Below are 114,081 nucleotides of genomic sequence, written 5' to 3'. Positions count from 1 at the left end.
GGCGCGGCCAGAATCGGTACGCCACCAGCATCGGCACGATCAGCCAGGGCAGGTTGAGTGGCAGGTACGTCGCGAGGTGTGGGGGACTGTCAGGTCCGAGAAATGTCTGCATGAAGTAGAAGTACATGTTCATCACGGCGCTGACGGCGTAGGCCATCGCCAGTGCGCCCAGCCATGGCCAGGATTTGAGCTTCCAGACACCGATGGTCAGCACAACGAGCAGCGGAAGTTGAACGAATCCGTCGTACAACAGTGAGGCCTTTAAGGCGGGCGGCATGACGAGGTGCTGCGGTTCTTGCTCGACAGCCCAGGTATGTAAGGCACGCAAAGGTGGCCACGGGCTGTCAGAGGCGACGGGAACTCCGAGGGCTTCCGGCAAACTCAGCAAGGCGGCGTTGATGATGCCGAGCACGAAGGCTGGAAGCAGGAGGTAGTCCAGCCGACGCCGGACAAGGTCGCGCTGCATCTGCTCATCTTGCATCACGGCCGCGAGGTTTCGAGTCTCAATCAGGAGTCAAGCAGTCTTTCAAGAGGTTTGGGGTGCGTGGTATCGGCGCGCTGCACAGGGCGATCCTGCCCGGGTGAACACCTGCCTCGGGACGCTTATCCGCGTGCCGGGCGTTAAGGTCGGCTGCCGGAATTCATGAGCTGTAAATGGTTGCTGGCCACAGTGATTGGGATAATCCTTCAACGACAACGGTGCCATGGCCAGGTGTGCTCCCCTGCTTAGGGGCATGATCTGGGGCTGTCGGCCGGCGGCGGGCTAGATTACCCGTATGCGAATCGTTCGCCTGGTCGGAGTAGTTCTGACGACCCTGCTGGTAGCCCTGCTGCTGACAACGCCCGCCGGCGCGCAACCGCCGACCAAGCTCACCGATCACATCAGCGACAACACCCAGGTGTTGACGGATTCCGATCGGGCGACGATCGGCTCGGCGATCGACCGGCTCTATCAAGATCAGCACGTCCAACTGTGGGTGGTCTTCGTCGACAACTTCTCGAGGTATAAACCCGAGAACTGGGCCGACAAAACCCGCACCGCCAGCGGGATGGACGATCACGACGCGTTGCTGGCAGTGGCCACCAATACCAAGGCGTATGCGTTCTCGGTGCCGGGGAAGGTGCGGGGTCTCACTGCTGCGGACTTGAATAGTCTGCGCAGCAACAAGATTGAACCGGCAGTGAGCGCTAAAGACTGGAGCGGTGCCGCGATCGCTGCCGCCGCTGGGTTGGACCTGTCGGCACCGGCGACCCAACCGCCGGCACCGAATAAAGCGCCCGGCCCATCGAACCGGATCTGGCTGTGGATCGCGATCGTCGTCGTCGTGGTCGTCGTCGTGGTGGTTCTTCTGTTCTATCGCGCCCGGCGTCGGCGCGTCGCACGGCCGGTCGACCATCGCGACGGGCAACGCGTCGAGTCGTTGGTGCAGGCATTGCCCATCGCGGAGGCCCGATTGCGCCAAATCGCCGACTACGTCGCCAAGCATCGCGACAACGTCGGTGCCGAGGCCCAGAGCCGATTGGAAGAGGCGAAGCGGCATTTGGCGGCCGCACGCGGCAAGGAAGCGAGCAACGAGGCCGAGGCAATAGCGCATGCCAACGGGGCATCGACGCTGGCCGCGCAGGCGCAAACGTTGGCAAATGCCGACGTGCTCGCGGCGCACCGCGCACCACGACGCCGGGGCAGCACATCGGCACGATGAGCGTGGGGATAGCTGAGCGTCGGCCGGTTCTGACCCGAATGAGGGCCGCCGGACCGTAGGGTTGATGGGTGCTGGCAAACGGGTCCCTGGTCTGCGGTTACCGCATCCAGGCGGTGCTGGGCAGCGGGGGCATGGGAACTGTGTACTTGGCCGCCGACCCGGCATTGCCTCGCCAAGTCGCGCTCAAAGTGTTGTCCGCCGAGCTGTCGCGCGATCGGGATTTCCGGGCTCGTTTCATCCGCGAGGCCGACACCGCGGCCGCCCTGGCACATCCCCAGATCGTGTCGGTCTACACCCGTGGACAAACAGACGAAGGCCAGCTGTGGATCGCGATGCAGTTCGTGGACGGCACGGACGCCGAGGCCGCGCTGTGCGACGGAACCATGACCCCGCACCGCGCGGTACACATCGTCACGCAGGTCGCCCAGGCGCTCGATTTCGCCCACGCCAACCACGTCATTCACCGTGATGTCAAACCGGGCAACTTCATGCTGTCCGGCCCCGTCGGCCCGAACGAGCGAGTTCTGCTGGGCGACTTCGGGATTGCTCGCGCACTCGACGACGTGGGGCTGACCGCCACCGGGGCGGTGGTGGCCACCGTCGGCTATGCCGCACCAGAGGTGCTGTCCAATGGGCGCATCGACGGACGGGTCGACATCTATTCACTGGGCTGCACGCTGTATCGGTTGCTTACCGGCAACACGCCTTTCGCGGCAACCAACGGGGCCGCGTCGGTGATGATGGCCCACTTGTTCCAACCGCCGCCGCGAGCCACCGATGCGGTGCCGTCGCTTCCTCGCGCCCTCGACCACGTGATCGCGGTAGCGATGGCAAAAGATCCCGCCGCACGGTTCCCGACGGCGAGCGCCCTCGCCGACGCCGCCGTGTCGGCGCTGCACGATCGCAACCGCTATGCGCCGCTGCCGCCGATACCCAGTGGCGCCGTCCACTCCTACCCGCACACGTCGCAGCCGCCGACCGTGTCCGCGTGGCCGGGCTCCCCGCCACCCCGACCGTTCCCGCCACCCGGCCCGGCTCCTAAGCGTCGGCGCGGTCTGATCGCCGCGGCGCTGGCCGGGGCGGTGCTGGTGTTGGCCGCCACGGTCACCGTGCTGGTTTGGCCCGACGCCGCGGGACCACGCGCCGATGCCCGCCAGGGCTCCGGGTCCCTCGGTGCACCAACGCCGCCTCCCGGGCCGCCGGCCACCAACGTTGCACCCGCCCAATTGCGCGCCATTTTGCTGTCCGCCGCACAGCTCCCGGTCACGGCCAATGGCGATCCATTGGTTCTGGAGCAAGACAGCGCCGGCCTGCTCGACGACTCCGCGGCGGTCGATAACCAGCAATGCCTGGGCGGGTGGGCGCCCGCGCAGCAGAGCGTCTACGGGCAGCAGGGTTACACGGGCGTGGCCGTGCAAACGTTGCGCGGCATGAACGAACAGGCCTGGCAAGACAGCGTCACCCAAGCGGTGATCGCCTTCCCCGGCGACAAGGCCGTCTCCGCCCTCACTGCTCAGGAGGGGCAGTGGTCCTTGTGCGGCGGAAAATCCATCACCGTGACCGAAGCGGGCACGCCCGCCAAAACCTGGGACTTCGGCCAGCCGCGGACCACCGCCGGTGTGCTGACTCTGGCGGCGACGCTTCCCGGCGGCGGATCGTGCGACCACGGAATGATGGTGCGCGGCAACGTCTTAATCGACATTCGCCAATGCCGTGCCGCGGGCGGGGCCGACATCGCCGCGTTGGTCAGCGCCACCGCCAACAAAGTGCCACGGCAATGAGGCAACGAGGGGGAGATCGATGAGTAGTTTCGCGCCGGTCATTGCGCGCCTGTGGGCCGCCGGTGTCGCCGCTGCGCTGGCGACTTCGTGTACCACGGTGACCGGCGGCTCGGCGCTGCCCCAGAAGACGGGTATCCCGGCATCGCCGACCGTCGCCGCCCCGTCCGGTCGCCCGGCGCCACCAGCCCCCTCGGCCAGCCCTTCGGCCGAGGATCAGATCCGCGAGACCCTGATGGCGTTTCAGGACGCGTACAACACCCAAAACTGGGACGCCTACCTGCAATTGATGTGCACCGCGATGAGGAACCAATTTAGCGGCACTGCAATGAATTACGTCAAGAAGGGCCGCGCCCAAAACGGCGTCACCACGATCAAGAACATCACCAACATCGCGATCACGGGCAACACCGCCGATGCCACGTTCGAGGGTCAGAACGAAACCTTGGGCACTCGCACCGTCAGCTTGCCGTTGAAACTCGAAGACGGATGGAAGATCTGCAAGACGTCGTGACCAGTCACTCAAGGCCTAAACGAAGACTGCCGCAACCAAACCCGAGCGTTGTGAGCGTGCTGCTCGCGCTGGTGCTGGCGGGCTGCAGCCACACCACCGGCGGAGCGGCCGCCCCCGCGCCGGTGTCGAGTTCATCCTCCACGGCGCCGGTGAACGCGTCGATGCTTGACCCTGGGGGCTATCCGGTCACGCCGCAGCCGCCGCTGGGCAATGCCGGCTCCGACCACGCGGGGCGACTGGTCGAGGGCCGTCGGATGGCGGCTTACGTCGTCGGTCCCTGGGAAGTCGATCCCACGCTGGTCGGCCTGAGCTCTTCCGGTCCGGCTGTGATCGCCGAATCCAAGGGGCTGACACGCGCGGTGTGGGCGCCCATCGGCGGCGGCGCGTACAACTTATCGCTGGTGGTCGGCTTCGTTACCGAGCGGCAAAGCCCGGGCCCCAATCCGCAGATGGCGCTGCGCAATTCCGTGCTGCGATTCGCCAGCCCCGCGGAGGCCGCGCAGGCGGCGCAGAACATGACCACGGCGGCCAGGCATATGCCCCGAGATCCCACCGCCACCCCGATCGTGACCGAGCCAGAAAGCCCGCTGCCCATTCCAGGGCATCCCGACGCCAACGGCACGGTGCTGACGTTCCAGGAGGGCGCCCAAACTGTTCGCGAACTGACGGCGCTTACCGCGCGTGGTCCCTATGTACTCGCTCAGGTGGTGCGGTGTGCGGCCGGCCCGGACTGCGAAGCCCAGCTCGCCGGGCGCACACTGGATCGTCAGGTTCCGCTCATCGACTCCTTTGTGCCAACCGAAGCCGTCGAATTTCCCACGCTGGCACTGGATCCTACGGGCCTCGTCGCGCGCACCTTACCGCCGCCGGACGACCAGACCACCTCGATGTCCGGGGCCGCCTACCCGCCGGCGGGCGCGCTGCACCTCGAAGACGACCCGGTGCAGACCGGGCCGCTGCTTTCCGCGGCCGGTGTCGACTTCGTTTCGGTGAACCTGACCACCGTCTACCAAACGAAAGACCCCTCGGCCGCGCAGACACTCGCCCAGGCTTACAGCGATCTCGCTGTTAAAACCCCTGCTGCGCAAGCGGCTTCATCAGTTCCGGGTCTTCCGAACAGTCACTGCACGCGAGTCGCCGGATCCAACGGTCTGGTGCCCCGCTACTGGTGTCTGGCCGCGGCGGGCCGCTACACGATCAAAACTGTTGCCCGCCAACTCGACAACGTGCAGCAGGAGATGGCCGCCCAGTATCGCATCCTGACGGCGAGTTGATGCAACGAGCAGTGAAACTATGTCGCGTCGGATTATCGCCGCGGGTGCGGTGCTCGCGTGTAGCGTCGCCGGGGTTCGTGATGCCGGCGCCGACCCCGGCGTCGCGGTTCCTGCGGCGAAATCCACGGGCGGGTCGACGTGTGGAAATTCAGTGGCCGGGTATTCCGTCGTGCGTATGAGCACAGCACGGACGCAACCGGATCAGGGCGAACTCGACAGCGTGCGGGGGGTCATAGGCGCCATCTCCGAGGCGGTCACCGCCAAGATCGTCGGGCAGCAAGAACTCAGGGAGTCACTGCTGATCGGCCTGCTTGCGGGCGGCCACATCCTGCTCGAAAGCGTGCCGGGCCTGGCTAAAACCACGGCGGCGAAGGTCCTCGCCGAGTCGGTTCACGGCCGCTTCCACCGCATCCAGTGCACGCCCGACCTGCTACCCAGCGACATCATCGGCACGCAGATCTACGATTCGGCGACCAACTCGTTCGTCACCCGGCTGGGTCCGGTGCACGCCAACATCCTGCTGCTCGACGAGATCAACCGGTCAAGTGCGAAGACCCAGAGCGCGATGCTGGAGGCGATGGAGGAGCGACAGACCACGATCGCCGGGCAGGAGCACCCGATTGCGGATCCGTTCCTCGTCATCGCCACCCAGAACCCCGTCGACCAGGAAGGCACGTATCCGCTCTCGGAGGCACAGACCGACCGCTTTCTGCTCAAGGAGATAGTGCGCTACCCCTCCCCGGAGGAGGAGGTGGAAGTGATGTCGCGAATCGACGCCGGCATCTACGACAAGGAGCATCCCACCCGGCCGGTGGTCAGCCTCGAAGACGTGCTGCGCCTGCAGGACGTGGTGCGTCACGTCCACATGGATCGTGCACTGATGCTCTATGCCAGTCGACTGGTCGACGCGACCCGTCACCCAACGCGGGCGTTGCCCAAGCAGATCGCGAGGCTGGTCGACTACGGTGCCAGCCCACGCGCCACGATCGCGTTCTGCAAGGCGGCCCGGGCGCAGGCGGTGCTATCCGGGCGTGCGCACGTGCTGCCCGAGGACATCGCGAAGCTCGCCCACCGGGTGCTGCGGCACCGACTCATCCTCGGCTTTGAAGCGGCCAGCGCCGATATCACCCCCGAGGTCGTCGTGGACGCCGCGCTGCGGGCCGTCCGGGTCCCCTGAGGTGGCAGACGGTCGTCGTGGGTAAGCATCTCAACCGGGCGAAGGCCCACTTCGGCACCGACACCCGCGGCTTGCTCGAAGGTGGCCGCTACACGCTGTTGCACACCCGCAGTATGGAATTCGACGACCTTCGCCCCTACGTTCCCGGTGACGACGTCCGCGATATCGATTGGAAGGCGTCGGCGCGGTCGGGCAGCGTGCTCATCAAACGGTTCGTGTCCGAAAAGCACCACAAGATCCTGCTCGTCGCCGACGCCGGTCGCAATATGTCGGCGCTCGCCCCGAGTGGGGAATGCAAGCGCGACGTAGCCGCGCACATCATGGGCTCGGTGGGGTTGATCGGCCTACGGCGCTCCGATCAGATCGGCCTGGTCTACGGCGACCGTCGCGGCTGCGTCCACATCGCTCAGCGGCGCGGCGAGCCGCACGTCGAGGGACTACTGCATCGCTGGTACCAGCACACCACGACCAAACCCGGACCCAGCTATATCTGCGGCCAACTCGAGTACGCCGCAACGCATTACCGGCACAGCATGCTGATCATCGTGGTGTCCGACGAACCCGACATCGATGACCGGCTCAGCACGGTGCTCACTCGACTACGCGCACGCCACGACATCATGTGGGCAATGGTCTCGGACATGCCCGCGGTCGGGCCCGACGACACGGACGGGTATGACGTCGCCACCGGTCGCTTCGTTCTGAACGGAGCCGACCTGGGCCCGCGGGTCGTCGCTGCTTACCGCCGAGCCGAGCGGGTTCGCCGCGCCCGTCTCGGTGCGTTTCTGACCGGACATGCGATTCCGCACGCAACCGTCGGCGCTAGCACTGACATCCGGCGCGAACTCGTCGGCCTGACCGAGGTAGCCGCTCGTGCCGGATGATCTGCTGCGTCACGTGTTCGGACCGCAGCCGTACTCGGCGTGGTGGCTGGTATGGTCCGTCCTGTTGGTTCTCGCCGTAACCGCTTGGTATGCAGGTCTTTTCGTGTGGACTTTGCCGTCGCATCGGTTGCGACGCATCCCCTTCGTGCGGCGGGTGCACTCCCGGATCATCCGCAACCGGTTCGCGCGGGGGGTACAGCGTGTCGCCGCCGAGTACGACGCGGGCCGAACGTCGGCTGCGCAGGCGGGTGCGGCCATCGGCCGGACGGTACGCAGTTTCTTGCATCAGGCGACTGGTGAGCGCGCTCAGTACCTCCATATCGACGCGGTAGCCGACGGGCGTCTGGCCGCGGCCACGCCCTTGCTGGCCCGGCTCGGAGACGCGCAATTCAACGCCGAGACGCGAGTTCACATCGGCGAGGTGAGTGCCTCGGCGCAGGAGTTGATCCGCTCGTGGACCTGAAGTGGTGGCCGGTAGCGGCCATTGGATCGTCTTGCCTCCTGGCAGCCGTGGCGCTGGCGGCGTTGCTGCCCATGACCGCTGCCCGCAGACAGCTACGACCGTTGGCCAATATCGCCCGGCTGACCCGGCTGCCGGAGTACGCGAGAGTGGCCCGGCTCCGTTCACTGTCGACGATCGTGAAACTGGTGGTGCTCGCGGTCATGTTCAGCGCCGCGATGTGGGCCGCCGCCCGACCAAGCAAGGCCGGCAATGATTTTGACGCAATGCACCCCGAGTACATCATGTTGTGCGTCGCGCAGCCGGTCACCGATCCTGCGACGACTGAACTACTCGACTACTTCGCGCGGCAGACCACCGCTTCACCACCGGCCCAGCGCATCGGCCTGACATCGGTGAACCGGCGTCTGGTGCCGTTGACGCGCGATCACCAATACGCGGCCGGTCAGTTCAGCGGATACGTCGGTGCCCATCAGGGGCAGTTGACGTCGTTCTCCGCTCCGGTACCCTACACGGACTATGCCCCTAGCGTGAATGATGTTATCGCGCTGTGTCTCTCCGGCTTCCCCGCTAACGAGCAGCAAGACTCCCATCGGCGCTCGGTGATTTATCTTGGGCCCTCGCAGCTTCGCGCGGCGGGGGAGTCGCGTGCCTCGCTGTTCACCGACAACTCCGTGCGAGAACTGGCCAAACGTACGAACGCTCAGGTCAATGTGGTCGACATGGCCCGGTCGCCTGCCAGCGGCGCGCTGGCTGCGCTCGCGCAGCAGACCGAGGGCTCGTACATCAGGGCCGGAGCGAAACCAGTCACCCCGGCACTCAACGAGATTCGCACGCACACTCCAGCGGCACGTCGCGCGGACGGCACCATCGTGACAGCGGATTTCCATGATGCGCCGGTGGTACCGCTGGCGATCGCCTTGTTGTCGGCAGCGGTGCTCTCGGTGGCCCTGCTGGTATTGCGCCGATGACGTATCAACCCGTGCTGCCCTGGCCGATCCTCGCGGTCGTAGCAGCCGCGCTTGCCCTGGCCCGGCTGGTGGCGCTTTGGCGGGTGCTGCAGTCGGCGGGGAGCCGGCGTCTGCGTGTGGTGCTGCGTTGGAGCGGCGTGACCCTGGCGGTGCTGCTGCTTATTGCGGCAACCACCCGTCCAACGATCCGTGACGACCACAATCGCACTGGGACAACCGCCGCAGCCGGAGCGAATCTCAACGTATTCCTCGTCGTCGATCGGTCGGCCGCCTCGGGCATCGAGGACTACGGCATCGACACTGCGCGCATCGCCGGGATACGCGACGACATCACGGAACTGATCAAGCAGTACCCGGCGGCACGGTACGCACTCGTCAGCTTCACTTCGAAGGCATCGCTGAATTGGCCTCTGTCCGAAGATGTCTGGAGCCTATGTCCGACCATCTCGGCCCTCGGCGCCGCCCAGGACGGTGCCGACGTCGACGCCGCCGCACCGGGCAACGTCCTGCGATACCAGCTGACGCAGGCGCTGCAACAGTATCCGGGTTCGCGCAACGTAGTGCTGTACTTCGGTTCCGGTGCGCCGGGATCGCGTGCGAGGCAGGGCGACCTCAACCTCACGCCGGGGTCGGTAAATGGCGGAGCGGTGCTGAGCTACGGGCGCACCGATGCGATCGACGAAACCGAGTTGCGGCAAATCGCAGGACAACTCGAGGTGCGATACCTACATCGGGACCCGGATCAGCCCTTCCGGCTCGATCTCCCCGATGCAGCGCGCGGTTTTGACCTCGGTGTCGAACGGGTTGAGCTGTACTGGCTGCCTGCGTTGCTTGCGGTGGGACTGCTGCTGGCCGAAATCTACCTTTCGGTACGCGAGTTCCGGCGCGGCCGTATTGCCCGACGAGACTTGGCATCATGATGCACAGGCCGACAAGGCTGCGACTACGACGACGGCTGCTGATCTACTCGTCCCCGCTGACCGTCGCAGCGCTATTGGTGATTGTCAAGCTGATTTCGGTTGTGGTAGCCGGTAATTCGGCCGCGACATCGTTTGACCACGGTGACGCAAGAGCGGTCCAAGCTGACGCAGAGGTCCTCGGCACCGCCAATGTGGTCGAACCGGCGAAGGCTTGGTTCGCCGCCGGGGCGGCCGCCGTTCTCGACGGCCGGCTCGACGACGCTGACTTTCACTTCTCGGCTGCCCTTGCCCGCACCGATGCATCCGGTTCTTGTCCCGTGCGAGTCAACCTCGAGCTGGTTCGCGAAACCCGGGGCGATCAGGCCGCGGCGGCGGGGGATCGAGCCCATGCTGACGAACGCTATCGAAGCGCACTGGCCGTCGTCGAGGCCGCGCCGCATGACTGTTTCTCGGGCAACAACGACTCGGACCCGCAACGGCGGGCCATTCGGCAGGACACCGCGAATCGGCTGACGCGCAAGCTCAACGCCTCGCCGCCCACCGTGCGACCGCCCCCGCCGCCACCACCCCCGGTGGCGTCTCCCGCGCCACCGCCGCCGGCGCTGGCCACCGTCACACCCGATGACCGCGAGATACCGCCGCGTCGGCTCCACCCCACCGACGGCGATCCGTTCGACAAGTTGCAGCAGGTACTGCAGGACGCGGCGGCCACCGCAGGACCGTAGCGTCTGTCAGGCTGTGGACGTGAACGAAATCCTCGGGCCGCCGTGTCCGTGCGGCAGTGGCGATGGCTATCACGCGTGCTGCGGGCCGCTGCACGACGGCGAGTCGCAGGCACAATCGGCCGAGGAACTGATGCGGTCGCGGTATTCGGCATTCGCCTGTGGGGACGCCGCTTATCTGTTTCGCACGTGGCATCCGCGAACCCGGCCGGCCGACGTGACCGTCGACCCGGGCATCACCTGGACGGGTCTCGAGGTGATCGATACCGTCGCGGGTGGTCCCGACGACGATCGCGGTGAGGTCGAGTTCGACGCCCGGTTCGAATCCCGGGGCCGCGTCGACCGCCTGCATGAGCGCAGTCGCTTCGAGCGCCGCGCCGGCCGATGGTTTTACCTCGACGCCGTTTCAGACCGCGCGGCGGAAGATGTGTAGCCGCCTTTCGCGTTGACACGCTGTAAGGCTGACCAACAACAGAAAAAACGAGGCACCGCCCATGACCGCAGATCTACCTGGCGAAGCACTGGAGCTGCGTTCGCTGGTGACCTCCGATGGCACACTCGAACTTTCGTTGCACGAGATTCCCGTCCCGACGCCCGGCGCCAACGAGGTGCTGGTGCGGGTGGAGGCCTCGCCGATCAACCCGTCGGATCTGGGTCTTCTGGTTGCCAGCGCCGACATGACCAAGGCCACGGTGACGGGCACGCCCGAACGCCCCGTGGTCACCGCCTCCCTCGGCGTGGGCGCCCTGGGCGCGCTGTCGGCGCGACTCGACAAGTCGCTTCCGGTGGGCAATGAAGGTGCCGGCACCGTTGTGGCCGCGGGGTCCTCGGACGCGGCCCAGGCGCTCGTCGGAAAAACCGTGGCGATCGCGGGCGGCGCGATGTACTCGCAATACCGAGCGGTCGACGCGTCGGCTTGTTTGGTCCTGCCCGAGGGGGCCACGGCCCGCGACGGCGCGTCGTCGTTCGTCAACCCGATGACGGCACTGGGAATGACGGAAACCATGCGCCGTGAAGGACATTCGGGCCTGGTACACACGGCCGCGGCGTCGAACCTGGGACAAATGCTGGTCAAACTCTGCCTGAAAGACGGGATACCGCTGGTCAATATCGTCCGCAAACCCGAGCAAGAGGAGCTGCTGCGCTCACTCGGCGCAACCCATGTCCTCAACTCCTCCTCGCCCTCATTCGGCACCGACCTCGTCGAGGCCCTCAAAGAGACGTCCGCGACGCTTGCGTTCGATGCCACCGGTGGTGGCACGTTGGCCAGCCAGATCCTCAACGGCATGGAGAAGGCAGCCAATGCGACCGCGGCGGAGTATTCGCGTTACGGGTCGAACGTCCACAAGCAGGTGTATATCTACGGCGCGCTCGATACGAGTCCCACTATTCTCACGAGGAGCTTCGGCATGGCGTGGGGCGTCGGAGGGTGGCTGCTGACGCTGTTCATCGAGAGCGCAGGCGTGGAGACATTTAGCCGGTTGCGCGCACGGGTGGCCGCGGAGCTCACGACGACGTTCGCCAGCAACTACACCCGGGAGGTGTCGCTCGCCGGGATGCTGCAGCCTGAGGCGTTCAACGAATACCTCAAGCGAGCGACCGGTGAGAAGTTCCTGGTGACGCCGCACGCGCGACCGTGAATCCGTGGAGCGAGTGACGGGATTCGAACCCGTGTGTACGGCTTTGCAGGCCGCTGCCTAGCCGCTCAGCCACACCCGCATGAGTGGTCACGATGCCAGCGCAGGCGGCCAGGGCCCAGTGTTTCGCTCGCCCCGATCATTTCGGTCTAGCGGCGGTGCGGCGGACGACAGTAAGGTCGCAAAATGGCCAACGGTCGCCTTGCTGATCCGGATTGTTGTCTGCGAACCGAGCCTCGGGCGGACCCGCGAATGGTCGACGCTCTGGCGCCGGTGGGTCTCGACGGCAATGCGCCGACGGTGGCAATGACTCGCGATGCGCCACTCGAGCAACTGCTGGCGTATGCCGCGATGGCCGAGGAGGGGATGGGCGCCGTTCTCGGTCTGTTCGCGGCAGGTGTTCCGGACGCGCACGGCGTGAGCACGACGGCCACGACGATCACCGGCGAAGACGGCAACGACGTGACGCTCTACATCAGTCGCCCCGATGCGGATGGCCCGTTACCTGCCGTGGTGCACCTGCACGGTGGCGGCATGGCCATCGCCAGCGCCGCCGACGCAACGTACACGCGGCTGCGCGAGTACATCGCGGGCACCGGCCTTGTCGTCGTCGGCGTAGAGTTCCGCAACTCCGGCGGAAAACTCGGCCCACACCCCTTTCCCGCCGGATTGAACGACTGCGCAGCCGGCGTTCGTTGGGTTGCATCGCATCGCGCCGAACTTGGCGTCAGCCACCTGGTCGTCGCGGGCGAGTCCGGCGGCGGCAATCTCACTCTGACCGTGGCGCACAAAGCGAAAAGCGAGGGATGGCTCCACGAAATCGCGGGCTTCTATGCGCAGTGCCCGTTCATCTCCAACCGGTGGCACGAACCCCCCGCGGAGTTGCCATCGCTGCGAGAATGCGACGGCTACTTCATCAGTCTTCAACAGTTGGAGCTACTGGGTTCGCTGTACGACCCCGACAGTAAGAACTCGAACGACCCCACCTGTTTTGCCGGCGTCGCGACTGACGAGGATCTGGATGGCCTTCCGCCACATGTGATCTCGGTGAACGAACTCGACCCGTTGCGCGACGAGGGACTGCAGTACTACCGCCGTCTGGTGCGCGCGGGTGTACCCACCGTAGGTCGGTTGGTGGCGGGCACCTGTCACGGGGGCGATCTGATATTCGCCGGCGCGATGCCCGAGGTTTTCGTGTCCAGCATCCGCGATCTCAGCGGCTTCGCCAAGAGCCTCGGGTAGCCAGCTCTACGCTCGCGGCTCAAAAGGCCGATCAGAGGCCGATGTAGACCGCCTTGGTGTTGAAGTAGGCCTCGATGCCCTTGCGGCCCCGCTCGCCGCCCCAGCCCGATTGCTTGTGGCCGCTGATCGGCATCGACGGGTCGGCCGCGAGCGAAGAGTTCACCCAAATCTGGCCTGCGCGAAGCTCATTCACGACACGGTGGGCGCGGGACAGGTTCTCGGTCCAGATGGAGCCGGCGAGGCCGTAGTGCGTGTCGTTCGCGGCGGCGAGCACCTCGTCCTCGTCGTCGAACGGGATCACACAGCCGACCGGCCCGAAGATCTCCTCCTTGATGAGCCGCATGTCGGGTGTGGTGTTGGTGACGATCGTCGCCTCATAGAAGTAACCCTTGCGGTCCATCGGCTTGCCGCCGGTGATCACCTGCGCGCCCGCGGCGACGCCGTCGTTGACGATGCCTTCCACGCGCTTGCGCTGCTTGTCACTGATCAGCGGCCCGAGCACGGAGTCGGGATCGTCGCTGCCGCCCATCGGCAGCATTCGGGCGAAGCCGGCAAGCCCCTCGACCACCTGGTCGTAGATACCGCGCTGCACGTAGATGCGTGAGGTGCATGAGCAGTTCTGCCCCGAACCAGCCAGCAGTCCCATGCCGGCGCCCATGATCGCCTTGTCGAGGTTGGCGTCGTCGAACATGATCAGCGGCGACTTGCCGCCGAGCTCCAACGTCAGCCGCTTGAGGTTGCCCGCGGCCGCCTTGACGATCAGCCGTCCGACCTCAGTCGATCCGGTGAACGAGATCTTGTCGATGTCCGGGTGTGCGGTCATCGCGGCGCCCGTCGTCTCGCCGTAGCCGGTGATGACGTTGAGGACGCCGTCGGGCAGACCCGCCTCGCGGAAGATCTCCTCGAGCTTCAGCGCGGTAAGCGGCGTCTCCTCGGCGGGCTTGAGGACCGCGCTGCAACCGGCCGCCAGGGCGGGCGCGACCTTGAGCATCGCGACGAAGAAGGGCCCATTCCACGGAATGATCAGGCCGACGACGCCGACCGGCTCGAGCTGGGTGAACGTGTGGTAGGTCTCCCAGGTGCCGAGCAGGCCGTCGGACACGAGGTTTGCCGACTCGCCGTGGATTTTGCCGACCCAGCCGGCGTAGTACTTCAGCATGTCCACCGACACCGGGATGATGTGACGCGCGGCGGTCAGGTTCATGCCGTTGTCTTGGCCCTCGAGCGCGGCGAGTTCGTCGGTGCGCTCCTCGATGATGCGCGCGGCGCGGAAGAGCACGTTCGCGCGGTGCGACGCGGGCGCCTTGCGCCACACCCCCGACTCGAAGGTCTCGCGCGCGCGGGCCACCGCTGCGTCGACCGCCGCTTGGTCGGAATCGGGGACCTCGGTGATCAGCTCCTCGTTGGAGGGGTTGTAGACAGCTATGGCGTCAGTCAATGTTCCTGGCCCTTTGCTCGCGTAGCGTCGTTGCTCGACAGAGGTTACGCGCGTAACTAGTAAGTGTCCAGCATGACTCAGACTGATTCGCGCACGACCAGCGTCGCGATGTCCCGGGCAGCTGGACGGGGTTCGTCGGGCACGCCGAGCTCGGTCAACACCGCTGACAGCGCCACCTCGGCGATCGCCGCGCGGTCGAACATCACCGTCGTCAGAGCGGGGACGCTGAAGGGCGACAGGGCCGTGGCGTCGACACCGATGACCGCGAGATCGTCCGGGCAACGCAATCCGGCGCGCCGAATGCCGTCGAGCACCACGAAGGCCACTTCGTCACTCTGTGCGCAGACCGCGGTGACGCCCGCGTCGCGCAATTCGCGGACCGGTGTGGCACTGTCGTCCGGCGTGAACGCGGTCACGACGACATCGGGTAGACCGTGCTGGTGCGCCGCGCGCCGGACGCCGTCGATCCAGTAGTCGCCGAGAGCGCGCCATCGCCGATCGCCGGAGTAGGCAAACCCGAGGTTGCGATGCCCCCGAGAGACGAGATGGTCGACGCGCATCTGTCCGACCGAGTACTGCGGGTCGCCGAGCCCCGGCAGGGTGTGCACGCAGATGTGGGGGATGGCTGCATCCTTCACTGCGCCAGATGCCTTGCGGCCCAAGGGAAAAAGACTCGTCACAGCGATCGGCTGGAGGTGATTGATGGCATCGGCGACCGCGTCGTCGTGCTCGGTCTCGAACAGCTGGACCTGCATGATGCCGCGGCGAGTCAACTCGGTGGTCATGTGCGTACCCACCTGCATGGGCATCTCACCGCCGGCGAGCTGCGGCACGATGTACAAGATCACGCCGCTTTTCCCGCGGGCGAGATTGCGGGCGGCAAGGTTGGGCCGGTACCCCAGTTCGGCGGCGGCACTGCGGACCGCGGCGCGCGTCTGCGCCGAGATGGTCCGCCCGACCGAGTTATTCAGCACATAGCTGACCGTCGCGGTCGACACGTTCGCCATGCGCGCGACGTCGGCCTTGGTGGGTCTGCCCTTCACGCTCAGATCGACCTCCCAGCCAGCCGTCTCGTGTGACGACTTAGATTACGTCGACCGAGGCGCGCTTCCTGCGCATTCAATCTGCGCGTGGGTTCGGACACCCATTGAAGTCATGCGGTCGGATGCGAAAGACTCGGTGCGGGCCAACCAGTCGCAGGGCTTCATGTAATCGTTGGTGGTGGACGCAATGAACCGTAGACATGGGTGCGCCGCGCCGCTGGCCCTCGCGGTGATCGTGGTCGCAATCGTCGTATGTGGGCGATCGGCGGCGGCACCGTCGATGTTCGCCGAGGCGCCGGGCGTGCCACTCGGCGTGCAGCCACAGCTGGCATCCGACCCCGCGCAGCTGGCCAAAGATCTCGTCGCTGACGAACTCGCGCTACGCGACCAGTCAACGCCGGAGTCAGCGCTCGCCGCGGCGGCCCATCGCGAGCAAGCGGCCTACCGGGCCATCGGACGGCATCCGGATTGGGATGCGATCGTCCGGCCATTAGTCCCGGCGACGTTGATCGATGTCTACGACCGCAATGTCGACGCCCGTCGACAGCTCCAGGCGATGGCGCAAGTGCGTGACACCGTGCCGGCTTGGCGGATCGAGGCGCCGGCTCCGCCCGACGAGCTGATGGGTTATTACCACGCGGCGGAGGCGGAATCGGGCGTCAGCTGGAATTACCTGGCCGCGATCAACCTGGTCGAGACGCGCTTCGGCAGCATCAACGGCGTAAGCACCGCCGGCGCCCAAGGCCCCATGCAGTTCTTGCCGTCGACGTTCGCGTCGTATGGCCAGGGCGGCGACGTCAATTCGCCGCGCGACAGCATCATGGCGGCGGGCCGCATGCTCAACGCCAACGGATTTGCCAACGACCGCGATCGCGCCGTCTACAGCTACAACCACGCACACCAATATGTGCAGGCGGTCGACGACTACGCCGCGTTGATCGGGGCCGATCCCGCGGCGTTTGCCACCTTCTACCGCTGGGACGTCTACTACGTCACGACCGCCGGCGACGTGTTGCTGCCCATCGGCTACGCCGCGTCGGCGCCGATCCCCGTCGCGGACTATCTGGCCGCCCACGCCCAGTAGCGTCGGGAGTGCAAACCGGATAGTCGACTTAACCGAACTCGCCCGCCCGCGCAAACGTCATAATTGCGGCTTATCCAGCGAAAAAGTGGCGACGAGACCTCGGGGAATGGTTGTCTTGAGGGAGCCGCTACGGGCAGCGGTGGATGACCGTCTCTGGGTCTGGACACCTTCGGAAGGGATGTCAGTGGTTTTCCGGGCAGACCAGGAGATCGGCCTCGACTTGGCCGCCGTCGACTGGGCGGCGACTCCACTCGGGCCAGTCGAGGATTGGCCGCAAAGCCTCCGTACGGCCGTCAACATCCTGCTGTCATCCCGATTCTCGATGTGGATGGCGTGGGGCCCGGAGTTGACGTTCTTCTGTAACGCCGCCTATCGCCGCGACACCCTGGGCCGCAAGTACCCCTGGGCGCTGGGCCGCCCCGCCAGCGAGGTGTGGGCCGAGATCTGGGACGACATCGGTCCGCGGATCGCGAGCGTGTTGGTGACCGGGGAGCCCACCTGGGACGAGGGCTTGCTGCTGATCATCGAGCGGTCGGGATACCCCGAGGAGTCGTATCACACGTTCTCCTACAGCGCGCTGCGCGATGAGGACGCCAGCATCGCCGGGATGCTCTGCGTGGTGCGCGAAGACACCGATCGGGTGATCGCTCAGCGCCGGATGGCCACGCTGCGCGACCTGGGCTCGGATCCGAGCGTCGTGCGCACCGAACGTCAGATGCTGGACCACGCCGCCCGACAACTCGCGAACAACCCGTACGACCTTCCCTTCACGACGACCTATCTGTTCGGCGAGCACGGCGAGGCGCTGCTGGCCGGGGTGAGCGGAATCGAACCCGGGCATCCCGCGGCGCCGCAAGTACTTCCCGCCGGGGGCCTTTCCGACTGGCCCACCGCCATGTTGGCGCAGGGTGTAACCCAACTGATCGACCTCGACAACGAAGCGCAGGATCTGCCCACCGGCGCCTGGCCGGAACCGCCCAGTCAGGCGCTCGTGGTGCCGCTCCTGCAGCAGGGCGGGGAGCCAGTCGGCTTCCTCGTGGCCGGGCTGAATCGGTACCGCCAGTTCGATGACGGCTACCGCGGCTTCGTCGAGCTCGTGGCCGGCTACATCGCCGGAGGGATTGGCAGCGCGCGCGCTTATCAGGCTCAGCAACAGCGGGCCGAGGAGCTGGCCGAACTCGACCGCGCCAAGACCGCGTTCTTCTCCAACGTCAGCCACGAATTCCGCACCCCGCTCACGTTGATCCTCGGACCGGTCGATGAGTTGCGCAGCCGGGCAGCGGGGTTGGACGAGCGGGCCCGCCAGGAACTGGAACTGGTGCACCGAAACGGTTTACGGCTGGCCAAGCTGGTCAACACGCTGCTGGACTTTTCCCGCATCGAGGCGGGGCGGATGCGCGCTCGATTCGAGCCGGTCGACTTATCAACCGTCACAGCCGATTTGGCCAGCGTGTTCCGCTCGGCGATCGACCGGGCCGGCGTGGCGTTCACGGTGGACTGTCCGCCGCTCGACGAACCGGTCTATCTGGATCACGAGATGTGGGAGAAGGTGATCCTCAACCTGCTCTCCAATGCTTTGAAGTTCACTTTCGACGGGACCATTCGGGTCGCGGTGAGCCGCGATGACACCGATGCCATCGTCACGGTGTCCGACACCGGGGTCGGGGTGCCCGCCGCCGAAATGACCCGGCTCTTCGAGCGTTTCTACCGCATTGAAAACGCACGCGCCCGCTCCACCGAGGGCAGCGGAATCGGGCTGGCCCTGGTCAAAGAACTCGTCGGGCTGCACGGCGGCACCATCGCGGTCGACAGTCAGGAGGGCGTCGGCACCACCTTCACCATCCGCCTGGCTTTCGGCTCGGACCATCTGCCGACCGACGAAGTCTCGGCACCACCGACAGCACGTCCCACATCCGGCGTGATCGCCGAACCGTTCGTGCAGGAAGCCTTGCGCTGGCTGCCCGGCGACACCAACACCGCAGCGTCCGATACCAGCAGCACAGCGATGATGACCGCAGTCGCGCCCGCCGGGAAAGACGGCGAACGGACACGCGTGTTGGTCGCCGACGACAACGCCGATATGCGTGAATACCTGACCAGCCTGATGCAGACGTCCGGCTACGAGGTCACTGCCGTCACCGATGGGCAGCAGGCGCTCGACGCCGTTCGTGCGCAGGTCCCCGACCTCGTCATCAGCGACGTGATGATGCCCGGGGTGGATGGTCTGCAACTGCTCTCGGCGCTGCGCGGTGACCCCCGCACCGCGGCTCTACCTGTGCTATTGCTATCCGCGCGCGCCGGGCAAGAAGCCTCAATCGAAGGCTTGCTGGCCGGCGCCGACGACTATCTCGTCAAGCCGTTCGCCGCCGCCGAGCTGCTGGCCAGAGTGCGCGCCAACGTCGAGCTGTCGCGGTTGCGCAGCCACCACAACCGGTGGCGCACCGCCATGGTGGATTCATTGCAGGAAGGGTTCTTCGTCTGCGATGAACAGGGTGCCGTCATCGAGATCAATGCCGCCTTCAGCGAGATCCTGGGCTACGGCCCCGAACAGCTGCCCTATGACCCACCCCACCCGTGGTGGCCGGACGCCAAGACCAGCCCTGAAGCCCACCGCCAAGTTGCGGGTGTCTTCGAGCAACTGCTGAACGAAACCCAAGGCGCGTTCGCCGCTCCCGTGGTCCACCGAGACGGTCACCGGTTGTGGGTCGCGGCGAATTTCAACCACGTCGACGACCCGGACACGGGCCGCCAAATCATGGTTGGCACCCTACGTGACATCACGACCGAGCACTACATCGTGCAGAGTCAGCTCGCCCTGGCTGCGCTGAATCAGCAACTGGCACAAGCGGATACGCTCGACGACACGCTGCAGGGCGCGGTCGGAGAACTCCGCCAGACCTGGAATGCGCGCCGCGTTCTGGCTGCGACGTTTGCTCGCGACGCTCCCCAGGACGACACGCCTGCGCTCGTGTGCGCCGGTGAACCGTGTAACTGGGACGAACTGCCGCCGGGTCACCGGCTGTTGATCGAGTCGCTGCGCGATTCCGATCTGCTGACCACGGTCGCCGAAGAGCCTGGCACAGCGGGCATCTCGCTGCAGCATCCCCGCGGAGTGCTCGTCGTGTGGATCGACTTATCGGAGCAACGCCCGTTCACCTCCGAGGATCACAACCTGCTGAAGGTCTTGGGCGGGCGGCTCAGCCAAGGTCTGCACCGCGTCTATCAGTTGGACGAGCAACGCGAGACCGCGCTGGCGCTGCAACACGCGATGCTCGGTCCGACGAATTTGCCGGGAGGTTTTGCGGTGCGGTATCACCCGGCCAGCCATCCGCTGCAGGTTGGCGGTGACTGGTACGACGTGGTCGATCTCGACGACGGGCGGGTTGCGTTGATCGTCGGCGACTGCGTCGGCCACGGGCTGGCCGCAGCGACGGTGATGGGTCAGCTTCGCAGCGCGTGTCGTGCGCTGCTGCTTGACCGGCCCGGTCCCAGTGCGGTCCTCGCCGGTTTGGACCGCTTCGCCGCGCGTCTGCCCGGTGCCCGTTGCACCACCGCATTCTGCGCCGTGCTCACCCTCGACACGGGAGAGTTGGTGTACTCCAATGCGGGTCACCCGCCGCCGATCATGGTGCATGCCAATGGAACCAGCGAGCAGCTCGATGGTGAGCATGGGCTTCCCCTGGGCCTGCGTCCGGAGTGGTCGCGGCCCGAAATTCGCGTGACGATGCCGCCGCGGTCGACGTTGTTGCTCTACACCGATGGTCTGGTCGAACGCCGCGGCCATTCGATCGACGAAGGCATCGCCAGTGCGACGGATCTGATTCAGGTCGGCCGGTCTCAGTCGCTCGATGAGGTGGCAGACGATCTCATGATCGGGCTCGAACCTGGTGGCGGCTACTCGGACGACGTGGCCATGTTGCTCTATCGGCAGCCTGCGCCCTTGTCGATGAAATTCGCCGCCGACGTCGATCACCTCGCGCCGAGCCGTGAAGCGTTGCGCGGCTGGCTGACCCAGGCAGGTGTCGAGCCCGACCAGATCACCTATCTGCTCACCGCCGTTGGGGAAGCCGTCGCCAACGCCATCGAACACGGTTACCGCGACCAACGCGAGGGCACCGTCTCGTTGTGCGCGACGGCGGTCGTCGACGCACTGCACGTGACCGTCTCCGACGGCGGCACCTGGAAGACACCCCGCACCATCCCTGGAGCCAACCGGGGCCGCGGCATCGCCTTGATGCGAGGTCTGGTGGAGGACATCACGATTCGCTCCACCGAGGCCGGCACCACAGTTCACTTGTACGCGAGGATCGACTAATGCCCGCAGAGCTCACGTTGAACACCGACCACGGCCCCGACGGGACGCCTCGGGTGACCGCGACGGGGGAGATTGATCTCAGCAACGTCGCCCGGCTCGTCGAGGCACTCAACACCGCGAGCGCGGGATCCCGAAGTCCGATCATCATTGATCTCAGCACCGTCAAGTACCTCGATAGCGCCGGAATCAACGCGCTTTTCGACCATGCCGACAAGGTGGACGGGCTGCATGTCGTCGTCCACCGCTTGCTGATTCGGGTTCTTACCATCACCGGCCTGGACAAGGTAGCGACCCTGGAAGCCGCACCGGCAGGCGACGACGGTTAGCAACGGACTCCTCGCAACTGCTCAGTCGCAGGTACAGCCGTTTCGAAAATGCAGCCTCACTCGGCCGCATCGGCAGCTAGTAGTGAGTGCGCGACGCGTGTGCCCTCGAAACGGAATTGGTGCGCGGGACGCCGCAGCGACTCGATGGTGTTGTCGGTGTGCACGATCACTCCGCCCCCGGAAGGGATTCCCAGCCCCGCGGCCGCACCGTCGAGTGAGGCAATCGCGCGGGACAGCCGCGCCCAATCGGCCCGCTCGTCGTGGGTGTCGATCACCGCGGGGACGAGGTTGAATACCTCGAGCAATCCGGGTCTCGGAGTTTCGACGATTGCGTACTGTCCAAGCTGGACCGCGCCGGCTGATATCCCCACCAGGATCGCACCGCGGTTATACCGGTCCAGCAGCACATCTTTCATTCCGGTTTCCTCGAACGTCCTCCAGCCGAGACGCACGTCGCCGCCCGCGAGGACGATTAACTGCGCGCCTGCCAAGAAGGTGCGGTCGTCTGAGCCGAACGACGAACAGATCATGCGGCGGTCCGTGATTCCCATCGCATCCATCGCCGCCTCGAAGATGTCGTAGAACTCCGGACGGTCACCGTTGGAGGCTCCGATGTACGCCGCGCAAACTCGTGTGTCGCGGCCCAACCTTTGAAGTGCCGCCTCGAGCAGCGGGCGACCACGCTGCCGCCAGAACAGCAGCTGACTGTCCGCGAGCAGATACAGCGGTTGGCGCGGTTTCCCATCGGCCTCGGACATGAAGTCACCCTATCGGCGAATACCTCCGCGCTCGGCTCGGTTTCCAGGCAGCGCTTCTGTGTGTGTGCAGGCCGCGCGGCCACAACAGAATCGTTGTCGCACAGGGAATACGGCGCAGGGCAATCCGAGTTGGTGGTTACCGGCGGATCGACGTTTGCCCGTGCATGGTGTTAGGGGTGCATCCATGATGGGAGCGTTAGGTGTAGGTGTCTTAAACTTCTAATCCTTGATGGAACGCGCCAGTCAGCTCGTCGCTGGCACTGGCCGAACAGAGGGGCTGTCGACCATCGACTGTGTGGTGATTCAGGACCAGGAGCGTAAACCGTCGACGTGGGCGCCCTTGCGCAACCGCGTGTACCGAGGCCTGTTCATCGCCCAGTTCGTCTCCAATATCGGAACCTGGATGCAGGCGGTGGCGGCGCAATGGTTCCTGGTGGAAAACCACAGTCCGGACGTCATCGTGGCGCTGGTGCAGACGGCGAGCCTGGGGCCGACGCTGCTCTTAGGATTGTTCGCCGGCGTGCTCGCCGATCTGTTCGACCGGCGTCGCCTCCTGATATTTCTGCAGACATATGCCGTACTGGTGGCACTCGCGCTGGCGCTGCTGACGAACCTCGGCCGTCTCACCCCGACCGCACTGTTGATGTTTACCTTGGCCATCGGGTTCGCTTCCGCTTTGACCGGACCGGCGTGGCAGGCGATTCAGCCCGAGGTTGTCCCGCGCGAGCAGATACCGGCGGTTTCGGTCTTGGGTAGCGTCTCGGCGAACTCCACCCGAGCGATTGGGCCGGCGATCGGCGGTATCGTCGTGGCCTGGCTCGGCCCCGCGGCGGTCTTCGCGATCAACGCGGTGTCGTTCTCGGCGATCATCTTCGCTTTGCGGGCGTGGAATCGGCCGAAGCAAATCGTGCCGATCGAGCGAGAACGCATCGGCCAGGCCATCATCACCGGGCTGCAATACGTCGAGAACAGTCCGATCTTTCGCAGGATCCTTTTGCGCACAGCCCTTTTCCTGTTTCCCGCATCAGCCATTCTCGCACTTTTGCCGGTTGCCGCCGCCCACACGTGGCACCTCGGAGCCGGTGGCTACGGTGTGGCGCTGGGGGCTATTGGTCTGGGCGCCATACTCGCCGTGATAGCTGCCGAACCGTTGCATGCACGAATTTCGGACAACCGGCTGCTGGCGATCTCTGCCGCGGCGTACGGCCTCGCGCCGGTAGCGGTGGTCTGGCTGCCGTTCGGAGCCGCGATTCCGTTTCTGGTGCTGTCGGGGACGGCATGGCTGATCACTTTGACGACGTTGAACGCCGCAGCGCAACTGTCGCTGCCGCGATGGGTTCGGGCCCGCGGGCTGTCGGTGTATCTGTTGGTCTCGACCGGATCTCAGGCGCTCGGCGCGTATATCTGGGGTCTGCTTGCCACCCGGTGGGGACTTGACGTCGCGATGCTGTGGTCGGCCGCGGTGCTGGGCGTTGCTGCCCTCAGCGTTGCCGTGCTGCCGCTGCGGCCGTGCACCGGGACGGAGAGTGTCGAGGTTTCCAGCGCGTGGCCGACGCCGACGCTTGTGTTCGAACCGTGCCCACAAGATGGACCGGTGCTCGTGGCCGTCCGCTACCAGGTGCCGCCCGAGAACCTCGATGAGTTCATCGAAGCGATGCGCGATGTCAGGCAGTCACGGCTGCGGACGGGCGGCCACAGTTGGCGGCTCTATCACAGCGTCGAGGAACCCAACTCGTTCCTCGAGAGGTTCACCGTGACCTCCTGGAGCGAATTTGAGCGCCAACGCACGGAGCGATGGGTGGATGTAGATCATGACGGCGTCACGAGGGCGGTCAGTTACACCGTCGACAACACCCGGCGCCACGAGTATTACGTCGCGTTGCGCACGCGCAAGTGAGAGCGACTATACGGCTGCGGCGCAACATAATCGGCAATTAGCCGAGTGTCGGGGGCGGTCCGAGCGGCTCGCCGGGGCCTAAATCGAGTTGCATCCAGGCGACATCGTGCCAGCGGTCGTTCTTGAAATAGACACGCGGCCAGGCGCCGATGTCTTCGAATCCGAAGGATCGGTGAAATGCGTTGCTGGCCTCGTTGGGTTGGGTGATACCAGCGAAGATTCGCCGGTATCCGCGCTCGGCGAGCCGGTGCAGCACTTCGGCATAAAGTCTGCGTCCCCAACCCGCGCGGTGACGGTCGCCGCTGATGTAGATGCCGGTCTCGGCCGACCATTTGAAGGAAGGCAGGCTGATCAGCGCGTGGCCGTAGGCGAAGCCGATGACCTGATCGTCATGTTCGAGGACGAGCCATTCGTGCGCGCGTTGGGCGTTGGCGATACGCGACGCCATCTCGTCGGGGCTCGGTGCCTCGAGTTCCCAACTGATCAGCGTGTTCTCGACGTACGGGCGGTAGATCGCAACGCAGGCGGCTGCATCTTGCGGCGTAGCCGAACGCACAGTGCCGCTGATCGCTTGCATGCCAGCAGTCTTGCAGCCGCCCCGTTTGCCTGCGAATCGCGGGTCCGGATTTCGTTGCGTCGTCATCGGCGCACAAGACTTACGATCACGCAAACGGCCGTCGGGTCATCGACCCGACGGCCGTATTACGGTTTATCGCCGTGTGCTTGCGACGGTGGTCTGCGCCTCGGCTCTATCGCCTGGGCGGGACGAACGCAGTGCAACTCCTAGCGCCCACGATCAGTCAGTGAGAATTGAAGGGGCGCAGAGGAAAAGTATTAGGGTTTAGCGGCCGCCTCCGGCACCGCCGCCGCGGCCACCACCAGCGCCGCCACCACGGCCGCCTCCGGCACCGCCGCCGCGGCCACCACCAGCGCCGCCACCACGGCCGCCGCCGGCGCCACCGCCGTGGCCGATGAACATTGTCTCGATGCTGTTGTTGATCATGGCCCTTACCCTATCGCCGAATCAGGCATGGCGGCAATACGATTCACGGCGCGCATCGGCCCTGGCCGGCAGGTGAACAGAGACCGCAATTCCGTTGAACAAAAAGGGGTGCGGGTCGTTGGCAGCGCCCGCTGTTCGCATTGCTCGGGCCCTTTAAACCAGGGTTGGGCGAGCCCACGGTTCACGAGGCTGCGAGGACCAAATGAGAAACTCGAGATGCAATACAGGCGACCGACGTGGTTTGCTGTCATGCTCTTGCATGGCGGCCACCCCTCCAACCGTCTATGCGCGAGATGGCGACATCCACGTCGCGGACAGCTGAGGCGAGGTCCCGGGCAGCGCGGTTGGGGGTCTGGACGAATCAACAGCCAAAGCTGATTGGCAAAGGTAATCGTCAATCGGGCTCGGCCTGGTTGCTTACCGGGCGAGTTCGTCGAATCGCGCGAGGGCGGCATCGAGATCGGACTCGTCGAACATCTCGCAGCGGTTGATCAGATCGCCAGCGACCGTATAAAGGCTTGTCATGCGCCACTCGGCGTAGAAGCCCTCTCGTGACGTCCCCTTAGCCACATGGGTGACGACCGCGCCGAACTCGGTCAGCCGATGAACGGCCAAAATGTCGAGGCGGTTGCCCACCGAGTCCGCCAGCGCGGCGCGCAGGTACGGCATCAGGTCGCCGGGGCCAATAGTCGTGAGATGCCGATGGTCAATGTCGACGAAGTCAGTTGTGGTTGAGGGCATTTCGCCGCGATTGAGTGCGGCATACCCCTCCGCAACAATCGACCACGTATGGGCGTGCGCCGCGGCTTCCCCGGCGAGGTAACGAGAGTCGAGTTCGTCGAAGGCGTCGGCCCTGTCGTCGGAATCGAAGACCACGACTGCTTTAGTCCGGCCGTCGGAATCGATCTCGACGACGTGATAGATGTCGAGCTGGAATGCGTCGGGGTCCTGGGGTTCTGGCCCCGATGCGTGGACGAGCATCAGTGCGAGGTCGTTGCCCCGGGTCGCAACAACTTTCGACGTTATGTGCGTGAACCCGACCTCGACTGCCGCCCGCATATCGTCAATCGAGTTGTTCCGGCCGCGTCGAATTCCGGCATTCGCGCCAGGACGGCGATCCTCGATGGAAACGTCGGCGGCCAGGATGTCCGCCATGCCCTCCCAGTCACGTGTCGTCATGTACACCGGAAAGCGCTTGGCTACCCGGGCCGCCTCGTTTTCGAGTTGCTGTGTCGGTGCCTGCAGTTCCTCGAACCTCGCGAGTGCCGCGTCGAGGTCTGTCTCTTCGAAGAATTCGTAACGGTTGACCAGATCGCCTTCGACCATAAAGATATCGGCCATGCGCCACTCGGCGTAGAAGCCATCTGGTGTCGTCGACTGAGCAACGTGGGTGACGACAGCGCCGTGACCGGTCAGCCGGTGAACCGCCTCAACGTAGACGATGCTGCGCCTTGTCTCACCCATCGCGGCACGGAGGAACTCCATCAGATCGCCGGGCGCTAGCATTACCCCGCGTCGGTGGTCGACATCTTCGAAGGTCTGTGTCGTCGTTGGCAATTCGCCTCGGTTGAGCACCTCGAACACCCGTGTGATGGCGGACCACGTACGCGACTGGGGGGCCGCCTCTCCGGTGAGGTAGCGCGCGTCGAGTTCAGCGAAGGCTGAATCGATTTCGTCGAGGTCGAACGAGGCGATTGCGACGAGTCGGTTGTCGGCGTTGATTTCGGCGATGCCGAGCACTTCGCTGCGGAATGCGGCGGATTCCTCATCATGGTATGCGAAGCCGACACGCATGAGGGCAAGGTTTTCCCCGCGCGTGGCAATGTGAGTCCGCGTCGCCGCGACGAGCCCGTTGTCGGCAATCACCTGCATGTCCGCGATCTGTGCGGCGCGACCGCGTCTGATCCCGGAGCCGACAACCCCACGACGATCGTCAGCATAAAAGTCATCCACCATCATTTCCGTCATGGCATCCCAGTTGCGTGCCGTGAGATGTGCCAAGAAGCGCTGGGCCACTTGGCTTGCCGCGTTTTCCATCCTTCGTGCTGGTGGACGCAGCTCCTCAAACCGCGCGAGCGCGGCGTCGACGTCGTCTTCTTCGTACACTTCCATCTGTGGTCCGTCGGCAACGAATAAAAGTGTTCGCGCCCACTGCAATTCGTTCCCATGTTTGTCCCTGCCTTCGATGACGAGACCGGACACGATCCCATGGGTATCGAGCGCATGGGCCACCGTCGTACGGTAGCGAGCGTCGGGTACGAGAGACCATAGTTCTTCGACAGCATGCGCGAAATCCCCAGGTGCGAAAGGGACTCGTCGATGATCCGTGTACGCGATTTGTCTCATCATCGGCCCTGGCTGGTGACGATTGGCCTCGCCCAGAGTGTCGATTCCCATCTGCCATACGCGCGCATATGGTGCCGCCTCGCCGGTCAGGTACCGATGTTCGAGCTCTTCGTAGGCGGCGTCGATGTCTTCGAGATCGAAGGAGACTAGTGCGACAATCCGGTCCTCGGCGTTGATCTCGACGATGGAGAACGACTCTGTGAAGTACGCGTCGGCTCCTTGGCCGCGGAACGTGAGCTGGCCGCGCGTCAGGACGAGGCGCTGGCCCCGCAGCGCAATAGGGTTCGACGTTATGTGCGTGGTGCCGACGTCGGCAATCGACCGGATGTCGGCCATCTGGGCGTCTCGACCGTGCCGGACTCCCGCGCCTACCACTCGACGGCGGTCGTCACTGCAGAAGTTGTCGGCTAGCGCCTCGCCGAGACCGGACCAGTCGCGAGCAGCGAAATGCGCCAGGAACTGGTCGGCAACTCTGCTCGCAGCGTTTTCCAGCCGGCGCGCCGGTGGGTGCAGTTCGTCGAAGCGGACAATCGCGGCGTCAATGTCTGCCGCATCGAAGACTTCGTAGCGGCAGATCAGGCCACCCTGGACCGTGCAGACAACCACTATCCGCCACTCGGCGTCAAAACCGTCTGGCGAGGTTGCCGCGATCACTTGCGTGATGACGGCTCCGAGTTCGCTCAGCTGATGCACCGCCTCGACGTGGACGTTGGCCTCCGGTGTGACATCCCACGCGGCGCGCTGAGCAGCGGCCAAGTCGACCCCCTCGATCGCTACGACTGGTCGACGGTCGATGTAAACCACGTCGGGCGTCGTCGCGGCAAGTTCTTGCCGGTTGAACCAGGCTTGCCCCCTTGCAATCACCGACCACGTGGGTGCATGAGCGCTCGCCTCGCCTGCGAGGTAACGGGATTCGAGTTCCGTAATCGCAGCCTCAATATCGTCGGGGTCGAACGTGATGAGGGCCGTGATCCGCCCCTCGGCGTTGATCTCGACGATATTGAGGACATCGGTGCGGAATGAATCGGGTCTCCGGTCGTGGCCCGAAGCATGCGAACGGTTGAGGAGGAGGCGGCCGCCGCGGATCGCAATGATATTTGAGTCAAGGCGCTTTACCCCGATTTCGGCAAGTGTTGACATCTCGGCGATGACGGCATCGCGGCCCTCTCGGACTCCGACGCCTACCACCTGCCGACGATCGTCATGGAAAGCGTTGTCAGCCAGGATTGCAGCAGTGGCGTCCCAGTCGCGGGCGGCGAAGTACGACCGGAAGCGCTCGAATGCGAGTGTCGCCGCGTTTTCCAGTCGCGCTGCGGGCTCGCTGAGCTGTTCGAACCGCGCGAGTGCGGCGCCCAAGTCCGTTTCGTCGAATATCTCAGAGCGGCTGACCTTGTCACCGTCCACCGTCACGAGGCTGATCCCTCGCCACTCAGCGTCGAAACCCTCGTTCGAAACCCCATGTGCGGCGTGGGTGTAGACCGCCCCGAGATCGCTGAGCCGGTGGACGACCTCGACGGAACTTCGAACGTCCTGGTCGAGCTCCCAGCCAGCGCGGACACATTCGACCAGCTCGCCAGGGGCGTGGGCCGTACCGCTACGGTGATCGATGCTCGCGAAATCTGCTGTGATTAATGGAAGTGCGTGCCGATTGAGCGTGGCGCAGGCATCTACGATGACCGACCACGTGCGTGCCTGCGCTGCCGCTTCACCGGCGAGGTAACGGGATTCGAGTTCGGCAATGGCGGCGTCGAAGTCTTCGGGGTCGTACGTTACGACGGTTGCGATTCGGTCATCGGCGTCTATCCCGACGACGTTGAGGGCATCGTTTTGTGCCGTTTCCGGGTCGTTGCCGCAGGCGCGAGTTTGTGCCAAGACGAGACGCTCCCCGCGAACAGCAAGGGCGTTCACCATCGAGATTGTGAAGCCAACCTCGGCGGCAGCCTGCAGGTCTCTGATCACGACATCGCGGCTGTGTTGAGTCTCGGCGCTCACGATTCGCCGGTGATCGATGCCGATGTAGTTATCGGCCACGGTTTGGGCCACCGCATCCCAGTCGCGAGTCGCCATGTGCGACCAGACATCCCGGAATACGCGTGCGGCCGCATTTTCGGGTCTCGGTGCCTGCGGCTGCACCTCCCGCTCGAACCGGTCATGCGCCGCATCAAGTTCGGCGAGCGCGGCGTCGAGATCTTCGACATCGAACGACACCTGCAGCGAGATGCGGCCGTCTGGGTCAAGACCCAACAGATGGAGGAGCTCGTCCTGTGGTGCCCCGGGACTCTCATCTGCTACTCCCAGCGTCGTTCGGACGAGAGCCAGGCGTTCACCGCGCACGGCGAGCGCTGCACGAGAGCACCGCACTATGCCAATATCCGGGAATCGCTGTGCCTCGCTTGCCCACTCGCTGGGCGAAAGCCCGATCTGAGACAAGCCGACTATCTTTCGTCGGCTCTCAACGGAGACGCTGGGGGCGAGCACTTCCTCGACTTCGCTCCAGGCCCCACGGGAAGCAGCGTCGTCTAGCCGGCCGACCGCTCGCACACACGCGTTGTCGAGCCGGTGTGTCTGACTGTCCTCCTCCCGTTGGAACTGGGCCTGCATGGCATCAAGTTCGGCGAGCGCGGCGTCGATGTCTTCGACGTCGAACCAAATCTGCAGCGCGACTTGACCGTTCTCGTTGATGGCGTACAGCTGAAGAAGCTCGTCCTGCGGCGCTCCGGGGCTTGCGTCGGCAGTACTCGTCACCAATCGAGACAGAGCCAACCGCTCACCCCGTGCGGCGACCATGACGTGACTGATCCGGATCGCGCCAGTCTCGAGCTCCCGCCGCATCTCACGGCGCATCACAGCCGACTGCGCTGTTAGGCCGACGATCTTCCGGCGACTCTGGATCAAGACATCCGGCGCGAACAGCCGCTCCAGCTCATCCCAGTCGTGGCGATGGATGGCGGCCATTACACGTTCGCCCACTCGCACACATTCGCTGTCCAGCTCGGTGGTTGGTGCTTCGGTTGGGGGAGCGGTGATCGGCACGACTTGTTCGCCGAGCAGACCCCGCGCCAGCTCGACAAGCGCCGCCGCGCCTTTGCGTTCGTACAGGGCGACCGCTTCCTCAGCAGCGGCTCGAGCCCCCGCGCTATTGCCGGCGGCAGCCAAAACCGTTGCAAGCGTGAGGCACGCGTCACCGTGATCAACCAGGGCGTCGGTCCGCTCGGCCAACGCCACCGCGGCCTCGGCGACGTGCCGAGCCGCTTCGTGGTCGTCGCCGCGGGCCAGCAGGTGCGCCCGAAGCGTGCGCCAGCCCATCGACGCCTTCAGCGCATGGCCGGCGAGACGTTCACTCTCCGTGCATAATTCGTCCGCTTCTGCAACCCGATCCAGCGCAAGGCATGCCCGGCCCAGCAGCGCCGCGGTCTCGGCAGTGTCGGCGTCGAGACCCATGCGACGAAAGCCGTTGTACGCCTTGCGAAGATGTGGCTCCGCCGCAGCAGGGTCATTGACGATGAGTTCGACGATCCCGGCGAACTGCTCAACTTCGAGCCGCGCGTGGCGCAAGCCGAGCTCGGTGACGGTGCGCCTGGCCGAGTCGATCATCCGCCGGGCCGCGGCGGCGCGCCCCCGGAAGGCCTCCAACACGGCCTGACACCGTGTCGAGGTGGCCTCGACGGCGGGGGAGTCGGTCGTGATGCGAAGCAGCCGTACCACGTCCAGACACCGTCCACCCGCCCGCGGAACGGGGTTTGGTCCCCACAACGCCGCGAGTGGCGCGCCCGCCAAAACCGCGTTCACACTGCGGTGTTCGCGCGCCCGCCGCGCCGCGGTCAGCGCGTCGTCGAGAGCGATTTCACAGTCGGCGATGCGTCCCAGGCGGGCGAGGCACCCCGCGCGGACGGTGTGCGCCTTGGCTTCTCCGGCGGCATCGTCCAGTTGGGCGAGCTTGGCGGCAGCCGCGCTCAACGCGGATTCGGCCTCGTCCAAACGCTCGGGGTGAATCAACAACGAGAGTTGGCCGTCGAAGCATGCGGCCCACGCCGCGAACCGGGCCGAATCGACGGTCGTTTGCTGCAACTGAGCGACCGCGCCCGCCGCCGACGTCACATCGCCCGCGGCGAGCAGGGCCTCGCACCGCGCAACCAACAGGTCGGCCGCTTGAGCGTCGCGGTCGGGCAACTCGTCGTCAATTTCTTCCAGCGCATGCAAGGCCTGGTGATACAGGTCGGCCGCGCCCTCGTAGGCAAGTCGCGCCATCGCCTGATCCGCGGCGCGCCGGCAGTATAAGACGGCCTTGGCCGCGTTTCCTGCCCAAGCACATTCGAAGTAGTGGTGAGCCAATTCGGCCAACAGTTCGTCGTCGGCGCCCGGCCGCGTCTCCAGCGTCGCGGCGATGCGCTGGTGCAATCGCATGCGCCGCACCGATGCCAACTCGGCCAGCAGCGACTGGCGGACGATTGCGTGATTGAACCGGTAGTTGCCGCCGGGTTCTTCGATGACGATGCCGGCTTGGCACGCCTCGTCGAACGCATCGATCAAGTCGTTCCCGACGACCTGCTCGACCAGTTCCACGGCGAACCGGCTGCCGACCACCGCTGCGGCTGCCAGAGCTTTGTTGGTCTCGACAGGGAGCCGAGATAGTCTGCGGCTCACCGCTTCTCGCACGCCCTGTGGCAGGGTGCTCTGATCCCACACGCCGCCACTTTCATCGACGTGGCGCAACGCCTCGATCAGGAAGAACGGGTTGCCGCCGGTGACCGTCGCCAACGCGTGCGCGAGTTCCTCGTCGTCGTAGCCGGCCTCGGTGACGTATGCGGTCACATCTTCCTCGTCGAGTCCGCTCAGGCTCAAGCGGTTTGCGGTGCCGTCGCGGTGAAGATCGGCCAGCATCGCGGCCAGCGGATGGGAGCGGTCGAGGTCGGTGCTGCGGTAGGTGCCGACGATCTGCACGCGGGCGTGGTCGCCGAAACGCAGCAGATGCCGCAACAGCAGCAGCGTCGGCTTGGCCGCCCAATGCAGGTCGTCGAGGATCAGCAGGACGGGCGCACTCTTGGACGCGATTTCCAGCAGCGCCACCACGGCATCGAAAAGTGCGTAGCGCTCGGTGTCGGGATCCGGGTGAGCCCGGGAGACCAGATCGGGCAGCACATCGGTCAGCCCGGGGGCGAGCGGTAGCAGCGCTTCGACGCCGCGCAGTCCCCGCAGTCGGTCAGCGCCCATGCACGGCACCAGCGAACGCAGCGCTTCGGCGAACGGCTGGTAGGGCGCGCCGAGGTCCTCGTCGCACCGGCCGTACAAGACGACCGCTCCTTGCGCATAGGCCTGCTGTGACCACTCGCCGGCCAGGCGCGTCTTGCCGACGCCTGGTTCGCCGGCGATCAGCACTGTGGGCACACCGCCGGCGAGCGCGCTTTGCCACACCGAAAGCAGCCGCTCGAGCTCGCGGCCGCGTCCGACGAACGGCCCGGGTCCGACGAGGACTGCGGGCAGGCCGGGCCGCTCCATCGGCGGTTCGGCTGTCTGCGGTTGCGGCGGTGCCGCCGCGGTTTCGAGTCGCAGCTCGAAAACATGCTCGGGCCGCGCGAGGTTCTTCAGCTGGCGCGTCCCGAGGTCGTTCAGCATGACGTCGTCGGACAGCGAGTCGATGACGAGTTCGGCGGTCGCACCAGAGCACAGGATCTGGCCGCCCTCGGCCAGCGAGCGCAGGCGCGCAACCCGGTTGACCGCCCGGCCGAAGTAGTCACCGCCGCGAAGCTCGACTTCACCGGTGTGCAGCGCCATCCGGACGCGGATGGGCTCGGCAGACGCCCACGGTTCGTGAGTGATTGCGTCTTGCAACTCAATTGCCGCGGCGGCAGCCGCGGACGGCCGCTCGAACACCGAGAACGTCGCATCGCCCTCGCCACGTGTCTTGATCAGCCGACCGCCGCGTGAGGTGACGACCTGTTCGACCAGCTCGTCGTGACGGGCGAGGGCGACGGACATTCCATCGGCGTCGGCCTCCCAGGCCGCGGTCGATCCTTCGATATCGGTGAGCAGGAAGGTCACAGCACGTGTCACCGACGGAAGATGCTGTGTCACAGCAACATCCAGTGACGAATTCTGAGCAACGATCGCGGTTTCGAGCCGTCTGAGCTCTGGGCCGGGATCGACGCCCAGTTCGTCGGCCAGCAGCGACCGCACCCGGTGATAAGCCCCGAGGGCTTCACCTTGCCGGCCTGCCCGGTACAGGGCGAGCATCAGCTGCGCCCATCGTCTTTCACGCAACGGCGCCTCGGCGACGGCGGCCTCGAGGTCGCCGATGACTTCGGCGGCGCGTCCGGTGGCGAGCAGCGCGTCCGCCCGATCCTCGACGAGTGCGGCATGGGTCTCGATCCAGCGCGTTCTTTCGGAGAGCCCGCGTTGGCCGTCGGGGAGTTCCGGGATTCCGCGCCACAGGACGAGCGCCTCCTCCAAGGACGCCACCGCTTGGCTGGTGTCGCCGACGGCAGCCGCATCGCGTCCCGTCTTTGCCGCCGATTTATAGCGCGACGCATCCACCTCAGCACCGTCGAGCCGCCAGCCCGCTCCCTCGGTGACCACGAGGCCGTCGCCAAGCGCGCGGCGCAGCGCGGAGATATGGGTTTGCAGGGCCTTGCCGGCGGTGCGCGGCGGATCGTCACCCCACAGCAACTTGATCAATGCGTCGGCGGGCACAACTGAACCGTCGTGCAGCCCGAGCATCGTGAGGATGGCACGCGGCTTGGCGCCCGGGATCGCGACGGGTGTGCCGTCCTGCCGGACCTGGAGAGGTCCCAAAACCCCCAGTTCCACGGTTGAAAGCGTACTCACGTCAACCATCGTCGGAGGAGCAATTCAATACCCGGTCAAGGTCGAGTAAAGGTGCCGCGCCGATGAGTCACGACGGCCCTTGACTTCGGGGTCAGCTAATACTGCTACTCGGGCGGTGCGGGCGTCATGGACGCGATGTAGTAGACCTCGTTGCCCTTGGGATATCCGCCGCCACCAGTGGCGATATGGACGTGGTCGTAGTGGTTGGCCGTCTCGTTTCCGAGGTCAGCCGTCCACGCGCCCGAGTTGGGGCCCGGGTAGATCTTCTGTCGCCAGATCACATGGTTGATGCCCCAGCGCTTTGCATTCGCCAGCGCATACCCGGCGATCTGGTTGCCGAGTTCGATGCCTTCCGGGCTGCCGTGGTCCGGGATCATCACATCAATCGCCAACCCGTTGGGATGCCACGGCAGTGGATCTTGCCGGTACCCGTAGATGGTTTTGATCTGCGGGAACAGCACGCTGATGACGCGAGCCGCCCAGATGGTCTTGACCTGTAACCGGTCCTCGGAGGCGATGCCGGGGGGCAACGGGAACTGGAAGCCCTGCGCCCCGGTGGGCGCGGTCGCGGCCAGTGCCGCCAACGACTCCGCTTCCGCCGGCGTCGCGACGTGCGGGCCCAGCCCGGTCGCCGGGTCTTTCGGAGGCGCTGCCGCGGTAACCGTCGGGGGGGCGGTCGGGGCCTCGGGGCCAACTGTGGACTTCAGTCCCTGGGCGTAAATCATGCCGGCAGACACGATGAGCGAGGCCGCGATCGCCATCCAGCGGCTTCGGCCGATGGCTAACACGTTCCTGCTCACGCTGAGCACTTTAGTGTCGCGTGCGACGTGTGTGGCGATCTTCGTGGTTTCTTGTCGGTTCGCTACCAATGGATCGTCCCGACCCGGTCCAAGTTATGGTGACTGCTATCGCTTTTCTGCTCTCGCGGCCGCTTTCAGGATGGGGGTAACGGTGTCATCGGACGGCGCAGCGCGCACCGAAGGGGACAGCTGGGATCTCGCTTCCAGTGTGGGAGCGACGGCAACGATGGTGGCCGCATCTCGCGCGCTGGCGTCACGTGAACCGGATCCGCTGCTTGACGATCGATTCGCTGAGCCGTTGGTCCGGGCGGTGGGGCACCCATTCTTCACCCGCATGCTCGACGGCGATATTCCGCTGGACGACACGGAGGTACCCCTGACCGCGCGCCAGCGCTGTGAGCAGATGGCGGTGCGCACAAGGTTTTTCGACAACTTCTTTCTTGCCGCGGCCGAAAGTGGGATCCGTCAGGCGGTCATCTTGGCTGCCGGGCTCGACGCCCGGGCTTACCGGTTGCCGTGGCCGGCAGGCACGGTGGTCTTCGAGGTGGACCAGCCCGAGGTGATCCTGTTCAAGGGCACCACGCTGGCTCAGATCGGCGCCGAACCCACCGCCGAACGACGAGCAGTCGGTGTCGACCTGCGCGATGACTGGCCGACCGCCTTGCGCGACAACTTCTTTGACACCGCGGCCCCGACGGCGTGGATCGCTGAAGGCCTGCTGCCGTATCTGCCACCGGATGCCCAGGACAGGCTGCTGGACAACATCACCGCACTCAGCGCGCCACGCAGCAGACTGGCCACCGAAAACATCACCGACATGCGCGTGTTCACCGACGAGCGCGCGCGGGCGCTACGCAGCGGCTGGAAAAAGCACGGACTCGATTTCGACGTCGCCGATCTGGTGTGGGTCGGTGAGCGGCGTCAAGCCGGCGAGCACCTGGCGGGAACCGGCTGGACTGTCACCCAGCACCTCACCGAAGACCTCTACGCCGAAAACGGATTCGAGCTGCCGGATCACGAACTGCTGGCCGAGTTTCGGCGCACCATCAGCTACCTGAGCGCAGAACTGGGCTGACCAAGTCCCCAGGCAGGCCGCTCGGGGCCGGCAAGTCCCTCGAGCAGATCGGCCGCTTTGGCCACGCTCGCATCGGGTTTGCTCATCCGAGTCGCGAATTCGCGGGCTCGGCCCACGCACTCCGGGCTGAGGATCTTGCGCAGGTCGGCCACCAACGATGCGCGGGTCGTATTCGCAAATCGCCGGGCGGCACCGACCTTCAGCCGGGTGATTTGAGCTCCCCAGATCGTCTGAACGAGGTCCATCGACAGGACCAACGTGGGAACCCCGGCGCGCAGGCCCGCGGCCGTGGTGCCCGTGCCGCCGTGGTGCACGACCGCCCGACAAGCGGGAAAGATTGCCGCGTAGTTGACTTCGCCGACCACCTTGACGTTGTCGAAATGCCGGACCCCGCCGAAGTCGCTCCACCCCGAGCACACCAATGCCCGCTCACCGAGTTCCGCGCATGCCGCGCTGATCATCTCGACCGTTTCGGCCGGAGATTCGACGCGCATGCTGCCGAAACCGAAGCAGATCGGTGGCGCCGCGGCGGCGATCCAGGACGCGACTTCCTCGTCGGCATCCGTCATCAATTCCAGTGTCAGCGCGCCGACGAAGGGCCGCTGCCCTTTCCATTTCGCCCATTCGGCTTCCAGGCCGGGAAAGCAAGCGTCGTCGTAGGCCTGGATTTCCAACGATCCACGGTCGGTGATGCGTCTCGAGGCGGAATGAGTTGCCCTGGGCAGGCCCAATTCACGGCGCTGCGCATCCTCGAGATGTTTCGTCATGCGCCACGTCAGCCAGTTGGACACGCCCATGGCCGAGCGCACCAATGGCGCGGGCACCATCGGGACGAGCTGGCCGTTCGCCCGGATCGGGACGTAATGCAGGGTAGCCAGCGGTATGTCGTAGTACTCCGCGACGTTGGCCGCGGTTTCCATGAAGCTCTCGCCGGTGAACAGCACGTCGGCCCCGTCGGCCAGCGGAGCCAGTGTTTCGCTCATCTGCACCCAGCTGCGGATGACGGAGTCGCGAAGTTCGCGCCACATCCCGATCAGAGCGGGGATCCTCCACGCGTTATGGAACGCAGACGCCCAGAAGTCGCGGTAGGTATCCAGCCACTCCCGCGTGTCGAGGCCATAGCCGACCGCGGTGAGGCCGGCGGCTTCGGCGAAGTCGACGAGATCCGGCGAGACGGCCATCTGCACGTCGTGCCCTCGGCGCAGCAGTTCGCGGCCGACAGCGACTGACGGCTCGATATCCCCCCGAGTTCCATAACTTGCGAGCACAAATTTCATTGCGGATCCCGGATCTTCAGTTGTAGTGCACCTGATCCGACCTCAGGGGGCCATCGGTGGCGGTCGTGCCGGCTCAGCCTAACGTGCTCCGCCAGCAAACTGGAGCAGGTGCTGACCGCGCAGGCGATGTCGCGTTGGTGAGCGGCCACGCCCCGGTCTTCTTGTGACGCATGAGAATCGCGGCGCAACGTCAATGCTCGGCCCCGCGTGAAACACGGTCGGCGCGCCAGCACCATGCGCGCATCGGGATATCGATCGCATCGGCACCGGGAAAGCGTGCCTCCATCGCCATGCGTGCCGCGTCGAGGGTTTGGGCGCGGTCCTGCGGGGAGGCAATGATCGCCCGGCTGTAAGTCGCCAGCATTGCGACGGCGTTCTCGAGGGTCATTGTCCGCACGAACCGGAAGATCTCGCGCTCGATGTGGTGGAAGATCTGCGGTTCGGGAAGGTCGAAGTGCAGGCGCTGCCGGAAGCGGTCGACCGACTGGACCTCTTCGAGGTCCTGGCCGGGCAGCCGGCCGAGGTCGCGCACCCAGTCCACCTCACGGTCGCGGCTCGTCCAGATCAGGCCAAAGCGCCCGCCGTCGCGCAGCACCCGGGCGATCTCGGGCAGGGCTCGGTCGTGATCCATCCAGTGCCAGGCCGACGACACGAACACCGCGTCGGCGGCGGCGTCCGGAAGCGGGATCGACTCGCCGCGCCCCTCGAGCGCACGGATGCCCGGGGACCGCTCGGTCAACACCTTGCGCATTCGCGCATCCGGCTCCACCGCGATGACTTCTGCTGCCTTGTGCACCAAGGTGCGGCTGAATAACCCGGTGCCCGCCCCGACGTCGACGGCCACCTGGCATCCGGGCGGCACCAGCCAGTCGACTGCATCCTGTGGGGGCTGCGGCCGCAGTCCGTCATAGTCTTCGGCGATCGATCCGAATGACATTGCGCGTTCTTGACGATCAGTCACACCGTCACGCTAAACCGCTTACCTGTGTCCGAACTTAGTGATTCCCGTGCGCTGCAAGCGTTTAGTGCAACCGGCTGACGGATCCCCATAGATGCGCAGCGTGGCGGCGAGGGTATCGCCTTGGGGTGAAACCACGACGCAACCGTGAATCCGGACCGCAAAACCCTCGGCTGACGCACAATGATATTTCCGGTTGCTGGCCAGATGTTGGCGGGGAGGAGAAACCGACATGACCAAGAAAATTAGCGGCCGCCGATTGCGACGGCCTTGCGCGATAGGTGTATTCGCTCTCGTGTCGGCCGCGTTGCAAATGGCCTGGATCGCCACGCCCGGGGTCAGCCGGGCCGACCCGTATTGTGCGCCGGGGTGGGCCTGGAGCGTCGAATTGAACCAGTGCGTGTTCGTGCTTCCTGCCGCAAACGGGCCAGGCGGACCGGGTGGCCCGGGCGGACCTGGTGGGCCCGGTGGACCGGGCGGCCCCGGTGGCCCCGGTGGACCGGGCGGCCCCGGTGGGCCCGGTGGCCCCGGCTTGCCGGGCCACCACTAGGCATGGTGTATGACCGCACCGCGACGTCGGGGGTTCAACAGCGCCATCACCGGGTTGTGGAGTTTTCTGGCCCCCGTCTACGACCATGCAACTTTGCAGCAGTGGGTGTACCGACCGCCCCATGACGAGGTAGTCGCGCGACTGCGTGAACATCAATCACGCAGGATCGCCGACATCGCTTGTGGGACAGGCATTCTGAGTGATCGTATCGAGCGTGAACTGCAGCCCGACGCGATCTACGGGGTAGACATGTCCGACGGCATGCTCGCCCAGGCCCGCGCCAGATCCGATCGGGTGCAATGGCTGCGCGGCCCGGCCGAGCAGCTGCCGTTTGACGACGGCTCACTCGACGCCGTCGTGACCACCTCGGCGTTTCACTTCTTCGATCAGCCGGCAGCGCTGCGGGAATTCCATCGGGTTTTGGCGCCGCGTGGACTAGCGGCCGTGTCCGCGCTGAGCACGCGACAAACGGTGTTTCATGTGTCGACGAATAAATGGAAACCGCAGCACAACGCGTCACCCGCCGAGGTGCGGTCGATGTTCGAGGGCGCCGGGTTCACCGTCGTCGATCAGCACCGGATCCCGCGACCAATCTGGCTCCGGTTCGTTTCGGACGTGATTACCGTCGGTATCAAGACCTGAGGCCGGTCAGGAAATCAGCACGGCGGGGGATCGGCATCCCACTCGGTCATCGTCCAGCCGTCGGATGGATTCCCGTTAAGGACGACGTGACCGACGTTGGTCAGCGACTTGGTTTTCAGCAACGACGGATCGGCATTGCGCGCGTTCATCAGCACCCAGAACATGATGGCCGCGCTGTGCGAAAACGCGACCGGATTCTGCTCGCCGCTGTCGTAGATGCGTTGAACGGCTTCGGTGAACCGTGCGTTGAACTCGTTGCCATCCACCGAGCCGGGGATCCGCGCGCTGCGGTCACCCTGCAGCCAGCGCGCCGGAGCGGCGAAGTAGGTCTGCGGGATGTCGGCCTCTGGTGTGCCCTCGAACTTGCCGGCCTCGATCTCGCGCAGCCCGGGCAGCACGGTGATCTGTTCGCCCAGCAATTGCGACGTCGGTGTAGCCGTCTCCTGGGTGCGGATCATCGTCGAGGCGTAGATACCGTCGTAATGGTTGGGCGCCAACTGCGCAGCCGCCACGCTCGCCTGGCAGAACCCTCGGGGCGAAAGTTCAGGGCCCGGGACCGTCGTGTCGATCAAGCCCGAAGCGTTGGCCGCGGACTGGGCATGTCGCACCAGCGTCAACGTGATAGTGCGATTGCCGGCGGCCCGCGCCGGCGCCCAGCTTGTCGCCAGCATCGCAACGACGAGGATGGCAACGAAACTTCGTATGGTCAGGGTGATTTCACGCGCGCGCCGACGTTGGCGATCATCCGCAGTTTTCACGCGAGAAGTGTAAGGCGTTCCGATCGGCCGCGCCGCGCGAGCCCGGCAAACGTCGGCTCGTCACTGCGGGGCGCAGACGCCTGCACAGGCGGTCGACAGATACCACGACGCCCGCCTCGCCAAGCGGCGAGACGGGGCATCGTGGTGGGTCGTCGGTCAGTTATTTACAGCGGGATCCAGACTCCGAAGAACCAGAAGCCCCATGCGTTGAATCCGGGATCCCATACGGGGGTTTCCGGGTAGCCCCAGTAGTTGATCGGGCCGTAGTTCCACGGACCCCCTGGGGGCGGAAGCGGTCGATCCCAGACCGGCCGGGGCGGCTCACCCGGTCCCCACGGGGCCGGTCCGTCGCCCCACGGCGCGTTGTTGAAGTAGCCCCGATGTGGATCGCCGTGCCACGGACCGCCGGGGCCACCAGGGCCGCCCGGTCCGTTGAAGCCAGGGCCGCCTGGGTGTCCAGGTCCGCCGGGGCCCCCGGGTCCGTTAGGACCACCTGGCCCGCCGGGGCCGCCGGGTCCACCGGGACCGTTAGGACCACCGGGCCCGCCGGGGCCGTGCTCGCCGGGACCACCCGGTCCGCCGGGACCACCCGGGCCAGGACCACCGGGGCCGCCAGGTCCGCCGGGACCACCCGGGCCAGGACCACCGGGGCCGCCAGGACCGCCAGGATCATTTGGCCCGTTCGGAGCGTGGCCGCCCCCGGGTCCGGGAGCGCCGTGGCCTCCCGGGGCTAAAGGTGGTGAACCAGGAGCGGCATTTGCCAAACCGGCGCCCACGCCGAGCGCTGCCGCGCTAAAAGCGCCGGCCAGCGTGCCCGCCGCAATCAGTTGCTTGAATTTCATACTTATTCCCCCCACTCAAATTATTTGGTGGATATTCGAATGCTGACCCCCAACTCACTCGACGCTAGATAGCTTGGCTATGCGTCGGCTGTGACTGGCCCCTGCGAAGCCTTTGGCTGACCCTCGGCCTTGGGCGCCGGACGGATGGGCCAGGCGGCCAACCGGCTTTTGCGCGATTGTCAATACTGCTGTGCGCGTTGCCTTTTGGCACAAGCACCGACCGCACATCGCGTGCCCGGGAAAACGAACTGTAACATCTACTGTTGCTGACCTCGGAGGAGGAATCTGGATGAATGCCCTGTTCGCGCGGAGATTCGCGTGGTGACCGAGCCGAACATTCTGGCGGATGACGTCGATGCGACGATGCCCGGGCCGTACTTTATGCGCGACGAAAGTCATTACGTGCCAACGGCGGTAGCACGCGGTGGCTGGGGCCCGACAATGAGCGGCCATGTGGTTGGTGGCATTCTGGCGGCGGTCCTCGGCGGTACGGTCGACGACGCGGAGTTGCAGCCTGCGCGCCTGACGGTCGACTTGCCCGCACCGGCTGCCCTGGAGCCGTTCGAGGTGCACACCAAGGTCCAGCACGAACGTCGGCGATTGCGCCTGGTCGAGGCGCTTCTCATCCAGCATGGTGAACCCGTCGCGCGCGCGAGCGCGCTGTTTCTGCGTCGTGGTTCCCAGCCCGACGGCAAGGTGTGGTCACAAACCCCGCAGATGCCGCGGCTGCCCGTCGAGCATGACGGCGACCAGCCGACGCTGTTCCTACGGACCTATGGCTGGGGCGGGGACCTGCAGAATCCCGATCCCGAGTGGGACATGACCGGACCGAAGTACACCTGGCTACATGAAACGCGTCCCTTGATCGATGACGAGCCGCTCACACCGTTCACTCGCGCCGCGCTGTGTGCCGACGTCACCGCCGCGATCGCCAACTGGGGCACGAAGGCGCTGGAGTTCATCAATGTGGACTACACGCTGACCCTGAGCCGACTGCCCGAAGGACCTCATATCGGGCTGGCCGCGCTGACCCACTACAGCGACGACGGCGTGGCCAATGGTTCAGCCGTTGTCCTGGACCACCTCGGTCCGATCGGCAGCGCGGTGTCGGTGTCCATAGCGCACTCCGGATTTCGACCACCTTCGGACTTGCCGTCGGTCTGATGACGACCGCAACGGACGTCACCTACTGGACGTTGATAGCCCAAGCCGCACTCCGTGAGCCGGATCGGGCCCTATTCGCCGACGACTACGGCCGCAGCATGACCGCACGTCAGCTGCACGACGCCGCGTGTGCGACGGCGGCGGCGTTGGCCGAACGGGGGATCGGCGCGGGAACTGTGGTGTCCTGGCAGCTGCCGACCACACTCGAGACCGTGGTCGTCATGGCGGCGCTGGCTCGACTTGGCGCGGTGCAGAACCCGATCATCCCGATCCTGCGCGAGCGTGAAGTCGGCTTCATCACTGGGCAGCTGTCGACGGAATTCCTTGTGGTACCTGAAGTTTGGCGGGGATTCGATCATGGCGCGCTGGCGCGGTCACTGGCCTCGGCTCAGGGCTTCGAGGTCGTCGCGGTAGACCTGGCAACACCCCCGCGGGCCGGTGAGCTGCGGCTGCCGCGCGCCGACGCCGGTGCACTCAGCACCGAGCCCGGTGGCGACAACCAGTGGATCTACTACTCATCGGGAACTACCGCGGCGCCCAAGGGAATTCGTCACACCGACAGCACCGTGATCGCCGGTTCGCGAGGGATGGTGAGCGCGATGGGTATCACCGCCGGCGACGTGGATCCGATCGCCTTCCCGATCGCCCACATCGGCGGGGCCGAGATGATGGCCGCCGCGCTGATGACCGGCATGCGGCTGGCGCTCTTCGAGGTATTCGATCCGGCCGCGACACCGCTTGCCGTCGCGGCACACAGCCCGACGTTCCTGGGCACCGCCACGCCGTTTTTTGTGGCTTTCCTGGAAGCACAACGGGCCCATGGCGATAAGCCCCTCTTCGGTGCATTGCGGGGTTGCATAGCAGGGGGTGCACCCATCACCGCCGAACTGGGGCGACAGGTCCGCGAGACCTTCGGCGTGGCCGGAATCGCCAACGCGTGGGGAATGACCGAGTTTCCCGTGGCGACCTCGCCACCGCTCGACGCCGCGCCCGAGGTGCTCGATTACACCGTCGGTGCACCGGTTCCGGGGGTTAGTGTGCGCGTCGTCGACAACGGCGAGAATGAACTGCCCGCGGGACAGGAGGGGGAGCTGCGGCTCAAGGGGCCGCAATGCTTCCTCGGTTACGCGGATGCCGCACTGGACGCCGACGCATTCGACCGTGGCGGCTGGTTGCGCACCGGCGATCTCGGGTTGATCGACGCTGACGGCAATGTCCGCGTCACCGGCCGAATCAAGGACGCGATCATCCGCAATGCGGAGAACATCTCGGCCCTCGAGATCGAAAACGTGCTAGCCACCCATCCCGCCGTTGCCGATGTCGCAGTCATCGGAGTCCCCGATTACAGCGCGGGGGAGCGGGTGTGCGCCGTCGTGGTACCCACGTCCGCCGACGGTGTGTCATTGGAATCCCTGGTGCAGCACTGCCGTTCGCTGGGTCTAGGCCGTTACAAGCATCCCGAGCGCCTCGTCATCGTTGACACCTTGCCGCGCAACCAGTTCGGCAAAGTCATCAAGAAGGATTTGCGCGAGGCCTTCGGCCGCCCGTAATCGTGGCGCGAGGCCTTGTTGCGGCATGCTGAAACACGGCGCGAGCCTACAAACCCTTCGGCGCATCGCGGACGGTCTGCACCGCGGACGCATCGCCGTCGAATTCGACGCGGGCCTCGCGCCCGACCGAGAACAGCAGCAGCTCTTCGGGCGCACCGGTCACCGTGACGGCCGGGCCATTGCCGGCGATCAGCACCGTCTTGCCCTCCGGGGTGCGCAACGCGACCCGGGCCGGAACTTTCGCCAGCGTCATCCGGGCCATCAACGGCAGCGTGCGGCGCAGGCTTTTGACCAGGGTGGGTTCCAGGACGCGCGGTGCCCAGTCCGGCTGCGCGCGTCGCACGTCCTCGTGGTGGATGAACATCTCCCCAACGTTGGCCACCGGGTCGAGCAACTTCAGCGGCGAGTAGGCCGGCGGACCGGACGCGACCTTGTCCAACAGCGTGTCCCACTCGGTCCGCCCGGCCACGTCGTTTTGCACCTTCTGGGTGTGGCCGGCGAAGAACGGGATCAGGATGCCGGGTGCGGCGTCCGGACGGTATTCGCGAATCACCAGGTGAGCAGCCAGATCTCGCGCCGTCCAACCTTCGCACAGAGTGGGTGCATCCGGTCCGACGCTGCGCATCGTCTCGACGAGGGCGGCACGTTCGCGCTGTGCAACAGACACCTGGATTCCCTTCACCGGTTGGGCTGGCCTCTTCAGGGTAGGCAGGCCGGACCCCTGGACGGTAACGATTCCCACCTCGGTAAATTTGAATCCCATGAATGCCGGTGTTGAGCAATTGGAATTCCAGGCCGAGGCGCGCCAGCTTCTCGACCTGATGGTCCACTCGGTCTACTCCAACAAAGACTCGTTTCTGCGGGAGCTGATCTCGAACGCCTCGGACGCACTGGACAAGCTTCGGTTGGAGGCGTTCCGGAACAAAGACCTCGATGTCGACACGTCCGACCTCCACGTCGAGATCGACGTGGACAAAGCCGCGCGCACCCTCACCATCCGCGACAACGGCATCGGCATGACGCGCGACGAGGTCATCGGCCTGATCGGCACCCTGGCCAAATCGGGCACCGCCGAGCTGCGCCAGCAGTTGCGCGAAGCCAAGAACGAGGCAGCGTCGGAAGAGCTGATCGGTCAGTTCGGTATCGGCTTCTATTCGTCGTTCATGGTGGCCGACAAGGTCGAGCTGCTGACGCGCAAGGCGGGCGAGAGCGACGCCACCAGGTGGGAATCGACCGGCGAGGGCACCTACACGATCGAATCCGTAGCAGAGGCCCCGCAGGGCACGGCCGTCACCCTGCACCTCAAACCGGAAGACACCGAAGACGAGCTGCACGACTACACCTCGGAGTGGAAGCTGCGGAGCCTCATCAAGCAGTACTCCGACTTCATCGCGTGGCCCATCCGGATGGAGGTCGAGCGACGTACTCCCCCCGAGGAGGAGGGCGGCGACGAGGTCGTCACCATCGAGACGGAAACCTTGAACTCGATGAAGGCACTCTGGGCCAGGCCGAAGGACGAGGTGTCCGACGAGGAATACAAGGAGTTCTACAAGCACATCGCGCACGCTTGGGACGACCCGCTCGAGGTCATCGTGATGAAGGCCGAGGGCACTTTCGAGTACCAGGCCTTGCTCTTCATTCCGTCGCACGCGCCGTTCGACCTGTTCAACCGGGACGCCCAAATCGGTGTCCAGCTGTATGTCAAGCGGGTGTTCATCATGGGCGACTGCGACCAGCTGATGCCGGAATACCTGCGGTTCATCAAGGGTGTGGTCGACGCACAAGACTTGTCGCTCAACGTTTCTCGCGAAATTCTGCAACAGGATCGGCAGATCAACGCGATTCGTCGCCGGCTGACCAAGAAGGTCCTGTCCACGATCAAGGAGCTGCAGTCCGAGCGGCCCGAGGACTATCGCACCTTCTGGACCCAGTTCGGGCGGGTTCTCAAAGAAGGCCTGCTGTCCGATGCCGACAACCAGGACACCTTGCTGCAAATCTCCTCCTTCGCGTCGACGCACAGCGAGGAGGACGCCACCACGCTGGCCGAATATGTCGAGCGCATGAAGGACGGTCAGGAGCAGATCTTCTACGCCACCGGCGAGACGCGGCAGCAAATCCTGAAGTCGCCGCATTTGGAAGCATTCAAGGCCAAGGGCTACGAAGTCCTTATCCTCACCGACCCCGTCGACGAGGTCTGGGTGGGCACCGTGACCGAATTCGACGGCAAACCGCTGCAGTCGGTGGCCAAGGGCGAGGTGGACCTGGATTCCGACGAGGAGTCGAGCGACGCCGAACGTGAGGAGCGGGAGAAGGAGTTCGCCGACCTGCTGACCTGGTTAAAGGAGACCTTGACCGACCACGTCAAGGAGGTCAGGTTGTCCACCCGCCTGACCGAATCGCCCGCGTGCCTGATCACCGATGCCTTTGGGATAAGTCCCGCGCTCGCGCGCATCTACCAGGCATCCGGGCAGAACATCCCGATCGGGAAGCGGATCCTGGAGCTCAACCCGGACCATCCACTGGTCACGGGACTGCGCAAGGCTCACCAAGAGCGCGCCGACGATCCGACGGTCGCCGAGACCGCGGAATTGCTGTACGGAACGGCGCTATTGGCCGAGGGCGGCGCTCTTGAAGATCCGGCCAGATTCGCCCAATTACTGGCGCATCAGTTGACTCGCACCCTGTAAGCGGGCAACACGCCTGCGTCGGTCGAAATTGCGTGCGATTGAAACTTGTCCGAAGGGGATAATCACATCGCATGCCCACGTTTCGAGCTATCGACCCACACGGCGAGATAGTCGCGGCAAAGAATTTCGACAGCGCAGAGGCTGCGCACGCATGGTTTATGGACACCATCGCGGGCCGTTGCGAGCTGGGTTGGCGAATGGAAGTCGACGACCACGGATCATGGGCGTTTTTCGACGACACCGGGGGCTTTACCGCCCCGGCGAGCCGTCGTCCGCGCAAATTGCGAATGCCGGCGCCCAGGTGTAGCTAGTCGGCGGTGGATAACCGCTTATCCGTGCGCGTCAGGTGCACGGGGAACTCGTCACCCGGCTCGGGCCACGGCTGACGCGCCAGCATGTCCTCGACCGTGACGTAGCCTTCCTCGATCACCCCGAGTTTGGCGTCCGCGATCCGGTACCACTGCCGTTGCGTCTGAATGGGCTGGCCCTCCAGAATGACCACCCGCACATCGCCCTCCTCGAACTGACAGCGTCGCTGCAGGGCCTCCAACAGTTGCTCGTTGTGCAGGTGCCCTTCGCCGAAGTTCCAGCCGACCAGCGGACCGGCGACGACTTCACCCTCGCGCATCCGGTAGTCGGCTTCGTGGTCGACGGCACGGGGTAGCAACCCGTTGAGTGCGCGACCATGAGTGTGCATCGACCGGAAGGCGCCGGCCTTGTCGATGGTGATCTCGGCGGTCGCCTCGTCGTACAGCCTGGCCAGTTGCTTGGCAGTGAGCGCAGAGCTTTTCACGACGTTGGCCTCGATCTTCTCTTCGGCCCCGGCGCGGAAGCACCAGACGCTGGTCGCCCAGTTGCCGGCGTAGTAGCGCATCGCGGGCAGGAACGAAAATTGCTGGGGGAAAAGGTTTCCCAGAATTGGAACCACGGCCAGGGCGACGACGAGGATGGCCAGCAACAGCGGTGACCGAAGGTCGGTGGCGTGAATTCCGTTGTAGTGCCCGAACAAATAGAACAGCGAGAAGATCAGGAATACGTTCCACTCCAACGGAACTCCCATCGGGAGGTTGGAAATGATGTTGAGGTGAAAGATCACCATGAAGGCGATCAAGAACCACGCCCAGCGATGGCCGTCGGCGAAGAAGACCAGGACCAGGGGCACCAGAAATTCGGCCGTAGTGCCGCCGACATGCGCCATGATTTTCGGTACCCAGGAGGGACGTATGTCGTTGACGGGGTCTAGGTACAGCCGGTGTTTGACCCAGTTGAACAATTTGCTGCGCAATAGCGGGTGGTTGCTGGTCATCACCGCTACGACGTAGGGGAAGTGGTGGTTGAGCTTGGAGGTCGCCGCTCCCCACCACAGCGCGAGCATGACGATCTTGAAGCCCGCGATCTGATCGGTGAAGGGGAAAAAGAACACGAACAGGGTCAGCCAGTAGTGCTCGCCGCGCGCCGCCAAGAACACCGTCTTGTCGCGCAGGCCCAGTAAGGCCAGGGCGACGATCGCCGGCACTACCAACATTGGGTCGAGCAGGCCGACGTCGCCGGCCGCGGTGACCGGGCCGCCACGGCCGGGCGAGAGCAGTGCCCAGATGCCGGAGGCCAGCACGATCGCGTAGAGGGCCACGTCGACGATCGAACGACTATCCCCGCGGGTGAAGGGAATCACGCGTGGCCAGGGTGGCAGGCGAATCGTCTTGGGTCGCAGCCAGAACAGGAAACCTCCGATCGGAGGCCAGAACCGTGCTGTCAGCGGCCCGGATCCACAGCCCAGGCCAAGGACCTCGAACAGCAGCGTGAACACCACGACCTTCTGGTACACGATGGGTTGAGTCCACCACTGCGCGATGCGATCGAGGCCGCCCAGCCCCGGGGTCAACGCGATGACCGCCGCGGCTCCGCCGGCGTAGGCGGCCATCTTCAGCACATACAGCAGATAGATCGCCGACGGCGTGCCGAAGCCGTGTTCCACCCAGTGCCGGGTCACCACTTGCATCCGCGTGGACCGAGGCAGCGTGGGCCAGGTGTCGTGGTCGACGTCGGGAAGGTCCGGCGTGATGAATCCCATGATGGCCCCGTTCCGCGGTGAACCTGGTAGGCGATTACTCAATGTAGCGCCACCACGCAATTTGGTCGTGGAGGCCTCGATCGCAACTCGACCGGTGAACGACAACACACATTGCCTTCGCAGGACGAGCTTGCCGTGAGCCTTCGCTGGCACGTCGCTTCGAAATAGGCTGTCGGGACACGATTGCCATCGCAACCGCGCACGAAATCGCGCAATGCCAAAGCGAATTCAGCAATGCTACTTTGCGTGCTCACGCGATGGCCGTTCGGCCGATGGTGTTCAGCGAGAGGGCGACATGAGTTCAACGACAGAACAGGTAGTGCCCGCGCGCCATCGCACCCCGCTCAACCGGTCACAGATCGTGGGTTTTTGGGGGGCCTGGACCGGCTGGACGCTCGACGGGATGGATTCGTTCATCTACGCGCTGGTGCTCACGCCCGCGCTGACTGAGTTGTTGCCGCGGTCGGGCATCGCCGCGACGCCGGCCAATGTCGGGTTGGTGGGCTCGATTTTGTTCGCCCTGTTCCTGGTCGGCTGGGGTCTGTCCTTCGTCTGGGGGCCGATCGCCGACCGCTTCGGGCGCGCCAAGGTGCTCGCGGCGACGATCTTCACCTTCGCGATCTTCACCGGGCTTTCCGCCATGGCCCAAAACGTCTGGGAGCTTGCCACCTTCCGATTCATCGCGGGGGTCGGGATCGGCGGCGAATGGGCGCTTGCCGGTACCTATGTGGCCGAGGCGTGGCCCGAGGATCGACGCAAGATGGGCGCCGGATATTTGCAGACCGGTTACTACGCCGGCTTCTTCCTGGCTGCGGCGCTCAATTACACCATCGGCGTCCAGTTTGGTTGGCGCGCAATGTTTCTGACCGGAGCCTTGCCGGTCGTGATCGCGATTCTGATCTTGACGCGAGTGAAGGAGACCGAGAAGTGGCAGCGGACCGACGCCGACAGCTCGGTTCGCGTGAACCCATTGCGGGAAATTTTCGGCGCGCGTTACCGGCGGCGCACCTGGGTGGCATGCGCGCTGCTGACGATTGCGATCGTGGGCTTGTGGGCGGGCACGGTGTACGAACCGACGGCCGTGATTCAGCTCGCGCAGCACGCCGGTTTGGGCAAGAGCGACGCGACCAAGACCGCCTCGTGGGCGACGGGCCTGTTGTCGATCGGAACCATCCTGGGTTGTCTTGTCTTGCCCCTGATCGCGGAGCGGGTCGGACGCAGGAAGACGGCCGCGTTCTATTTTGCCGGAATGGCGGTCGCCATCACCGGCAGCTTCGGCTGGGCGTTCTATCTGCCCAACGGCCTCGGGCCGTTTATCGCGTGGCTGTTCGTGCTCGGCTTCTTCGGCGGCAACTTTGCGCTATTCAGTCTCTGGCTGCCCGAGCAGTTCGAGACACAGGTGCGCGCAACGGCGTTCGCATTCTGCACGTCGTTCGGACGCTTCGTCGGTGCCGGCGTGAACTTCGTGCTTGGCGCGGCAGTGCTGCACACGCACACCCTGGGCTTGCCGGTCGCGTTGACGGCGATCGTATTCGTGATTGGGCTCCTGATCATTCCGCTGGCGCCCGAGACACACGGCGAGGTGTTGCCACAGTAGGGCCCAGCCAGAGCCGGCCACGGCCCCGCAGGTGGGTGAACACCTCGTCGTTGGTGGCGAATGAGCGCACGTTTTACAGGCGGTCGATTTCGAACGCGTGGCCAGCGGCGTGCGATCCGAGCTGCAACAGCGTTTCTCGTAGCCACTTGTGATGATCAAGCATGCGCGCCGATCGGATGGCGGCGCGGCTGTTCTTGTCGTTGTCCGTGGTGTGCCAGTATCCCTGGTGCGCGGTCGCGGCAGGGCGGGTTTCTCCAGCGCTCGTCAGTAGCCGATCGACGCCAGGAAGGAACCGCGCGGCTCTTGGTAGTAGCCAAGCGCCATCATGTTCAGCAGGTAGACGACACGCAGGTCGTGGTCGAAACACCATCGCAACAAGTCGGCGTTGCGCAACGGAACAAGAAATCCATTCCAGGAGAACTTGTCTGCGTCGGCGATCAACGCCTCGATGTCCTCGTTGCTCACGGCGACGGAGTGGCCGGTGAACCCGACATCGGTCGTGTAGCCGGTTATTTGGCCGTCGCGTTCGACGACCTTGGCCGATCCCTGTGCGATCGCATCGCGCAGTTCGCCGCTTCGATCATGGCCGTGCACTTGTAAGCAGAGCTTGTCGCAATCAGCCAAATCCCCTTCGTGAGCCCTGCGCACGTCAAATCCGTTGATCTGCATCAATAGTGGCTTGCCTTGAATTGCGGCGAGGGGCTCACGGGTTTGAAAGCCCAGCTTGGTGTAGAGGCTCATCGAACGGTTGTGATACGCAACTTGTACCAGCCGCACTCCCAATGCCTGCTGCTGGGCGCTCCGGTCCAACACGGCCTGCATCAGGGCGCGACCGACTCGGTTGTCCTGGACGTCGGTAGCCACACTGACCGGACCGACTGCGAAAATCGCGGAGCGTTCGTCGAGAAAATTGCTGCCAACGACTTGACCATCGGACTCGGCCACGACACTGAAGTATCCGGGGTGAGGCTGCAACGCACCGACGAGATCGTGGGCATGTTGGACCGAGGGAAAGTCCGACGGAAAATTGTGCCTGGCCGCGATCGCGTTGAACGCCTTGTAGCAGATCCGCGCGGCCGCATTGGTGTCTGCCTGCGTCATGGTGCGTATGCGGGTCATCTGTTGTTCCTCTATCCGTTGCCTGCACTAACGACGCAGCCTACCTAGTTGACCAGCAGCCAAACACCCTGCGGTTGAAAGGTTTACCCTCCGAGGAGTAAGCCAATTCCTCTCAACGATGCGAAAACACAAGGGGGAGAGCCGGGTACGTGTCTAACTGCCGACCACGAAACAGCGGCCACTGCTCGACGCGAGCAGCACTTCCTGAACGGCGGACTTATCGATGGTCGGAAATTCGAAGCGATGTGTTTGTTGGCCGGCCTCGATTGCGGCATCTTGAGACACGTTGGTGCCGTCCTTCTTGCGCACTATTGCCGTGACCTTGTCCGGCTTCGACATGTTCTGCGGCTCGTGGAAGTACCAGACTTCGATGCCTGCCCCGGCTGAATTCGATTGCCAGCCATCGGAGTAGTAACACGCGGGATTGCCCTCGGCGTCCGGCGGCGGTGGTGTGCAGATCGACAATCCCACACAATCGGGCGGTGCGCTGCTCGTAGCCGGGGGCGCGACGGTCGTAGTGGCAGGGGGAGAAGCGGCAATGCTGCTGCTGGCCAAGGGTTTCGCCGAACTGGAGCCGGACGTGCTCGGGCTGGACGCCCGGTGCGAGCCGCACGCCGCCACGGCGACGCAGCACATGCCGATGGTGGCGATCAATCGCAGCATATTTCGCAGGCAACGCCGTCGTTGTCACGGTCAAGAGGAGCCCGATAGCCCGGCTGTCCGCGATAAATCGGAGCCGCACCGGCATCGCAGGCGGCCTTGCAGTTCGGGTAGTAGACGCTCGAACCGGTCGTAGGTGCAGGAGACGTTGTAGTGGTGGACGGCGCCGCGTGGGCTGCGGGCGTCCCCGCTATCCCTAGCGCAATAGCTCCCACGGCGAACATCTGACGAAGCATTGGGCAAAGCCTCTCATTGGCCAAGCGGCGTTGGTTGCTAATGAGTACAGAGCTAACACCGCGACACGCTCGCATGGCAAGGGGCGAGCGCCGGGGGCGGTAGGCCTAGGAGTGATCGGCGATCCAGGTGGTGGTGAAGCGCTGCACCGCGGGGATGCTGTCGGACAAACCCGCGCCGAGAGTTTTCTCCAGTTTGCCGCCCACCAATGGGATTTTGACGTGCACTTTGACCGCGAACCGCAACTGTGTGCCGGCACCGACGGGCTCCAGCCAAGCTTGCGCGCGGGCCCCGCCCACCCCGGGCGAAGTCGAGACGTTGACCTGCCCGAGAACCTGGCCGTCGCCGTTGGGTTTCCACGTCTCCTCGTGGACGAGTTTCAGCTCGCCAGGTGCGAATTTGGCGACCGGTCCGGGCAATAGCTGGCGTCCCACGTGCTGAGTCACCCGCACTGTCACCCTGCCGGCGGGGTCGACATCCAGCGAGTCCAGTGTGGTGGTCGCGGCGTCCCCCAGGGCGATCCGGGCCAGCCAATAGGCCTCACTGCTGAACGCCGCGTGGATTTGGTCAACACTGGCGGGCGAATCGGTCAAGATGTCGAATGAGCGCGGCATAGCAACCCATTCTTACCAAAGTCGCTGTCGTTGTGTCGGGCTTGCTCGAATCGCCTGAACGCCAGGGGAAGACGCGCGATGACTACTGCTTGTCGACTTTGGCCGCAATCTGTTTGGCGGCGCTGACGCCCGCGTCCCCCGGGTCCTTGCGGCATGCCTCGGTGTCGATCACGACGTTGTTGCGGACCGTCAGCGCTCGTTGACAGGTTTGGCCCATCGACTCGGTGCCTTTGCTCAGGGTCACGCTCACGGTCGTGCTCAGTATTCCGTTGCTGTTGGAAACGGGTCCCACCTTCCACTGGATATCCGGAGCGTCCGGGTCGCCGCCACTGGGAACAGTTTCCTGGTGGTTGGCGCAGGCAGGCCAACGCTGGGCCGACGTGTTGAAGAAGGCGTTCGCCTGGTCGGCGGACGGAAACAACGCCACGAATTGGCTGATGTCAGGGTTCGGATCGGTCGAACCCTCGGGAATCGGCGCAATGTCACGCTCTCCGTGCACCGCGGTGTTGCCGCTGCCCGTGTAAATGGGCGTCAAGCCTACGCCGGTGATGTAGAGGCACTCGGCGGGGAACTTGTATCCCTTGGGGAACACCTCGGTGCTCTTGTCCTCTTGGAGCGTGTCGAACGTTTTGTCGTTCTTCGACCCCGTGACGCCCAGAACACTGTCGACTTCGGCGGGAGTGAGCAACAGGCTCGCCAGCGCGGCCTGCGCCAGGGGCGGCTTCGACGAAGTGGTGGTCGACGACGAAGCCGTGCCACCTCCGTTGCTACCGCCGCAGGCAGCGACCAAGATCCCGGTAATGGCGACGGCGGCGGCGACGGCAAATGGGCGCATCGTTGGTGCCTTCCTGCTTGAGTCGACTCGACAGCGTTGCGTGCACTGTGCGCGTCGGCTGTTCAGAGGGTGTTTGCGGATGGAGCATACGACAGCTGCGCGGGTCCTGGGGTGTTTGCGGGCAGCGGGACGCATCCAAGACGTCAAGCGAGATCGCAGCGCGAACCGCTGAATTCGTGCGGACGGTTGCAACGTCTACTGTTTGTCGACTTTGCCGGCGATCATATTGGCGATGTCGACGCCCACGTTGCCCGGGTTTTGGCGGCACCCGTCAACATCGATCGCGACGTTGTTGCGGACCGTCAGCGCCCGCTGGCAGGCCTTGACGATGTGCTCGCCATCCTTGGTGAGGTTCACCGACACGGTCGTGCTCAGGACTCCGTTTTCAGTGGAAACCGGTCCGACCGTCCACTGGAAGCCCGGGGAGTTCGCACCGTCGGGAACAGCTCCTTGGCGGTTGGCACACGCGGGCCAGCGCTGGGCAGAGGTGTTGAAGAAGGCGTTCGCCTGTTGGGCGGACGGAAACATCACCACGTACTGGTTTGCGTCGGGGCTGGACTCAGTCGATCCGCCGGAGGACGGCTCGGTAATGCGCTCGCCGTGTACCGACGTGCTCCCGCTGTTGGCGAATACCGGCGCGAGGGCAGGTCCGGTGATGTACAAGCATTCGTCCGGGAACCTGAATCCCTTCGGGCCCATTCCGGCGGTTGGGTCTTCTTGCAGCGAGTCGGACACCTTGTCGGTCCTCGAGCCGCTGACCCCGAGAATGTTGTCGACTTCGGCCGGAGTGAGCAAGAGATCAGCGAGCGCCATCGGCGCGAGTGCCTGTTTCGACGAAGTCGTTGCGGTCGACGATGGGAAAGAGGTGCCGGTGCCACCCCCGTTGCTGTCGCACGCCGCCGTCAGCATCACGGTGGCGGCGACTGCGGCGAAGGCCGATAGCTGACTCATCATTGAGTGCCTTCCTGCTGAGGTCGACTCGGTGGAGCATACGACAGGGTTCGTCGGCGCCATCAGCACGACGAGCTGACAGACTCACGGTGTGCCCGAAATCGATTTCGCCTCGGTAGCCCCGATCATTCCCGTTCGAGATCTCGACATCGCCTTGGACCGTTACCGCCGACTCGGGTTCGATGCCCGCAGCTACGAAGGTCCGGCGCGGTATGGCTTCGTTGACCGCGGCTCGGTGTCGATGCACCTCAGCGAGTGGGCCGAACACGATCCGCTGCGCACGGCATCCAGCGTGTACTTCTATGTCAGCGACGCCGACGCCCTCCACGCGCAGTGGGCTGCGCTGAAGGATCTCGGGGGCCGTTTGGTGGAGCCAGTCGATACGCCTTACGGCTTACGGGAATTCGCCTACGTCGATCCCGACGGGACCTTACACCGGATCGGTTCGCGGCGAAGTTGATCGCGCGTCGATCGACGTATCGGTGGCTGGGGTTTCAGCGGCCTGGCTGTGTGCCAGCGCCACCGCCGCGGCGATCATCACCGCGACCGACACACCGAGCGCAACCATGCCGACGTGGTTGGTGCTTAACGTCTCGCCCAGCACGGTGACGCCGAGCACCGAGCCGACGAGCGGCTCAGCGACCGTCACCGCGGGCAGCGACGCGGTCAGCGGGCCGGCCCGAAACGCCGACTGCTCCCAGGCCGTCGCGGCGATCCCCAGCACCGCCCACACGTACAACTCGGGGGTTCGTAACAACTCCGGAATGCCGCGGCCGAGTTGATCGACCACGCCCTTGGTCAACACCGAGAAAAGCCCCCACAACGCTCCCGACATGAGCCCCAGCAGTAGCGCGCTGAGCCAACCCGAGGACAGGCGAGCGCCGATCACACACACGATCAGGGCTGGGCCCAGGATCAAGGCCACGATCGTCCATGTCTTGATGGACCCGCGGGGAGTGCCGGCCTGCGGGTTGCCGACGGTCACCACCACAGCCACGGCAGCAACGAGGAGGAGGGCCCAAATAGCTTGCCAGCGCGAAACTTTGCGGTGATTTGTCGTGCTGCTGATGATCAGCGCGAACAACAGTGACGTCACCGACAGCGCCTGCACGAGAACCACCGAACCCAGGCCGAGCGCGGCAGCCTGCAGCCCGAACCCGGCGGCGGCCACGAGACTGCCCAGCCACCAACGGCGATCGCGCAGCAGCCGACGGAACAGCGCCGGGGTGCTGACCGGTTTGTCGGTGACCTGCCGGGCGGATCGCTGTTCGAGGACGTCTCCGATGCCGATCATCAGGGCGGCCGCCAACGCGAGCAGCACCGCGAGTCCGGTCGTTTTCATCGAACGCTCCGGTCAGCTGTTTCGCATGATCTTCAACGCGGTGGTGATCATCGGAATCTGAAGTGGCAGCCGGGCGAAGGCGGCAATGCGCATCGGCCACGGCTTGTTCCACCACAACCGGCACATGTTGACGTTGGCCGGGAACACCCCGATGAACAGCAGGACGGCGGCCAGTGCGGCGAACCGCCGGGTCTGTCGCGGCACCAGCAGCGCGCCGGTGGCTATCTCGGCGACACCCGATGCGTAGGTGTAGAAGCGCGGATCTCCCGGCAGCTCGACGGGGACGATCGTGTCGAATGGTTTGGGGGCCAGGAAGTGCACGGTGCCGATACTCATCAACATCGCGGCGACTCGGTATGCGGCGGTCTGGGCCTCACGATGGGCTACGGGGTTGGTGGTCATGGACTCATTGTGCTCACGCCGGACGGCGAGCGTAACGCCACGTCGGGATTCCGCCGAATTCTTCATCGTGGCGTTACGCTCGCGGCTGAACCGAGCTCAAACCCGGTCGGCGTCGGTGAATCGGATGACACCGCGGATGTTGCGCCCCTCGAGCATGTCGCGATAGCCGTCATTGACCTGCTCGAGGCGGTATTCGCGGGTCACCATGTCATCGAGGTTGATCTGACCCAGTTTGTAGAGCTCAAGAATCGCCGGGATGTCGTGCTGCGGATTGCCTCCGCCAAAGATGCTGCCCTGCAGGCTTTTCTGGAGCAGCGACAGCCCGGCAAGATTCAGCGTGACGTCGGTGTCCAGCACGCCGCCCATCGCGGTGAGGCAGCACACGCCGCCCTTGGCGGTCAGGCCCATCCAGGATTCGACTTCGCCGCCTTCGGTGCGGCCGACGGTGACGATCACCTTGGAGCACATGACGCCGCGCGTCACTTCCGCGATGCGGCCAAAGGCACCGGCGACATCCGCGAAAGCCTCTGTGGCGCCGAACTTCAACGCCTGCTCACGCTTCCAATCAAACGGGTCGATCGCGAATATCCTTCGGGCGCCGGCGATTCGGGCGCCTTGCAACGCGGCGACACCGACACCACCGATTCCGATGACCGCGACGTCCTCACCGGGTTTGACCGCCGCGCTGCGCACCGCCGAACCGAAGCCGGTGGTCACCCCGCATCCCACCAGGCAGGCGACTTCGAACGGGATCGTCGGATCGACCTTGACCACCGAGGTGTGATGCACCACCACGTAGGGCGAGAAGGTCCCCAGCAGCGACATCGGCAGGACGTTGTGCCCTCTGGCCGTCACCCGAAAGGATCCGTCGGATACCGACTGGCCCGATAGCAGGCCCATACCGAGGTCGCACAGGTTTCGCAGCCCGGTCTGACACGGCTTGCATGTCCCGCACGACGGGATGAACGACATCACCACGTGGTCGCCGACGGCCAGATTCTCGACGCCCTCGCCGATCTCGGTGACGATCCCGGCGCCCTCGTGACCGCCCAGGACCGGAAAGCTCGGGATCGGGAAGTCGCCGGTCAACAAGTGTTGGTCGGAGTGACACAGGCCGGCCGTCTCGAGTTGAACGGTCACCTCGCCGCGGCGGGGATCGCCGATCTCGATCTCGTCGATCGACCACGGCTGGTTCAATTCCCAGACCAGCGCACCCTTGGTCTTCAACGGTCGGCCTCCGTCTTTACCCGAAACGCTTAATTGTTAGCGCCGTCACAGACCCCGGCGTAGCGAATTTAGACCATTACTATTGCCTATACAGTATTTGATACGATTCGCGTCGTCTGACCGCCCACCGCAGCGAGGTTAAGAACATGGGTACACCCGTCATCGTCGGAGCTGTCCGGACGGCCATTGGCCGCTCGTTCAAAGGGACGCTGGTCAACACACCACCGGAGACGCTGATCACCGCGGTGCTCCCGGAGGCGGTCCGCCGGTCCGGCGTCGACCCATCAGAAATCGACGACATCATTTTCGCCGAATCACATTATGGCGGCGGCGATTTGGCGCGCTACGCCGCGACAGCCACCGGTCTCGAGCACGTTCCCGGTCAGTCGGTCAACCGCCATTGCGCGGGCAGCCTGACGGCCATCGGCAACGCCTCGGCACAGATCGGCTCGGGTATGGAGCGGGTGCTGATCGCCGGCGGTGTGCAGTCGCTGTCCATGACGCCGCTGACCAACTGGCGCATCCCGGGGCCTGAGCTGAAGTTCGAGGAGCGGTGGATGCCCCCGACGCACGTCGAAACGCCGGACGCGCCCGCCAAGGACATGTCGATCACCGTGGGTTGGAACACCGCGCAGAGCGTCGGCATCACCCGCGAGGAGATGGACGCCTGGGCGGCCCGCTCGCACCAGCGCGCCGTCGCGGCCCAGGACGCCGGGAAGTTCGCCGACGAGATCCTGCCGCTGAAGATCACCCAGTTCGACGGCTCGGTCACCGAGTTCGCCGTCGACGAGCACCCGCGTCGTGATACCACCATTGAGAAGCTGGCCGGCCTGAAGGTGCTGCACCCGGAGATCGAAGGCTTCTCGATCACCGCGGGCAACAGCAGCGGCACCAACGACGCCGCCGCGGCCGTCGCGCTTGTCGACGGCGACTATGCCAAAGCCAACAAGCTCAACGTGATGGGAACGGTCAAGGCCTGGGCTGCCGCTGGCGTCCCTCCGCGAGACTGCGGTCTGGGCGCGGTGAAGGTCATCGGAAAGGTGCTGCAGCGGGCCGGCTTGTCGCCGTCGGACGTGGCGCTATGGGAGATCAACGAGGCGTTCGCCTCGGTGCCGATCGCGGCCTGCCGGGAGTACGGCCTCGACGAGGAGAAGGTCAACTTCTCCGGTAGCGGCTGCAGCCTTGGCCATCCCATCGCCGCCTCGGGCGCGCGCATGGTCACGACGCTGGTCTACGAGCTGGCTCGCCGGGGTGGCGGTATCGGTGTTGCCGCGATGTGCGCCGGCGGCGGCCAGGGTGGCGCCGTCGTCGTCGAGGTCTAAGCGAGTTTTCGCTTGCACGTCTCGTTGGTGAGATGTTCAGTTGCAGAACGTGTAGCCGATGAACTCGGTCTGGTGGGTATCGCTGGGTGAGTAGTTGACGAAGTGCACCGCGGGCATCCCTTTGTACTGAGTGTCGATCGGTTGCGCGTTGGGCGGCGGGACGTCCTTGGGGAAGGCCAGGATCATGTCGCTGAAGATCCTGAGGCCGGCCACGCAGATGGCATCCGGACGTGGCTTCTGCGCATTCCACGCATGAACGACGACCGGTTCCGTGAGTTGGGCGCCGGTGGCGCAATTCGGATCGCACAACTTGAAAACCGCAGTTCCCGTTCCGTCGGCGCCCTGCGGTCCCCAGGAACTCCATGACATGTCTTGCAGCGCAACGGCAACGCTCGCGCATCCCAGGACATTGAGTTTTTTCGGACGTGCGCTCGGCTGGACCGACGGGTTGTAGCAGCCCGGAAGGGCGTAGCTGTCCGGTGGGGCGGGTGGTTGGCTGGTGGACTGGGCTGTTGTGCCGTGTTGGCCCTGGGTCAATTTCACGCCAGCAAAGATCAGCACACCCACCAGTAGAAGGGCCACGACGATGCCGATCGCCGTCAGCCGCCCCCGCGGAACGTGCCGCAACCCGCCCGTTGGAGAGACGTTGCCGCTCACGGTCTCCAGGTTATGTCAGATGCCGATGGCGGGTGCCGGCTGCGCCAAGCCAGCTGGGACGGTAAATTTGGTCAACGCTACCAACATAGGGAAGTATGAAACTCTCGCGACGGGTTAGGAGTAACCGATGAATGACCACGCACTGGCTGCGCGCTTGGCCACCGAGGCGGGGCAGCTGTTGCTCGGGGTGCGCGAGGAATTCGCCGACGCCGACGCGAGCGATCGGAAAGCGGCGGGGGACAAGCGATCCCATGACTTTCTGATGCAAGCACTCGGCGCCGAGCGGCCCCAGGACGCAGTGTTGTCCGAAGAGGGCGCCGACGACCCGGTGCGGCTGCGCTCGGAGCGGGTGTGGATCGTCGACCCGCTGGACGGCACGCGGGAATTCTCCGAACTCGGACGCGACGACTGGGCGGTGCACGTTGCGCTCTGGCAGGCCGGTGAGCTGGTCGCCGGTGCCGTGGCGCTGCCGGCCCAGGGTGTCACGTTGGCGACCCCCGACGTGGCCGCTCCGCCCGCCGCCCCGGCCAAGCCGCGCATCGTCGTATCACGAACTCGTCCACCGGCTATCGCGTTGGCGGTGCGCGACGCGTTGGACGGCACACTGGTCGAAATGGGTTCTGCCGGAGCCAAAGTCGCGTCGGTCATCCAGGGGCTGTCGGATGTCTATGTCCACGCCGGCGGACAGTTCGAGTGGGACTCGGCCGCCCCGGTCGCGGTGGCGCGTGCGGCCGGCTTGCACACCTCCCGCATCGACGGGTCGGCGCTGCTCTACAACCAGGCCGACCCGAAGTTGCCGGATGTGGTGGTCTGCCGCCCCGAGCTCGCGGAAGCGGTGCTGGCCGTCACCGGTTAACGCCTTCTAGCCGATGCGGCCCCAGGTGTTTGACTGAGGCTGATTATTGCGCCCCGTTGCCGGATTAATCTGGCCAACGGTGCGCTACCTGCTGCGGCTTTGCCTTCGGCGCCGACGGCCTTTCGCCTCTTCGGTCCACTCCTTTTCGACGCGTCCGATCTCCAGCGAAAGTTGCATCAGAGTCGGGTTATCGCAGTGGACTTCGTGGGCGGTGCGAAACTTGGCCGCTTCGCCGGTGGTCGGTAGATGGGGCCGCAACCCCTCGAACCACTCGTCGCCGACGACGTTGGGCGGGTCGCCGACGCGAGGTCCGCAGGACCACTGTCGGTAGGCATCTCGAGACCCGGCCAAGCCGCTGCGCCACTGCTGGATCGCTTCGCACCGCTGCGAATGTATCTGGCACCGCATCTGATGCTTGTTGGTGCCGCTTACCGCCATGCCGGGAAGTAGGTGGTCGACGGTCGACTTAGCAATGCCCGCCATGCCCATGGCCGAAGCGCCCACGACCGTGCCCATCAGGCCCATCGTCATCATGTCCATTGGCTGATCGTTGCACTCGGGGGACAAAAGAAAAACTGTCGCATTCGGTGCTCGGAGATTACTGCTCTGACCGCCCGGGTAGCGAGGTCTTACCGGGGCCTACGATCAGCGACAAGCTCGCCCGGCTCATGACCGGCGCGCTTGGCTGCTGCTCAGCGAGGACGTCGTTCCTGCACTGTCAGTGCCGAACACCGCGGACCCGTGAGTGCCCATCACGTAAGGAGCAGCAATGATGCGGATCGACACCCACCACCATGCCGTCCCATCCTTCTACCGGGACTTGCTACAAAAAACGGGTATGGACAAATCCGGTGGCCGGGCCGTACCGGAATGGAGTCCGGAAAGCTCACTGGTGACAATGGCCGAACTCGGTGTGGCCACAGCGATTCTGTCCGTCTCCACGCCCGGGACCACGATACTTACCAGCCCCGCCGATTCCGCCGCACTCGCGCGTGACCTCAACGACTACCTGGCTGATTTGGTTGCGGCACAGCGTGATCGGTTCGGATTTTTCGCGACCATACCGATGCCGCACATCGGCGAAGCAGTCGACGAGGTTGTCCGTTCACTTGACAAGCTACACGCGGATGGCGTTGTGCTCCTAGGTAATAGCGCGGGGACCTACCTCGGCCAAGACGGCCAAGACGATCTTTTCGCCGCACTGGATGCGCGTTCGGCGGTGGTCTTCATCCACCCCGGCGACTTGCCCGGCGCCGCGGTGGCAGGAATCCCGCCATTTGCCGCCGACTTCCTGCTCGATACCACCCGTGCGGCATTTCTACTGGTCCGCAACGAGATACGCCGCAACTACCCGAGGATTAGGTTCATCTTGAGTCATGCGGGCGGATTCGTGCCTTACGCTTCGCACCGCATGGCCGTCGCGATCATGGGCGACACCGGCCGCGGCCGCAAAGCTGTTCGCGGCCGGCTTGGAGACCTACCCCGGCCTCGGCGCCGAGGCCCGCGTGGCGATCGAGCGCACCAATGCGCTGCGACTGTTCCCCCGTCTGGGGACGGCGGCCCCGCCGCCGGCGGACTCGGCGGTCGATCAGGTCCGCCACGCGGTCAGCAGAGTCGTCATGCGCGGTATCGCGCGATTAACCAACGCCCGGTAACGGGCTCAGAGCAAGGGCTTCTGCCAGGCGAGGACGCGTTCGGCCAGCTCGGGCCCGCTGTCTTCCTGGATGAAATGACTGGCCCGGATGCGAGCATGCGGCTGGCCGGCGGCACCGGGGACGTGCTTGATCAGGGGGCGATCGGCCTGCCCCAGGATCGGATCGCGATCTCCGAAGATGGTGAGGAAGGGTTTCTCCCATCGGCCCAGGGCATCCCACGCCGCGCGATTGGCCGGAACCGCCGGATCGTCCGGTGAAGTCGGCACTAACTGCGGAAAAGCCCGAGCCCCGGCTTGATAGGTCTTGTCCGGAAAGGGCGCGTCATAACCGGCCCGCACCTTGGGCGGGACCCTGCGGACTGTGCCCGCCGCGACGATGCGACCGGCGGGCAGCACGGGGGAGTAGCGCGCAAAGGCCCGCCACGCCAGAAATCCCGGCGAGGGCTTGCGCTGGGCGGCAGGCAGAAAGCCGTTGGCCACGACGATCCGCGCGATCCGCTCGCCCTGCTCGGCGGCGATGCGCAGACCGATCAGCGATCCCCAGTCCTGGACGAACAGCGTGACTTCCTTCAGGCGGAGACGTTCGAACCAGGCCGTCACCCACTCGACGTGGCGCAGGTAGGTGTAATCCTCGATCCGGTTGGGCTTGTCGGAGCGGCCAAAGCCGATCAGGTCGGGCGCAAGCACCCGATTTCCCGCGTCGACCAGCGGCGGAATCATCGTGCGGTACAGGTAGCTCCAGGTCGGCTCGCCGTGCAGCAGCACGATCGGCGGGCCGTCGGCCGGCCCCTCGTCGAGAAAGTGCATGCGCACCGGCGGAGAATCGCTTGCCGTGACGTCAATGTAATTCGCTACGAACGGATAGCCTTCCAAGTTTTCGAATCGGGAGTCCGGGGTTCGCAGCACATCCATATTCAGCTCCTCCGGTGAACGGGCACCCCTGCTAGCCTCTCTCCGCTGCGTCACTTCGTCCAGTACGAAATTTCATTGGGGGAGAACCTGGCAGGTCACTAAACTAGCGAATTTATGGCCATCCGGCGCGGCGTTCGGCCGATCGCGGACATCAGCGGCTACTCGAGCTAGGTGAATTGGAACCGGATGCCTGCGTCGGAGCGTGTGCTGATAACAGACGTAGTCATCGACGTGTCCCGCCGTTGACACGTGGCCCGTCCGGACGCCCAGGCGCCAAGGCGCCAAGGCGAAATTCGAGCGGAAGTCGTTGCCGTCCGCAATTTGGGGCCCCGAGGGCCAAGAAATTCGCATACAGCCCAAAGCAATTGTCGCGCAGCGTTACTGGTTGTCGTCGAGGGCACGGCCCATGCGCGACACGGCCTCGGTGAGAATTGCTTGCGAGGTAGCGAAATTCAGCCGCACATGGCCGGCTCCGCCACTACCGAACACATGGCCGGAGCTGAGCGCGACCCGGGCGTGGTCAAGAAACCAGCGAGCCGGCCCGGACAGGTCGGCGACCACGGCGAGGCCCTTGTCGGCATCTTCGGTGAAGCCGAGAGGCCGGCAATCGAGCCACGCCAGGTAAGTGCCCTGTGTGCCTTGATATTTCACTTGTGGAAGGTGTTCGGCGACCAGGTCGCCCAGTAACGTCCGGTTGGCGTCCAGGCCCCGCAGCAGCGCGTCGAGCCACTCGTCGCCGGTCCGGAAGGCTTCCGCGTGCGCGATGACGCCCAGGTGGCTCGGCCCGTGGCTGACCTCTTCCGGCATCCGCTGCAGATCCGCCGCCGCTTCCGGCCCCGCGATGGCCAGTGCCGCCTTGAGGCCCGACAGGTTCCACGCCTTCGAGGCGGAGGTCAGGGCGAACGCGTCCTCGGCGCCCGGAACACTCAGGTACGGCGTGAAGTGCGATCCCGCCAGGACCACCGGCGCGTGAATCTCATCTGCGACCACCCGCACCCGCGATCGCCGGGCGCAGTCGGCCACCCCGCGCAACTCATCGACGGTGTGTACTGTGCCCGTCGGATTGTGGGGATTGCACAGCAAATACGCGACCTTGCGGCCCGACGCCCGCGCCCGAATAAACGCTTCCTCCAACACGTCCAACGCAATTCGGCCCGCAGGATCGAGCGGCGCCTCGATCACCTGCCGGCCTGAGTGCGACACGAACGCGTAGAACGGCGCATACACCGGCGGATTGACGACGACCGCATCGCCCGGGTCGGTGATAAGCCGCAGTGTCTCAACGATTCCGAGCATGACGTCTGGGACAATCGTCGTACGGTTGACCTCGAGGTCGTGCCATTGCCAACGCCGCGAAGCGAATTCAGCGACGGCTTCGGCGAGTGCGGTGCCTGACGGATAGCCGGTATCGCCGATGTCAATCGCCGTGCGCAGGGCATAGGCGACGGTTGGTGGCAGCGTGACGTCCATCTCGGCGACCCACAGCGGCAGGACATCGGCGGGATGCGCGCGCCATTTCATGCTGGTGCGCAGCCGCAGTTGCTCCAGCGTGAGTTCCTCGAGTGGATTGACCGTCATTCCCGCCAGACTAAGCTGCGGGTGCCGCGTGCCGCGTGCCGACTCAACCGGTCACAAACGCGCCCTTGGGGATCGTCAACGGCAAGTCGACCGAACTCAACAGTCCGGGCTTGGCGGCAACGACATAGGGCACGGCATTGACGACGCGCATGGCGGTGGCGACCATGGCGCCCGCTCCGGACGTCATGCCCCCGACGCCGGCCTGTCGCGGATCCTTCAGCGTCGCCGCGAGCGTGCAGTCGATATCGGGATCACCACTGATCTGGACGCGGTAGGACAGGTCGCCGATGCCTTCCGGCCAGTCCGGGGCGACGTCGTGCGCGAGCCGCGTGACGTGCTCGATGATGATGGCTTCGCGGCCGTCGACGATCCCGGTGGCTCGCATGCGCAGCGCGCCGCAGGTTCCCGCCTCGACGGTACCCATCGCGACCTCCAGCGTCCGGTTGGTGACCGCGCGGTCGAAATACTCACGGACTTCCTGGACTTCGGCTCCCAGCGCGTCGGCGATCAACCGGATCTGCCCCTGCCATTCGCCGGCGATCGCGCCCGGGAAGCCGATCCATGGCTGGTAGTCGAGCGGCCGGCCGAAGCCCAACGCGTCGCCCATGATGTCGGGCACGCCGTAGTCGTCGTACAGGCCGATCTCCCACGCGTGAATCTTGTCGATGGACGACGACTGCGTGGACAGCACCAACGGCAGGTAGTCGGCGGCGAAGCCCGGCTCGATTCCCGAGGCGTAGAGCGACACCTGGCCCTGCTTGGCCGCGGCGACCAGTTGGTCGCGCCACTCGGCGGGTTCGTAGGCGTGCGGATTGACCAGGCGCGTCGTGCTGGTCGTGACCACGTTGATTCCGGCCTCGAGCAGTCGGACGTAGTCGGGGATGGCCAGGGCGTCGCGTTCGGGGCCACTGGCCGCGTAGATCACGCAATCCGGCTTGAGAGCGATCAGCGCATCGGCGTCGGTGGTGGCCGTCAGGCCGATCGGCTCACCGTTGGCGAGTTCGCCGGCGTCCTTGCCGTCTTTCTCCGGGGAGTGCACCCATACCCCGACCAGATCCAGATTCGGGCGACGCTGGATGGCGTGAATCGCGATCGAACCGATTCCGCCGGTCGCCCACACCACTACGCGCTGCGCCGTCATGTTGCTCCTCCTCAGATCCGTGCGCAATGAAAGCTGAGGCGGCCGTTGCCCTTACGGCGACGGGTAACCCAACGTTCGAATCGGAAGCTAACAGCCGGGGCCCGCACGGTCAAGGATTTAAGAGAGTAAGTACTATCCTAAAGAACAAATCTTAGGTTACTGTGCGGGTGTGAGGGTCGACCGGCCTTTTGCCCGTTCTCGCACGCGCCGCGGCCGCCGTGCGGACTTCCGGACCAACCGGGCAGCGAGAGTGAATGTGACGACGCTCTGGCAGCGTGTCGCGTCGCAGGATTCACGCTCGGCGTAGACCACGCTGCCGCTTTACGCCTTCGACCGAACGTGTAACGTGCATCACAACGATTAGCCCATCTAGGAGTCAGCCTTGTACACACTGCGCTTCGACATGCGCGACCCGCAGTGGGCCGCGCCCCCAGCGGATCTCTACGCCGCGGCGCCCGAGATGTGCGCGTGGGCCGAGGATCACGGTGGTCTAGCCGCCGTGCTCTGCGAGCACCACGGCTCCGACGATGGCTACCTGCCGTCCCCGTTCCTGCTGGCCTCAGCGGTGGCTTCGCGAACGCAGCGGCTGGCGCTGAGCCTGATTCTGATCCTGCCGTTCTATGAAACCGTGCGCCTGGCCGAGGACATGGCGGTGCTCGACATCATCAGCAGCGGGCGGGCGTCCTACATCCTGGCGCTGGGTTACCGGCCCGAGGAGTTCGAGCACTTCGGCGTGCCGATCAAGAAGCGCGGCCGGGTCTGCGACGAGAAACTTTCGCTGTTACGGCGACTGCTTGCCGGTGAAACGGTCGAAGAAGACGGACGGTGCATCACGGTGACGCCGCGCCCGCTGACCGCCGGCGGCCCGGGATTGATGTGGGGTGGTGGCACGGTGGCCGCGGCCCGCCGTGCCGGCCGATACGGGCTGGGCATGCTCGGCAATGCAAACGAGCCCGGCATGCAAGAGGCCTACGAGCAGGCCTGTCGCGATCACGGCCATCAGCCCGGTCCGACGATGTTTCCCGACCGCAACACCCCGTCGGTCGTTTTCGTCGCCGACGATCTGGACCAGGCGTGGAAGGAGATCGGGGAGCATCTGCTGCACGACGTGCAGACCTATGCGGCGTGGAATCCCGGGGACGAGACGACGGCGGGCTTCTCGCACGTCAAGACGGTCGACGAACTGCGCGCCAAGCCAACGTCGCACATCATTATCTCTGTGCCAGAAGCTATTTCGCGGGTCCGGGCGGGCCAGGTGCTCAACCTGTCGCCCTTGTGTGGCGGGCTGCCGCCGGACATCGCGTGGCGGTACCTCAAACGGGTGGGCGAAGAGGTGCTGCCCGAGGCGCTGGGCTGACGGCTACGCGTTTACTTGGGTTGGTTCGGTACGCCCGGGTACAGCTGCTCCGTCGGACCCGCGGTCACATAGCCGCCCAGCTTCGTAATGAGATGGGGCGCGAAGACCGCGCCGTAGACGAGGTGTCCGACGACGATGACGGCCACGATGGACAGCGCCGCGGACTGCCCCCGGCTCTTCGATCTCTTGTCGGCCCACATATCGATGACATTGCGTCCTTGTTCATCGGTGCGGCCGAGCAGATAGGTGAAGACCATCATCTGGATGCCCATCGCGAGCGAGTCGTACAGCGGGTATTGGTGCTTGGTCCCCTCGAAGATCGCCAGGCCGGGAATCACGTAGCCGTAGTAGAAGTTGCCGAGCTGGGCTCCGGTGAAGCCGTTGAAGAACAGTGCCCAGCAGAAACCGACGACCAGGCCGACCACCAGAAGGGTAATCGGACTGCGCCAGTTGAACTTTGCGCTGAGCCAGCGTCCCAGCGCCGCCGCGGTGACGGCGGGAATGATGAAGTAGGAGACGTAGCCGATCGGCACCGCCAACGGCAACCCACCCCACGTCACGTTCAGTGGCCACCAGGACGGCATGCGGGGCAGCGCCGGCGGAAACTGCGCGTACATCGCCCAGTCGTAGGGTGACTCGATCCACGAGAACGAGATCGCCGAAATGCCGAGCAGCAACAGCGGATGGATGCGGCCGCGACGGTAGCTCAGATAGCTGCCGATCGCCAGGAAGGTGACGCTGGCCGCGTACGAAAAGTACTGAGCCCCAGCCATCACCGGCGTCATTTCGGTGTTCACTGGCGGCCCTTTTCGCCGGGCGCGCGCCGGGCTTGGGGATCGAAGCGCAGTACCAGCCCGAAAATCAGGATGATCAGGCCGAACAGCGTGCCGAGCATGATGACAGCGCCCACGGTGTCACCCTTTCGATGATGCGCATCTTTAAGGTAGTGGATACTATCCTATCTAGATAGTGGATACTATCCCCAAAAGCGTGACGTGGCAGAGGAGTGGACATCGGTGCCCCAGCGAGCGATTAAGCAGCCGATACCGGCGACGGTGGTACGTCGGCCCCGGGGAGAGCCGCGCAGGCTGCTGCTCGACGCCGCCCGGGCGCTCTTCGCCGGCCAGGACTATCGCAGCACCACAACGCGCGAAATCGCTCAGGCCGCCGGCGTCACCGAGCACCTGCTGTTCCGCAATTTCGGCTCGAAGGCGGCGCTGTTCCGCGAGGCACTCGTCGTGCCCTTTGTGAATTTCGTCGACGAATTCGGCAAGACCTGGCAGTCGGTGGTCCCCGAGGAGACCGACGAGGAGGAGCTGACTCGGCTTTTTGTATCGCAGCTCTATGACGTGTTCGTCGAACACCAGGGCCTGCTGCTGACCCTGATGGCGGCCGAGAATCTCAGCGACGGGGAAAAGGCCGACGCCGGCATCGCCGAGATCCGCAGGACGGTCACGGTGCTCGGCCAAATCAGCGTCGAGGGAATGCAATTGCGCGGGTTGCGGTCGGACCATCCCGACTTGCCGGCCCACTCAACGGTTTCGATGATCGCGGGGATGGCCGCGCTGCGTTCGACCTACTTCGGGGACACGCCGCCGCCGCGGGAGGTGATCGTTGAGGAACTCGTTCAAGCGCTCTTGCACGGCTTCTTGCACCGCAACGACTGAGTTAGGGATCCGGCTATGACAAGTGCCAATGCCGTGGAGTTGTATTACGACCCATTCGATGTCGAGATTGACTCGAACCCGTATCCGGTGTGGAAGCGGATGCGCGAAGAAGCGCCGCTGTACTACAACGAAAAATACAACTTCTACGCGCTGAGCCGGTACGACGACGTGGTCCGCGAACTGCCGAACTGGGAGACCTACCGGTCCGGCCGGGGCACCACCGCCGATATCTTGTTCGCGAATATCGAAGTGCCACCGGGCATTCTGCTGTTCGAAGATCCTCCGCTGCACGATCTGCACCGCAAGCTGCTGTCCCGTGTTTTCACGCCCAGACGAATGTTGGCCGTGGAGTCGATGGTGCGGGGATTCTGTGTCCGCGAGCTGGACCCCCTGGTCGGCGGGAGCGGGTTCGATTTCATCGCGGACCTCGGCGCGATGATGCCGATGCGAACCATTGGCTATCTCTTGGGCATCCCCGAAGAGGATCAAGAGAAGATCCGCGACCGCAGCGTCGCCAACCTCGAATTATCCAAGGACAGTGACCCCGCTGCTGTGGATGCCGATATCTTTGCGAATTCCATCGCGCTGTTCGCCGAGTACATCGAATGGCGGGCCAGTAATCCGTCCGACGACCTGATGACCGAACTGCTGCGCGCGGAGATCGACGAGCCGGACGGGACGCGCCGACCGCTATCACGGACCGAGGTGCTGGCTTATACCGCGATGATCGCCGGCGCCGGTAACGAAACCACCGCTCGCTTAATCGGTTTCATGGGACAGCTGTTGTCGGATCACCCTGATCAACGCCGTGAGCTCGTCGCGGACCCGGCGCTGATCCCCGGCGCGATCGAGGAGACACTGCGCTACGAGCCGCCGTCGCCGGTGCAGGCTCGCTATGTCGCGCGCGATGCCGAGCACTATGGTCGCGTGGTTCCCGAGGGGTCGTTCATGCTGCTGCTGAACGCATCGGCCAACCGCGACGAAAACCACTTCACGGATCCGGATCGCTACGACATTCACCGCCGCGGAAGCCATCTCAGCTTCGGGCAGGGCCTGCATTTCTGTTTGGGCTCGGCGCTGGCCAGGTTGGAAGCGCGGGTGGCGTTCGAAGAGGTCCTCAAACGCTGGCCCGATTGGGAAGTCGACTACGCGAACGCCCAACGGGCGCATACGGCAAGCGTGCGCGGCTGGGCGCGATTGCCCGTCCTTACCGGCTGATCGGCGTCTCGGTGGCCTACAGGCTCTGATCCACCAGCACGGCGCCGTCGGGCTGGTTCCCGAGGGTGTGCAGCGCAATGTCCTCGTCCTGGACGGTCATCAGGACGATCTGGGCCAATTGTCGTGCAGCATCGCATTGCACGTAGTGGTCGGCACCCGGCACCACCCAGTAGCGATTTCGTCCGGGCTTGGCCTTGAGGTACGTCTGCCACACGTGGTTCGGGACGCGCAGCGGCGCGACGTTGTCGTGCAGTCCCCATACCACGGTGGTGTTCACGTCGCTGATGGAAAGTGCCTCCAGCCAACTGGTTTCGTCGGCGGCACGCTCGTGTAGATATTGGATGGTGTCCGGCAGCACCCGGATTCCGTCGTTATGGGCAAAACACTTGGCCAGTGCGTCGATTTCGGGATCGGCCAATTTCCTTCTCGGCATGAAGGTGCTGGCCCCCATGCCGGCCGCCAGCGTCTCCGGCGTGGTCGCCGCCGCGGTGGCTCGCCCCGTTTCGGGATCGAGCAGCGCGGTCTGGAACAGTGTCAGATTCGCCAGCGGGAGGTAGATGTTGGCGTTGGTCAAGATGAGGTCGAGAGGGGCCACCGGCGGGTCCAATGCCGCCAACATGCCCAGCGCGATCATGCCAACACTGCTGCCGCGATCATGGGTGAGCATGCGAAATTCGGTCAGCTGCCACGCTTCGGTGATCGCATGTACCAGCAGACGGGCATCGTCGTACAACGAATAGACGTACGGCTCCGGGGGTTTGTCCGACAATCCGTAACCCGGAAAATCCAACAGGTAGATATCGAAGTCGGAGCTCAGCTCGTGCGCCAACTCGAAGTAGTCGATGCTCGACGTCGGAAACCCGTGAACGAGCACGAGCGGCGGTGCCCCAGCCGTGCCGCAGCGGCGACTGAACACCCCCACTTCCTGCCCGTCGTTGGCGGCCGTAGTCGAGCGCCAGCGAAGTTCGGTCCCGCCCTTTTGCCACTCCGCGAAGATGTCCAAGATGCCAGCATCTCAGAGGCGATCGTGGTTAGACAACCGATGTTTCGCGAATCGGGTGTTCACGGGCAGGTGAGGTGTATTCCGAATGTGATCTGGCGCATACCGGTTTGGCCTGGCATGGTCCCCTGGCCGTTGCCGGTGATCGTGTAATTCGGGCCGTCTTTGGTGACCATCACCTGGTTGACGGATTGGGTGGGTTGATAGGGCAGCTGGTACTCGCCGTTGCCGACTTTCAGCGAAATCGAAAAGCCGTCAACGCTGGGCGGCTTCTCGTCCGAGAGCGCGAATGACAGCGACGCCGCATCGTCGTGAACGCTGATTCGCGTCGTCAGATCGCCCGATTCCGGCGGCGTTGCGTGCGGCGCCGAGGCCGAGCTGGTGCAGCTGACTTGGGAGGTGATCGTGTGGGTGTGCTGGTCCAGCATCAAGATTGTGTGCGACGGAGGCGGACTCGAGCTTGTCGGCGACGCGGGCTTGCTGCCGTTGCTGGAACAGCCCGGCAGGCCCACCACCAACACGACCGCGCCGAGCCCGGCAACACCGCGGCCGATTCGCCGCCGAGCGTCCGGATTCTTCATCGCAAGTCCTCCTAGAGGTCTTTCTCGGCAAGGCGCGCACCGCGCCGTGCCTACCGTAGCCGCGAAGTCGCTGTTCAGCGCGTGCCGGCCCCCATCGGGCTACGGCCAGGCTTCCCAATGGATCATTGTGCGCAGCGGTCCGGCGAATACGGGGCGTACCGCTTGGGTTCGCCAACGTTCCTCGACGAGCGGTGCGAGGGCCTTGGTTGTGCTCAGCGGATCCCCGTCGAGGTAAACGACCGTGATGTATTGGTGGTCGGCTCGCCATCCCCGGGGCAAATGGTTCCATCCCGTACTCGAACCGAATGTCCAGGCGCCCGCGGTGCCCGGGGTGGCGAGCAGCGCCGGAAAATGTTCGGCGTGCAGCCATTGCAGCCATTCGTTCGAACGACCGTCGGTCGGCTCCTCGACGATCAACAGGACTCCGCGGTGCGGCCGGAACGGAACGACCTCCGCGGAAATGAGAGCCTGCGGCGCGCAGTGCCACTGCAGCAGGCGCAGTCCCGCGATTTGCAGTAACGGCCGTGTGACGGGGAAGCGACCGTTCTCCCGCAGTTCACGGCCGAGCGCCACGAAGTCATCGAATGTCTCTTCGACGGGGTCGCCGACCAGATAGTGCACGACGTTGCCGACCTCGCCCAATGGTCCCGCCGCCGCGAGACGATGGTTGAGGTACTCGCCGTCTGCGATCCAGCGCAATCCATGCACGATGCCGGGGAGTTGATACTGCTCCGGCATGTGATCGAGCAGATGCCAACGCAGGTAACCGCTTTCGTCGTCTGCCGGCGCGGTGAAGCTGAAAACGCCTGCCTTGACTCGGTTCATGCGACACCGCCCGGAGGATGGAGTTCGGCAAGCGCGTGCAGGTTCTCCACATAGTGCTGCATTGACTTATGGGTGAACCAGGTGGTGACGGTAGTGGCGCCGTGGGCGGCGGTGTCGGCGAGTATCTCGCGGGTGCGGTCGGGGTCGTTCATCGGGTCCAGCGGCGCGGGCGGCGGCAGCACTACCTCGAAGCCGGTCGGAAGTTCGAAGCGGCCCAGCCATTCTCGGGTCTGCTGCAACGTCACATTGAAGGGAGCCCACCCGTCGGCCAGGGTGACGGCGCGGCGCAGTGACCGCAACGTGCGTCCACCGATCCAGATCGGGACATGGGCCTGAACCGCGCACGGGTCGACGACCATGCCGTCGAACGAATAAAACTCGCCGCGGTAAGCGGGTTCTGAAACCGACAGGGACGCGCGCAGCGCTCGCAGCGCGTCGTCGCCGCGCGATCCGCGGTCGTCGAAAGGGGCGCCAAGGAGGTCGAATTCCGCCTTGAGGCTGCCAACGCCGACGCCGAGGATGAGTCGGCCGTCGCTGACCTTGTCCAACGTGCCGTAGCGCTTGGCGATTTCGAGCGGATGGTGGTAGGCGAGGACTAACACGTTGGTGGCCAACCGGATCCGCTGCGTGCGCGCGGCCAGGTAGCCCAACGTCGCCAGCGGATCCCAGTACCGCATACCCCGGCGCTGACCTTCCACGGCCGGGAGCGCGATGTGCTCGCTGCAGGTCAGGTGGTGATAGCCCAACCGGTCTGCGGTCTCGGCGATCTGGGCGAGGTCCTGGATCGAAGCATCCTGCTCCCAGGCCGCGCTGGCGCCGGGCACCGTGATCACGACCGGTGTGGACAGCGACAGCTTTACGGGCGGGGTGCTCATCCCTGCATGTACCCTCCGGCGTCGACGGGGATCGATTGCCCTGTGATGGTTCGGCTCTCGTCACTGGCCAAGAACAACGCCAGGTTGGCCACATCGTCGGGCGACGAAATGTCGCGCAGAGCGACGTCTTTGAGGGACTTCGCGCGCAAGGCCTCGACCTCGAGGCCCTGCTCGTCGGCGGTGCGCTGTAACCAGTTGCGATATAGATCCGTATCGATCGCGCCCGGCACGATGCAATTGCAGCGGATGCCGTGCGGACCGACTTCGAGGGCAACTGTCTTGGTGAAGGCACGCAGTGATGCCTTTGCGGTGACGTAATGGGTTTTGCGGACGATGCCGTTATAGCCCGCGGTCGAGGAGAAATTCAGGATGACTCCGCTGCGACGTTGCAGCATCGACTGGTTGAGCACTTCGCGGGTGCACAGCATCGCCGCGGTGACATCGATGGCGATCGTGGCGTTCCAGTTGTCGAGCGTCTGCTCCCAAATCCAGTGGTCTTTTCCCGGCGCGGCGGCGTTGTTGCAGAGGATGTCGACGTGCCCGAACTCGCCGACCGCGCGCGCCACCATGGCGGCGACGTCCTCCTCGTCGGTGACGTCGGCCCGCATCGCGATCGCGCCGGACCCGGCCGCCGCGGCGGCCTCGCGGACCAGATCCTCACGTCGCGCGGCGAGCAGCACCCGCGCGCCTTCGCGGACAAACACCGAACCGAGAACTGGGCCCAGGCCGGTGCTTGCTCCGGTGATAATCGCCACCTTGCCCGCTAACCGGCCCGTCATTGGGCAAATATTACATAGCGGATTCATTGATTACGGCACCCCGATACCGGGTAGATTCGAACGGTGCTCGAATCTCTTTTTAACGACGATCGAAACTGATGGGGAATGACGTAGTGGGAGCAACCGGGACTTCGGCCGCCGCGCCGTCCGGCGCACGCCGCGCCTACGGCGGCCTCGATCGCGACGAGGTGGTGGTCGCGCTGCGGGACTTGGCGAAGCGGGTGGGCGTGCAGCGCGTGACGATGCGCGAGCTGGCCGCTGAACTCGGCGCGGCCGTGCCCTCGGTGTACTACCACGTCCCCAGTAAGCAGACCGCGCTCGAGCTCGTTGCCGAGTCCGTACTCGCAGAAATCCCCGTCCCGGAAGGGGGACGATGGGACAAACGGCTGGTCGAGCTTTATTGTGCCGCCAGGGAAATGATCCTCGGAGTCCCCGGTGTCGCCAGCATCCTGCAGACCAGCGCCGGGAACGAGCCCGCCCGCCGTCTCGATCGACACAGCCGGGCCCTGCTCGCCGAAGCGGGCCTGACTAAAACCGCTGCGGCCGCGGCTCATACGGTCTTGTACACCTACCTGCTGGGCTCGATTGCTCTGGAGGAAACCCGCTCCGCCGACGCAACGCCTCGCGTCAAACGCCAGCTGGCCACCCACTTTCGCGCCGGACTGGATGTGATCGTCGCCGGAATCAAGGCGTCGTCCTAGGTGCTTTGATGAGCATTCCCAAGCCGAATGTGGTGGGCTCCCTGGTCGTCGAGAACCAGCAGACCGCTTACGATCGCGATGCCGCGGCGGTGCTCGATCCCGACACCTTCGTCGCGGGCGCCCCATTCGACGCGTTGGCCCGGTTACGGGCCGGCTCACCGGTGCACCCGGTGCAGTTACCCGGGCTACCCAGGGCGTGGCTGCTCACCAAGCACGCCGATGTGCGACTGGTCAGCCGCGACACCGATACGTTCACCAGCAGTAAGGGCAACACCCTCGTGGAGGTCGAGGCGGCACCCGACTCGGCGCTGCTGCCCGGCATCGACCCGCCACGTCATGTGCTGTACCGCAAGTTGATCAATCAGGGCTTCACCGTCCGCAATGTGCAGCGGCTGGAACCACGCATGCGTAAGGTTGCCCAAGACATCGTCGCCGATATCACCGCCAAGGGTGAATTCGACGCCGTCACAGACATATCCGCGGAGATGTCGCTGCAGGTGATCGCCGATGTGCTCGGGGTGCCCGCCGCAGACCGGATGCAGGTTTTCCGCTGGAGCAACGCCATCGGGAGCCTTGGTGTTGAAGATCCCGACTACGCTCCGACTCCGGAAGCCCTTGGGCAGGCCGCAGCCGAAATGTTCTCCTACTGCGGCGAACTGGTGGCCCACCGGCGCAAGTACGGGCTCACCGACGACATCTTGTCGGCGCTGCTGGCCGCGGAGGTCGACGGCGAAAAGCTGAACCGCGACCAGTTGAACGAGTTCTTCCTACTGCTGGCGATCGCCGGCAACGAAACCACCCGCAACACCCTGAGCCACGGGGTGTTGGCGCTCTCAGAGCATCCGGAGCAGCAGGCCCTGCTTGCCCGTGATCGCGATGCGGTCCGGCCCGCCGTGGAGGAACTGCTGCGCTGGGCCGCACCGGTCATGCATTTTCGTCGTACCGTGACCCGTGACGTCGAAATCCGTGGCCGACAGATTGCCGCCGGCGATTGGGTATTGCTGCATTACCTGTCGGCCAATCGCGACGAGGATGTGTTCGATCGGGCGGGCGAATTCGACGTCACTCGCCCGGACGCCGGTCACGCCGCGTTCGGTGGCGGGGGAGTGCACTTCTGTCTCGGCGCTCAGCTCGCCCGGCTGGAATTGCGCGTCATGCTCGAGGAGTTGTATCCAAATGTGCCGGGCCTGACGGTCACTGGGCCCCCCGAACGATTACGCTCGTCGTTCTTCCACGGCATCAAGCGCCTGCCGTGCAGTACGCGGTGCGGTTAGGCCTTCCAGCCACGCGTGAATTCGTGCGGCCACCTGGGCCCATTCGGGCTCGACCATCATGTTGTGGCCCATGTTGGGAAAGATTTCTGCCGTGGTGCCGTAGGCCCGTGCGGTCTGATGCACTTCTCGCGGGGTGAAACACCCGTCGTCTTCGGCGCCCAGGACCAACACCGCGGTGTTGACCCGCTCAGGTTTGGGCAGGTTGAGGAACAACATATCGAGGAACCATCTGCCCGCATATTCTTCGCCCAGTGGTGCGGTGTAGCGCTCCACGTCGGCTTCCGGGGTGTATCGCGAATAGAACTGTTCGCGGGCTAATTTCGGTGTGCCACCGACGCCATGTAATGACTTGGTGGTCAACAGGGTTCGTGCGGTATGCCACGGATGCCGCCTGCCGAGGCGCAGCATGAATCCGCTGACCCCGCTGGGCGGTGCGGAGGCGAGCAACACGGCGGCTGGAGCGGTGTGCGACTCCAGGTACTTCTGGACCACGAACCCGCCCATCGAGTGGCCGACCACTATCGGCGGGGTCGGCAAGTCGTTGGCAACGGACGCGACATCGTCGACGTAATCGGCGATCGAACAGAGGAGATTGCGCTTCGGCTCGGCGCTCTTGCCGTGGCTGCGAAGGCTTACCGCGAGCGACCGATAGCCCTTGTCGGCGAAGAAGTCCAAGAAGTACTCGTCCCAATACCACGCGCCGTGCCAGGCACCGTGGACAAAGAGCACCGGCGGTTTCCCGGAATCGCGGCCCGGTCCCTTTTCGATCACCTCAAGCATGGGCAGACTCCTTTGTCGCGCCCTGAGACTAGCTTCTGGGCACCCGTGACGAGCGAAAAAGGCGATAATGGTGGGTGCCGCCGAACCTGAGGAGTGCCCCGACGTGACGGTGGATTCGTCCGAACAGCGCACGCTGGTCTTGACGGCCTTTCCCGTCGAGGCTGATGAGGTGCTGTCGCACACCACACTCGACCTCGACCCCGTGGTCGTGGCCGACCGTCGACATTTCTATCTCGGCTCGATTCGCGGCAGGAAGGTCATCGTGGCGATGACCGGCATTGGCATGGTCAACGCTACCGAGGCCACCGATACCGCGTTGACCTACTTCTCCAGCATCGTTGGTGCGGTGGTGTTTTCGGGAGTGGCTGGTGGTGCCGGGCGGACCGGCATTGCCGATGTGGCCGTGCCGGCGCGCTGGACGATGGACAGCGGCAAGACATTTCATCCGGTCGATGCCGACATGCTGGCTGCTGCCGAGACCCTGTCCGTCACCCTGGAAAGCGCCAAATGGATGCGTCATGAGCCGCGGTTGCTGGTCGGCGGTGACGGCTGCAGCTACGACCACAACAACGGGCGGGCCTTCCCGGGTATCCCGTTCGGTGGCGGGGTGTTCGGTTGCCAACCGCGAACGGTGCCAGATCGCTCGTTGTTCCACACCGGCAACTTCTTTCGGGCCGTGTGGCCATGGCTGCGGCATGGCCTGATCAGCAACGCGAAGGTCGTTTCGGCGGCGGATCCGGCCTTTGATGCCACCGACAGTGAGACCGCGGCGGCGCAGGCCGTCGCGGACGCGCATGGCGTGCCGTTCCTGGGGATCCGCGGATTGTCGGACGGGCCGGGCGATCCACTTCGGTTGCCGGGCTTCCCGTTTCAGTTCTTCGTCTACAAGCGGGTCGCCGCGGTCAACGCCGCGAGGGTGACGGCGGCGTTTCTGCGGCGCTGGCCGGGCGCCTGATCTATTCGGGCCCGCGAGCGACGGGGTGGTTCGGATCCGAAGACCATTCGGACCACGATCCCGGGTACAGCGCGGTTTCGCGGCCCATCGCCGCGAGGGCCGCTACCGCGATGGTGGCGGTCACGCCCGAGCCGCAGTAGGCGCCCAGCGGGCCGGTGCTGTCGATGCCGCGATCGGACAACTGCTGGGCGAGCGCGTAGTCACCGAGAAATGTGCCGTCGGCCGCCAGCACCGAGCCGCTGGGCAGGTTCTGTGCCCCGGGAATGTGGCCCGCGACAGCGTCGACGGGTTCGGAGTCGCCGCGATAGCGTTCCGGTGCGCGTGCATCGAGCAGTGTCACGGCGCCCGCGCCGGCTTGTTCGGCGGTCAGGGTAGGTAGAGCTCCGGCATACAAATCCTCATGGGGCACAGTCACATTCCCCGCCTCCGGGGTGACGTCGCCCGTCTGAAGGATTCGCCCGGCTGCCCGCCATGCGCCCAGTCCGCCGTCCAGGATGCGGACGTTCGCGAGTCCGGCCGCGGTCAGCACCCACCACGCGCGCGCCGAACCCGCGCGGTTCCAGTCGTCATAGACCACGACCAACGAGTCTTGCTGGATGCCCCAGCGGCGTGTGGCGGCCTGTAGGCTTCGTCCCGACGGCAGCGGGTGACGGCCGCGGCCGGACAGGGTGTGATCGCTGAGTTCGTCGTCGAGCGACACGTAGACCGCACCCGGGAGGTGGCCGTCCCGGTACGTCGCTCGGCCGTCGGGTTGGTCGAGCCGCCAACGGACGTCCAATATGGTCAGCGGATCACCGGCCTCGATCAGTTCGGCCAGCTCCGTGGCGGTGATCAACACCTGGTCGCGCGGTTCCACGGTCCACCTCCTTGTCGTCTTCAGCGAGCCTAGCTCTCGGACCGAAAGCATTTCGTCTCAGCAAACAACGGCGTAGCGTCGGCTGTCAGCACCTGCCGTCGATGGGAGCCGATATGGGCAACATCTATCGGATAGCTCTCGCGGCGGGCATCGCGCTCGCGGCCGTGACGGCGATTCCGGCCAATGCGATGCCAAATACCCAGTGCACGCTGGCGACACCGGTGACTGAAGTGCACAGCCTGTCGCAGTTGCCACCGGAACTCGTCAAACTCTTTCCGCCGATCGCCGACGTCGGCGCGCCGTTCAACAAGACGGATTCGGTGACTGATCCCTCGTTGCCGTTCCGGCGGCTGATCCGCGCCGGCAACCGCGACGCCGACTGGTTCATCTGGTACGAACACGGCGGTGCGGGCTACTTCTGGCAAGCAGTGGTGGCACGCGTGTTACCGGGCAGCCCGCCGAAGGTCATCGCGAATGCCGGAACCATCACCGACACCCTGTGCAGTCTCACCGATGGCGCCTTTGCCGGCCACGTGCCGCCCTATCCGGCGGGCTCGTGGGGTGCGTCCGATTTCTAGGCGGTGTTTTCGGTGTCGTCGTCCGGGCCGCCGATGGCGGGCCCCAACGTCGCCAGCATGCCGGCCGCCGCCCGCTGCCAGGTGAAGTTCTCGGCACGGCGCCGCGCGGAGGTCCGGCGGTGGTATTCGGGCAGGCTGATGACCGTGCCGACGGCCCTGGCGATGGCCTCCGGGTGGTTGTCGGCCGATGCGCCGCTGTCCGGGGTGATGATCTCGGTGAGCGCCGAGGTGCGCGAGACCACGGCCGGCGTGCCGCATGCCAGCGATTCCAGCGCGGCCAACCCGAACGTCTCGTGCGGACCCGGGGCCAGGGTGACATCTGCCGAGGCCAGCAGCCCGGCGACGGTGTCCCGGTTGGAGACGAACCCGGTGAAGTCGATCGGCAGCCCGGTGGCCTGGCGCTGCAGCTTGGCCCGCATCGGGCCCTCGCCCATGACGACCAGTCGGGCATCGACGCCGAAATCGCACAGCGCGGCCAGCGCGTCGATGCTGCGGTCGGCCCGCTTTTCCACTGACAGCCGGCCGCAGTGGACCAGCAGAAGCTGATCGGGCGTGGCCCACTGCCGGCGGACCAGCGCAGAGTGCCGACTCGGGTGGAAGGTCTTCAGGTCGACACCCAGTGGCACGGTGACGACGTTTTTGGCGCCGATGCGGTCGAATTCCTCGCGCGCGAATCCGGTAGTGCAGACGACGGTGTCGTAGTCGGCGGCGGTGCGGCCATTGGCGAAGTCGGCGAGGCTGCGCGCCGGTCGCTTCGGAAGTACTTGTCCGGCAAGGCGATCCAGCCGCTCATGCGAGATCATCACGGTCGTGGCGCCGTGTTCGCGGCCCCAGCGGCCCAGTGACCTCAGGGTCAGGCGGTCGGAAACTTCCAGCGCGTCGGGTTGCAGCGCTTCCAGCAGCGCCTTGACTGGACCCGGCATCACCGCGCGGTAGCCACCGGTGAAGGGAATCAGCCAGGCGGGCATAGTGATTCGCACCACACCCGTCGGCAATAGGGTGCGTTCGGCGCGCGGCCCGGGAACGATCAGAAAGACTTCATGCCCGTTGGCGCTGTATTCCGCGCCCAATCGGTCCACCGCGGTACGAAGGCCGCCGGACCGTGGGCCGTAGAAATTAGCGACCTGTACAACGCGCATAAGCAGAGGACACGCGGCGGTTGTGTGCGTTCAACGATGCGGACCTGACGTGTGCCTTAACAGTCCATGAATTCGGCTGGTTATTCGCCGGCCTTCAGTGTGCCTTCGGGGATTTGAGTGTGCGGCCACGGTGGCGACACGCCGGGCTAGGGCACCCAGGACGCACACTGAAGGTCGGCGATGCACACTCGACGCGAAGGGGGGCTCGCCGCGGTTAGCGTTTTCCCCAGTCCCAGCGCGGTGTGCTGAGCAGGTTCTGGCCGGTGATGCGGGTTTCGCCCCAGTCCTTGTAGAGCTCGATCTCCACGGCCCCGCCGCGATCGCTGTCCGCCACCGGCACCGTGTCGAGAAACTTCAGCAACGACCGCGAGTGCGTGACGACCACAACCTGAGTCTGCTCGGCGGCGGCGCGGATCAGCGAGGCAAGCGGTCGCACCAGGTCGGGATGCAGCGAGGTCTCCGGCTCGTTGAGCACCATCAGCGACGGCACTTCCGGGCTCAACAGCGCGGCGGCCCACAGCAGGAATCGCAGTGTGCCATCAGATAATTCGGCCGCACGCAACGGACGCAGCATGCCACGCTGGCGCAGCTGAAGGTCGAACAACCCATCGTGGATCGCGACCGAGATGGTGGCGCCGTCGAAAGCGTCTGCGATGACCCTGCTTAACTCGTCGGATCCCGATTCGAGGATCGTCTGAATCGCCGCGGCCAGGTCGCTGCCGTCGTCGCTCAGCACCGGGGTGCGGGTGCCCACCTGCGGATGCCGGGCGGGTGCTCCGCCGTCGACACGGAACCCGTCGTAGAACCGCCACCCGCGCAGTCGCTCCCGCACCGCCGCGAGTTCGGGAAGCGCGTGCGGGTTGGCGTACTCGGCAAGCACGCTGCGGTACAGGGGTAACGATCGGCTCAATTCGTCAAAACCGTTGTCGGCGTTGACGGCTTCGGCGAAAGCTCGTGACCGGCTCACCAGCGTCGCGCTGGGCCGCAGCACCGGCCCGGCGAATATTATTTCCCGTTTGATCTCAGGGTCGCGGACGAAGACCGACGGCCCGGCCGACTGCGGGATACCGAGGTCGACCAAATAGCCGAAATCGTCTGCAGCGAAGCCCATTTCGAGCGAGATAGGCCGGGTGCGAACCGTGCCTTGGGTCTTCTGGGAGCGCCGCGCGCCCTTCAGTTGCTCGGGGCCGGCCCACAGCACCGATTGCAACCCGCCCTCGCGTGCCAGTGAGCCGATGACCTCGCCCCGGCCGCAGTCCGCCAACAGCCGCAGCGCCCGGTAGACCGACGACTTCCCCACCCCGTTGGCGCCGGTGATGAGCGACAGCCGCCCCAGCGGCAGGATGACCTCGCGCAGCGACCGGTACCCGCGGACCGCGACCGTCTGCAACATGTCGCCGACTGTACGGACCACCTCTGACGCGTTGTCAGCTCTCGGCGGTGTCGAGCAGTTGCACCTCTTCGAGGTCCATCTCGGACTGCAGTTCGCGCAACACCAGGTCGTCGATCACCCGTTGATTGCGTAGCCCGATGATGGCCCGGCGCTTGTGCTCGAGCACCCCGAGGCGCACCCGCCGAACCATGTCGTCGCGCCGGGCCAGGTCGCCGGTCGAGGTGCCGTCGTCGCACTCGGTCACCAGCGCCGCGTGCTCGTCGTATTCCTTTTGCAGTCGGCCCAGCATCTTCGGGCTGACGCCAAGGTCGCCCGCCACCACCGGCAGCGCGTCGAGCGCGGCCTTGGCGCCGACACTGCGGGCCAGCTGGAGTTCCTCGGCGTAAGCGACGTCTTCGGGCATGCGCGCCCAGCGAACGACAGCGGGCAGCGTGATGCCCTGGACCAGGACGGTGGTGAGGATGACGACGACCACGATGAAGATGAGCAGGCTCCGGTCGGGGAACGGTGCCCCGCTCAGTGTGGTCGCCGGGACGGCGAGCGCCGCGGCGAGCGAGACGGCGCCGCGGAATCCGGCCCACGCCGTCACGAAGCGCTGACGCCACGGGACACGACGCTCCCGCTGCACCTCGCGGCGATCGATCAGACGCAGCAGCAACGTGGTGAATTCGCCCCAGAAGATCCGCGACACGATGACGACGGCGGTGACGGCGACCGCGATGAACAGCGCATGGCGGATACCGCCGTCGACGCCGTTGATGCCGCGAATCGCGCCCGGGATCTGCACCCCGACGAACACCCACAGCGAGCCGTTGATCAGGAACGTCGCCATCTCCCAGAAGCCGTAGGACAGCAGCCGGGAACGCGCCCGGATCACCACCGGCCCGGCGTAGGCGAGCACCAGGGCCGATACCAGCACCGCGACCACACCGCTGCAGTCGAACGCCTGGGCCAACAGGAACGCCGCGAACGGCGTCAGCAGGCTCATGGCACCTTCTTCTTGCGGCGCGTCGATTCTCTTGCGCGCCAGAGTGACCAATCCGCCGACCAGTAATCCTGCGGCGATACCGCCGAGGTAGGAAACGACGAAGCGCAGGACCAGATCGGACGGCCCGATTGCGGCCCCACCGATCGCGACGTGGATGGTCACGAAGAACAGCACCAGCGCCGTCCCGTCGTTGATGAGACTCTCGGCACGCAGCACGGTCAGCGTGCGGCGCGGCAATTTTTTCGCCAGGCCGGCCACGGCGGCGGCGTCGGTGGGGGAGAGCACGGCACCCAGGACCGCGGCCGCGTGGGATTCCATGCCGAGTGCGCGTGCCGTCCAGGACACGGCGACCGCGGTGACGATCACCAGGATGACGGAGAGGAAGACAATGATGCGCAGGTTGGCGCGGACCTCGCGCAGGCTGGTGCCCAGGCCTTCCCAGTAAAGGATCGCCGGCAAGAACAGCAGCAGAACGACCTCGCCGTTGATGTGAATATGGGCGAACGCGGGGATCAGACCCAGCAGCGTGCCCAGAAAAATGAGCAGCACCGGCGGGCCCACGCGATAGCGCCGGCCCAGCACCGTTCCGACGATGACGGCCGACACGAGCGCAACGATGACTTCGAGCCCAAACACGTGCCCATCCTGCCGTATGGGACCCCGTCTAGTTATCTGGGCCGAAACACGTCACAAACATGTAATGGCGCAACGGGTTCGACGAGCCGCCTTACGAGCAGTCGCAGCAGTCTCCACAATCGCAGCAACAGTCGCAGCCATCGCAGCAGCAAATGCAGGCGCCGTCACCGCGCCCGCCCTTGCGCTTGTTGCCGGGGTCAGGGGTCTCGCCCTCGGGGTTTTCGCCGGGCGGATAGCCGGAACCGGCGGGCTGATTGCCGAAGTTGATGCCCTCCTGCTGACCGTGCGGGGTGCCGCAGGTCGGATGACCGGACCGGCTGAAGGTACGCGAGATCGCCCGTCGTACTTCGCGGGTCAGCAACCGCTGGGCCAGGCGGCCGTCGGTGAACTCGACCTCGGCCAAGGCCAATTCGATGCCGAGCGCCGCGTCGTCACACAGCACACGGGCCTGCTCCATTGGAGTTTCGGTGGCGGCCAACGGGTTCCACTTACCACGGGCGAGGTCCTCGTGGTAGTCCTCGACCGCGTCGAGCAGGTGCGCGACCCGTCCGAACAGCTGACCGATCTCGCGCAGCGGTGCCTGGTTGCCCGGGCGGCCGGCGAGCAGGGCGGTGTGGGCGAACGCCTCGGCGACCGCGGTCTCGGTGGGCTCGGTCACCAGCAGCAACGAGCTGCCCGGCCCGGCCGTCGCCTCGAGCTGTCCCTGGCGGTCCATCGCCGCGACGAGCACGCCGGTATCGAATCCCAGGGCGTGACCGGTGTCGGTGCCCTGACGCACCCAGCGCTCGGCGATGCGGCGCGCGGCCGGTCGCACGCCGGCGGCGCCGACGATGCCGTCGTGGTCGTCGACGTGATCGCGGACCCGGGCCGCGGCCAGGGCCAAGGACACGACGGCGGCCAGTCGTGCGCAGTCGCCGGTGGCCACCTCGGCGCGCCGCATGCCACGCCCCGGGCACGGCCCGGCCTTGCGGCGGGTGGGCTGCTCGGGGGACTGGGCTTCGACCAGGAGGGAGACCACCAGGCCGTCGTAATTGGTGGCGATCCGCGCGGACTGGCCGTAATCGTCGCGCAGTGCCAGACACAACCCGCACAGTTGGGCGGTCCAGGCTGCTGCGAGCTCACTGCCGAGCCGATGACGGCAGGGCCGAATGATGCCGAACATGCACAGAAGCTACCCGACCCACAGCAAACGCGTGCCCAAAAACGCCGACCTGCGATCGGCGACGGCAAAGATTGCCACGAGGGAAAATCGCGCTGCCAACATGGTGATCATCACTACCTCCGGCCAGGACGCCGAACGAGAACATTCTGTGCCCCGCCATAATGGAGGAGATGACTGTCGTGAAGATCAGGCTACTGGTGACCGTCGCGATTCTCGTCTCGTCGATGCTGGTGGGTTGCCACTTCGAGAGCAGGAACCCGCCGACGTCGAAGTCCCTTGTAGTTCCGATGGACCAGGTGCTCAAGCAGAACAGCATCACCCAGAACGTCACTTTGGCGGTGGGAAACACGCTGAAACTGCAGCTGGGCGCGAATTACAGCACCCCGTTCCGGTGGCAGGTCGACACGAAGATCGCCGACGGTTCGATCATCGAGCAAACCAGTCACCAGTACGTACAGCCGAGCACCGATGCGTTGGGCGCGCCCGGCACCGAGGTGTGGATGTTCACGGCGCTCAAGCCGGGCACGACGACGATTTCCACCTATTACTCGAGCTTCGTGGGCAAGAACACCGCGCCGGTGTGCCAATACACCGCGATCGTGACTGTGCAGTAAAACACTGCGGACGAGCACCGCCTCAGCTACCGTCTGGCTGTGCTTGGCTTACTTCGCAAGTGGTCGCAATTGACCAATGTGCCCGCCGAGCTGCAACACGAACTCGAGGCCGAGGGGCTTATCTTCCTGGCCGGCCGGGTCGGCGTCGTGCGGCATTTCAGCGGGCATGTCCCGGGCGTCTTTTCGGCCTCGGGCGTCGCGCGCTATGTAGGCGCGTTCGCCTTCAGCGCCGCACGGCTCGTCGCGACATTCCCCACCCGCGGCGACGTCACGCTGCGGTCCATCGACTGTCCTTGGGACACCAACAAGGGGCCGGCCGCCGCGACGATCACCCGTAAGGGTCTGCTGATCGACATCGATCTGCGCGGCGTGGACCGTGCTTTCAGCGGCTCGATGAAACTGCATTACAAGCGCCACGTGCCCGACGAGGTGCTGGAGCGGCTGCCGACCAGTTCACTGCGGTTCCCGGTTGACCCGGTGTTCGTGTATCGCGCCGCGGGAGTGCGTCCCAAGTCGTAGGGTCAAACGATGAACACCGTCGTGGACTTCCACTTCGACCCGATGTGCCCCTTCGCGTTTCAGACGTCGTTGTGGATCCGCGATGTCCGTGATCAATTGGGCATCATCATCAATTGGCGGTTCTTCAGCCTGGAAGAGATCAACCGGGTCGACGGCAAGAAGCATCCGTGGGAGCGCGACTGGTCCTACGGTTGGTCGCTGATGCGGATCGGTGCGCTGCTGCGTCGCACCGACATGGCGTTGCTCGACCGGTGGTACGCCGTGATCGGGCGTGAACTGCACACCCTCGGCGGCAAGCCGCACGATCCCGCGGTAGCGCGAAGGTTGTTGCGCGACATCGGCGTCGACGACGCGAATCTCGATGCGGCCATTGCCGACCCGACCACCCACGACGAGGTTCGCGCCGAGCATCAGACAGTGGTGGATGCGGGCGGTTACGGTGTCCCGACGCTGTTCATCGACCAACAGTGCCTGTTCGGCCCGGTGTTGGTGGATCCGCCCACCGGGTCGGCGGCGTTGAGACTGTGGGACGTGGTGACGGGGATGGCCGAGTTGCCGCATGTCTACGAGCTTCAGCGGCCCAAGACGGCGGCAGATGCCGAGCTGATCGGGAATAGCCTGCGTCCGTACCTCGACGGTCGCGATTGGGTCAGCATCAATCGCGGTGAAGTTCTCGACGTCGAGCGGCTGGCAGGCAAACGCGAGTGATGACCGATGTTTGGCTGGACACGCAAGAGCGCCTCGAGCTTTGCGATCTGTTCGACGACCTCGGCCCGTCGGTCCCGACGCTTCTCGCAGGCTGGACTGCCCGCGATCTCGCTGCTCACCTGGTGTTGCGGGAGCGTGATCTCGTTGCCGGGCCCTGCCTCGTGTTACCCGGGCCCTTCGGTCGATTCGCCGAGCGGCGCCGAGCGGGATTGGCGCTGCGCCAGGACTTCTCGTGGCTCGTCGCGCGGATCCGGTCCGGACCGCCCGTCGGGTTCTTCCGGATCGGATGGGTTCGCGCGATGGCGAATCTCAATGAGTTCTTCGTTCATCACGAGGACCTGCGCCGAGCGAACGGGTACGGCGCTCGTAGCCTGACACCCGCGATGGATGCCGCCTTGTGGCGAAATGTCCGCCGGGGTAGCCGCTTTCTCAGTCGACGTCTTCAGGGCGCTGGGCTCGACATCCGCTGGGCGGGAACCAGCGAACGATTGATAGCCGTAACCGGAGAGCCGACGGCTCTACTCACCGGACTGCCGGGCGAGCTGTTGCTCTACGTTTTTGGGCGTCAAGCGGCCGCACAGGTGGAAGTGAACGGACCGCCGGAGGCGGTTGCGGCAGTGCGCGGCACGCACTTTGGTATGTGACCGTGCGGCGGGTGGGCAGGCACCCGTTTTGCCTGCCTATGACCGACATTTCGCGGTAAGACGTCAGTCACGCAGCTGGCGGGCGACCTCTCCATACCGCTCGAAGCGCTCCTCGTCACCCAGGGCGTTGTAAAGCGCTACGCGCGTGGCGATTCCACCGTACTTTTTGGTCAGCGCGTCGGCCAGGCCGTCCCACGTCGACTCGATGGCAAAAGTCGCGATGTGTTCGTCGCTGATCTGGGCCGCCATGCCCGCGAAATCGCCGGCCTTCTGCTTCTCGCGGATACGGGCAGTGGTGCCCTCGAATCCGGCTTCGTCCCAGATGAACGCGTAGTTGGGGGTGCTGCCGTAGAAGGCCATGCTGGTGCGCACCGTCTCGCGTTGGGCGCCGCGGTCTTCGTCGCTGTCGCCGACGATCGTCATGGCCGGGACGATGATCGCGATGTCCGACGCTGAGCGCCCGGCCTGTTGCGCGCCGGTGGCGATGTTGGGCAGCACATGACGTTTGAGGTAACCGAGTTCGCCGAGCGGGTGGACGTGCACACCATCGGCCACCTCGCCGGCCATCCGCAACATCCACGGATTGACCGCCGCGACATCGACTTTCGGATCGGGTGCGTCGATCGGGCCCGCGCTCCACTGCGGCGTGATGAAGTCGAGATCGTAGAACTCGCCGTGGTGATCGAGCTTGCCGGTGCGGAAAGCCGAGAAGCACGCCTTGACTGCCAGCACGTAGTCGCGCAGCCGCGGGCCGGGGCGTTCGAACGCAACACCATAGCGGCGCACCACATGCGTGCGCACCTGGGTGCCCAGGCCGAGACGGAAGTTCCCGCCGGTCGCCTCCTGTAGCTCCCATGCCGCGGCGGCGGTGACGAACGGGCTGCGCGGAAAGGCGACCGCGACACCGGTGGACAGCTGGAGTCCGGGAGCGGCCTGCGAAGCCACCGCGGCGTTGAGGTAGGCGGTGCGGCCGGTCTCGGTAAAGAGCATGCCGGAGAAGCCCGCAGCCTGAGTGCGCTGGGCCACGCCGCCGATCTGAGTCAACGGTTGCGGAACCGTCATCACGTCAATGTGCACGGCGCAACCCTATGCCCTGTCGTGATTACTGGGCCGCGAGCGTGGCGTTCTGCGGGACTTGCGGAATCTCGGAGGCAGGCACCGGGGGACAGAAGAAGTTGCCCTGCACGGCGTCGCAACCGTATTCCCTAAGCCGCAGGGCTGTTTCCGCGTCTCCCACACCTTCGGCGATGGAGGCGATGCCGAACTTCGTTGTCAACTCGATCACCGACCGGACAATCGTGGCGGCGCGTTCATCGTGCAGAATCGGCGCGATGAAGAGGCGGTCGAGTTTGACGTCGTCGATGGGCAGTTCGCGCAGGTAGGTCAGTGAGGCGTAACCGCTGCCGAAGTCGTCGATGGCCACCCGGATGCCGGACTCGCGCAAGCGATCGAGCACCGCGCGGGCCTTCGCCAGATCGGCCACCAACAGGTCCTCGGTGATCTCGACCGTGAGCGAACTGGGGGACATGCCGCGCGCCTCGAGCATCGCCATGATGCGGTCGGGCAGGGCGTCTTCGTCCAGCGAGGGCGCCCACAGGTTGATCGCGACCGGGATATCCGCGCCGGCCGCGTACCAATCCGACGCGTCGGCGACCGCCCGCGACAGCACCAGGTCGGTCACAGCGTCCATGAGCCCGTGGTCGCGGACCAGGGGTAAGAATTCGCCGGGCTCGAGCGTGCCGAGTTCTGGGTGCTCCCATCGCACCAATGCTTCGGCGCCACAGACGGATCCGGTCGCCATGTCGAACTTCGGCTGGTACAGCAGCGTCAGCAGGCGATCGTCGATGGCCCGTCGCAGTTCGCCCAGCAGTTGCAGGCGGGCCATGCTGTCGTCGTGTGTCGGGTGTTTGCCGCGCTGAGCAAACATCGCGGGGGTGAAAGTCTGCACATCGGTCGAGCTGGCGTGCTGAGCCCAGCGGCGGGCCACGCTGGCCTGGTCGAGAAGCTCAGCCGGCATCAGGGCCGAGCCAGGTTCGGTTCCCGCCGAGGCCAAGCCGATGTTGAGGTGTATGTGCAGCCGATGATTCTCGAGTTCGAGAGGCTCGGCGAAGGCATAGACGAGTTTTCTCGCGACCTGTGCGGCGACCTCGGGGCGGTCTTGGACCAGGATGGCAAAGTTGTCTCCGTTCATCCGCGCGACCGTGTCGGCGGGGCGCACATTGACTTGGAGCCGCTCACCGACACTGCGCAGTAGCTCGTCGCCGACGGCATAACCGAGCGTGTCATTCACCATCTTGAAATCACTGATATTGAGCGCAATTACGCTGGCCGGGACGTCGTGGTGAATTTGCAGCCGGGCCGCGTGGGCCAGCCGATCGTCGAATAACCGCTGATTGGCTAACCCCGTTAGCGGGTCCCGCAGGGCCGCGTCAGACAGCGCGGCGGCCAGATGCTGTTTGCGGTCGAGCAATAACAGGTGGCGGGCGACCGTGGTCAGGAATAGCACCACGCAGACTGAGAAAATGAATGCCTCGGCCCGGGTTGTGGGCCAAAAGTGCACAGCACCAACGGCGATGGCCAACAGTACGGGCCCGTACGGCAGCCACAGCGAAATTTTCGGCAGCGGCTGAGAAAAGCCGAGATCGAGCTCGGGCCCGGGCCGGGACGCAATTCCAGAAAGGGCGATGAAATATATTCCGACGGCCCAGCCGAAAACGACGATGTCGTGGGGCACTCGTTCGGGATGATCTTCCCAGACGTGGATGATTCCGGCCGTCGCAATGGCCCCCCAGCCCACGGTCATTAATGCCGGGGAGAGTTTGCGGCCCGGCTCGGCTTTCCACACGGTGATGGTCGACATCACGAAAAGCCCGGCGTATACCGCGGACGCGGCGGCCAACAACATCAAGGGCATCGTGACGATTTGTTCGGGCTGGCCGAAATGGCCCAGCACCAGGATGGCCAACACGATCAACAACGACGCCGCGACGAGGATGCCGTCGAGCAGCAGGCCGATCCCGAACCGGGAGTCGTCGCGGCTGGGAATGGTGGCGGCGGTGGCCAAGGCGCACAGGGGCAAGATGACGAAGCCCAAGTTGGCCGCCGAGACGCCCGCCATCGGGGGAATGCCGCCCACAGTCGCGTACCACCACACCGCCTGGCCGGCCGTCCAGCCGGCCAGCCCGATGCTCAGCACGGTCCACGCCAGACGTTGGCGACCGCGACCGATCCGCGCGGCGCCGACGGCGCAGTCATTGGAGAACATGCCGATAATCCAGAGTCCGATCGGACCGGTAACCGCGCGATCTGAGGGGCCGGTTCTGGTGAACAACAGCAAGCCGAACACGAGCAGACCGACAGTCGCCAACGCCAGCGCGGTTCGGCGTCGCGTCAGTGAGAACATTTCCCCTGCCCTGTCGTATGCGGTTGTCCGAAGCAGAATAAGGCACGGTGCGGGCGTCCGTGCTCTCTATAGTGGCGCTTTTAACAATTCCGCCGAGAAGTCTTCGGGTCGATACGGGGTGGGTTGTCTGGCTATACCAGAAGTACGCGGGTGATAGCGATTCGGGAATGAATTCGGAATCAGTGATGCGGCATCACTGGGGTTCTGCGGCAAAGACGACGTCGGGGTTGAGGATGTTGGCCGGGTCGAAAGACAGCTTGATCCGGTGCAGCAGGTCGACCTTGACGGGGTCTTCGAGCTCGCGCCAGTACGGAGCCTTGGCGCGGCCGAGCCCGTGTTCACCCGAGATCGCGCCGCCCAATTCCATTGCGAGAGCAAAGATGTCGGTGAGTAACTGCTTACGGGCGCCAGGGTCCTTGCAGAAGATCGCCAGGTGTACGTTGCCGTCACCGGCGTGGCCGCAACCCGCCGCGCCACCGCCGGCCGCCGTCGCCAGACCGCGCACGGCCTCGAGGAACTTGGGCATGGCCCCGCGCGGTACGACGGTGTCGATCAGGTCGTCGGCGCCGATCGCCTTCAGCGTCCAGAACGCGTTCTCACGCGCCTCGATCAGCTTGCGCGCCGAACCACCTTCCAGCACATAGGCATCCGCGGCTCCGAGTTCGGCGAGCAGCTCACCGGCCCGCTCGATATCCTCGTCCAATCGGTCGGTGGTCCGGTTCTCAAGTCCCACAACGAGATACGCTTGACAGCTGTCGCGGACCTGTTCTGGGACACCGAGTTCGAGGTTCTGGGTATGGACGAGAGCGGCCATGGTCAGGTTGTCGATGTATTCAAGGATGTAAGGGCCCAAGCCGCTGGCGATGACGCGCGGCACCGCCTGCATCACCTGGCCGAAATCGGCGAACGGCGCGAGCACGGTGGCGCTGTGCTCAAGGCGTGGATGCAGCTTGACGATCACCTCGGTGGCCAGTGCGAGAGTGCCTTCGGAGCCGACGATGAGCTGGGTCAGGTCGTAGCCGGTGGAGACCTTGGCGATCTTGCCGCCGGTGCGGATGATCTCGCCGGTCGGCAGCACGGCTTGCAGCCCGAGCACATTGTGACGGGCGATGCCGTATTTGACCGCGCGCATGCCGCCGGCGTTGGTGCCGACGTTGCCGCCGACGCTGGAGGACAACTCGCCGGGCTGGACCATGTAGCGCAAGCCTGCGTCCGCGGTGGCGGCGTCGAGCTCGATGAGCGTCACGCCGGGTTGGACGACGGCGACCTGATTGGTGGTGTCGACCTCCAGGACTTTATTCATCCGCTCGAACGAGATGACCAGCCCGTCCTCGCGTGGGAGTGCCGCGCCCGACAGGCCGGTGCCGGAGCCGCGGGCGGTCACCGGAACCTGATGTTCTGTAGCCACTTTCAGCAGCTGCGCGACCTCTTCGGCGGTGGCCGGTTTGGCGACGTAAGCCGGGCGCTGCGGCGGATGATTCAACTCCTCGTCGTGCCAGTAGTCGTCGGGGATGGCGTCGCCCACTAGCAGATTGTGGTCTCCGACGATTTCGCGCAGGCGGGTGGTGATGTCGCTCATGAAGGCACTGTATGCCTAGTCCGCGTGAGCCCCGGCAGGTTATGTCGACGGCGATAGCGGGAACCCGCGGGGCTGACTACCTTCGGAGTGGACGGAAGGAATGCACATTGTTCTCCTCGTATCGCTCGCGTCTGGGGACGCGGTTCGGGCCATACGAGCTGCGCTCGCCGCTGGGCACCGGCGACACGGGTGAGGTGTTCGAGGCCTACGACACCGTTAACGATCGGACGGTCGCGTTAAAGCTTTTGCGTGCGAAGACCGCGCGCAGTGCTGGCTTCCAGCAACGGTTTTGGCGCGACACCCGGATAGCGTCGCGACTGCGGGAACCGCATGCCGTTGCGGTCTACGACTCGGGTGAAATCGACGGAGTGCTGTTCGTCGCCATGCAGCCGGTCGAGGGCGGCAGCCTCCGGGACCTGCTGCGCGAGCAGGGTGCGCTGGAGCCGTCGCGTGCCGCGTCGATTGTCCGGCAGGTGGCGCGAGCGCTGGATGCGGCCCATGCGGCGGGCCTGGTGCACGGCGACGTGCGGCCGGAGAATGTGTTGCTCACCCGCGACGACTTTGCCTACCTCGTCGACTTCGGCACCGGCGGTTGTGGCTCGTTGGCCTACCTGGCGCCGGAACTGCTCAGCGGAAGCCAGATTGGGCCCGCGACCGATGTCTACGCGCTCGCGTGCGTGTTGTACGAATGCCTCACCGGCCAGCCGCCGTTCGAGGGCTCGGAACAGGAGGTCAGGAACGCGCACCTGTTCTTGCCGGCGCCGCGTCCCAGCATCATGCGCCGCGGCATCGGCCGCGGCCTCGATGACGTGATCGAGTGCGCGATGGCAAAGCGGCCCGGGGATCGGTATTCCTGCGCCGGGTCGTTTGCCCGCGCGGCCCTGGAAGCGGTTTCGTCTTCTCATAGGCCGGTTGCCGCGGGGTCACCCCTGCCTCGCACCCGACCGTTCCCGGCGGTCTATCCGAATCCGGACGACTCGGGGTACAGCCCGTATGTCTCTGTTCCGGAGGAGCCGGCTGCGCCCCCGCGTCGCGTCCACGCACCGCTGATTCTCGCCGCCGCGGCAGTGGTGGTGTTGATCGCCGGATTGATCCTGGCGGTGATATCGGTGTTCGGTGGCGATCGCAGTGGTTCGCCCGGCCCGACCGCGACGGCGGCACCGTCGGCCCTGCCTTCGACGCCGGCGCCGCCGCCGAAGACGCCGACGCTGTCGCGGCCGGTGCAGGGCGCCGACGGGTTGGGGTTCGTCGGCGAGACCGCGCGGTGTGACCCGGGGAATCCGCCCGCCGCCGTGCTGCGCACCCGCAAGTCGCTGGCGGTGGTCTGCCAAAACCTCAGTGGCACTTACTATTACCGCGGCGAGCGGATCAGCGACGGCGCCCACATCGAACTGTCCAACGCCGAACGCGTCGGCGACGGGTTCGATGTCACCAACCCGGTCGACGGCGTCGTCTACCAGGTCCGGCCCGATCGGCTGAAGATCATCAGCAATGGTCACGTCGATTCGTCGGAGCGGGTGCTGGAATACGCCACGGCGTCGTAGTCGGGATCAACCGGCGGACCTGCGATGTCGGGCCCAGCATGGCCATCACCGCTCTCGGTGACCCCTAGCCACCGTGGTGATCAGGCGTGTCACGAACGCGTCATCTACCGGTTCTTTGGAGAACCAGCGTCGATAGAAGAGCGGGCCCACCAGGCTGGCGACCAACTCCTTGGGGGACCGATCTGAAGAGATTTCGCCGCGTCGCTGTGCGCGATCGGTCACGGCGACGAACGGCGACATCAGCGCTTCGTGAAGGGCGGCCTGCACGCGGGCCAGCTCCGGATCGCGTTCGGCCGCATCGACGATCGATGGCAGAATCGACGCCCACTGGGCGCCCCGCAGGTCCGCGGCGAGGTCGCGGACCAGCGTGGCGATGTCGGCCTCGAAGCTGCCGTTGTCTGGAATCGGCCGATTCGCCCCGAGTTTGGAGCAGGCGTCCAACAGCAGGGCGCTGCGCGAGGGCCAGTGTCGGTAGATCGTGGTTTTCGCAACGCCTGAACGCCGGGATATCTCCTCCATACTGACCCCGCCGATGCCGCCCTCGGTCAGCAGACGGTACGTCTCCGTGAGCACGGCCTCGACGGAGCGCGACACCCGCTTGTCGACTCCGGTGACGGTCGGTTTCTCCACGGACTCATTATCGCGATCTTGACGAGCATCGTAACGCTACGCTACCGTATCGTATTGTTTGAACCGAGTGAATGAGCGGCGTCGGTTCCGCATCGGCGCTGGGCTCGATCTCAGCCCGACGGATTGGGTTAGAGGCATCCACCGCCGAACCCCGGCCGAATCAGTGACGAGGAGTCATCGGGTGAAGGTTGCAGGAAAGCTCGCCATGGTCACCGGCGGCGGTGCGGGCATCGGCTTGGCAATTGCGAAAGCGTTGCGAACCGCCGGGGCCGACGTGCTCATCGTCGGTCGTAACGCAGCGCGGCTTCAGGCGGCCCAGGACATCGACCCGCATATCCGGACCCTGACGGCCGATCTCCGTGATGGTGCCGAGCGGGCGAGGCTTATCGATCAGTTACGCAGGGGTCGCCCACTGGACATCTTGGTTAACAACGCGGGCACGATGACCCAGATCGACCTCCGAGGCGCGACCGCCCAGACCTTGCTGGACGACGAGGTGGCCGTTGACCTGTTGGCCCCGATGCACTTGTCGGTCGGGCTGCTGCCACTGCTACTCGATCGATCCGAGGGTGCGATTGTCAATGTGACCACGGGTCTGATCTATGCGCCACTGGCGGCCAATCCCGGGTATTCCGCAGCCAAGGCAGGCATGCATGCGTTCACGCAGGCGCTGCGCCAGCAGACCAAGAAGGATCGGCTCCAGGTGCTGGAAGTGCTGCCGCCGACCGTTGACACCGAACTGACCCGTGGCTACGGAGGCCCGAAAATCACCCCGGCAGCGGTGGGCAAAGCGGTTGTCCGGGGGCTGACAACAGGGCGCACCGAGTTGAGAATCGGCCAGGTGAAATTTCTCTATCCGATGTCACGGCTGATGCCCAACGGCACATTCTCGATCATGAATCGTTTTGTTACCCAAGAACAAGCCCGCGGCCCCGGCGGGCAATGAGTGCCCAAACATCACACGAGAGAAATATTTTCATGACCGCTGCACCGCCTGTGCCGCCTTGGCTCGACACGACAGAGTTCCCGTATCAGAACCACTATCTGGAAGTCGATGGCAATACCGTGCACTACGTCGACGAAGGCCGCGGCCCGGTGCTGCTGCTCCTACACGGGAACCCCACGTGGTCATTCCTGTATCGGCACATGATCGCCGAGTTGTCCGGAACTTTTCGATGCATCGCCCTGGACTATCCCGGATTTGGGCTCAGCACTGCCCGCGACGGTTACGGTTACAGACCCGTCGAGCACTCCGCGATCGTCGAAGCCTTCGTCGAAGCATTGGGGCTCACCGATATTCGGTTGATGGTGCAGGACTGGGGTGGCCCGATCGGACTCGGCTTCGCCGGCCGCCACCCCGGGCTGATCCACTCATTGATCATCGGCAACACCTGGGCATGGCCTGCGCAAGATGTCACCCACATCGCGATGTTCTCGCGTATCGCGGGCAACCCGGTCAGCCGGTGGCTGATCAAGCGCTTCAATCTTTTCGTGAGGCTGCTCATGCCGTTTGGCGTCAGCCGCAGCCTGACCGCCGCCGAGAAGGCCGCCTACCGCGGGCCGTTCCCGACACCGAGGTCCCGCGTGCCCACAGCACTGTTTCCGCACGAAATCCTCGCTAGCCGAACCTATCTCACCGAGGTCCAAGCCGGCCTGTCCGCACTCGCGGGCAAGCCGGCACTGATCGTGTGGGGCGACGCTGACACCGGATTCCGGGCCAGCGAGCGTCAGCGATTTGAAGCCGCGTTCGCACACCACCGCACGGTCATTCTCAGCGGTGCCAAACACTTCATCCAGGAAGAACGCCCGCACCAGATCTGCACGGAAATTGTTTCCTTCGAACAGCGGACGCGCGGCGGACAGTACCCCGCAGACGCGGACACTTCATCCCGTGGCATCGTGCACGACGACGGATAAAGCGCGCGCGATTCTCGTTGTGCGGTTGCGGTATTGGTGAGGCGTCGTGGGGTCGAAGGCCAGGGAGTCGCCCTCATATAGTCGCAGTGTGTCGAAGCCGATGACGGCTTCCAGCTCTCCTTGCAGAACGTACAGATACTCGCGACCGTCGTGCCGTACGGCCTGACCGCCATCGCAGGATTGGCCACCGGGGGAGTAGACCACCTCGAGAAAGTCGACCCGATCGTCGTGCGTCGGTGTGAGTCGCTCCCAGCGGACCCCCGTCGAGAGTTCGATGACGCTGCGATCGCCGGCTCGTTGCACGATCCCCGTTCCATTGGCGCCGCTGGCGCGACCCCACTGGTGCAACGCAGCGGGCCGTGGCGCGGCGAGTGCATCGGCCGGCACTGACGATGCGGGCGGGGATGTTGATTGCTCGCCGGCGCCGAACAGGAAGTCCAGCGAGATGCCGAGCTCATTGGCCAGTGCATAGACGACGCTGGCGGACGGTGTGGTGACGCCGCGTTCCACCTGCGAGATCAGACTCGGTGAGCAGCCGGCCCGGCGGGCCAGTTCCCGCACTGAGATGCCCCGCGCGTTCCGGAGCTGTCGAAGGCGCGGGCCGAGGTCCGTCGCCGTTCCCCCGGCCACGTGCGGCGTTGATCCACCTTTTGTCACAGTTGCTCAGACCGTCCGTTATGTTGTACAGCTGTTCCCGGTCAGAGTACACAAAAGCAGCCGGAGTCCGCACGAAAAGCACTGCTGTATCTACGCTCGCGGCGCATCGCCCGCCACCCATGATGTGCGTTATTCTGCACAATGTTGTACTGTAAAACAGACAGACACGGTCGCAACGGACGAGGAGATGAGACAAGCATGGATCCTGACATTCGGATAGGTTGGCTGGGCACCGGCCGAATGGGGAGTGCCCTGGCGGCCCGCCTGATCTCGGGTGGTGTCGCGGTGACTGTCTGGAATCGGACCGCCTCGAAAGCCGCGCCGCTGGTGGACTTGGGTGCCTCGCGCGCGGACAACCTGGCCGCGTTGGGCCGCTGCGACATCGTGTTCGTCACCGTGATGTCTTCGCCAGATCTTCTGGCCGTCACGCTCGGGCCGGATGGGTTGTTGAGCAGCCGGCCCGCGCCGCGCATCCTCGTGAACTGTTCCACGGTGTCCGCCGAGGCCGCCGCGGAGGTCAGAACTGAGGCCGCGCGCCACAACGTCGAGTTTCTGTCGGCACCCGTCAGCGGCAACCCCGACGCGATTGCCGGTGGATCCGGATCCATCGTCGCTTCGGGCCCGGCGGAGGTCTTCGATGCGGTGCGGCCCTATCTGGAGGCGATCGCGGCCGGCGTGACCTACGCCGGCACGGGCGAGGAGGCGCTACTGGTCAAGCTGGCCCATAACTTGTTGGTGGGCATCATGACCGAAGCGTTAGCCGAGGCGACGACGCTGACGGAGAAGGGAGGCGTGGCACCCTCAGTGTTTCTCGATTTCATCGACGGCTCGGTTTTGGGATCGAAGTTGTTGTCCGCCAAGGGCAAAGCGATTCGTGCGCGCGACTACGAACCCACCTTTACCACCGCGGGCCTGCGCAAGGACTTCGATCTCGCCCTGGCCGCGGCGCGGGCGCTGGAGGTTCCGATGCCGGTCGCCGCGAGCACCCACCAACTGCTTCAGACCGCCATCGGACACGGATACGGCGAATCTGACTACGTCGCGCTCTACGCGATGGCAGCCCACGGCGCCGGGCTTGCCGATGATGAGCGCTCCTAGAAGTGCGTCCACCGACTCGTAACCCGAAGGGAGAAAGGTCATGAACGAGGAAACCATCAAGTCACCCGGCGGCGTTGCCATCGCGGGCAAGCATGCATTGGTGACCGGGGCGAACCGCGGTCTCGGAAAGGCATTCGTGCGAGAGCTGCTCGACGGGGGCGCGGCTCGCGTGTACGCGGCGGCCCGAAATCCGGACGCGGTCGACGTTGACGATGACCGGGTAGTCCCGATCCGCCTCGACGTCACCAACTCGGATGACGTCCGACGCGTGGTGTCGGAGTGCCCAGACGTCACAGTCCTGATCAACAACGCCGGGGCGATGCTGCGAAGCCCCCTGTTGGCCTCGCCCGACCTGAGCGCGGCGCGCAGTGAAATGGAGACTAATTACTTTGGAACACTGGCGATGTGCCGCGCATTCGCTCCCATTCTTGCCCGTCAAGGCGGCGGCGCGCTGGTCAACATCTTGTCGATCGCCAGTTGGTTCGCCTCTCCGTTCAACGGTTCTTACGGGGCGTCGAAATCCGCCGAGTGGGCCCTGACCAACGCGATTCGCGTCGAGCTGCGCGCGCAGAAAACCCTCGTCGTCGGCGTGCACGCGGGGTGGATCGACACCGACATGGCGGACAGCGTTGCAGAAGCGAAGCTTTCACCCGGCGACGTCGCTTCCCAGACGCTGGCGGCGATTCAGCACGGTGCCGAGGAGGTGTTAACCGATGACAGGACTCGCCACGTCAAGGCATCGCTGCCCCATGATCTCACTTCGCTGTACCCCGACGTTCAAAAGCGTTGGGACGCTGGCGACCTGCCCTGGTGAGGACGGACTCGAAAGGAGTCGCTGATGGCACTCGAACCCATGGCCGGCCTTGCCATCAACCACGTGGGGGTGACCGTCCCTGACATCAATGCGGCGATCGACTGGTATGGCGCGGTCTTCGGCTTCCGCTGCATCATGGGCCCGCGGGAGCTGCATTCTGACGGACACCCAGAGGCCGCGGGCGTGTTCGGCAGTCGGTTTCGCCGAGCCTGGCAGGCACATCTGCTGAGCGCGAATTCGGTTGGTATCGAACTCTTCCAGTTCGTCGATCCGCCCACGCGCGAACCGCGGTCGCCACAGGAGCCGGTGCGTTGGCTCGATCGCGGCCTGTGGCACTTATGCATCACCCACCCGGACGTCGCGGGCATGGTCGACCGCATCGTCGATCGGGGCGGCACGTTGCTGACGGCGCCGTACCATTTCGTGCCCGGCCGGTCCTGGATGCTGGCATACACCACCGATCCGTGGGGCACCGTGCTTGAGGTGATGAGTCACAGCTATGCCGAGGCGTTCAGCAATTGGCCTCAGCCGGGCCAGTTGTCGCCTCCTACGCTGCTGTGAGCGCCGTGCTTAGCGCTGTTCGACCACCTGCCGGCTCAGGGTGGCGATCGTGCAGCCGTTCTGTCCCGCACGCCACGCGTGGGGGGGCAGCCACGATGGTCACGGCGTGGCCGGTTCGAAGCCATGCTTCTCCGGTCTCGGATTCGAGCGCGACGGTGCCGCTGAGTACCAGGCAGTGGTCCACGCTGGACGTCGCGTGCAAGGGAATGTACGTGTGGGGTCCGATCGAGGTGATGCTCCAACTGATTTCGCCGTGGCCAGCGGCTGGCGGTGAATGTTCGGGCGCAGCGGTCTCGCTGAGCGGCCACAGTTGACAAAAGAGCACGGCTGACTCGCCCGGCGGTTGGTCAGCTGATTTCCACTCAAGGGCGGCCCTGGCCGCCGCATCGCTGAACGATATCGCTTCGGGTTGCAGCGTTTTGTCGGCCAGGATTGCCGAGCGTCCGTCGCCGGCAATCCCGATAACGACGACGCGAGCACTCACGACGGGCTACCCGCGACCGATGGCGTAAATGTGTTGACCCACATCATCACCCGTACTCGGCCAGTTGGGGGACGATCTGGTCGCCCAGTCGGGCAACGTAGCCGACTGGATCCGGATTGCCGGGCAGCGGACCAATGTTGATGAGCTCGACGCCGGCCTGAGCAAATCCCTCCACTGCGCGCCAGAATGCTGTCGGATCAGTGAACGGGTCGAGATGAGGTCCCATCATCAGGGTCTTGCGAATCTCGGCAGGGTCCCGTCCGATCACGTCGCAGTGCTGCCGCAGCACATCGATTTTGTGCGTAAAGTCCTCTGCTGTTGCGACACTGCTGTTCCATATATCGGCGTATTGGGCGACCAGCCGTAGCGTCTTCTTTTCCCCGGAGCCGCCAATGAGGATCGGTGGACGCCTAATGGGCGGCGGTTGGCAAATCGTTTCGGCGAGCTGATAGTGCCGACCGTGGTAGGGCCCGTCGTTGTCGCTCCACATTTGTCGGCAGATCTGGATTGACTCCTCGACCATCTCAAACCGTCGCGCCAGCGGTGGATAGGGAATACCGAGCGCGACGTGCTCACGCTCATACCACGCCGCGCCGATGCCGAGCACGGCACGGCCCTGCGACAGGACATCCAATGTGGTGAGCGTTTTGGCAAGGACACCGGGATGGCGGTACGTCACCCCGGTCACCAACATGCCCAGGGAGATCTTTTCTGTCTGTGCGGCAACGAATCCCAGCGACGTGTAGCCCTCCAGGAAGGGATCAGTTGCCTGGCCGATCCCTTCCATCTGGAACATGTGGTCGGCCAGCGTGAACATGGCTGCCCCCGCCTGTTCGGCGCGCTGGGCCGACGCCACCAGGGTTGGTGCCAACTGCTGCGGATCGCCCGGCAGAAAGTCGATGAAATGTATTCCTAGATCCATGTCTTCGTCATCCCTCTCCGTCTGAGGATCGCTGCGTCAGCGGCCGCCAGCTGCGGCCGCCCACCGCGGTGTGGTCGGGAGGTGACCGTCCCGATAATCATTTCGCGCCAAGGAATACGGGTCACCGAAAGGCTAAGACGTCATGTAATCAAAGTAGCTTGATCAATCTAGGCTGTCAATATAGCTTGACGGATCGCGCTGCGCCCTAGCTGAACGAGTTCGAATCGTTGCTTAGTTCTGCGGATCGGTCGCGGCGGCGGTGGTCACCCGATCCAATACGGCCATCGCATCGATGATGGTTTGTCGCTCAGCTTGGGTGCAGTGGCGAGAAAGTGCGTTGGTCAACCATTCATCAGCGATACGGTTCCGCCCGGTGATCACGTTCTCTCCGGCGGCGCTGAGCGACACCACTATTCGCCTGCGGTCGGTCGGGTCCGGCCGTCGTTTGATGAGCCGCTTGGCCGCAAGCGCACTCAGGATGGGTGTGATGGCTTGCGGTCGCACCTTTTCGGCGTGCGCGAGGTCGGCGGCTGACATTGGCCCTTCTTTGCCGAGTCGACTGAGTATGGCCAGCTGTGGGGGAGTCAGTTCCGAATTGTCCGCGCTCGCCAGAAGCTGGCGGCGCAGCCTGCTGAACACCACCCGCAAATCGTGCGCGGCGCGCGCGGCTGATCGGTAGGTATGGTCCGCAGTCACATGTCGCAGGATATCCGCAGCAGAGCCTTTCCCAAGCTGTCTTGATCAAAACCGCTTGAGCTAGTTCCCTCGCTGCTACCGGGGAGTCAGTAGCCCCGAGTCTCGGATCGCATGGGCCAGCTTCTCGAGCTCGGCCGGTTCATACGGGGTCGGCAGATAGATGATCGCCAAGTCCAGGCCGCGATCGCCTAAGGCTGCGCATCCGTCGATCACCTGCGCGAGATCGGTTTCCGCGTCCCATGCGAGTTGCGCTGAGATCCGGATTTCTTGAGGGTCGCGGCCGACGTCGGCGCAGTGGGCGAACAGCACATCACGTTTGTGGGCAAAGACATCCGGTGTGCCGTTGGAGAAGTTCCAATGCTGCGCATACTTGGCCGTGATCCTCAGGGTTCGCTTCTCGCCGCCGCCGCCGATGCAGATCGGCGGGTGTGGACGCTGCGGACCCTTGGGCTCATTGCGGGCCCCTTTGAGTCGATAGAAGCTGCCATTGAAGTCGGTGGTCTCTTGGGTCAGTAGTGCGATGAGCACCTGACAGGCTTCCTCAAATCGATCCAGTCGTTCGGTGACCGACCCCAGTTCGATGCCGTAGGCGTCGGATTCCTGCTGATTCCAGCCGGCGCCGATGCCCAGCTCTAGTCGGCCGCCGGAGATGATGTCCAGTGCGGCGACCATATTGGCAAGGACCGCCGGGTGGCGGTAGTGGATGCCGGTGACGAGCGCCCCCAACCGCAGTCGCGTGGTTGCCTGCGCCAACGCCGTCAGAGTGGTCCACCCTTCGAGGCACGGACCGTTGGGATTGGGGAACAGCGGGTAGAAATGGTCGAAGACCCAACCCGACTCGAAAACCTCCATTTCGTCCGCGGCCCGCCACAACCCGAGCATGTCGGGCCACGTCGAGTTCTGCGGGGGAGTCTTGAACGCGAATTGCATGCGCGCCACCACCTTTGCAACTTCTAGGTCTGCTAATTCCGCTGCAACTGGCTCACCGCTGGAATGTTGCGGGTAGCCAGCAGTCCTCCGTTGACCGGCAACTCGATGCCTGTGATGAAACCCGCGGCGTCGGAGGCCAAAAACAAGGCCGCCTCGGCGATGTCGACGGGCCGGCCGGGCCGCGTCAGCAGCATCGAGGCGAAAGCCGCTGCGGCTTCCGGATTTGCCTCCAACAGCGCCTGCGCTTTGTCGGTGAGAATTGGCCCGGTGATGATGGTGTTGGACCGCACGCCCGCCGAGGCGAAATCGACGGCGATCTGACGGCTCAGTGCGTTCATCGCGCCTTTTACCGCGGAATATCCGGCTGCCTTGGGCACGCCGATCAAGGAACTCGACGCGGAGACGTTGACGATCGCGCCCGCGCCCGTCCGACTCAGATGTGGCAGAGCGTACTTGCAGGCCCAGAATTGCCCGAAAAGTCCCGGGATGATGATGGCGTTCAGCTTGTCGGTGCTCAAGGTTGCGACGTCGTTGTCACCGCCTGCGACCACATCGGTCGGAGCGGCGTTGTTGACCAAAATGTCGAGGCGTCCGTAGGCCCGGACCGCGCCCTCGACCGCGCGGGCAACGTCGTCTTCGATCCCGATATCCATGGCGACAAAGGTCGCGTCACCGCCGGATGCGCGAATCCGTTCTTCGGTTGCCACGCCGGCCGATTCGGTACGACCTGTGATCACCACGTGTGCGCCGGCTTCGGCAAAGCGCTGCGCGATCTTCTCGCCAATGCCGCGGGTTGACCCGGTAATGAGTGCACTCTTGCCCTGCAGGCCAGCGCTGGGATGTGCCATAAAAGTCGCCTCTTTCGACCTCGAACAGTCATCATAGGTTGATCAACCTAGATTAAGTAAATACGACCGTAACGCCATTGCTGTGAGTGCGCAACTGGCCTTATCGAGATGCGAAGCGGGGACGTAACGACTTATGCTGGGGCCCAGCATCTCTCGGGGAGGGGTATTGCCAGAGGGCACGGTCACCCGGGCGCGTTATTCGACGGCGTAGACATCCGCGGTTTCGAGGTTCTCGGCGCAGCGCATCAAGAGTTCGGCGAGCCGGTTGCGCGTTGGGGCTGACATTCCCTGCACCATCACCGATTCGACCTGGCGTACCGCCGAGTCCCCGCCTGCGAGGAGTTGGGCGCCCCGTGCGGTCAGTTGCAGTGAGCGGGCCCGACCGCGCGCCGGTGCGCTGGATGGCTCGACGTGTCCGTCGGCCCGCAGCGTGTTCAGCACGTCCTGCAGGGACTGCCGCGTGACGAAGCAGAGCCGAGCCAGTTCCGCCGCCGACGCCTCGGGATGGGCGGCAAGTGCTCGCAGTACCGAGTACTGAGCCATCGACAGTCCCGTCGGCTTCAGCGCGGTATCGCAATGGCGTCGCAGGGACTGTTGTACTCGTTTGATCAGGTATCCCGGGCCCTGCTCTGCTTCCGTCATGTTAGGAACCTTACATCTATGCTACCGTCGTAAATGTAAGGAACCTGACATATAAGGAGTCTAGCGATGATCCCTGAATCTCCGGAGCGGTCGCGGGTCGTCGCCGACGCGGCTCACGGTGCACTCCGATGATCATCACGCCGATGATCCTGGCTGCGCTGACGACGTTCGACGTGGCGGCCGAGAAGCACGCTTCGGTGTTGGCGTCGTTGTGTACTGCTGCAGAGGAATTTGCTGCGGGCAGAACTGATTTCGCCGGCGGGGCCTGGTTGACCAGGGTGCCCGGGCCAGGGCCGGCGGTGACACCCGGCACCGAGCGTCTCGTGCAATACCTGCAATGGGACAACGGAGCCGACGCCGGCGGGCCGACAATCGCGGGCCACGCCGGCGCCGGGCCTCGGGAAAGCACCGTCGTCAGCAGCGACCTGTACCGAGTCGGCGCCGTCGTGAGCGGTGACGGTCTCGGCCGCGCGGTAATCGAGATGCCGCAGCCGGGCAGTCAACTGGTCACCGGCATCATCACTATCGAACCCGTGCCGGGCAAGCAGAACTGGATCAATGAATACAACCAGAGCGAAACGCGTGACCACATTCAGTACCTTTCAGGCTTCGTCTCGGCTAGCTTCCTGATGGCCGAAGACAGTGCACTCCTCGCCGAAGTGGTGCAGTGGGCCTCGATCGATCACTTCACCGCGGCGTTCCACGACGACCGGTTCCGCGAACACATCGATGTTGCCAACCACTATTCGACGTCGGAGCTCGCTATTTATCGGGTGGATCGAACCCTGGAGCGAATCGAGGTACGACGGTGAGCACCGTGGCGGTATTCGGCGCCACCGGTCGAACCGGGGCGCACATCGTCGATCAAGCACTGACGCGTGGGTACCGCGTCATCGCTATCGCCCGGCATCCAGCGGCGCTCGGCGGCATCGCAGCGAAGTGGTCGGCTAGCGGGCGACTGCGCACCGCCACCGCTGACGTACGCGACCCGGCGTCGGTGGACGCCGCCGTCCACGAGTCAGAGGCCGTCATCTCGGCCATCGCCAGTGCGGGGCGTCATCCCCATCAGTTATTTTCGGCGGGCACGCACAACATCGTCAATTCTCTACGGCACCAACGGATTTCCCGATTTATCTGTGTCTCCTCGCGCGGGGTCAATTTTCGCGACCCGGCGCTTCCTCTGATCTACCGGGCGGTGATTCGTCCGTTGTTCCTGCGTGAGGTGTACGCCGACATGCAAGCGATGGAGGCCATCGTGCGAGAGAGCGACCGGCAGTGGACCCTGGTCCGCGCAGCACGCTTGACCGACGCCCGCGCGCGCGGCGACTACCGCATCGAAGACGGACACAATCCGCGGGGAGGATGGACGCTGTCGCGCGCCGACCTCGCCGCCTTCGTCCTCGACCAATTGGACACACCTGAGTGGATCCGCCGCACTCCGACACTGGCGTACTGAGGTCTTACGGCTGCTCCAACAGTCGCAACGGGTGCAGGCCGTCGACGGCGCCGACGAACGGCGGGTGGATGCTGTAGCCGATCATGCGCTGGATGTCGGCGGAGAGCCGTCGCGCGACGTCCTGCGGCACCGACAGTGCGAAGGCCTCCATCGTCCGCAGCCATGGCTGGCAGTACTGGGCGGTGACGGCCAGCCGTGACTGGTCGGTGGTGTTGGCGCCGCCACCGTGCCAGAGCGTTCCCACGAAAAAGACGCAGGAGCCGGCGGGCATGACGACGGGTATCGACTTGTCGTCGGGGCCGGGTGGGCGGTTGGGCCAGCGGTGGCTGCCGGGGAAGACGACGGTGGCGCCGTTGTCGGCGGTGAAGTCGTCGATGGCCCAGATTGTCGCGGCGGCCAATGGGTCTCGCGGTCGGGGAATCGGGTAGAACCCGTCGTCGTGGTGGGGCAGTTGCGCGGCCTCGCCGGGCTGAATGTTGATGGCCTGCAACGCCGAAAGCAGGTAGTTGGGCATCAACAGCCGATCGAGCACCGCCAGCACGCGCGGATGTTCGACAATTCGGTCGCACTGGCGGGTCCTGCTCAGCACGCTGTAGATGCGCTGGGTTTTTCGGCCTTCGAAGGCGTTGCGTCCGGTATGGCCGAGCCAGGGGGTGACGGTGTCGCGGATCTGCTCGCACTCGTCGGCGCTGAGCAGGTTCTCCCAGATGACATAACCGTCGCGATCGAGGGCCGCCATGTCGGCGTCGACGATCGCCGGGTCGACTTGTGTGCCGCTGCTCGGCGTCCATTTATGCCGGCCCGCCAAGTCGTTCTTCAGGTCGGCCAGCGTCGTGACGGGCTCGTTCATGTATCGACAGTGGACCTCGGCTGACCGCTGGTCAAGCAGGCCGCGCGGGGTGGGATCGAACGACCCGCACCCGCGGGACTTCCGCCCCTGTTGCGGCGGCTTGGAAGATGGTCGGATGCCTGGTGAACCCGCGGCCACCAGCCATACCAGCAAGGACGTCATGCCCCGCACCGCCTACGTCACCGGAGCGGCCGGTTTCGTCGGCCGTCATCTGACCGAACGCCTGGTCGCGGACGGCTGGCACGTCACGGCGTTGTGCCGGCCAACCGACCGGGTCGAGGTGCTGCCACCCGAGGTCGACGTGCGATTCGGTGACGTCACCGATGCGTCCACCGTCACCGACTCACTGTCGCCCGGCACCGACGCGGTCTTCCATCTGGCCGCCAACACCACGACGTGGTCCCGGAATAGGAGGGCCCAGTTTCATGACAACGTCGCAGGCACCGCGGCGGTCGTCGACGCTGTGCGCGCTCGCGGCGCGCGGCGGCTGATCTACACGTCGTCGATCTCCTCGTTCGGGTATCAGCCCGGTGTGGTGATCGACGAGCGCACCCCGTCGAATGTGTTGCGGCGCGGGGACAACTACGGCAAGAGCAAACGAGCTGCCGAAGAACTGATTCTGGACGCGTGCGCACGCCGCGGCCTCGATGCTCTGATCCTCAACCCCGTCAACATCCTTGGCGCCTACGACGCGACCAACTGGTCGCGGCAACTGATCCTTCCGATTGCCAGCGGCAACCTGCGGCTGGTACCACCCGGGTCGGCGACGTGGGCCTGGGTCCGCGATGTGGTGGAAGCACAGCTGGCCGCGGTGACCGCCGGCGGCACCGCGCAGCGCATCGTCCTCGGCGGGGTCCGCGCGTCCTTCAAAGAGGTCGTCAACACCATCGAGGAGCTGCTGGGCAAACCGCCGACCACGCGGGTGACTCCGCGACTGGTCGTCGCCTTGCTGTGCGCGGCATCGACGGTCAGCTCCGCGCTCACCGGTCGCGAGCCGGAATTGACTGTCGCCAAGTATCGGCGTGCGGTGGGGGATTTGCGAGTAGACGACCAGGTGGCCCGCGAGGAACTCGGGCTGAACCACACGCCGCTGAAACAACAACTTGCCGACACCGTCGCCTGGCTTACCCAGATCGGGTCGTTGGGTTCGGAAAGAGTTGACAGACAATGACTATCGTGGACAAAGGCAGCGATTTCGGAGTCGATTGGGTAGATGTCACCATCGAGCCGAATCACGTCGAGCAGTTCGGCGACGCGGATGTGCGGATCTACGAGGCAACTATCGCGCCCGGGGCCGCCACCATGTTTCACCGCCACACCTTCGACACCCTCTACGTCGTCACCGCGGGTGGTAGGTTCCGCTCCGAGGAGCCGGGACATCAGGACCCGGGTACCCGCCCGGGGCGGTCCACGCCGCTGCTGCGGCAGCTGGGGTGGCTGCTCGCCCGCAAGTTTGGCGGCGGTTGGATTTCGATGCCCACCGGCACGCTCATCGCGCAGCCGCACCGCACGCACCCCCTGATCCACCGCGTCGTCGGCGCCCCCGCCAACGCCGCGCCGATCCGCATGCTCGGCGTCGAGCTGCACCGCGACCGGCCGGCGTCGGGCACCCTGCCCAGTGCACCCGGGATTCGGGTGGAGAACCCGGGCCACCCGTGGCCGGCCTATCGGCTGACCATCCCGGCCGGCGGCCGGCCGCTGGAGGTCACGCTGGCCGGCGGCGGAGTGCTGGTCGTCGTGGCGGGTACGGCCGAGCATGATGGGCAGGCTTTGCGTCCCGGCGAGGCGGTGCGGCTACCGGCGGGACGTCATGCGCTGGGGCCTGGGCCCATGGAAGCGGTACTGATCCCGTTGTGAAGCAACGGTTTTGGTCATTTCACCACGGCCGCGGGGTTTGCCGGCTTTGTCCCGGGGTGAAGGTGACCGGCAGAGTGCCCAGCCCGGTCATGGCGGGGTTGCCCAGGTATTGCTGGACGCCGTCTTCGTCGACCTCGTAGTCGGGCATGCGGTCGAGCACCGCTTTGACCATGACCTCGGACATGACGCGGGCCAGATGCGAGCCTATGCAGCGGTGCGGGCCGAGGCCGAACGCGACGTGTCGGTTGGGGGAGCGGTCGAGGACGACTTCGTCGGGCTTTGCGAATTCTTGCTCGTCGTGATTGGCGGACAGCCAGCTGATGATGACGCGGTCGTTCTTGCGCAGGCATTGGCCTTGCAGCTCAACGTCTTTGGAAACTGTGCGGCTTAGCGTGCGGTTGACCGAGAAGTAGCGCAGGAATTCGTCGGTGGCGGTGCGGTAAAGCTGGGGGTTTTCGATGAGCTGCTGCCGTAGGTCCGGGTGGGTGCCGAGATACCTTAGCGTGAGCGCGGTTTGGGAGGTGGTGGTGTCGACACCACCGGCGATCAGGTTCCAGAGGATGTTGAGTAGCTGTTCGTCGGTGAGGCGTTGCCCGTCGAACTCGAATTGGATGAGGAAGCTGGTCAGGTCGTCGGTCGGTTTGGCTCGCCGGGCGGCCGCGTACTCGAGGACCTCTTGCATCATGGCGGGGACTTTGGCGATGGCGTCGGCGTACTCGGCGCTGTCCTGCGGGACGGCCATGACGTTGTGGAACAGGGTCGCGTAGAGCGCCCAGTTGTCGTGGGGCAGGCCCATCAGCTTCATGGTGAGGATGGCCGGGACGGGGCTGGCGTAGTCGAGGACGAGGTCCAGCTGGCCGTGTTCGATGCGTTGATCCAGGAAGTGGTGTGCGGTGTCTTCCATGAAGGGTCGGAGTCTGTCGACGGCGCCCGGGGAGAGGAACGGGGCGAGCGCGTGTCGCAGCGCGAGGTGGTAGGGCCCGTCTATTTCGCCGATGCCCAGGGCCGGTTGGTTGTCGGGGCGGGGGATGCCCATCTCGCCTTGGTAGTCGACGCCGTCGGGGGCGTTGGGTTGGTATTTGTGGGCGAAGGTGTCGCCGTCGCGGGCCATTTGGCTGACCGCGGCGTAGCTACTCGCGTACCAAAAGCCGTCGTAGTTGGTGTTCCAGGCGACGGGGCAGCGTTGTCTCAGCTCGGCGTTGACCGCTTCTTGGTTGGCGTTGAAGTCGTCCGAGTGATGGTCGAAGTCGACCACGGCGTCGGGGCTGACGTCGGGCGGGGTGGGCGTTGACTGCATTCTGGCTATCTTTGCATTATTACGCTTTTGGCCCAGGCAACTGAAGTAGGAGAGATGACGGAGCATCGAACGGTTTTCAACCACGTCGGTCTGTGTGTTCGGGATACCGAGCGGTCGCGCCGGTTCTACGAGGAAGTGCTCGGTTTCCAGTACTGGTGGGAGCTCGAACCGCCCGACAACATGACAGCGCAGGTGGTGCAGCTTCCCGAGCCGCTCGGGGTGAAGGCGACGTATCTGGTGAAAGACGGCTTTGTGCTCGAACTCATCGACTATTCGAGACGCGAAGTGCATGCCGGGCCGACGCGTGTCATGGATGAGGTTGGGCTGACCCACATTTCGCTATCAGTCTCTGATCTTGCTGCTGTGTTGGCGATGGTTCCAGAGCTCGGGGGATCGGTGGTCGAAGAGGCGGTGTCGGACATGATGGGCATCATCCGCGACCCGGACGGGCAGATCATCGAGCTGGTTACGGACGGTTGGCTGGCGGCACTGCCACCGCGGCCGTAGGAATGGTCGATGGCGAGCGGACAGCGACGACTGGCGGCCAGACAACGCTGATGTCGATCGAGGTCGGCGGCGTAGGCGCTAGTTGGGCGCCGCAGGTCGCGTCGAAACCTGCATCGAGGCGTATGGCGGATTTCCCGCGCTCAGCGAGCAGATTTGAGCTGCGCGGCCACCGGCGGCGGCTTGCAGGCCCGAGCCAGCCTGCTGACTTCTCCCGCCTGTGCTGTGATGTTGCTCAGAACATCACGTGGGGAGCAGCAGGTGGCGCTATCTGACTACGAGCACGAACAGCTCGAGAAGGTCGCCACGCACAAGGAGCGCGTCCTCGGGCGCAAGTCACGCCGGCTGCTTCCCTTCGATGTAAGAGGCATTGGGCCGGGCCTGGTCAACAAACTGCTGAACGCTCCGGGCGTCAAGACGGTGACCGAACCCGTCGTCGCGGTGGTGGACACCACGGCCGAGGGTGCGGGCAAGGTCATGAGCAGGACGAGCCAACTCACGACATCCGAGTCGCTCGTCATCGGCACGTATGCGAAAAAAGGTCATGCGGTACAAAACCTCGATGACATCAAGAAACTCGACCTGAAGACCATCGACGACGTGGCGTCGTTCACTCTGCTGCATCACGCCTACTCGCTATCGGCAGCCGCAGAAGGTGCGGCAGCCGGCCTCGTCATCAGCGGCGGCGAGGCGGTGACAGCCGCGGGGGCGGCGGCAACGGCCGGGGCCGCGGCCGTTCCCGGATTGGGGGCGGTCGCTACGGCGATGGGCGTCGATGCCGCAGCGCTGTTGACCGCGTGCACTGGAGTGGTGGCTCAGCACGCGCTCTATTACGGCTACGACCCGCGCGACCCCGCCGAAGAGATCTTCCTGATGCAAGTCATCGGTTTGGGGCTGGCTGGCTCAACGTCAGCGAAAGCCGCTGCCTACCAACAGCTTGCGATATTGACCGAAAGCCTCGCCCGAGACGACACCTGGCACGAACTCGACCAACAAGCGTTCGCCAAGGTGGTTCAGAAGTTCGCCGTCAACTTCGTCGAGTCCTTGGCGAGCAAGAAACTTGGTCAGTTGGTGCCCATCATCGGAGTCGGTATCGGCGCGGCCTTGAACTGGAAGGCGGTCACCGCGATTGCCGATGCTGCCTATTGGGCGTACCGCGAGCGCTTCTTGTACGACAAGGGCGGCCGATTCGACCCCATCGCCACCAACAACGAAGAGCCCGACGACGCCGCGATCGACGTCATCGACATCCTCAAGTCGGAAGGCCTCCACCCCGGCGAGTGAAAGGACGGCCGCGTTGGACCCCATAGCTGTGGCAGACGCGATCGCGGCCGAGGCGCACGCGGGCCAGGTCGACAAGGCCGGCATGCCCTACGTCGGACACGTTCGCCGAGTGGCTTCTTATGTGGATCCCGCCAATACCGATGCCGTGGTCGCGGCCTTGCTGCACGACGTTATTGAGGACACGGGTTTCGACGCGGCGGAACTGAGCGATCGCGGCATCCCGCAAGCGGCGATCGACGCGATCGAGCTGCTCACCCGCCGCAGCGACCAACCGTCGGCCACCTACTACCAGCGCATCAGCGAGCACCCGACCGCGCGGGAAGTGAAGCTCGCGGATCTCGCCGACAACACCGATCCCGACCGCCTGGCAAACCTGAGCGAGTCCGACCGTGCCCGACTCACTCAGAAGTACGCGGGCGCCTACGCAGCGCTCGGCGCTGACTTTGATGACGGCGTTCGCCGCAGAGCCCTTGCAGCACAATAACGTTCGACGATTGCTGTGACGGCGCCGCCGGTTTGGGACTGCGCGGAGGCCAGATACAGCGTCCATGTCAGCGGCGGACTGAGTGGTATGACCTGACTTCGCTGACTATTTGGGGTTGGCGGGGGTTGCGACGAGCCACCGCCATCCACGGTCGATGGTCGGCAAGAGTCTGTGGACAAACTCGTGACTGTGGATAGGGACGCGAGGCATGCCTGGTGCGGAGTTGAGCGGCCGGGATATGTCGTACCCGGCTGCGAGGATGTTGTTATGTCTTCGACCACATCGGTTTCCGTGGCGGTGAGCCCTAAGCAGCGCCTTGAGGTGTTGTTTGAGGAGTTGGCGGAGTTGGCCGGCCAGCGCAATGCGATTGATGGGCGCATTGTGGAGATCGCCGCTGAGATCGATCGGGACGAGTTGTGCGGAATGACGGGTGCGCGCTCGGTCGCGGCGTTGCTGGGCTGGAAGCTGGCCTTGTCCTCGGCCAATGCCCACACGATCACCACGGTGGCGCGTCGGCTCGAGGAGTTTCCGCGGTGTGCGGCGGGCATGGCCCAGGGTCGGTTGTCGCTGGATCAGGTCGGGGTGATCGCGGCGCGGGCGGGTCAGGGATCCGATGAGCATTATGCGGAGCTGGCGGCGGTGGCGACGGTCAGCCAGTTGCGTACCGCGGTCAAGCTGGAACCACGACCCGACCCGGATGCGGCGCGGCCGGACCCGCAGGCCTCGATCAGCCAGAGCTCTGATGAGGAGTTCACGTGTTGGCGGATCAAACTTCCGCACCTGGACGCGGCCAAGTTCGATGCGGCACTGGCGTCTCATCGCGACGCGCTTTTCGCCGAGTGGAAACGCGATCACGCCGAAAGCGCCGCCGAGGACAGGCCCCCGCTGCCGACCGCCATCGACGCGTTGATGCGCCTGGTCGAGACGGGGTGGGATAGTGAGGTGGCCCGCCGACCGCATGGGCAGCACACCACCGTGGTCGTGCACCTCGATATTGAGCAGCGTGCTGCGGCGCTGCATCTGGGTCCGTTACTCACCGATGCCGAACGCCGCTACCTGACCTGTGATGCCACTTGCGAAGTCTGGTTCGAACGCGACGGCGAACTCATCGGCGCCGGCCGATCCACCCGGGTGATCAGCCGGCGGCTCCGTCGCGCCCTCGAGCACCGCCACCGCAGCTGCGCGATCCCCGGCTGTGGGGCCACCCGCGGTCTGCACGCACATCACATCGTGCACTGGGAAGACGGCGGCCCCACCGAGTTGGCCAACCTGGTGCTGCTCTGCCCGTATCACCACCGGTTGCATCATCGGGGCGTGATCACCATCACCGGGCTTGCTGACGCTCTCATCGTCACCGACGAGGACGGCCGACCACTGAGCGCAGGATCGCTCGCGCGTCCACCCACTCGTCCCCGGCCCGATGTCCCACCGTGCCCCGGGCCCATCGGTGAGCGCGCCGACTGGTGGTGGTATGACCCCTTCCAACCCCAACCACCACCGACAACCAACCAGACCGGTGAACGGTGAGGACTGCGTCAAAGCTCAAACGGGTTGCGGCATCAAGAAATTCGTTCGCGATATGCGCAGCAACTGCATCGTGAAATTCAGCGCTGACAACCAGGGCCGCACCACCGGCGCGCCAGCCCGGCGACCTCGGCAACGCCCTCACCGCGATCCGCGCCGACGTGCGCAATAACGTGAGCCAACTCGGGCCCGACTTCGACGACGGAGTGCGCCGCAGATACCCTGCAGCACAATGAATTTCATCAGTCGACGTAGCGGGTGATGGTGTCGACGAGTGCCCGTACCGCGCCGCCGGTTTGGGACTGCGCGCAGGCCAGATACAAGGTCCAGGTCAGCGGCGGGCTCAGCGGAATGACCCGTAGGTCGGGGAACCGTTCGGCCGCACTGATCGGCAGCACGGTCGCGGCCAGTCGATGCCTGACGAGTTCGGCGGCGATCGCGTAATCGGCAACCTCATACGCACTCGTCGGCCGCACGCCGGCCGCGGCGAAACCCGCATCGAGGCGCTGGCGGATTCCCCACCCGCGCGGGAAGTTGATGAAGTCAAGCCCATCGAGGTCGCCTAGCTTCACTTGTCGGCGACGCGCCAGCGGATGGCTGGATTCGCAGACGAAGACCATCGGCTCGTGGGTCAGTTCCCGCAACGCGACTAGCCGCGACGGCGAGGAGGAGAGGGAGACCAGGGCGAGATCCATCTTGCCGTCGGCAATCGCGTCCAGATGACCGGCCGACCCGGTCAGGCTCTGCCGCAACTGAATCGAGACCAACGGGTGCAGGCGGCGGAACTCTTCTAGCACGGCCGCCAGGTTCAGCCCGCCCCACGACATCAGCGTGCCGAGCGTGACGCTGCCGGTCAGCTGGTCGCGATAGTCGGCCACCGACGCCTGCGCCCGCTGCGCGGTATGGATGACCTCGCGGGCATGTTGGAGGAAGACCTCACCGGGTGCGGTGAGTACGATCTGGCGCTTGTTGCGTCCTGAAAGTTGGACTGGACTAGCGGGTGGAAGTCCCGTCCCGGTAGGTACCGGAGCGCCGGGTAGCAGGCCCCGGTTCGTCGTGGAG

General features: G+C 65.1%; 104 protein-coding genes, 1 tRNA gene and 2 pseudogenes (1 of these 107 only partly in view). 53 read left to right on the top strand and 54 right to left on the bottom strand.

Translation table 11 applies throughout. The annotated features are described in order from the left end of the window. Positions 1–466 carry the 5' portion of a hypothetical protein gene (locus AAHS21_RS12625; protein WP_342928012.1) on the bottom strand. Its footprint begins 8 nt before the window's first position, so only the first 466 of its 474 coding nucleotides appear in the window; its start codon is at positions 464–466; the stop codon falls past the left edge of the window. A gap of 310 nt (positions 467–776) precedes the next feature. On the opposite strand from AAHS21_RS12625, the gene AAHS21_RS12620 reads away from it, so the two are divergent. The 12 genes from AAHS21_RS12620 (at position 777) to AAHS21_RS12565 (ending at position 12,043) form a co-directional block, all read left to right on the top strand. Beyond that, a complete protein-coding gene (locus AAHS21_RS12620; protein ID WP_342928011.1) occupies positions 777–1,703 on the top strand; it encodes a TPM domain-containing protein in 927 nt (308 codons plus the stop codon). A 68-nt stretch (positions 1,704–1,771) separates the two neighbouring features. Further along, positions 1,772–3,484, top strand: coding sequence for a serine/threonine-protein kinase PknH/PknJ (locus AAHS21_RS12615; RefSeq protein ID WP_342928010.1), 1,713 nt, complete (start codon positions 1,772–1,774; stop codon positions 3,482–3,484). A gap of 19 nt (positions 3,485–3,503) precedes the next feature. Then, entirely contained in the window at positions 3,504–3,995 is a 492-nt protein-coding gene (locus tag AAHS21_RS12610) for a nuclear transport factor 2 family protein (RefSeq protein WP_342928009.1), read from the top strand. A 50-nt stretch (positions 3,996–4,045) separates the two neighbouring features. Then, the gene (locus AAHS21_RS12605; protein WP_342928008.1) at positions 4,046–5,269 is read left to right on the top strand and encodes a hypothetical protein; all 1,224 of its coding nucleotides are present in this window, start codon (positions 4,046–4,048) and stop codon (positions 5,267–5,269) included. A 175-nt stretch (positions 5,270–5,444) separates the two neighbouring features. Continuing rightward, the gene (locus AAHS21_RS12600) at positions 5,445–6,446 is read left to right on the top strand and encodes a MoxR family ATPase (RefSeq protein WP_342928007.1); all 1,002 of its coding nucleotides are present in this window, start codon (positions 5,445–5,447) and stop codon (positions 6,444–6,446) included. Positions 6,447–6,463: 17 nt separating this feature from the next. Further along, complete coding sequence (locus AAHS21_RS12595; RefSeq protein ID WP_342928006.1) at positions 6,464–7,330, top strand: DUF58 domain-containing protein; 867 nt, start codon at positions 6,464–6,466, stop codon at positions 7,328–7,330. After that, entirely contained in the window at positions 7,320–7,793 is a 474-nt protein-coding gene (locus AAHS21_RS12590) for a hypothetical protein (protein ID WP_342928005.1), read from the top strand. The genes AAHS21_RS12595 and AAHS21_RS12590 overlap by 11 nt, the downstream gene beginning before the upstream one ends. Then, complete coding sequence (locus tag AAHS21_RS12585) at positions 7,784–8,761, top strand: hypothetical protein (protein ID WP_342928004.1); 978 nt, start codon at positions 7,784–7,786, stop codon at positions 8,759–8,761. Before AAHS21_RS12590 ends, AAHS21_RS12585 begins: the two co-directional genes overlap by 10 nt. Continuing rightward, the gene (locus tag AAHS21_RS12580; protein WP_342928003.1) at positions 8,758–9,681 is read left to right on the top strand and encodes a VWA domain-containing protein; all 924 of its coding nucleotides are present in this window, start codon (positions 8,758–8,760) and stop codon (positions 9,679–9,681) included. The genes AAHS21_RS12585 and AAHS21_RS12580 overlap by 4 nt, the downstream gene beginning before the upstream one ends. Next, entirely contained in the window at positions 9,678–10,406 is a 729-nt protein-coding gene (locus tag AAHS21_RS12575; protein WP_342928002.1) for a hypothetical protein, read from the top strand. The genes AAHS21_RS12580 and AAHS21_RS12575 overlap by 4 nt, the downstream gene beginning before the upstream one ends. A 19-nt stretch (positions 10,407–10,425) precedes the next feature. After that, positions 10,426–10,836, top strand: a complete 411-nt coding sequence (locus tag AAHS21_RS12570; RefSeq protein WP_342928001.1) for a YchJ family protein — start codon at positions 10,426–10,428, stop codon at positions 10,834–10,836. Between the two features lie 61 nt (positions 10,837–10,897). After that, positions 10,898–12,043: a zinc-binding dehydrogenase gene (locus AAHS21_RS12565; protein WP_342928000.1), complete on the top strand. Its 1,146-nt coding sequence runs from the start codon at positions 10,898–10,900 to the stop codon at positions 12,041–12,043. A gap of 5 nt (positions 12,044–12,048) precedes the next feature. On the opposite strand, the gene AAHS21_RS12560 is transcribed toward AAHS21_RS12565, so the two are convergent. Beyond that, positions 12,049–12,122 (bottom strand) — tRNA-Cys (locus AAHS21_RS12560). A gap of 104 nt (positions 12,123–12,226) precedes the next feature. On the opposite strand from AAHS21_RS12560, the gene AAHS21_RS12555 reads away from it, so the two are divergent. Further along, complete coding sequence (locus AAHS21_RS12555; RefSeq protein ID WP_342927999.1) at positions 12,227–13,282, top strand: alpha/beta hydrolase fold domain-containing protein; 1,056 nt, start codon at positions 12,227–12,229, stop codon at positions 13,280–13,282. Positions 13,283–13,313: 31 nt separating this feature from the next. Here AAHS21_RS12555 and AAHS21_RS12550 read toward each other — a convergent pair whose 3' ends face one another. Beyond that, complete coding sequence (locus AAHS21_RS12550) at positions 13,314–14,720, bottom strand: aldehyde dehydrogenase family protein (RefSeq protein ID WP_342927998.1); 1,407 nt, start codon at positions 14,718–14,720, stop codon at positions 13,314–13,316. Positions 14,721–14,797: 77 nt separating this feature from the next. Next, on the bottom strand, positions 14,798–15,727 hold the full coding sequence (locus tag AAHS21_RS12545) for a LacI family DNA-binding transcriptional regulator (RefSeq protein ID WP_342928214.1): 930 nt from the start codon (positions 15,725–15,727) through the stop codon (positions 14,798–14,800). A gap of 223 nt (positions 15,728–15,950) precedes the next feature. Here AAHS21_RS12545 and AAHS21_RS12540 point away from each other — a divergent pair, with 223 nt between their 5' ends. From AAHS21_RS12540 to AAHS21_RS12530, 3 genes are all read left to right on the top strand, one after another. Next, a complete protein-coding gene (locus AAHS21_RS12540; protein ID WP_342927997.1) occupies positions 15,951–16,847 on the top strand; it encodes a lytic transglycosylase domain-containing protein in 897 nt (298 codons plus the stop codon). 178 nt (positions 16,848–17,025) lie between these two features. Beyond that, positions 17,026–21,162 (top strand): SpoIIE family protein phosphatase, encoded by a 4,137-nt coding sequence (locus AAHS21_RS12535; RefSeq protein WP_342927996.1) that lies wholly within the window; start codon positions 17,026–17,028, stop codon positions 21,160–21,162. Beyond that, a complete protein-coding gene (locus tag AAHS21_RS12530; protein WP_342927995.1) occupies positions 21,162–21,488 on the top strand; it encodes an STAS domain-containing protein in 327 nt (108 codons plus the stop codon). Before AAHS21_RS12535 ends, AAHS21_RS12530 begins: the two co-directional genes overlap by 1 nt. Positions 21,489–21,544: 56 nt before the next feature. On the opposite strand, the gene AAHS21_RS12525 is transcribed toward AAHS21_RS12530, so the two are convergent. Further along, complete coding sequence (locus AAHS21_RS12525; RefSeq protein ID WP_342927994.1) at positions 21,545–22,246, bottom strand: Type 1 glutamine amidotransferase-like domain-containing protein; 702 nt, start codon at positions 22,244–22,246, stop codon at positions 21,545–21,547. A gap of 295 nt (positions 22,247–22,541) precedes the next feature. Between AAHS21_RS12525 and AAHS21_RS12520 the strand changes: the two genes are divergently transcribed. Continuing rightward, positions 22,542–24,143 (top strand): MFS transporter, encoded by a 1,602-nt coding sequence (locus tag AAHS21_RS12520; protein ID WP_342927993.1) that lies wholly within the window; start codon positions 22,542–22,544, stop codon positions 24,141–24,143. Between the two features lie 37 nt (positions 24,144–24,180). Here the strand turns inward: AAHS21_RS12520 and AAHS21_RS12515 are convergent, their stop codons facing one another. From AAHS21_RS12515 to AAHS21_RS12500, 4 genes are all read right to left on the bottom strand, one after another. Further along, a complete protein-coding gene (locus tag AAHS21_RS12515) occupies positions 24,181–24,720 on the bottom strand; it encodes an N-acetyltransferase family protein (RefSeq protein WP_342927992.1) in 540 nt (179 codons plus the stop codon). Positions 24,721–24,984: 264 nt separating this feature from the next. Next, positions 24,985–25,146 carry a hypothetical protein gene (locus tag AAHS21_RS12510; protein ID WP_165796427.1) on the bottom strand — a complete coding sequence of 54 codons (162 nt, stop codon included), beginning with the start codon at positions 25,144–25,146 and terminating at the stop codon, positions 24,985–24,987. A 417-nt stretch (positions 25,147–25,563) separates the two neighbouring features. Then, a complete protein-coding gene (locus tag AAHS21_RS12505; RefSeq protein ID WP_342928213.1) occupies positions 25,564–34,296 on the bottom strand; it encodes a BTAD domain-containing putative transcriptional regulator in 8,733 nt (2,910 codons plus the stop codon). Between the two features lie 122 nt (positions 34,297–34,418). Then, the gene (locus AAHS21_RS12500; protein ID WP_342928212.1) at positions 34,419–35,075 is read right to left on the bottom strand and encodes a glycoside hydrolase; all 657 of its coding nucleotides are present in this window, start codon (positions 35,073–35,075) and stop codon (positions 34,419–34,421) included. Positions 35,076–35,265: 190 nt separating this feature from the next. On the opposite strand from AAHS21_RS12500, the gene AAHS21_RS12495 reads away from it, so the two are divergent. Continuing rightward, entirely contained in the window at positions 35,266–36,189 is a 924-nt protein-coding gene (locus AAHS21_RS12495) for a class I SAM-dependent methyltransferase (RefSeq protein WP_342927991.1), read from the top strand. Here AAHS21_RS12495 and AAHS21_RS12490 read toward each other — a convergent pair. Next, positions 36,165–37,466, bottom strand: a complete 1,302-nt coding sequence (locus tag AAHS21_RS12490; RefSeq protein ID WP_342927990.1) for a glycosyltransferase — start codon at positions 37,464–37,466, stop codon at positions 36,165–36,167. The two genes, AAHS21_RS12495 and AAHS21_RS12490, sit on opposite strands and share 25 nt — an antisense overlap. Before the next feature lie 190 nt (positions 37,467–37,656). Then, positions 37,657–38,427, bottom strand: a complete 771-nt coding sequence (locus AAHS21_RS12485; protein ID WP_342927989.1) for a class I SAM-dependent methyltransferase — start codon at positions 38,425–38,427, stop codon at positions 37,657–37,659. Between the two features lie 556 nt (positions 38,428–38,983). On the opposite strand from AAHS21_RS12485, the gene AAHS21_RS12480 reads away from it, so the two are divergent. Then, positions 38,984–39,616: a methyltransferase domain-containing protein gene (locus tag AAHS21_RS12480; protein WP_342927988.1), complete on the top strand. Its 633-nt coding sequence runs from the start codon at positions 38,984–38,986 to the stop codon at positions 39,614–39,616. A 14-nt stretch (positions 39,617–39,630) separates the two neighbouring features. On the opposite strand, the gene AAHS21_RS12475 is transcribed toward AAHS21_RS12480, so the two are convergent. Together AAHS21_RS12475 and AAHS21_RS12470 are read right to left on the bottom strand one after the other, a co-directional pair. After that, positions 39,631–40,287, bottom strand: coding sequence for a histidine phosphatase family protein (locus AAHS21_RS12475; RefSeq protein ID WP_342928211.1), 657 nt, complete (start codon positions 40,285–40,287; stop codon positions 39,631–39,633). 251 nt (positions 40,288–40,538) lie between these two features. After that, positions 40,539–41,216, bottom strand: coding sequence for a chitin-binding protein (locus AAHS21_RS12470; RefSeq protein WP_342927987.1), 678 nt, complete (start codon positions 41,214–41,216; stop codon positions 40,539–40,541). Between the two features lie 381 nt (positions 41,217–41,597). Between AAHS21_RS12470 and AAHS21_RS12465 the strand changes: the two genes are divergently transcribed. Both AAHS21_RS12465 and AAHS21_RS12460 read left to right on the top strand, forming a co-directional pair. Then, positions 41,598–42,380, top strand: coding sequence for an acyl-CoA thioesterase domain-containing protein (locus AAHS21_RS12465; protein WP_342928210.1), 783 nt, complete (start codon positions 41,598–41,600; stop codon positions 42,378–42,380). Next, positions 42,380–43,930, top strand: a complete 1,551-nt coding sequence (locus AAHS21_RS12460) for an AMP-binding protein (protein ID WP_342927986.1) — start codon at positions 42,380–42,382, stop codon at positions 43,928–43,930. The genes AAHS21_RS12465 and AAHS21_RS12460 overlap by 1 nt, the downstream gene beginning before the upstream one ends. Before the next feature lie 46 nt (positions 43,931–43,976). Here the strand turns inward: AAHS21_RS12460 and AAHS21_RS12455 are convergent, their stop codons facing one another. Continuing rightward, the gene (locus tag AAHS21_RS12455) at positions 43,977–44,597 is read right to left on the bottom strand and encodes a TIGR03085 family metal-binding protein (protein ID WP_342927985.1); all 621 of its coding nucleotides are present in this window, start codon (positions 44,595–44,597) and stop codon (positions 43,977–43,979) included. 94 nt (positions 44,598–44,691) lie between these two features. Between AAHS21_RS12455 and htpG the strand changes: the two genes are divergently transcribed. Both htpG and AAHS21_RS12445 read left to right on the top strand, forming a co-directional pair. Further along, on the top strand, positions 44,692–46,617 hold the full coding sequence (gene htpG / locus AAHS21_RS12450) for a molecular chaperone HtpG (RefSeq protein ID WP_342927984.1): 1,926 nt from the start codon (positions 44,692–44,694) through the stop codon (positions 46,615–46,617). A gap of 71 nt (positions 46,618–46,688) precedes the next feature. After that, complete coding sequence (locus tag AAHS21_RS12445) at positions 46,689–46,928, top strand: hypothetical protein (RefSeq protein WP_342927983.1); 240 nt, start codon at positions 46,689–46,691, stop codon at positions 46,926–46,928. On the opposite strand, the gene AAHS21_RS12440 is transcribed toward AAHS21_RS12445, so the two are convergent. Further along, positions 46,925–48,688 carry a DUF3556 domain-containing protein gene (locus AAHS21_RS12440; protein ID WP_342927982.1) on the bottom strand — a complete coding sequence of 588 codons (1,764 nt, stop codon included), beginning with the start codon at positions 48,686–48,688 and terminating at the stop codon, positions 46,925–46,927. The genes AAHS21_RS12445 and AAHS21_RS12440 overlap by 4 nt on opposite strands. Positions 48,689–48,983: 295 nt before the next feature. Here AAHS21_RS12440 and AAHS21_RS12435 point away from each other — a divergent pair, with 295 nt between their 5' ends. Next, complete coding sequence (locus AAHS21_RS12435; RefSeq protein ID WP_342927981.1) at positions 48,984–50,285, top strand: MFS transporter; 1,302 nt, start codon at positions 48,984–48,986, stop codon at positions 50,283–50,285. 264 nt (positions 50,286–50,549) lie between these two features. On the opposite strand, the gene AAHS21_RS12430 is transcribed toward AAHS21_RS12435, so the two are convergent. The 6 genes and pseudogenes from AAHS21_RS12430 to AAHS21_RS12405 form a co-directional block, all read right to left on the bottom strand. After that, positions 50,550–51,404 (bottom strand): GNAT family N-acetyltransferase, encoded by an 855-nt coding sequence (locus AAHS21_RS12430; RefSeq protein ID WP_342927980.1) that lies wholly within the window; start codon positions 51,402–51,404, stop codon positions 50,550–50,552. Positions 51,405–51,557: 153 nt separating this feature from the next. Further along, positions 51,558–52,067: a hypothetical protein gene (locus AAHS21_RS12425; protein ID WP_342927979.1), complete on the bottom strand. Its 510-nt coding sequence runs from the start codon at positions 52,065–52,067 to the stop codon at positions 51,558–51,560. Continuing rightward, positions 52,055–52,189: pseudogene (locus tag AAHS21_RS12420) on the bottom strand (excalibur calcium-binding domain-containing protein); the annotation flags it as partial. The gene AAHS21_RS12425 and the pseudogene AAHS21_RS12420, both read right to left, overlap by 13 nt. Before the next feature lie 216 nt (positions 52,190–52,405). Next, positions 52,406–52,912 carry a DUF2505 domain-containing protein gene (locus tag AAHS21_RS12415; RefSeq protein ID WP_342927978.1) on the bottom strand — a complete coding sequence of 169 codons (507 nt, stop codon included), beginning with the start codon at positions 52,910–52,912 and terminating at the stop codon, positions 52,406–52,408. 82 nt (positions 52,913–52,994) lie between these two features. Beyond that, the gene (locus AAHS21_RS12410) at positions 52,995–53,747 is read right to left on the bottom strand and encodes a sensor domain-containing protein (RefSeq protein ID WP_342927977.1); all 753 of its coding nucleotides are present in this window, start codon (positions 53,745–53,747) and stop codon (positions 52,995–52,997) included. Between the two features lie 195 nt (positions 53,748–53,942). After that, the gene (locus AAHS21_RS12405) at positions 53,943–54,698 is read right to left on the bottom strand and encodes a sensor domain-containing protein (RefSeq protein ID WP_342927976.1); all 756 of its coding nucleotides are present in this window, start codon (positions 54,696–54,698) and stop codon (positions 53,943–53,945) included. 100 nt (positions 54,699–54,798) lie between these two features. Between AAHS21_RS12405 and AAHS21_RS12400 the strand changes: the two genes are divergently transcribed. Beyond that, positions 54,799–55,158 carry a VOC family protein gene (locus tag AAHS21_RS12400; protein WP_342928209.1) on the top strand — a complete coding sequence of 120 codons (360 nt, stop codon included), beginning with the start codon at positions 54,799–54,801 and terminating at the stop codon, positions 55,156–55,158. Here the strand turns inward: AAHS21_RS12400 and AAHS21_RS12395 are convergent. From AAHS21_RS12395 to AAHS21_RS12385, 3 genes are all read right to left on the bottom strand, one after another. Beyond that, the gene (locus tag AAHS21_RS12395; protein WP_342927975.1) at positions 55,129–56,040 is read right to left on the bottom strand and encodes a DMT family transporter; all 912 of its coding nucleotides are present in this window, start codon (positions 56,038–56,040) and stop codon (positions 55,129–55,131) included. The genes AAHS21_RS12400 and AAHS21_RS12395 overlap by 30 nt on opposite strands. 12 nt (positions 56,041–56,052) lie before the next feature. Next, positions 56,053–56,442, bottom strand: a complete 390-nt coding sequence (locus tag AAHS21_RS12390; RefSeq protein WP_342927974.1) for a hypothetical protein — start codon at positions 56,440–56,442, stop codon at positions 56,053–56,055. A 96-nt stretch (positions 56,443–56,538) separates the two neighbouring features. Continuing rightward, entirely contained in the window at positions 56,539–57,669 is a 1,131-nt protein-coding gene (locus AAHS21_RS12385; RefSeq protein WP_342927973.1) for an NDMA-dependent alcohol dehydrogenase, read from the bottom strand. A 146-nt stretch (positions 57,670–57,815) separates the two neighbouring features. Between AAHS21_RS12385 and AAHS21_RS12380 the strand changes: the two genes are divergently transcribed. After that, positions 57,816–58,991, top strand: coding sequence for a thiolase family protein (locus AAHS21_RS12380; RefSeq protein ID WP_342927972.1), 1,176 nt, complete (start codon positions 57,816–57,818; stop codon positions 58,989–58,991). Between the two features lie 36 nt (positions 58,992–59,027). Here the strand turns inward: AAHS21_RS12380 and AAHS21_RS12375 are convergent, their stop codons facing one another. Then, the gene (locus AAHS21_RS12375; RefSeq protein ID WP_342928208.1) at positions 59,028–59,618 is read right to left on the bottom strand and encodes a hypothetical protein; all 591 of its coding nucleotides are present in this window, start codon (positions 59,616–59,618) and stop codon (positions 59,028–59,030) included. A 157-nt stretch (positions 59,619–59,775) separates the two neighbouring features. Here AAHS21_RS12375 and AAHS21_RS12370 point away from each other — a divergent pair, with 157 nt between their 5' ends. After that, a complete protein-coding gene (locus tag AAHS21_RS12370) occupies positions 59,776–60,504 on the top strand; it encodes a 3'(2'),5'-bisphosphate nucleotidase CysQ (protein WP_342927971.1) in 729 nt (242 codons plus the stop codon). An 84-nt stretch (positions 60,505–60,588) separates the two neighbouring features. Here the strand turns inward: AAHS21_RS12370 and AAHS21_RS12365 are convergent, their stop codons facing one another. Then, the gene (locus AAHS21_RS12365; protein WP_342927970.1) at positions 60,589–61,044 is read right to left on the bottom strand and encodes a hypothetical protein; all 456 of its coding nucleotides are present in this window, start codon (positions 61,042–61,044) and stop codon (positions 60,589–60,591) included. A 229-nt stretch (positions 61,045–61,273) separates the two neighbouring features. Here AAHS21_RS12365 and AAHS21_RS12360 point away from each other — a divergent pair. After that, a pseudogene (locus tag AAHS21_RS12360) lies at positions 61,274–62,159 on the top strand (amidohydrolase family protein). A 5-nt stretch (positions 62,160–62,164) separates the two neighbouring features. On the opposite strand, the gene AAHS21_RS12355 reads toward AAHS21_RS12360, so the two are convergent. From AAHS21_RS12355 to AAHS21_RS12345, 3 genes are all read right to left on the bottom strand, one after another. Next, positions 62,165–63,070: a haloalkane dehalogenase gene (locus tag AAHS21_RS12355; RefSeq protein WP_342927969.1), complete on the bottom strand. Its 906-nt coding sequence runs from the start codon at positions 63,068–63,070 to the stop codon at positions 62,165–62,167. 378 nt (positions 63,071–63,448) lie between these two features. Beyond that, entirely contained in the window at positions 63,449–64,648 is a 1,200-nt protein-coding gene (locus AAHS21_RS12350; protein ID WP_342927968.1) for a MalY/PatB family protein, read from the bottom strand. Positions 64,649–64,691: 43 nt separating this feature from the next. Further along, entirely contained in the window at positions 64,692–65,789 is a 1,098-nt protein-coding gene (locus tag AAHS21_RS12345; protein ID WP_342927967.1) for a dihydrodipicolinate reductase, read from the bottom strand. A gap of 382 nt (positions 65,790–66,171) precedes the next feature. Between AAHS21_RS12345 and AAHS21_RS12340 the strand changes: the two genes are divergently transcribed. Beyond that, the gene (locus AAHS21_RS12340) at positions 66,172–67,146 is read left to right on the top strand and encodes an LLM class flavin-dependent oxidoreductase (protein ID WP_342927966.1); all 975 of its coding nucleotides are present in this window, start codon (positions 66,172–66,174) and stop codon (positions 67,144–67,146) included. Positions 67,147–67,157: 11 nt separating this feature from the next. Here AAHS21_RS12340 and AAHS21_RS12335 read toward each other — a convergent pair whose 3' ends face one another. Next, positions 67,158–67,943: a spirocyclase AveC family protein gene (locus tag AAHS21_RS12335; protein WP_342927965.1), complete on the bottom strand. Its 786-nt coding sequence runs from the start codon at positions 67,941–67,943 to the stop codon at positions 67,158–67,160. Positions 67,944–68,162: 219 nt separating this feature from the next. On the opposite strand from AAHS21_RS12335, the gene AAHS21_RS12330 reads away from it, so the two are divergent. Then, the gene (locus tag AAHS21_RS12330; protein ID WP_342927964.1) at positions 68,163–68,813 is read left to right on the top strand and encodes a TetR/AcrR family transcriptional regulator; all 651 of its coding nucleotides are present in this window, start codon (positions 68,163–68,165) and stop codon (positions 68,811–68,813) included. Positions 68,814–68,828: 15 nt separating this feature from the next. Then, positions 68,829–70,031 (top strand): cytochrome P450, encoded by a 1,203-nt coding sequence (locus AAHS21_RS12325; protein ID WP_342927963.1) that lies wholly within the window; start codon positions 68,829–68,831, stop codon positions 70,029–70,031. A 16-nt stretch (positions 70,032–70,047) separates the two neighbouring features. On the opposite strand, the gene AAHS21_RS12320 is transcribed toward AAHS21_RS12325, so the two are convergent. The 5 genes from AAHS21_RS12320 to AAHS21_RS12300 form a co-directional block, all read right to left on the bottom strand. Continuing rightward, positions 70,048–71,034, bottom strand: coding sequence for an alpha/beta fold hydrolase (locus AAHS21_RS12320; RefSeq protein ID WP_342927962.1), 987 nt, complete (start codon positions 71,032–71,034; stop codon positions 70,048–70,050). A 59-nt stretch (positions 71,035–71,093) separates the two neighbouring features. Beyond that, entirely contained in the window at positions 71,094–71,612 is a 519-nt protein-coding gene (locus tag AAHS21_RS12315) for a lipoprotein LpqH (protein ID WP_342927961.1), read from the bottom strand. Between the two features lie 99 nt (positions 71,613–71,711). Further along, complete coding sequence (locus AAHS21_RS12310; RefSeq protein ID WP_342927960.1) at positions 71,712–72,437, bottom strand: hypothetical protein; 726 nt, start codon at positions 72,435–72,437, stop codon at positions 71,712–71,714. Continuing rightward, positions 72,434–73,312, bottom strand: a complete 879-nt coding sequence (locus AAHS21_RS12305) for an LLM class F420-dependent oxidoreductase (RefSeq protein WP_342927959.1) — start codon at positions 73,310–73,312, stop codon at positions 72,434–72,436. Before AAHS21_RS12305 ends, AAHS21_RS12310 begins: the two co-directional genes overlap by 4 nt. Continuing rightward, positions 73,309–74,091, bottom strand: coding sequence for an SDR family oxidoreductase (locus tag AAHS21_RS12300; protein ID WP_342927958.1), 783 nt, complete (start codon positions 74,089–74,091; stop codon positions 73,309–73,311). Before AAHS21_RS12300 ends, AAHS21_RS12305 begins: the two co-directional genes overlap by 4 nt. A 98-nt stretch (positions 74,092–74,189) precedes the next feature. Here AAHS21_RS12300 and AAHS21_RS12295 point away from each other — a divergent pair, with 98 nt between their 5' ends. Further along, entirely contained in the window at positions 74,190–74,792 is a 603-nt protein-coding gene (locus tag AAHS21_RS12295) for a TetR/AcrR family transcriptional regulator C-terminal domain-containing protein (protein WP_342927957.1), read from the top strand. An 8-nt stretch (positions 74,793–74,800) separates the two neighbouring features. Then, positions 74,801–76,066 carry a cytochrome P450 gene (locus AAHS21_RS12290; RefSeq protein WP_342927956.1) on the top strand — a complete coding sequence of 422 codons (1,266 nt, stop codon included), beginning with the start codon at positions 74,801–74,803 and terminating at the stop codon, positions 76,064–76,066. On the opposite strand, the gene AAHS21_RS12285 is transcribed toward AAHS21_RS12290, so the two are convergent. Then, a complete protein-coding gene (locus tag AAHS21_RS12285; RefSeq protein ID WP_342927955.1) occupies positions 76,007–76,846 on the bottom strand; it encodes an alpha/beta fold hydrolase in 840 nt (279 codons plus the stop codon). The two genes, AAHS21_RS12290 and AAHS21_RS12285, sit on opposite strands and share 60 nt — an antisense overlap. A 103-nt stretch (positions 76,847–76,949) precedes the next feature. Here AAHS21_RS12285 and AAHS21_RS12280 point away from each other — a divergent pair, with 103 nt between their 5' ends. Further along, positions 76,950–77,801, top strand: a complete 852-nt coding sequence (locus AAHS21_RS12280) for a hypothetical protein (RefSeq protein WP_342927954.1) — start codon at positions 76,950–76,952, stop codon at positions 77,799–77,801. Position 77,802: 1 nt separating this feature from the next. Here AAHS21_RS12280 and AAHS21_RS12275 read toward each other — a convergent pair whose 3' ends face one another. Then, positions 77,803–78,657 (bottom strand): sulfurtransferase, encoded by an 855-nt coding sequence (locus AAHS21_RS12275; protein ID WP_342927953.1) that lies wholly within the window; start codon positions 78,655–78,657, stop codon positions 77,803–77,805. A 113-nt stretch (positions 78,658–78,770) separates the two neighbouring features. Between AAHS21_RS12275 and AAHS21_RS12270 the strand changes: the two genes are divergently transcribed. Continuing rightward, positions 78,771–79,235 carry a hypothetical protein gene (locus tag AAHS21_RS12270; RefSeq protein WP_342927952.1) on the top strand — a complete coding sequence of 155 codons (465 nt, stop codon included), beginning with the start codon at positions 78,771–78,773 and terminating at the stop codon, positions 79,233–79,235. Here the strand turns inward: AAHS21_RS12270 and AAHS21_RS12265 are convergent. The 4 genes from AAHS21_RS12265 to AAHS21_RS12250 all read right to left on the bottom strand — a co-directional run bounded on the left by AAHS21_RS12265 (position 79,232) and on the right by AAHS21_RS12250 (position 84,553). Continuing rightward, positions 79,232–80,374 carry a glycosyltransferase gene (locus AAHS21_RS12265; protein WP_342927951.1) on the bottom strand — a complete coding sequence of 381 codons (1,143 nt, stop codon included), beginning with the start codon at positions 80,372–80,374 and terminating at the stop codon, positions 79,232–79,234. The two genes, AAHS21_RS12270 and AAHS21_RS12265, sit on opposite strands and share 4 nt — an antisense overlap. Positions 80,375–80,588: 214 nt before the next feature. Next, positions 80,589–81,767 (bottom strand): AAA family ATPase, encoded by a 1,179-nt coding sequence (locus AAHS21_RS12260; RefSeq protein WP_342927950.1) that lies wholly within the window; start codon positions 81,765–81,767, stop codon positions 80,589–80,591. Between the two features lie 34 nt (positions 81,768–81,801). Next, the gene (locus AAHS21_RS12255) at positions 81,802–83,391 is read right to left on the bottom strand and encodes a Na+/H+ antiporter (protein WP_342927949.1); all 1,590 of its coding nucleotides are present in this window, start codon (positions 83,389–83,391) and stop codon (positions 81,802–81,804) included. 91 nt (positions 83,392–83,482) lie between these two features. Then, positions 83,483–84,553, bottom strand: a complete 1,071-nt coding sequence (locus tag AAHS21_RS12250; RefSeq protein ID WP_342927948.1) for a DUF5685 family protein — start codon at positions 84,551–84,553, stop codon at positions 83,483–83,485. 179 nt (positions 84,554–84,732) lie between these two features. On the opposite strand from AAHS21_RS12250, the gene AAHS21_RS12245 reads away from it, so the two are divergent. Genes AAHS21_RS12245 through AAHS21_RS12230 form a run of 4 tightly spaced genes read left to right on the top strand, consistent with a single transcriptional unit; the run spans position 84,733 to position 87,038 of the window. Then, positions 84,733–85,167 carry a protease inhibitor I42 family protein gene (locus AAHS21_RS12245; RefSeq protein WP_342928207.1) on the top strand — a complete coding sequence of 145 codons (435 nt, stop codon included), beginning with the start codon at positions 84,733–84,735 and terminating at the stop codon, positions 85,165–85,167. Positions 85,168–85,206: 39 nt separating this feature from the next. Then, a complete protein-coding gene (locus tag AAHS21_RS12240) occupies positions 85,207–85,686 on the top strand; it encodes a hypothetical protein (protein WP_342927947.1) in 480 nt (159 codons plus the stop codon). A 9-nt stretch (positions 85,687–85,695) separates the two neighbouring features. Further along, a complete protein-coding gene (locus tag AAHS21_RS12235) occupies positions 85,696–86,394 on the top strand; it encodes a DsbA family protein (RefSeq protein ID WP_342927946.1) in 699 nt (232 codons plus the stop codon). Beyond that, positions 86,394–87,038 carry a TIGR03085 family metal-binding protein gene (locus AAHS21_RS12230; protein WP_342927945.1) on the top strand — a complete coding sequence of 215 codons (645 nt, stop codon included), beginning with the start codon at positions 86,394–86,396 and terminating at the stop codon, positions 87,036–87,038. Before AAHS21_RS12235 ends, AAHS21_RS12230 begins: the two co-directional genes overlap by 1 nt. Before the next feature lie 63 nt (positions 87,039–87,101). Here AAHS21_RS12230 and AAHS21_RS12225 read toward each other — a convergent pair whose 3' ends face one another. The 3 genes from AAHS21_RS12225 to AAHS21_RS12215 all read right to left on the bottom strand — a co-directional run bounded on the left by AAHS21_RS12225 (position 87,102) and on the right by AAHS21_RS12215 (position 92,020). After that, a complete protein-coding gene (locus tag AAHS21_RS12225; RefSeq protein ID WP_342927944.1) occupies positions 87,102–88,115 on the bottom strand; it encodes a TIGR03617 family F420-dependent LLM class oxidoreductase in 1,014 nt (337 codons plus the stop codon). Between the two features lie 25 nt (positions 88,116–88,140). Further along, entirely contained in the window at positions 88,141–90,441 is a 2,301-nt protein-coding gene (locus AAHS21_RS12220; RefSeq protein ID WP_342927943.1) for a bifunctional diguanylate cyclase/phosphodiesterase, read from the bottom strand. Between the two features lie 193 nt (positions 90,442–90,634). Next, entirely contained in the window at positions 90,635–92,020 is a 1,386-nt protein-coding gene (locus AAHS21_RS12215) for an FAD-linked oxidase C-terminal domain-containing protein (protein ID WP_342927942.1), read from the bottom strand. Positions 92,021–92,127: 107 nt separating this feature from the next. On the opposite strand from AAHS21_RS12215, the gene AAHS21_RS12210 reads away from it, so the two are divergent. After that, positions 92,128–93,564 (top strand): serine/threonine-protein kinase, encoded by a 1,437-nt coding sequence (locus AAHS21_RS12210; protein WP_342927941.1) that lies wholly within the window; start codon positions 92,128–92,130, stop codon positions 93,562–93,564. 45 nt (positions 93,565–93,609) lie between these two features. Here AAHS21_RS12210 and AAHS21_RS12205 read toward each other — a convergent pair whose 3' ends face one another. Continuing rightward, positions 93,610–94,194 (bottom strand): TetR/AcrR family transcriptional regulator, encoded by a 585-nt coding sequence (locus AAHS21_RS12205; protein ID WP_342927940.1) that lies wholly within the window; start codon positions 94,192–94,194, stop codon positions 93,610–93,612. Between the two features lie 205 nt (positions 94,195–94,399). Here AAHS21_RS12205 and AAHS21_RS12200 point away from each other — a divergent pair, with 205 nt between their 5' ends. Together AAHS21_RS12200 and AAHS21_RS12195 are read left to right on the top strand one after the other, a co-directional pair. Continuing rightward, positions 94,400–95,140 (top strand): SDR family NAD(P)-dependent oxidoreductase, encoded by a 741-nt coding sequence (locus AAHS21_RS12200; RefSeq protein WP_342927939.1) that lies wholly within the window; start codon positions 94,400–94,402, stop codon positions 95,138–95,140. A 32-nt stretch (positions 95,141–95,172) separates the two neighbouring features. Continuing rightward, the gene (locus AAHS21_RS12195) at positions 95,173–96,111 is read left to right on the top strand and encodes an alpha/beta fold hydrolase (protein ID WP_342927938.1); all 939 of its coding nucleotides are present in this window, start codon (positions 95,173–95,175) and stop codon (positions 96,109–96,111) included. Here AAHS21_RS12195 and AAHS21_RS12190 read toward each other — a convergent pair. After that, on the bottom strand, positions 96,079–96,741 hold the full coding sequence (locus AAHS21_RS12190; RefSeq protein ID WP_342927937.1) for an XRE family transcriptional regulator: 663 nt from the start codon (positions 96,739–96,741) through the stop codon (positions 96,079–96,081). The two genes, AAHS21_RS12195 and AAHS21_RS12190, sit on opposite strands and share 33 nt — an antisense overlap. A gap of 225 nt (positions 96,742–96,966) precedes the next feature. On the opposite strand from AAHS21_RS12190, the gene AAHS21_RS12185 reads away from it, so the two are divergent. From AAHS21_RS12185 to AAHS21_RS12175, 3 genes are read left to right on the top strand one after another with little or no spacing between them, the layout of a single operon-like run. Then, entirely contained in the window at positions 96,967–97,866 is a 900-nt protein-coding gene (locus AAHS21_RS12185) for an NAD(P)-dependent oxidoreductase (protein ID WP_342927936.1), read from the top strand. A 40-nt stretch (positions 97,867–97,906) separates the two neighbouring features. Continuing rightward, the gene (locus tag AAHS21_RS12180) at positions 97,907–98,680 is read left to right on the top strand and encodes an SDR family oxidoreductase (RefSeq protein ID WP_342927935.1); all 774 of its coding nucleotides are present in this window, start codon (positions 97,907–97,909) and stop codon (positions 98,678–98,680) included. Positions 98,681–98,704: 24 nt separating this feature from the next. After that, the gene (locus AAHS21_RS12175; protein ID WP_342927934.1) at positions 98,705–99,241 is read left to right on the top strand and encodes a VOC family protein; all 537 of its coding nucleotides are present in this window, start codon (positions 98,705–98,707) and stop codon (positions 99,239–99,241) included. A 530-nt stretch (positions 99,242–99,771) separates the two neighbouring features. On the opposite strand, the gene AAHS21_RS12170 is transcribed toward AAHS21_RS12175, so the two are convergent. The 5 genes from AAHS21_RS12170 to AAHS21_RS12150 all read right to left on the bottom strand — a co-directional run bounded on the left by AAHS21_RS12170 (position 99,772) and on the right by AAHS21_RS12150 (position 103,763). Next, complete coding sequence (locus AAHS21_RS12170) at positions 99,772–100,647, bottom strand: LLM class F420-dependent oxidoreductase (RefSeq protein ID WP_342927933.1); 876 nt, start codon at positions 100,645–100,647, stop codon at positions 99,772–99,774. 231 nt (positions 100,648–100,878) lie between these two features. Beyond that, positions 100,879–101,343: a MarR family transcriptional regulator gene (locus tag AAHS21_RS12165; protein ID WP_342927932.1), complete on the bottom strand. Its 465-nt coding sequence runs from the start codon at positions 101,341–101,343 to the stop codon at positions 100,879–100,881. A 75-nt stretch (positions 101,344–101,418) separates the two neighbouring features. Beyond that, positions 101,419–102,273, bottom strand: coding sequence for an LLM class F420-dependent oxidoreductase (locus tag AAHS21_RS12160; RefSeq protein WP_342927931.1), 855 nt, complete (start codon positions 102,271–102,273; stop codon positions 101,419–101,421). A gap of 32 nt (positions 102,274–102,305) precedes the next feature. Further along, positions 102,306–103,121 (bottom strand): SDR family NAD(P)-dependent oxidoreductase, encoded by an 816-nt coding sequence (locus AAHS21_RS12155; RefSeq protein ID WP_342927930.1) that lies wholly within the window; start codon positions 103,119–103,121, stop codon positions 102,306–102,308. A 195-nt stretch (positions 103,122–103,316) separates the two neighbouring features. Then, on the bottom strand, positions 103,317–103,763 hold the full coding sequence (locus AAHS21_RS12150; protein ID WP_342927929.1) for a MarR family transcriptional regulator: 447 nt from the start codon (positions 103,761–103,763) through the stop codon (positions 103,317–103,319). Between the two features lie 128 nt (positions 103,764–103,891). Here AAHS21_RS12150 and AAHS21_RS12145 point away from each other — a divergent pair, with 128 nt between their 5' ends. Further along, positions 103,892–104,575 carry a hypothetical protein gene (locus AAHS21_RS12145; protein WP_342927928.1) on the top strand — a complete coding sequence of 228 codons (684 nt, stop codon included), beginning with the start codon at positions 103,892–103,894 and terminating at the stop codon, positions 104,573–104,575. Beyond that, positions 104,572–105,219, top strand: coding sequence for an NAD(P)H-binding protein (locus tag AAHS21_RS12140; protein WP_342927927.1), 648 nt, complete (start codon positions 104,572–104,574; stop codon positions 105,217–105,219). The genes AAHS21_RS12145 and AAHS21_RS12140 overlap by 4 nt, the downstream gene beginning before the upstream one ends. 4 nt (positions 105,220–105,223) lie before the next feature. Here AAHS21_RS12140 and AAHS21_RS12135 read toward each other — a convergent pair whose 3' ends face one another. Further along, the gene (locus AAHS21_RS12135; protein WP_342927926.1) at positions 105,224–106,069 is read right to left on the bottom strand and encodes a phytanoyl-CoA dioxygenase family protein; all 846 of its coding nucleotides are present in this window, start codon (positions 106,067–106,069) and stop codon (positions 105,224–105,226) included. A 115-nt stretch (positions 106,070–106,184) separates the two neighbouring features. Here AAHS21_RS12135 and AAHS21_RS12130 point away from each other — a divergent pair, with 115 nt between their 5' ends. Continuing rightward, positions 106,185–107,240, top strand: a complete 1,056-nt coding sequence (locus AAHS21_RS12130; protein WP_342927925.1) for an NAD-dependent epimerase/dehydratase family protein — start codon at positions 106,185–106,187, stop codon at positions 107,238–107,240. Then, a complete protein-coding gene (locus AAHS21_RS12125; RefSeq protein WP_342927924.1) occupies positions 107,237–107,926 on the top strand; it encodes a hypothetical protein in 690 nt (229 codons plus the stop codon). Before AAHS21_RS12130 ends, AAHS21_RS12125 begins: the two co-directional genes overlap by 4 nt. 19 nt (positions 107,927–107,945) lie before the next feature. Here AAHS21_RS12125 and AAHS21_RS12120 read toward each other — a convergent pair whose 3' ends face one another. After that, positions 107,946–109,223, bottom strand: coding sequence for a cytochrome P450 (locus AAHS21_RS12120; RefSeq protein WP_342927923.1), 1,278 nt, complete (start codon positions 109,221–109,223; stop codon positions 107,946–107,948). A 54-nt stretch (positions 109,224–109,277) separates the two neighbouring features. Between AAHS21_RS12120 and AAHS21_RS12115 the strand changes: the two genes are divergently transcribed. The 4 genes from AAHS21_RS12115 to AAHS21_RS12100 all read left to right on the top strand — a co-directional run bounded on the left by AAHS21_RS12115 (position 109,278) and on the right by AAHS21_RS12100 (position 113,022). Next, complete coding sequence (locus AAHS21_RS12115) at positions 109,278–109,730, top strand: VOC family protein (protein WP_342927922.1); 453 nt, start codon at positions 109,278–109,280, stop codon at positions 109,728–109,730. Between the two features lie 258 nt (positions 109,731–109,988). After that, complete coding sequence (locus AAHS21_RS12110; RefSeq protein ID WP_342927921.1) at positions 109,989–111,011, top strand: EcsC family protein; 1,023 nt, start codon at positions 109,989–109,991, stop codon at positions 111,009–111,011. Positions 111,012–111,024: 13 nt separating this feature from the next. Further along, a complete protein-coding gene (locus AAHS21_RS12105; protein ID WP_342927920.1) occupies positions 111,025–111,495 on the top strand; it encodes an HD domain-containing protein in 471 nt (156 codons plus the stop codon). A gap of 267 nt (positions 111,496–111,762) precedes the next feature. After that, complete coding sequence (locus AAHS21_RS12100) at positions 111,763–113,022, top strand: HNH endonuclease signature motif containing protein (protein WP_342927919.1); 1,260 nt, start codon at positions 111,763–111,765, stop codon at positions 113,020–113,022. A gap of 239 nt (positions 113,023–113,261) precedes the next feature. Here the strand turns inward: AAHS21_RS12100 and AAHS21_RS12095 are convergent. Continuing rightward, on the bottom strand, positions 113,262–114,081 hold an 820-nt coding region (locus AAHS21_RS12095), incomplete at its 5' end, for a LysR substrate-binding domain-containing protein (RefSeq protein WP_342927918.1).

Origin of the sequence: Mycobacterium sp. 050272 (assembly GCF_039023525.1) — a bacterium.
Lineage (GTDB): Bacteria > Actinomycetota > Actinomycetes > Mycobacteriales > Mycobacteriaceae > Mycobacterium.
Note: the sequence above shows the minus strand (reverse complement) of the source record. Positions and strands in the feature narration are given on the sequence as shown.

What these genes read in the sequence shown, in the direction of transcription:
- AAHS21_RS12620 (WP_342928011.1), top strand. Translation starts at nt 777, where the DNA reads ATGCGAATCGTTCGCCTGGTCGGAGTAGTTCTGACGACCCTGCTGGTA.
- AAHS21_RS12610 (WP_342928009.1), top strand. Translation starts at nt 3,504, where the DNA reads ATGAGTAGTTTCGCGCCGGTCATTGCGCGCCTGTGGGCCGCCGGTGTC.
- AAHS21_RS12600 (WP_342928007.1), top strand. Translation starts at nt 5,445, where the DNA reads ATGAGCACAGCACGGACGCAACCGGATCAGGGCGAACTCGACAGCGTG.
- AAHS21_RS12580 (WP_342928003.1), top strand. Translation starts at nt 8,758, where the DNA reads ATGACGTATCAACCCGTGCTGCCCTGGCCGATCCTCGCGGTCGTAGCA.
- AAHS21_RS12575 (WP_342928002.1), top strand. Translation starts at nt 9,678, where the DNA reads ATGATGCACAGGCCGACAAGGCTGCGACTACGACGACGGCTGCTGATC.
- AAHS21_RS12565 (WP_342928000.1), top strand. Translation starts at nt 10,898, where the DNA reads ATGACCGCAGATCTACCTGGCGAAGCACTGGAGCTGCGTTCGCTGGTG.
- AAHS21_RS12555 (WP_342927999.1), top strand. Translation starts at nt 12,227, where the DNA reads ATGGCCAACGGTCGCCTTGCTGATCCGGATTGTTGTCTGCGAACCGAG.
- AAHS21_RS12545 (WP_342928214.1), bottom strand. Translation starts at nt 15,727, where the DNA reads ATGGCGAACGTGTCGACCGCGACGGTCAGCTATGTGCTGAATAACTCG.
- AAHS21_RS12540 (WP_342927997.1), top strand. Translation starts at nt 15,951, where the DNA reads ATGAACCGTAGACATGGGTGCGCCGCGCCGCTGGCCCTCGCGGTGATC.
- AAHS21_RS12535 (WP_342927996.1), top strand. Translation starts at nt 17,026, where the DNA reads ATGTCAGTGGTTTTCCGGGCAGACCAGGAGATCGGCCTCGACTTGGCC.
- AAHS21_RS12530 (WP_342927995.1), top strand. Translation starts at nt 21,162, where the DNA reads ATGCCCGCAGAGCTCACGTTGAACACCGACCACGGCCCCGACGGGACG.
- AAHS21_RS12525 (WP_342927994.1), bottom strand. Translation starts at nt 22,246, where the DNA reads ATGTCCGAGGCCGATGGGAAACCGCGCCAACCGCTGTATCTGCTCGCG.
- AAHS21_RS12515 (WP_342927992.1), bottom strand. Translation starts at nt 24,720, where the DNA reads ATGCAAGCGATCAGCGGCACTGTGCGTTCGGCTACGCCGCAAGATGCA.
- AAHS21_RS12510 (WP_165796427.1), bottom strand. Translation starts at nt 25,146, where the DNA reads ATGATCAACAACAGCATCGAGACAATGTTCATCGGCCACGGCGGTGGC.
- AAHS21_RS12500 (WP_342928212.1), bottom strand. Translation starts at nt 35,075, where the DNA reads ATGGCGATCGCGGCCTCGCTCATCGTGTCTGCCGGCATGATTTACGCC.
- AAHS21_RS12490 (WP_342927990.1), bottom strand. Translation starts at nt 37,466, where the DNA reads ATGAAATTTGTGCTCGCAAGTTATGGAACTCGGGGGGATATCGAGCCG.
- AAHS21_RS12480 (WP_342927988.1), top strand. Translation starts at nt 38,984, where the DNA reads ATGACCGCACCGCGACGTCGGGGGTTCAACAGCGCCATCACCGGGTTG.
- AAHS21_RS12475 (WP_342928211.1), bottom strand. Translation starts at nt 40,287, where the DNA reads ATGCTGGCGACAAGCTGGGCGCCGGCGCGGGCCGCCGGCAATCGCACT.
- AAHS21_RS12470 (WP_342927987.1), bottom strand. Translation starts at nt 41,216, where the DNA reads ATGAAATTCAAGCAACTGATTGCGGCGGGCACGCTGGCCGGCGCTTTT.
- AAHS21_RS12465 (WP_342928210.1), top strand. Translation starts at nt 41,598, where the DNA reads ATGCGCGACGAAAGTCATTACGTGCCAACGGCGGTAGCACGCGGTGGC.
- AAHS21_RS12460 (WP_342927986.1), top strand. Translation starts at nt 42,380, where the DNA reads ATGACGACCGCAACGGACGTCACCTACTGGACGTTGATAGCCCAAGCC.
- htpG (WP_342927984.1), top strand. Translation starts at nt 44,692, where the DNA reads ATGAATGCCGGTGTTGAGCAATTGGAATTCCAGGCCGAGGCGCGCCAG.
- AAHS21_RS12445 (WP_342927983.1), top strand. Translation starts at nt 46,689, where the DNA reads ATGCCCACGTTTCGAGCTATCGACCCACACGGCGAGATAGTCGCGGCA.
- AAHS21_RS12440 (WP_342927982.1), bottom strand. Translation starts at nt 48,688, where the DNA reads ATGGGATTCATCACGCCGGACCTTCCCGACGTCGACCACGACACCTGG.
- AAHS21_RS12435 (WP_342927981.1), top strand. Translation starts at nt 48,984, where the DNA reads ATGAGTTCAACGACAGAACAGGTAGTGCCCGCGCGCCATCGCACCCCG.
- AAHS21_RS12430 (WP_342927980.1), bottom strand. Translation starts at nt 51,404, where the DNA reads ATGACCCGCATACGCACCATGACGCAGGCAGACACCAATGCGGCCGCG.
- AAHS21_RS12425 (WP_342927979.1), bottom strand. Translation starts at nt 52,067, where the DNA reads ATGCTGCGATTGATCGCCACCATCGGCATGTGCTGCGTCGCCGTGGCG.
- AAHS21_RS12415 (WP_342927978.1), bottom strand. Translation starts at nt 52,912, where the DNA reads ATGCCGCGCTCATTCGACATCTTGACCGATTCGCCCGCCAGTGTTGAC.
- AAHS21_RS12410 (WP_342927977.1), bottom strand. Translation starts at nt 53,747, where the DNA reads ATGCGCCCATTTGCCGTCGCCGCCGCCGTCGCCATTACCGGGATCTTG.
- AAHS21_RS12405 (WP_342927976.1), bottom strand. Translation starts at nt 54,698, where the DNA reads ATGAGTCAGCTATCGGCCTTCGCCGCAGTCGCCGCCACCGTGATGCTG.
- AAHS21_RS12395 (WP_342927975.1), bottom strand. Translation starts at nt 56,040, where the DNA reads ATGAAAACGACCGGACTCGCGGTGCTGCTCGCGTTGGCGGCCGCCCTG.
- AAHS21_RS12390 (WP_342927974.1), bottom strand. Translation starts at nt 56,442, where the DNA reads ATGACCACCAACCCCGTAGCCCATCGTGAGGCCCAGACCGCCGCATAC.
- AAHS21_RS12380 (WP_342927972.1), top strand. Translation starts at nt 57,816, where the DNA reads ATGGGTACACCCGTCATCGTCGGAGCTGTCCGGACGGCCATTGGCCGC.
- AAHS21_RS12370 (WP_342927971.1), top strand. Translation starts at nt 59,776, where the DNA reads ATGAATGACCACGCACTGGCTGCGCGCTTGGCCACCGAGGCGGGGCAG.
- AAHS21_RS12365 (WP_342927970.1), bottom strand. Translation starts at nt 61,044, where the DNA reads ATGGACATGATGACGATGGGCCTGATGGGCACGGTCGTGGGCGCTTCG.
- AAHS21_RS12355 (WP_342927969.1), bottom strand. Translation starts at nt 63,070, where the DNA reads ATGGATGTGCTGCGAACCCCGGACTCCCGATTCGAAAACTTGGAAGGC.
- AAHS21_RS12350 (WP_342927968.1), bottom strand. Translation starts at nt 64,648, where the DNA reads ATGACGGTCAATCCACTCGAGGAACTCACGCTGGAGCAACTGCGGCTG.
- AAHS21_RS12345 (WP_342927967.1), bottom strand. Translation starts at nt 65,789, where the DNA reads ATGACGGCGCAGCGCGTAGTGGTGTGGGCGACCGGCGGAATCGGTTCG.
- AAHS21_RS12325 (WP_342927963.1), top strand. Translation starts at nt 68,829, where the DNA reads ATGACAAGTGCCAATGCCGTGGAGTTGTATTACGACCCATTCGATGTC.
- AAHS21_RS12315 (WP_342927961.1), bottom strand. Translation starts at nt 71,612, where the DNA reads ATGAAGAATCCGGACGCTCGGCGGCGAATCGGCCGCGGTGTTGCCGGG.
- AAHS21_RS12310 (WP_342927960.1), bottom strand. Translation starts at nt 72,437, where the DNA reads ATGAACCGAGTCAAGGCAGGCGTTTTCAGCTTCACCGCGCCGGCAGAC.
- AAHS21_RS12305 (WP_342927959.1), bottom strand. Translation starts at nt 73,312, where the DNA reads ATGAGCACCCCGCCCGTAAAGCTGTCGCTGTCCACACCGGTCGTGATC.
- AAHS21_RS12300 (WP_342927958.1), bottom strand. Translation starts at nt 74,091, where the DNA reads ATGACGGGCCGGTTAGCGGGCAAGGTGGCGATTATCACCGGAGCAAGC.
- AAHS21_RS12295 (WP_342927957.1), top strand. Translation starts at nt 74,190, where the DNA reads ATGGGGAATGACGTAGTGGGAGCAACCGGGACTTCGGCCGCCGCGCCG.
- AAHS21_RS12290 (WP_342927956.1), top strand. Translation starts at nt 74,801, where the DNA reads ATGAGCATTCCCAAGCCGAATGTGGTGGGCTCCCTGGTCGTCGAGAAC.
- AAHS21_RS12285 (WP_342927955.1), bottom strand. Translation starts at nt 76,846, where the DNA reads ATGCTTGAGGTGATCGAAAAGGGACCGGGCCGCGATTCCGGGAAACCG.
- AAHS21_RS12270 (WP_342927952.1), top strand. Translation starts at nt 78,771, where the DNA reads ATGGGCAACATCTATCGGATAGCTCTCGCGGCGGGCATCGCGCTCGCG.
- AAHS21_RS12265 (WP_342927951.1), bottom strand. Translation starts at nt 80,374, where the DNA reads ATGCGCGTTGTACAGGTCGCTAATTTCTACGGCCCACGGTCCGGCGGC.
- AAHS21_RS12260 (WP_342927950.1), bottom strand. Translation starts at nt 81,767, where the DNA reads ATGTTGCAGACGGTCGCGGTCCGCGGGTACCGGTCGCTGCGCGAGGTC.
- AAHS21_RS12250 (WP_342927948.1), bottom strand. Translation starts at nt 84,553, where the DNA reads ATGTTCGGCATCATTCGGCCCTGCCGTCATCGGCTCGGCAGTGAGCTC.
- AAHS21_RS12235 (WP_342927946.1), top strand. Translation starts at nt 85,696, where the DNA reads ATGAACACCGTCGTGGACTTCCACTTCGACCCGATGTGCCCCTTCGCG.
- AAHS21_RS12230 (WP_342927945.1), top strand. Translation starts at nt 86,394, where the DNA reads ATGACCGATGTTTGGCTGGACACGCAAGAGCGCCTCGAGCTTTGCGAT.
- AAHS21_RS12220 (WP_342927943.1), bottom strand. Translation starts at nt 90,441, where the DNA reads ATGTTCTCACTGACGCGACGCCGAACCGCGCTGGCGTTGGCGACTGTC.
- AAHS21_RS12215 (WP_342927942.1), bottom strand. Translation starts at nt 92,020, where the DNA reads ATGAGCGACATCACCACCCGCCTGCGCGAAATCGTCGGAGACCACAAT.
- AAHS21_RS12200 (WP_342927939.1), top strand. Translation starts at nt 94,400, where the DNA reads ATGGTCACCGGCGGCGGTGCGGGCATCGGCTTGGCAATTGCGAAAGCG.
- AAHS21_RS12195 (WP_342927938.1), top strand. Translation starts at nt 95,173, where the DNA reads ATGACCGCTGCACCGCCTGTGCCGCCTTGGCTCGACACGACAGAGTTC.
- AAHS21_RS12185 (WP_342927936.1), top strand. Translation starts at nt 96,967, where the DNA reads ATGGATCCTGACATTCGGATAGGTTGGCTGGGCACCGGCCGAATGGGG.
- AAHS21_RS12180 (WP_342927935.1), top strand. Translation starts at nt 97,907, where the DNA reads ATGAACGAGGAAACCATCAAGTCACCCGGCGGCGTTGCCATCGCGGGC.
- AAHS21_RS12175 (WP_342927934.1), top strand. Translation starts at nt 98,705, where the DNA reads ATGGCACTCGAACCCATGGCCGGCCTTGCCATCAACCACGTGGGGGTG.
- AAHS21_RS12170 (WP_342927933.1), bottom strand. Translation starts at nt 100,647, where the DNA reads ATGGATCTAGGAATACATTTCATCGACTTTCTGCCGGGCGATCCGCAG.
- AAHS21_RS12160 (WP_342927931.1), bottom strand. Translation starts at nt 102,273, where the DNA reads ATGCAATTCGCGTTCAAGACTCCCCCGCAGAACTCGACGTGGCCCGAC.
- AAHS21_RS12155 (WP_342927930.1), bottom strand. Translation starts at nt 103,121, where the DNA reads ATGGCACATCCCAGCGCTGGCCTGCAGGGCAAGAGTGCACTCATTACC.
- AAHS21_RS12150 (WP_342927929.1), bottom strand. Translation starts at nt 103,763, where the DNA reads ATGACGGAAGCAGAGCAGGGCCCGGGATACCTGATCAAACGAGTACAA.
- AAHS21_RS12145 (WP_342927928.1), top strand. Translation starts at nt 103,892, where the DNA reads ATGATCATCACGCCGATGATCCTGGCTGCGCTGACGACGTTCGACGTG.
- AAHS21_RS12135 (WP_342927926.1), bottom strand. Translation starts at nt 106,069, where the DNA reads ATGAACGAGCCCGTCACGACGCTGGCCGACCTGAAGAACGACTTGGCG.
- AAHS21_RS12130 (WP_342927925.1), top strand. Translation starts at nt 106,185, where the DNA reads ATGCCTGGTGAACCCGCGGCCACCAGCCATACCAGCAAGGACGTCATG.
- AAHS21_RS12125 (WP_342927924.1), top strand. Translation starts at nt 107,237, where the DNA reads ATGACTATCGTGGACAAAGGCAGCGATTTCGGAGTCGATTGGGTAGAT.
- AAHS21_RS12120 (WP_342927923.1), bottom strand. Translation starts at nt 109,223, where the DNA reads ATGCAGTCAACGCCCACCCCGCCCGACGTCAGCCCCGACGCCGTGGTC.
- AAHS21_RS12115 (WP_342927922.1), top strand. Translation starts at nt 109,278, where the DNA reads ATGACGGAGCATCGAACGGTTTTCAACCACGTCGGTCTGTGTGTTCGG.
- AAHS21_RS12100 (WP_342927919.1), top strand. Translation starts at nt 111,763, where the DNA reads ATGTCTTCGACCACATCGGTTTCCGTGGCGGTGAGCCCTAAGCAGCGC.